Below are 115,343 nucleotides of genomic sequence, written 5' to 3' on the forward strand. Positions count from 1 at the left end.
CACCCCGCCGAAAGCCAGGAATTGAGTGCGTTGCTCGATGAGCTGACCACCCTTGGCGAAGGCGCGCACCTGGCCGACCTGCACCCGGTGGACGAGCTCTGCGAAGCCTTGCTCGATCTCTATGGTGCGGTGGAGGAAAGCAGCCTGGCGGTCAGCGAGGCCTTTTTTCAAGAGGCGCAACGGGCCCATGAAGCGCTGATCGACATGCTTGATGAGCTGGCGGCCGGGCAGAATGTGAATCCGCAACCCGCACGCGTCCAGGCCCTGCGCAGCCTGCTTGAAGAGAGTCTCGACCCGGGCGCCACGGGACTGATCCGCAGCGATGGCAGTCGCACCCTGAGCATCCGCGAACTGAGCCACGCGACGGCCGAAATGGAGCGCAGCGCCCCCGCCGACACTTCGGTAGACGATGACATCGCGGCGATTTTTCTCGAAGAGGCCCAGGATATTCTCGAAAGTGCCGCTCAAGCCTTGCAGCGCTGGCTCGCCGACCCGGACAACGGCGCACCGTTGTCATCGCTGCAACGCGACTTGCATACCCTCAAGGGTGGTGCGCGCATGGCGGATATCCGGCCGGTAAGCGACCTCGCCCAAGAGCTGGAGAATCTCTACGAAGGGCTGGTGGACCGCCGCTACAGCTACAGCGCGGAGCTGGCGCAGTTGCTCAACAGCAGCCACGAACGCCTCGATCTGTTGCTTGGGCAGTTGCAGCAAGGTCAGCCGTTGGGGGATCCGGTTGCGCTGATCGACGCGATCCACCGGTTCCGTCAGGACAGGCCTAACGCCATCGAGACGCCAGGCTCGGGTTCGAGCGATGCGGCCGGGCACGATCCGGAGCTGCTGGAAATCTTCCTTGAGGAGGGGTTCGACATCCTCGAGAGTTCCGGCGCGGCGTTGCTGCGTTGGCAGGAAGATCCGGCGAACCGCCAGGCCGTGGAAACGCTGCTGCGAGATTTGCACACGCTCAAGGGTGGAGCGCGGATGGTGGAAATCGCGCCCATCGGCGATCTCGCCCACGAGCTTGAAAACCTTTATGAAGGTTTGTCGGCAGGCCTGTTGCAGCCAAGCCCGGCGCTCTTCAGCTTGCTGCAGGGCAGCCATGACCGGCTGGCGCAAATGCTCGACGCGGTTCGCGCCGGCCAGCCGTGTCCGCCAGGCGATCGATTGATTGCGCGGATCCAGGCCGTGAACCATCCGCAGGGCGGCGAGGCCCCCGCGACCGTTGCGGCTGCGGAACCGGCGTTGCTCCAGGCCCCGGCGCCTTTGCTGACGCGAGCCGAGCCCGTCGCGTCAAGCGACGGTGCGGACATGGTCAAGGTCTCCGCCGAATTGCTCGACGATCTGGTGAATCTGGCCGGTGAAACCTCGATTTTCCGTGGCCGCATCGAACAGCAGGTCAACGATGCCCGCACCGCCCTGAGCGAGATGGAAACCACCATCGAGCGCATGCGCGACCAGTTGCGCCGCCTGGATACCGAAACCCAGGGGCGGATTCTCAGTCGCCAACAGGAGGAGGCCGAACGGTTGGGCTACGAAGAGTTCGACCCGCTGGAAATGGATCGTCACTCCCAGTTGCAGCAATTGTCCCGGGCGCTGTTCGAGTCCGCCTCGGACCTGGTCGACCTCAAGGAAACCCTTGATCGCAGCAACCACGACGCGGAAAACCTGTTGCAACAGCAAGGGCGCATCAACACCGAACTCCAAGAGGGCCTTATGCGTACGCGCATGGTGCCGTTCGAGCGAATGCTGCCGCGCCTCAAACGCATCGTGCGGCAAGTGGCGCAGGAGCTGGGCAAGGACGTTGAGTTCGTGGTCGGCAACGCCGAGGGCGAGATGGACCGTAACGTGCTCGAGCGCATGGCCGCACCGCTGGAGCATATGCTGCGTAACGCCGTTGACCATGGCCTTGAGCCGGCCGATGTGCGGATCGCCGCGGGCAAACCCGCCCGGGGACGAATCAGCCTCGACCTCTCCCGGGAGGGCGGCGACATCATTTTCGACATACGTGACGACGGTGCCGGTGTGCCGCTGGACGCGGTGCGGCGCAAGGCGGTCAAGCGTGGCTTGTTGTCGCCAGACAGCGACATGAGCGATCGCGACGTGTTGCAATTCATCTTGCAGCCCGGGTTCTCCACCGCCGAAAAAATCACCCAGATATCCGGGCGTGGCGTCGGCATGGACGTTGTCCATGAAGAGGTGCGGCAGTTGGGCGGCAGCATGGCCATCGACTCCACGCCGGGGCAGGGCGTGCATTTTCGCATTCGCCTGCCATTCACCGTGGCGGTTAACCGGGCCTTGATGGTGCAGTGTCACGAAGACCAGTACGCCATTCCGCTGAACACCATTGAAAGCATCGTCCGGGTGCTGCCCGCCGAGCTGGACGGCTATTACCAGCTCGACCCGCCGGTCTACACCTATGCCGGGCAGCGTTATGAGTTGTGCTACCTCGGCGAGCTGCTGAAAACCGGCGCTCGCCCGAAATTGCTGGGCCAGAGCCAACCCTTGCCGGTGCTGCTGGTGCAGTGCAATGAGCGGCATATTGCCGTGCAGGTGGACGCCACCACCGGGACCCGGGAAATCGTGGTCAAGAGCCTTGGTCCGCAATTTTCGGCGGTCCGGGGCCTGTCGGGAGCGACGATCCTGGGGGACGGCCGGGTGGTACTGATCCTTGACCTGCTGGCGCCGATCCGCGCTTTGCCACACCAGGTCCCGCGTCGCGATGGACGCGCGCAAGGCGAGAGTGAACCTCAGCGTCCGCTGTTGGTTTTGGTGGTGGACGACTCTGTGACCGTGCGCAAGGTCACCAGCCGCCTGCTGGAGCGCCATGGCATGCACGTGCTCACCGCCAAGGACGGTGTGGACGCCATGGCGTTGCTGGCCGAGCACTCTCCGGACCTGATGCTGCTGGACATCGAGATGCCGCGCATGGATGGCTTCGAAGTGGCGGCGCAAGTGCGCAACGATCCGCGCCTGGCACATCTGCCGATCATCATGATCACCTCCCGCACCGGCCAGAAACACCGCGACCGCGCCACGGCAATCGGTGTCAACGACTACCTGGGCAAGCCTTACCAAGAGTCGGTGTTGCTCGACAGCATTGCGTACTGGAGCAAAAACCATGCATGACTCTCGCGCCAGTCATCTCACTGGGCTATTGCTGCCCTTGGCGGACCGGCACCTGATCCTGCCCAACGTGGCGGTGGCCGAACTGATCGATTACCAGAGCAGCGCGTTCGATCTGGACACCCCGCCGTGGTTCCTGGGCTGGGTGAGCTGGCGTGAACGGCAAATCCCGCTGCTGAGCTTCGAGTCGGCCTGCGGCCAGAAAACCGTGATGGGCGAGCGCGTGCGCATCGTCGTGCTCAACGCCCTGGGCGGTCGGCCGCAGCTGCGCTTCATCGCGCTGCTGGTGCAAGGCATTCCGCGCTCCTGCAAGCTCGACACCCAGTTGAGCTACGTCGACGTGCCGCTGTGCGGGCTGGAACAAGCGGCGGTGCAAGTGGGGGAACATGTGGCGAAAGTGCCGGATTTGTTGGCGTTGGAAGAGTTGGTGGTTGCTGCTGGGCTGGTTCAGCACTTCGTCAGTTGAATCGAGTCCGATATCAGGTTGATCGTACCCGTGTGGGTACGATCGTGGATGAGAGCGTGCTCACTATCGGGTGGCAGTAGGCCAAGAGTCCATGGGTCTTTCTCTGACACAAATATTGTCAAACTCAATTAAAAACGGTTCCAAATGGCGAGGCCCGCTGAGCCCAATCCAAAGTTCCGCACTGGGGACCATGTTGGAGCCAAATTCACGTCCTGTTAGCCATTGATTGACCGGCGTATTAGTCTCTACTGGCGTAGAGGCCATAACCCATCTATTGGGATCTGTGACTTTGATATAGAAAAATTCCGACGGGGCGCTAACGATACGATAGTCAAAAGAAAACCAATAGGGCGTGCCGGGGACCATGTCGAATACTTTGTGAAGAGCTGGCATGACTTTTTCGGCGACGTACATGTTTGCCTGACCAGACCAATACCCATTTTTCCCATCTGTCTTCAGTTCACCTTTTGATGCTCCGGGTCCGTTCTCCCATCCATTTCGCTTAATTACTTCGGTAGCGCCCTCAAATGTTGTGCAAGGCTGATAACTCATGATGCTCTCCTGTCCATCGAGTGACAGCGTTCCAAGAACGCGGTCGGTTGATTTGGCTCTGCAACCGGCACATTTGCTACTGTCAGAGTTGACAGGTCGGTGTCTTTAACCGACAGGTGGACATTGGGTGCGCCGAACCATTACCCCAACCGTAACGATCCGCCACCCAGCTTGATTGATACCCTCGCCCCAACCCTCCTAATGTGACCCCCACGACAGCGAAACCGTGGAGTGATCATGACAACAACAATATCCCCCGACTCGCGCTGGACGCGGCGGCGCAGCGAAAAGCAGCGGCGTCTCGGGCTGGTGAAGGGGCTGGCCGACGGTGTGGTGCTGCCCACCGACAAGATCATTGCCGCGCTGGAGGCGTTGATCCTGCCCGGCGACCGTGTGGTGCTGGAGGGCAATAACCAGAAGCAGGCGGATTTCCTGTCGCGGTCGCTGGCGAAAGTCGACCCTTCAAAACTGCACGATCTGCACATGATCATGCCCAGCGTTGGCCGGTCCGAGCACTTGGACCTGTTTGAGCGCGGCATCGCCCGCAAGCTCGATTTCTCCTTCGCCGGCACCCAGAGCCTGCGTATCAGCCAACTGCTTGAAGATGGCTTGCTGGAAATCGGCGCGATCCACACCTACATCGAACTCTATGCCCGGCTGGTGGTGGACCTGATCCCCAACGTGGTGCTCTCGGCCGGTTTCATGGCCGACCGCGCCGGCAATATCTACACCGGCCCCAGCACCGAAGACACCCCGGCGCTGATCGAACCGGCGGCGTTCAGCGATGGCATCGTCATCGTCCAGGTCAATCAATTGGTAGACGACGTCAGCGACCTGCCGCGGGTGGATATCCCGGCGTCCTGGGTCGATTTCGTGGTGGTGGCCGACAAGCCGTTCTACATCGAGCCGCTGTTCACCCGCGATCCGCGCCACATCAAGCCGGTGCATGTGCTGATGGCGATGATGGCGATCCGTGGGATCTACGAAAAACACAACGTCCAATCCCTCAATCACGGCATTGGCTTCAACACCGCCGCCATCGAATTGATCCTGCCGACCTACGGCGAATCCCTTGGTTTGAAGGGCAAGATCTGCCGCAACTGGACCCTCAATCCGCACCCGACCCTGATCCCCGCCATCGAAAGTGGATGGGTCGAAAGTGTGCATTGCTTCGGCACCGAGCTGGGCATGGAAAACTACATCGCCGCCCGCCCCGACGTGTTCTTTACCGGGCACGACGGCTCGCTGCGCTCCAATCGCATGGTCTGCCAACTGGCCGGGCAGTACGCGGTGGACCTGTTCATCGGCGCCACCCTGCAAGTGGACGGCGACGGCCATTCCTCCACCGTGACGCGTGGCCGCTTGGCCGGTTTCGGCGGAGCGCCGAACATGGGCCATGACCCGCGCGGTCGCCGTCACGGTACGCCGGCGTGGCTCGACATGCGCCACGGCGATGGCGAGGCGCCGTTGCTCGAGCGCGGCAAGAAACTGGTGGTGCAGATGGTCGAGACGTTCCAGGAGGGCGGCAAACCCACTTTCGTCGAGACCCTCGACGCGGTGGACGTGGCAAAGAAAGCCGGCATGCCCCTGGCGCCGATCATGATCTACGGCGACGACGTCACCCATCTGCTCACCGAAGAGGGCATCGCCTACCTGTACAAGGCCCGCTCGCTGGAAGAGCGCCAGGCGATGATCGCCGCAGTGGCCGGGGTCACCGCCATCGGCTTGCGCCATGACCCGAAAGACACCGCGCGCATGCGCCGTGAAGGGTTGATTGCCTTGCCCGAAGACCTCGGCATCCGCCGTACCGACGCCACCCGCGAGCTGCTCGCGGCCAAGAGCGTCGCTGACCTGGTGGAATGGTCCGGTGGCCTCTACAACCCGCCCGCCAAGTTCAGGAGCTGGTAAATGCGCGCCCTAAACCTGCAACCCCAAACATTATCCCTCGCTGAGCGCTTGGCCGACCTGGCGGTGGACGCGCTGATCGACGAAGCCGACTTGTCGCCCAAGCCGGCCCTGGTAGACCGTCGCGGCAGCGGTGCCCACACCGATTTGCACCTGGGCCTGATGCACGCTTCGGCGCTGTCGTTGTGGCCGGCCTTCAAAGAGATGGCCGAAGCCGCGTTGGTCTGCGGCGAGATCGGCCTGCCACTGCGCGAAGCTCTCGGCCGGATCGGCCGTGAAGGCGAAGCCGCGATGCTGGCGACCACGGGCGGGGTGAATACCCACCGGGGTGCGATCTGGGCCTTGGGCCTGCTCGTGGCGGCGGCGGCGCTGGAACCTGAATCCAACGTCGCCGGCGCCGTCACCCTGCGTGCTGCCCGCCTGGCCTTGCTCAACGACCGTTATGCGCCCCAACCCTTGAGCCACGGCGCCCAAGTCGCCCAGCGCTACGGTGCGCGCGGTGCCCGGGAGGAAGCGCAACTGGCGTTCCCGGCCATCACCGGCCTGGGCCTGCCGCAACTCAAGCGCAGTCGCGCGGCGGACGCGGGCGAACAGAACGCCCGGCTCGATGCCTTGCTGGCGATCATGACGACCCTGGCCGACACCTGCGTGCTCTACCGCGCCGGCGAAGCGGGTCTGCACGCCATGCAGCAAGGCGCCCAAGCCGTGCTGGCTGCCGGTGGCAGCGCGACTTTGGCGGGTCGCCGGCAATTGCACGCGCTGGACCAACAACTGATTGCCTTGAACGCCTCGCCCGGCGGCGCTGCCGACCTGCTTGCCGCCTGCCTGTTCCTCGACCGTCTCGAACGCGGCGATGGCCTCGTCCCTGGAGTGTGCTGATGGAAACCTTATCCTTTGAATTTCCCGCCGGGCAGCCGCCACGGGGCCGGGCGCTGGTGGGCTGCGTCGGCTCGGGCGACCTGGAAGTGCTGATCGAACCAGGCTTGGCGGGCACGCTTGCGATTCAAGTGCAGACGTCGGTCAATGGCAGCGAGCAACGCTGGCGGCATCTGTTCGCGCGCATGTTCGACGGCCAGACGCCGCCTGCGATGATCATCGATATCCACGATTTTGGCGCCACCCCCGGCGTGGTGCGCTTGCGCCTGGAACAAGGCTTCGAGGAGATCGGCCATGACTGACAGCGCCGCGTTGCTCAACAAGCATAGCTTCGTCGAACTCGGTGCCCGGCAGCGGGCCAAGGCCCTGCTCGATGAGGGTACGTTCCGCGAATTGCTCGACCCGTTCCAGCGTGTCATGTCGCCCTGGCTGCTGCGCCAGGGCGTGGTGCCGCAAAGCGATGACGGCGTGGTGATCGCCAAGGGCACCCTTGATGGTTTGCCGGTCGTTGTGGCGGCTATCGAAGGCGCATTCCAGGGCGGCAGCCTTGGGGAAGTCGGCGGGGCAAAGATTGCCGGTGCGCTGGAGTTGGCCGCCGAAGACAATCGCAACGGCACTCCCACCCGCGCCGTGCTGCTGCTGGAAACCGGTGGCGTGCGGTTGCAGGAAGCCAACCTCGGGCTCGCGGCGATTGCCGAGATTCATTCGGCGATTGTCGACCTGCGCCAGTACCAACCGGTAGTCGGCGTGGTGGCCGGCAGCGTCGGCTGCTTTGGCGGCATGTCGATCGCCGCCGGGTTGTGCAGTTATTTGCTGGTCACCCAAGAGGCGCGACTGGGGCTGAACGGCCCGCAGGTGATCGAGCAGGAGGCCGGTATCGATGAATACGATTCCCGCGACCGCCCTTTCATCTGGAGCCTGACTGGCGGCGAACAGCGTTTCGCCACTGGGCTGGTGGACCGTTACGTCGCCGATGACGTGGCACGGATTCGCCAACAGGTCGCCGAACTGCTGCACCTGGGCGTGCCCACCGAGCACCGCAGCGCTCAGGCCGAGCTGTTCCTCCAGCGCCTGGCTCGCTTGGATACCGATGTGCAAATCGAACCGGCGACGGTTCGCCAGTTGTATCAGGGAGAACGTCCATGAGTGCGTATTCGTTGAGGGGCTTGCGTTGGTTCGAGGCCCTGAGCGGCGGTGCCGCGCCGTTGGACGGCTTGCCCGCTTCGCTGAAAGTCGCCGATGTCCAACTGGGCGGGCAGCCGGCGCGGCTGCTGGCCGTCGTGGCCGATTCGGCCAACCGTTTTCCTCGGGCTCGCAACGGCGAAGTCGGGTTGCTCGAAGGGTGGGGCCTGGCCAAAGCCGTGGACGACGCCATCGAGGCCGACCGCAATGCCGCGGCCAAGCGAGCGTTGATCGCCATCGTCGATGTGCCTAGCCAGGCTTACGGCCGGCGCGAAGAAGCCCTCGGCATTCACCAGGCACTGGCCGGCGCAGCGGACAGTTACGCCCGCGCACGATTGGCCGGGCACCCGGTGATCGGCTTGTTGGTGGGCAAGGCCATGTCCGGCGCATTCCTGGCCCACGGCTACCAGGCCAACCGACTGATCGCCCTGCGCGATCCGGGCGTCATGGTCCATGCCATGGGCAAGGCCTCGGCGGCCCGGGTGACCTTGCGCAGTGTCGAAGAGCTTGAAGCCTTGGCCGCGAGTGTGCCGCCGATGGCTTATGACATCGACAGTTTCGCCAGCCTGGGGCTGCTGTGGGAGTCCTTGTCGGTGGAACGGATCGAGCAACCTACGGCCACGGACCTGGCTCGGATCACTGATTGTCTGCAACAGGCGATCAATGACGTGGCCGGGGCGTCTCGGGATTTAAGCGGGCGCCTCGGTGCGACCCACCGGGCGGCCTCCAGTACGGTTCGCCAATTGTTGAGAGCGCAGTGGTGAACGGGTTCCTCGCTCATGATCTGCTTTGGGGGATGACCCCGCAGCAGCTGCCAGCAGGTGCGCCGGCATGGGTTGTCGAATCGATTGCCGGCGGTCAACCCGTGGTGGTTCGGCGTTCACTGACGGCACCGGATCAAATCGCCGTAGGAGTGCGTGGACGCTTGCGTGAGCAGCGTTACGCAACGTCGATGGCGGTCGCGGCGATTTCCCGTCGCGTCAGGCCGGAAGCGCTTTGTCACGTCCTGTCGAGGCGCGATTTGCCAGCCCTGCAAGCGCTGTCCCGCCTGCGCCCGATCCTCGACGCCAGCGGCTGGACCTGGGGCGTGAGCGGTAGCGCCGGGTTCGAACTCGCCACAGGCGTCGAGGCGCTGCATGAGGGCAGCGATCTGGATTTGATTCTGCGCACGCCGCGCTTTTTGGACCGTCTCCAGGCCAGGGAGCTGTTGGCGCAACTGGATGCCTCGATGTGCGTCGTCGATATGCAGTTGCAGACGCCTTTGGGCGCCGTCGCGCTGCGCGAATGGGCGGGCTCGTCGCCTCGGGTGTTGCTCAAGGATAACGTTCAGGCCCGGCTGGTGAGCGACCCTTGGCAGCCTTCACTGGAGCAGGTCGCGTGAGCAGCCTCTTCGTCTTTCCCGGCCAGGGTGCGCAGCGCGTGGGCATGCTCCATGGCTTGGCGCAGCAGACCCTGGACGAAGCGGGCGAGGTACTCGGTGAAGATGTCTTGCAACTGGACACTGCCGTGGCGCTGCGATCGACTCGTGCGGTGCAACTGTGTTTGCTGATCGCTGGCGTGGCGGCTTCTCGTCGGCTGCTGGAACAAGCCCCCGCGCCGGACTACGTGGCGGGGCTGTCCATCGGCGCGTATCCGGCGGCGGTGGTGGCCGGGGCGCTGGCGTTCGAGGATGCGTTGCGACTGGTCAGCCTGCGCGGCGAGTTGATGCAGCAGGCGTATCCGCAAGGCTACGGCATGACGGCGATCATCGGCCTGGATCTCGCGGCGGTGGAAGCTTTGCTGGCCCAGATGCACAGCGAAACCACACCGGTCTACCTGGCCAATATCAACGCCGACAACCAAGTGGTCATCGCCGGCAGCGACCAAGCCATGGGGCTTGTCGCCGAAAAAGCTCGCAGCCAGGGCGCTGGCAAGGCCTGCCGATTGGCGGTCAGCGTGCCGTCCCATTGCCCGCTGCTGGAGGCACCGGCCCGGACATTGGCCGAGGCGTTTACCGCTGTACCGTTGAAAGCGCCAACCTTGGGCTATCTCAGCGGCAGCCGCGCTCGACCGATCATCAAGACCGATGCCTTGCGCGATGACCTGGCGTTCAACATGTGCCGCGTGGTCGATTGGCGTGGCACGGTGCAAAGCGCCTACGAGCGAGGCGTGCGTTTGCAGATCGAATTGCCGCCCGGCGCGGTGCTGACCGGGCTGGCGCGCCGTGTATTCGAGCAGGGTACGGTCATGGCGTTTGATGGCGCGCGACTCGATACCCTGCAAGCGCTGTTGCATGAGGAGGGACGCCGCCAACCCTAGACACCGACTCAAGCTGGCGAAGCACAAAAACAACAACTTCGACGATGCAATTTGAGGATGACAACAATGATTATTTACGGTGTGGCGTTTCTGGCTTTTTGTACCCTGGCGGGTATTTTCATCGGTGAGCTGCTGGGCAAACTGATAGGCGTTCCGGCCAACGTCGGCGGCGTCGGTATTGCGATGCTACTGTTGATTGGCTTGGGCAGTTACCTGAACAAGCGCGGCCTGTTCAAGGGCAAGTCCGAGGCCGGCGTGGAGTTTTGGAGCGCGATCTACATCCCCATCGTGGTTGCGATGGCCGCCCAGCAAAACGTCTACGGTGCGCTCAAGGGCGGGCCGATGGCGATCCTGGCCGGGACCTTGGCGGTGGTTATCGCTTTTGCGCTCGTTCCGGTGCTGGTGCGCATCGGCAACAAGACGCCTGAAGCCGATGTTTCCGCCAAGACCGTAGGGTGATCGCCATGTACGAATCGATGATGAAGGTGATTACCGGCTACGGCCTGATCAGTGGTTTTGCCATCGTCGGCATCACCATGTGGGTGTCGTACTGGATCAGCGACACGTTCACCAAGGGACGGTTGCACGGCTCGGCCATTGCGATTCTGCTGGGGCTGGTGCTCTCGTACATTGGCGGTGCGATGACCGGTGGGCAGAAAGGCGTCGTGGACATCCCGCTGCTCTCCGGCATCGGTTTGCTCGGCGGTGCCATGCTGCGGGATTTTGCCATTGTCGCCACGGCATTTGGCGTCAGCGTCGATGAGCTCAAGCGTGCTGGTTTTGTTGGGGTGCTGGCATTGTTCGTTGGGGTCGGAACGTCGTTCATCGCCGGGGTCGGGGTCGCGATGGCCTTCGGGTATACCGACGTGGTGAGCCTGACGACGATTGGTGCTGGTGCCGTGACCTATATCGTCGGTCCGGTGACTGGCGCGGCGATTGGCGCCACCTCCGAGGTCATGGCGTTGTCGATTGCCGCGGGGTTGATCAAGGCGATTCTGGTGATGGTGGCGACACCGTTCGTGGCGCCCTATATCGGCCTCAACAATCCGCGCAGCGCAGTGATCTTTGGTGGATTGATGGGCACATCCAGCGGTGTGGCTGGCGGCCTTGCGGCGACCGATCCGAAGTTGGTGCCCTATGGCTGCCTGACGGCGGCGTTCTACACCGCGCTGGGCTGTTTGCTCGGGCCTTCGCTGCTATATCTGATCATGCGGGGATTGATGGGCTAAGGCTTGAGTGATCGTTCCCACGCAGAACGTGGGAACGATCATGACTGGCTCGGTTTCAGGCCTGGCGGTTGGCGTACATCCGGCATTCAGCCAATAGCGCCAGCAAGTTTGGGTCACGCTCCTTGGCCTTCAGGAAGACCACGCCGATGTGCTGCTGCAACCGGTACTTTTCCTGCAACGGGATCAGCTTCACCCGGTTCTCATACACCGCCGCAATCCTGCCTGGCAGGAGGGCGTAGCCCACCCCTGAGCTGACCATGCTCAGCAGGGTGAAAATGTCGTTGACCTGCATCGCCACCTTCGGCTCGAACCCCGCTTGCTTGAACACCCGGTTACCGTCCTGATGCGTGGCGAAGCCCTGGGTCAAGGTGATGAAGGTTTCGTTGCGCACTTCGGCGAGATCCACTTCCCTGCGTTGGGCAAACGGCGAGTCGGCTGGAGTGGCCAGGAAAATATCATCGGAAAACAGCGCGATCTGCTCGCAATCCGGATCGTTGACGCTGTCGTCCAGGGACACCAGGATCGCATCGACTTCCATGTTCTTGAGCTTGTACAACAGGTCGATGTTGGAGCCCATGATCAGGTCGATATTGAGTTCGCTGCGGCGGATCTTCAGGCCCATGATCAGTTGTGGCACGGTCTTGACCGTCAACGAATACAGCGAGCCCAGTTTGAAACGCTCGGCGGAAAACCCGGCCGCCTCGCGGGTCAGGCGCACGCTTTCGACCACGTCCTGGATCAGCTTCTGCGCGCGCTCTTCCAACACATAGGCGCTCTCCAGCGGCGTGAGGTTGCGGCCTTCGTGCTTGAACAGCGGGCAACGCAGGGCGCTCTCCAGCGAATGAATGGCCCGGTGCACGCTGACGTTGCTGGTCTGCAAATCCGCCGCGGCCCGCGCCAGGTTGCCGGTGCGCATGAAGGCCAGGAACACCTCGAGCTTTTTAAGGGTCAATTCTTCATCGATCAGCATGGGGCGGACTCTTATTCGTATGACCTGATTGTGCCCCAATCGGTCTTGGAATGTGATCGTTCCCACGCTCTGCGTGGGAACGATCATGCTGGAAGCAAACCATTGCACTTTGAAGCGCCAAGCCTGAGCCTTGGCGCCTGTTTCGGAATATGGGGTGGGATTGGATGTATCACGGGGAACGACTCAACGCCTGGACGCATTTGGTGGGGGCGGTCGCGGCGTTTATCGGCGCGGTGTGGTTGCTGGTGATTGCCGGGATAACCGGCGATCCCTGGAAGATCGTCAGCGTGGCGATCTACGGGTTTACCTTGCTGGTGCTCTACAGCGCCTCGACGGTTTATCACAGCGTGCGTGGGCGCAAAAAAGAGATCATGCAAAAGGTCGATCATTTTTCGATCTATTTGTTGATTGCCGGCAGTTATACGCCGTTCTGCCTGGTGACCTTGCGGGGGCCGTGGGGCTGGACCTTGTTCGGGATCGTCTGGGGCCTGGCGGTGATTGGCATCTTGCAGGAGATCAAGCCACGTTCCGACGCGCGGATCCTGTCGATTGTCATCTACGCGGTCATGGGCTGGATCGTACTGGTTGCGGTCAAGCCGCTGCTGGCCGCCCTGGGCAGCACCGGATTCGCTTGGCTGGCCTCGGGCGGCGTGCTCTACACCGTCGGCATCGTCTTCTTCGCCCTCGATCATCGCCTGCGCCATGCTCATGGTATCTGGCATCTGTTCGTCATCGCCGGCAGCCTGCTGCATTTCGTGGCGATCATGTTCTACGTGCTTTGAGCGCTCACAAACAGGCGATCGAGTTGCGCCTGGGCCTGGCGGGCGACAATCTCCAGCAACGCACCCAGGGTGTGTGCCGGCGCTTCATTGGCTCGGGTCACGGCATACAGGGAGATGGGCAGCGGCGGTGACAAGGGCCGTATCGCCGTGCGGGTGCTCGAAGCGCCCAGGGCGGTGAACGGATCGATCACGGCCAGCCCGGCCCCGGATTCGACCATGGCCCGCGCCAATGAGTAAGTCTGTACGGCGATGCTCACCCGGGGGGGCGGCTCCACCGACTTGAGATAACCGTCCAACCGGGCTGACAGCGGGTCGGTGCTGGACAGGCCGATCAACGGCGCGTCGGACAGCGCTTGCAGCGGCATCGGCGTGCCGACCGCCACGTCAGGCCAATGGCCGCTCGGTGCCAGGGCCACCAGCACGCCGCTGGCGAGGGGCTGGGCCTTGAGGCCCGGATGATCAGGCGCTTGCAGGGTCAGGGCGAGATCGATCTCGCGCATCAACAGATTCTGCGTCAGTTCGCGGCTGTGGGCGCTGGACAACTCGCAGACGATGTCAGGGTAGCGCCGGGTCCACTGATGGATCGCCGCCGGCAGCAGCGACAAGGCCAGGGCCGGCGTGGCGCCGATCCGCAGGCTGTGGCCCGGCTCGCGGCGCAGGCTTTGGGCCAATCGCCGCACGCCTTGCAGGCTTTCGCTGACCTTGTCGACTTCGCGCTCCAGCTCCAGCGCTTCAGGTGTGGCCTGCAACTTGCCGCGCACTCGCAGGAACAGCGCAAACCCCAACTGCTGTTCGGCATGCTGCAACACCTTGGTCACCGCCGGCTGGGAAACGTGCAGCAACTGGGCGGCGCCGCTGATGGAGCCGGTCTGGCGAATCGCCTGGAAAATCTCGATATGACGAAGACGCATGGCGAGCCCATAACCTTTGTTTATAGGAGGCTCATCTTTATTCATTGTTCGAGGGCTGTCACCTGGTCCTAATCTCGGTCCATTCGAAACGGGTGTGAGATGGACATGGCTCAGCGGGTTTGCATCATCGGTGGCGGCGTGGTCGGGTTGGCGACGGCTTATGCGCTGGTTCGCGATGGCGTCGATGTCACCCTGGTAGAGGCGCGGGATGCGTTGGGCAGCGAAACCAGCTTCGCCAACGGCGGCCAGTTATCCTATCGCTACGTCACGCCACTGGCGGACGCCGGCGTGCCGTGGCAGGCGTTGGGCTGGATGCTGCGCGGCGATTCGCCCCTCAAGCTGCGCCCGCGCCTGGACCCAGCCCAGTGGCGCTGGATGGCGGCGTTCATCGGCGCATGCCGGACCTCGGTCAACCGGCGCAACGGTGCGCATCTTTTGCGCCTGGCGCTGTTGAGCCAGGCGACCTTGCAGGCTTGGCGCGAGGACGACCACCTTGACGGCTTCGCGTGGCGGCGCAACGGCAAGCTAGTGACGTTTCGCAATGCTGGCCATTTCGAACGCGCTCGGCAGCGACTGACCGACCACGTTCATCAACAAGTGCTGGGCGCGGTCGAATGCGCCAGCCTGGAGCCGGCGCTGGGCGACGTTCCGTTCGTGGGCGGGATCTACACGCCGGACGAGGAGGTCGGCGATTGCCATGGCTTCTGCCAGCAACTGGCGGCGCGGCTACGGGCTTCGGGGCGCTGCGAGTTCCTGTTGGGACGCCCGGTGACCGCTCTGCTGCATGCCAACGGCACGGTGCACGCCATCGACCTGGGCGAGCAGCGCCTGGACGTGGAGCACGTGGTGATCGCCGCCGGCCACCGCAGCGCCGCGCTGGCTTTGCCCGAGGTGCGGCTGCCGTTGTACCCGCTCAAGGGCTACAGCCTGACGGTGCCGATTGAGGCGCGGCACCGGGCGCCGGAGTTGAGCATCACCGACTATGACCGCAAGGTCGTCTACGCTCGCATCGGTGAACAACTGCGAGTGGCGGCGATGGTGGACATCGTCGGCTTCGACCCGGCGCCAGATCCCAAACGCCTGGCCCTGATCCGGCGCCAGGCCATTGAAACGTTTCCCCTGGCCGGCGATTACCAGCGCGCCGTGGAATGGACGGGCATGCGTCCCGCCACACCCAGCGGCGTACCGCTGATCGGCGCCACCGGTTACCGCAACCTGTGGCTCAACCTCGGCCATGGTGCCTTGGGATTTACCCTGGCCTGCGGCAGCGGTCGTTTGCTCAGTGAGCTGATCTGCCAGCAAAAACCTTCCATCGACTTGCAGGGCCTCACGCCCCGCGCCGCCTGACCCACCCACAACGGAGAACAACAAATGAAAAAAATCACGTTGATCGCCTGCACCCTGAGCGTGCTGCTCGGCGCCCAGGCTTTTGCCAATGAAGCGTCCCCGGCCGGCACGCTGGACAAAATCGCCAGCAGCAAAAGCATCACCCTGGGCTATCGCGATGCCTCGGTGCCGTTTTCCTATGTCGCGGACAACAGCGGCAAACCAATGGGGTATTCGGTGGAACTGGCAGGCAAGATCGTCGAGCGCATCAAGCAGCAACTGGCGTTGCCGCAACTGAATGTGAAGTACAACCTGGTCACTTCACAGACACGCATCCCGCTGGTGCAGAACGGCACCGTGGACCTGGAGTGCGGCTCCACCGGCGTGACTGCCGAGCGGCAAAAGCAAGTGGCGTTTTCCTACGGTTTCATTTATGTGAAGGGCCAGTTGCTGACGGCCAAGGACAGCGGCATCCGCAGCTTTGCCGATCTGCGCGGCAAAAACGTCGTGACGACGGCAGGCACGACCAACGAACGCTTCCTCAAAAGCTACAACCAGGACAACAAGGTCGATATGTTCGTCATCAGCGCCAAGGACCACGGCGAAGCGTTCCAGATGCTGGAAACTGGCCGGGCGGCGGCATTCTACATGGACGATGCACTGCTCTACGGCGAGCGGGCCAAGGCGCGCGACCCGCACAAATGGGTGGTGGTCGGGGAAGAGCAATCGCGGGAGATCTACAGCTGCATGGTGCGCAAGGACGATCCGAAATTCCTCGCGCTGGTCAATGCGACCCTGGCTGACTTGTACCAGTCAGGGGAAATCAACGCTATCTACGATCGCTGGTTCCAGCAGCCAATTCCGCCCAAGGGCCTGAACCTTGAGTTCCCGATGACCAGCGAGTTGAAGGCGATCATTGCCAAGCCGACCAGTGATCCGGTGAAGTAAACCGGTCATGCTGGGGACTATGCATGACGTCAGAAGTCCCCCCACAACTGCTGCGCCACGGCCAGCGCCACCACCGGCGCGGTTTCGGTGCGCAGCACACGGGGACCGAGGCGGGCGGCATGGTAGCCGGCGGTCTTGGCTTGCTCGACTTCGGTATCCGACAAGCCGCCCTCGGGGCCGATCAGAAACGCCAGGGTCGCTGGTTTGGCGTGGCTGACCAGCGGTTCGGCGACCGGGTGCAGCACCAGTTTCAGCTCGGCGTCGGTCTGCTTCAGCCAGTCGGCCAGCAGCAACGGCGGGTGGATGACCGGCACGGTGGAACGTCCGCATTGTTCGCACGCGCTGATCGCCACCTGACGCCAGTGCAGCAAACGTTTATCGGCGCGTTCATCCTTGAGGCGCACTTCGCAGCGCTCGGTGAAAATTGGCGTGATCTCGCTGACACCCAGTTCCGTGGCTTTCTGGATCGCCCAATCCATGCGCTCGCCGCGGGACAGGCCCTGGCCTAAGTGAATACGCAAGGGCGATTCAGCCTGACCGGCAAATTGCTCGTCGAGCTGCACGCGCACACGCTTCTTGCCGACTTCGGCCAAGGTGCCGCGAAACTCCTGGCCGGAGCCGTCGAACACTTGAACCGCATCACCCTCGGCCATGCGCAGCACACGGCCGATGTAATGGGCCTGGGCTTCGGGCAACTCATGGTCGCCGAGGCTCAGGGGCGTGTCGATGAAGAAGCGGGACAGTCTCATGTTTTGTTCTCTTGATCGTTCCCACGCTCTGCGTGGGAATGCCGCCATGGACGCTCTGCGTCCGCTATGGATGTGACGCGGAGCGTCACAGGATGCATTCCCACGCAGAGCGTGGGAACGAGAAGTTCAGGTGTCAGCCTGGATCACGATAACCCGGGTGGAAATCCTTCGGCACCGCCACGCTGACCTTGTCCCGCGTGGCGATGTCGATGCCTTCGCTGGCGACCTCGGCCAGGAAGTCGATCTGTTCCGGCGTGATCACATAAGGCGGCAGGAAATACACCACGCTGCCCAGCGGCCGCAGCAATGCACCGCGCTCCAAGGCATGCTGGAACACCGTCAGGCCGCGGCGCTCCTGCCACGGATAGGCGGTCTTGCTGGCCTTGTCCTTGACCATTTCGATCGCCAGCACCATCCCGGTCTGGCGCACTTCGGCCACGTTGGGATGGTCGGCCAGGTGCGCGGTGGCGCTGGCCATGCGTTGGGCCAGGGCCTTGTTGTTTTCGATCACGTTGTCTTCTTCGAAGATGTCCAGCGTCGCCAGGGCTGCCGCGCACGCCAGCGGATTGCCGGTGTAGCTGTGGGAATGCAGGAAGGCGCGCAGGGTCGGGTAATCGTCGTAGAAGGCGTTGTAGACGTCATCGGTGGTCACGCATGCCGCCAGCGGCAGGTAACCGCCGGTCAGGGCCTTCGACAGGCAGAGGAAATCCGGCGTGATGCCAGCCTGTTCGCAGGCAAACATTGTCCCGGTGCGGCCGAAGCCGACCGCGATTTCATCGTGGATCAGGTGCACGCCGTAGCGGTCGCAAGCTTCGCGCAACAGCTTCAAATACACCGGGTGGTACATGCGCATGCCGCCGGCGCCCTGGATCAGCGGTTCGACGATCACTGCCGCGACCGTGTCGTGATGCTCGGCCAGGGTCTGTTCCATGGCGGCGAACATGTTGCGCGAATGCTCTTCCCAGCCCATGCCGTCGGGACGGTGGTAGCAGTCGGGGCTCGGCACTTTGATGGTGTCCAGCAGCAACGCCTTATAGGTTTCGGTGAACAGCGGCACATCGCCCACCGACATCGCCGCGATGGTTTCGCCGTGGTAACTGTTGCTCAGGGTGACGAAGCGCTTTTTGTCCGGTCGGCCGCGATTGATCCAATAGTGAAAGCTCATCTTCATCGCCACTTCGATGCAGGACGAGCCGTTATCGGCGTAGAAGCACCGGGTCAAGCCTTCAGGCGTCATCTTTATCAGGCGTTCGGACAGCTCGATCACCGGTTGGTGGCTGAAGCCGGCGAGGATCACGTGCTCCAGCTGGTCGACCTGATCCTTGATGCGTTGGTTGATGCGCGGGTTGGTGTGGCCGAACACGTTGACCCACCAAGAGCTCACCGCGTCGAGGTAACGCTTGCCTTCGAAGTCCTCCAGCCACACGCCTTCGCCGCGCTTGATAGGGATCAGCGGCAGTTGTTCGTGATCTTTCATCTGGGTGCAGGGGTGCCACAGCACCGCGAGATCGCGTTGCATCCACTGGTTATTCAGGCCCATGTACAGTCTCCTCGAGGCAGCTCGCGGCGGGCGCGGGCAAAACAATCGCGCAAGCCTATGCAATGGCGGCCTTGCGAACAACCCATTGTGTCGTTGCCGCTACTTTGGGCCAGGCGATAGACGCCGCTGGCGGCGCTTTGATGGCTGACGTATTCTTCGCCGTTCCCGGAGCCGACTGGCTCAAAAAATCGAAAATTCTTACGTCATTCCGGAGTTCGTTGAATGTCTGCTGGTTGGCTGCGCGCCTGTGCGCTGGTGATGATAGGGCTGTTCAGCGTTTCGGCGCTGGCCAAGGACAAGCAACCGACAGCGATTGTCATCGGAGGAGGGTTGGCCGGGCTGACGGCGGCCTACGAGCTGCAGAACAAAGGCTGGGCCGTGACGTTGCTGGAAGCCAAGCCGAGCCTGGGCGGTCGTTCTGGCATGGCCACCAGCGAGTGGATCGGCAACGAAAAAACCCAGCCGGTGCTGAACAAGTACGTCTCCACCTTCAAGCTGAGCACCACGCCGGCGCCGGAATTCGTGCGCACCCCCAGTTACCTGATAGACGGTACCTACTTCACTGCCGCCGACCTGGCGACCAAGCAGCCGGCCACCGCCGAAGCGCTCAAGCGCTACGAAACCACGGTGGACGAGTTGGCCCGCTCCATCGACGATCCGCTGAACCCGGCGGCCACCAATACATTGCACGCGCTCGACCAGATCACGGTGTCCAGTTGGCTCGACCGTCTGCAATTGCCCGCCACTGCGCGGCAACTGGTCAGTCAGGAAATTCGTACGCGCTACGACGAACCGTCGCGGCTGTCGTTGCTGTATTTCGCACAGCAGAACCGCGTCTATCGCGGCGTGTCCGACCGTGACCTGCGCGCTTCGCGCCTGCTCGGCGGCAGCCCGGTGTTGGCCCAGGCGTTCGTCAAACAACTGAAAGTCATCAAGACCAGCTCTCCCGTCTCGGCGATCTCCCAGGACAAGGACGGCGTCACCGTCAAGGTTGGCGCCGTTGGCTACCAGGCTGATTACGCCGTACTGGCCGTGCCACTGCGGGCGTTGAACAAAATCCAGCTGACCCCGGCCCTGGATGCCCAGCACCTGGGCGCGATCAAAGGCACCAACTACGGTTGGCGCGACCAGATCATGCTCAAGTTCAAGACCCCGGTCTGGGACAGCAAGGCACGCATGTCGGGCGAGATCTACAGCAACGCCGGCCTGGGCATGATGTGGATCGAACCGGCCATGAAGGGCGGCGCCAACGTGGTCATCAACCTGTCCGGCGACAACGCCCGGGTGATGCAAGCCTTCGGCGACAAGCAGATGGTCGATCAGGTGCTGATCCGCCTGCACGCGTTTTATCCACAGGCCCGTGGCGCGTTTACCGGCTATGAAATCCGCCGCTACAGCACCGATCCTGCCATGGGCGGCGCGTATCTGGCGTTTGGTCCGGGACAGATCAGTAAGTACTGGCGCCTGTGGGAAAAACCTTTGCAACGTGTAGCCTTTGCTGGCGAACACACCGACGCGTTGTACCCAGGCACCTTGGAAGGCGCATTGCGCAGCGGCCAGCGCGCAGCCAGCCAAGTTGAAGACCTGGCGGCAGGCAAGTCGTTCGAACCAGCGAAAGTCGCCCCGGCCGCAGCAGCTGCCGCCGGAGCGGTGGCGGCGAAGAAAGGCAACTTCTTCAGCAACCTGTTCGGTGGCTCGGATGACGACAAGAAGCCGGAACCGGCCAAGGCCCCCGAGCCGGTAGCACCGCCTCCAGCGCCTGCACCGACACCCGTCCCAGCGCCTGCCCCGGTAGCGCCACCCGCGCCTGCCCCGGTGAAAGTCGAACCCGCCAAGAAAGCCACGGCCAAGCCGGCGGCGAAAAAACCCGCGGCCAAGACCCCAGCCAAAAAGCCCCCCGCCAAGGCCCCGGTAAAAAAGGCCGAGCCGGTGAAGAAGCCCGTCGCCAAGCCGGCGACGACTACTGAGACCAAGGCTCAGTAACGTTCAGGTGTAAAAAACGCGGCCCTAGTGCCGCGTTTTTTATCCTGCATCAAGCGTACCGGCGCCCCTTGATAAGCGCGACGTCCTACACGCCTCGGCGATATATCGGAAACTTCCCACTCTTTAACCGGAAGCAGGCGATAGAGCGCGCCAAGCCATGAGTCTAGGCTCCTCGAAAACAGGAGCACGTATGAAAATACTGATGGCAGCGTTTGTATTGGTTTCGTTGTATGGATGTGTTTATGGCGAGTGCCGAGATCCTCTGACAGTTCCAATGATTCCAGAACGAGACGCTCGGTTGGCATACAAATGCACATTCGATCCATACAAGCCTGAATGCTCCGTAAATTAATAATCGAGGGTTTGGCTCGTTAAAATAGGAGCGAACATGAAACCGATGGCGGCATTAATGCTCTTGATAATACTCTTCGGGAGTGGCTGTACTGATGGTCGTATGGTGCTTAAAAAGCATGATCCTCAATTAGCCTATAGATGCGACATGGATCCTTACAGGTCTGAGTGCGTCAATCGGTGAGCAAGCTCGTTACCAGACGATCGACGGACACCCGATATCGCCTCCCATGCAGGCTTCGGTGGGAGCGAGCCTGCTCGCGATGGGCCTACCAGCCATCCTGATCTCCTGCCTCCTCCCGTCATCACGCAACGTATTCGCTTTAATCTTTCCTTAACCCACCCCCTCCAGACTGATGATCGTATTTCTCGATATTTCAAAGCAAAAATTTCCGCTTTAAATCGATAGATAACTCGCTAGTCTTGGTCACAGTTTTTACAGGATATGAGCAATGCAGCTACGCAACTCTTCTTCCCGCTATGGCTGGGTCAGCATCGTTTCGCACTGGGCCGTAGCGCTGGCGGTGTACGGGCTGTTCGCGCTGGGCCTGTGGATGGTCGGGCTGGATTACTACAGCACCTGGCGTAAAGACGCGCCGGAGCTGCACAAGAGCATTGGCCTGGTGCTGCTGGCGGTCATGGTGCTGCGGGTGATCTGGCGCTTTGTCAGCCCCCCGCCACCGACCCTGGAAACCTATGGCCGTCTTACCCGCGTCGGCGCCAAGATCGGTCATAGTGCCCTGTATCTCGGGCTGTTCGCCGTGATGATCGCCGGTTACCTGATTTCCACCGCAGACGGTGTCGGGATTTCGGTGTTTGGTTTGTTTGAAGTACCCGCGCTGGTGTCCGGACTGCCCGATCAGGCAGACGTCGCTGGCCAGATCCACTTTTACCTGGCGTGGGCGCTGGTAATTTTTTCCGGGCTCCATGCGTTGGCAGCATTGAAGCACCACTTTATCGACCGTGACGCGACCCTCAAGCGCATGCTGGGGCGCCAAGCCTGATGTTCAACCTCGACTCCAAAGGAATAGAAAGCATGTTGAAAAAGACGCTCGCCGCTCTGGCAATCGGTTCTGCCCTGCTGTCCGCCGGCCAGGCCATGGCCGCAGACTACGTGGTTGACAAGGAAGGCCAGCACGCCTTCGTCGACTTCAAGATCAGCCACCTGGGCTATAGCTACATCACCGGTACCTTCAAGGACATCGATGGCAAGTTCAGCTTCGACGCTGCCAAGCCCGAAGCCAGCAAAATCGAGTTCAACGTCAACACCGCCAGCGTGTTCACCAACCACGCCGAGCGTGACAAGCACATCGCCAGCGCTGACTTCCTGAACGCCAGCAAATTCGGCAAGGCCACGTTCGTTTCCACCAGCGTCAAGTCCACCGGCGCAAACACCGCCGATGTGACCGGTGACCTGACCTTGCTGGGCGTGACCAAGCCGGTCGTGGTCAAGGCAACCTTCCTGGGTGAAGGCAAGGATCCATGGGGTGGCTACCGTGCCGGCTTCGAAGGCACCACCACCATCAAGCGTTCTGACTTTGGCAAGCAGAAAGACCTGGGGCCGAAATCCGACGTGGTCGAGCTGTACGTTTCGTTTGAAGGCGTCCAAGCGAAGTAACGTTCGCGCCTGACAAAAAAACGCCCCTGGTCTTGCGACCAGGGGCGTTTTTGTAAGCGTCGGAAAACTCAGCGATTGCGCGTCAGCAATGCCGGCTTCTCACCGCGTGGACGGCTTGGCAGTTCATCCAGCTGCTCAGGCGTCGGGAAACGATCGACCTTCGATTCCTTGTGCATGATTTTCGGCTGGCTGCCACGCGGGTTCTGCACGGCGGGTTCCTGACGAGGCTGGTCGTCATCACGGGCCGGGCGGCGTGGACGAGAGTCTTCGCGACGGGCCTGGCCGTCACGCGGAGCGCCGTTGCGCGGGCCGCTGCGCTTGGCCGGTGGTGTACCGGTGGACGAGCCGTTGCTGTTGCGCGGACCGTTCTGGCGACCTTGTGGCTGGCCATTGCGTGGTGCGCCCGCAGCCGCGCCTGGTGCCGGTGCGCCTGGACGACGACCGCGACCCTGGGCCGGTTTCTGCTGGGGCACGTAGTCGACACGGTTGCCAAAGTTATCGACATCATCGTCGAGGAACTCGTCCGGGGCACGATCGGCTGCGGCGCGCGGTGCTGGGCGCTGCTGCTCACGGGCTGGCGTACCTTCACGGGGCTTCTGCTCGCGGGCCGGACGTTCGCCGCGACCGCTGGTGGCCGCCTTTTCCTTGCCCTTGTCCTTGCCTTTGTCTTTACGACCGCCGCCACCGCCGCCGCCATTCGGACCGTCGCCGCGTGGGCCGCGCGGGTTGCGCGGGTTGCGAACATCCGGACGCTCGCGCACTTCAGGCTTTTCAGCCTCGATGGTGCTGGAATCGAAGCCCATCAGGTCGCCGTCGGCGATCTTCTGCTTGGTCATGCGCTCGATGCTCTTGAGCAGCTTCTCTTCGTCCGGCGCGACCAGCGAGATCGCCTCGCCCGAACGACCGGCCCGGCCCGTGCGGCCGATACGGTGCACGTAGTCTTCATCGACGTTCGGCAATTCGAAGTTGACCACATGCGGCAACTGGTCGATGTCGAGGCCGCGAGCGGCGATGTCGGTAGCAACCAGGATGCGCACTTCGCCGGCCTTGAAGTCGGCCAGGGCCTTGGTGCGGGCGTTCTGGCTCTTGTTGCCATGGATCGCCACAGCCGGCAGGCCATGCTTGTCCAGGTATTCGGCGAGGCGGTTGGCGCCATGCTTGGTGCGAGTGAACACCAGGACCTGTTCCCAGGCGCCGGTGGTGATCAGGTGCGCCAGCAGGGCACGCTTATGGCTGGCCGGCAGGCGGAAGACGCGTTGCTCGATGCGCTCGACCGTGGTGTTCGGCGGCGTGACTTCGATGCGCTCCGGGTTGTGCAAGAGCTTGCCGGCGAGGTCGGTGATGTCCTTGGAGAACGTCGCCGAGAACAGCAGGTTCTGGCGCTTGGCCGGCAGGCGGGCCAGCACTTTCTTCACGTCATGGACGAAACCCATGTCGAGCATGCGGTCGGCTTCGTCCAGCACGAGGATTTCCACGTGGGACAGATCGACGCTGCCCTGGCCAGCCAGGTCCAGCAGGCGACCGGGGCAGGCCACCAGCACATCGACGCCACGCGCCATGGCCTGGACCTGCGGGTTCATGCCGACGCCGCCGAAAATGCAGGCACTGACGAATTTCAGGTCGCGAGCATAGACCTTGAAACTCTCGTGTACCTGGGCCGCCAGTTCGCGGGTAGGGGTCAGGACCAGTACGCGCGGTTGGCGCGGGCCGTGACGCTGGGATTTGTCTGGGTGACCGTTGGGAAACAACCGCTCCAGGATCGGAAGGGCGAAACCGCCGGTCTTGCCAGTACCTGTCTGCGCGGCGACCATCAGATCGCGACCTTGCAACACGGCGGGGATAGCCCGCTGTTGCACCGGGGTAGGCTGGGTGTAGCCGGCGGCTTCGATGGCGCCGACTAAAGCCTCGGAGAGACCGAGGGAAGCAAAGGACATGAGTAATCCTGTTTTTAGTGAGGGCCTGGCCCAAAGGGATAGTCTTGCCTGGCGCGAATGGGGTCAATCGAAGACCACATCCCGTCCGGTCCCGCCGGGTCTGGAAGACGGATCCGGACAGGGCTCGCGCGGGCTGGAAGCTGCGCTGTAGCGGTGTCGGGATGCCTTTTGCAAGACCGGGCGTCCGGGCGTGAGCCTGGCGGGAACGCCGGAGTATAACAGAGCAATCGCCGTGCGCCGCTTTCCTGCTGCTCAACGGTGTATTTCAGCGTGGCACCGTGTCGGGCTGCGCCGTCCTGGCCGCTGGGCCGGCGCCATAGCGGGCGCTCAGTTCGGCATAGGCGGGCTCATGCTTGAAACGCTTGAGTTCTGCGCCGAAGCGTTGCACCAGCAGATCCATGCCGGCGCCGCGCCGCACCGCCAGATATTGGCTTTGGCGGCTCACGACCGTTGGACTTTCGGTAATCTGGTCGCCCAGTTGCAGCGCCTTGAGCACATGCCGGCCGACCCGGCGATCGGTGATGAGCAAGTCAATCCGGCCCAGTTGCAACTTGCCGAAGTTGGCTTCGTGGGTGGGCGCCGCTTCTTGTTTGAATCGGGTCGATTCCCTGAACGCCTGGCTGTACAGATAACCGGGGGAGGTGCCGACGGTCAGCCCGTCCAGGTCCTCGAGGCTACGAAACGGATGGGGCCTTGCGTTGGCGTAGAACATGACGAACTCCACATCCGACAGCGGTTCGCTGGGGTAGAGCAGCAAGGCATCGCGCTCGTCGCTGCGGAAGATGTCCAGCGCGCCGTCCGCCAGCCCTTGTTCCAACATCGCCAGGCAACGTTTCCAGGGCAGCAGTTGCCATTCCACGTCGATGCCCAGGCGCTTGAAGACGATGGCCGTGGTTTCATAGTCCAGGCCCAGGGTCTTGCCATTTTCTTCATAGACATAGGGCGCCCAGGGTTCGGTGACAATGCGCAACTTCTCGGCCTGGGCGGCGACGCTCAGGCACAAGAGAAGGAGGGCTGTCAGTAACTGGACGACTACGGGCATGGCCGGAGGTTACGACGAGAGCTCATCAAATAGCTAGAGCGCTCTGGCGCGTGGCTTCGTGCCCGGCATCGGTCATGCAGGGCACTAATTGCCTTTTGTCTGCATCAAGTGTCGATAGATGGCTTCGCGGCGCTCGCCCAGCACGCATCGTATGAGGGGATGGCTGAGCCACTGTTTGAGCTCATGATCCTGCAAGGGTTTTTTCAGTCGATGTTCGACGTTCTCCAGCGCCTTTTCCCACCAGACCGGGCCGCAGGCCCGATCGAAGGGGTTCGGGTGAGGGTAGCAGCCATACAGGATTTCACGCATGAACTGGCGTTTATGGCCCGGTAACGCCACGGTAATGACTTTGTACGCCAAGCGTTGAAGGGTAGGCGGGCGGGGCAGGACGGCGGTGACTTGCCGTGTTTCATCCAGCGCATACTGGCAAACCGGCGCTGCGCGATGTTTGTCGTACCAGGCTTTGGTCTTGGCACGGAACAGCTGTTTGCGGCTCCAGTAGTGGTGGATCAGGTCCGGACATTCACTGACCTGGACCTTGCGATAGGCCGCCACCGACAGGCAGAACTCTTCCAGGGTGTAAGCCCCGTTCGCGAGCACATAAAACTCATCCATCAGGGCGATCGATTGGTCCAGGATTGCCGCATCGGCTGCGTAGAGACCGATCACACCCGAGTTCAGCAAAGGCATGGCATCGTCGGCCAGTTGCCGCTGTTGCAGGGGCTTGGCGAGCGTCAGGTACAGTCCAGCATCCTTGTTGGCGCCATAGTTCAAGCCGAAGGCGTTGCACAGCAGCGTACCTGGCTTGATCCGCTGGAAGAGAGCCAGGGGCGAGCAATGGAAAAAGGTGTCCGTGTCGATCAGCAGTGCCAGTTCATGCTCTTCGAGCACCTTCTGCAGGACGACGTGCTTGGCTCGGAAATGATAGCCGTGCGGGGCGATCCAGCCTTGGCGCGTTTCGTTGTCCAGCGGGCGCAGCCGAACCGGCAAACCGTCGTAGGGCGCGGGATTGTCAGTGAACACCTGGATTTCCAGCGCTTCACCTGGGGTCTCGCGCAGACCCGCCAGAGCGCTGGCGATGCTGAATACCGCTTCCTGGTGATAAGTCTCGGCCCCGTAGACCAGATAAATGAGTTGTGGGGTCGTTGACCTGTGGCCATTAGGCATCTAACGCAATCCTCCAGATGTTTGTGTAAAAAAAAGCCCTGGTTTTTGCCAGGGCCTTTTTTGTACCACTGCATTAAGTCAGTTAACGCGGCAGTTTGAGGTTATTCCATACCGCGAGGCTGGGCTCGGCCTGGTTCAGGGTATAGAAATGCAGCCCCGGCGCACCGCCTTGTAACAAACGCTCACACATTTGCGTGATGATTTCTTCACCGAAGCTTTGGATGCTGGATGTGTCGTCGCCGTAGGCTTCCAGTTGCTTGCGGATCCAGCGCGGGATTTCTGCCCCGCAGGCGTCGGAGAAACGCGCCAGCTTGCTGTAGTTGGTGATCGGCATGATTCCCGGTACCACGGGGATCTCGACACCCAGCTTGCGAACGCGCTCGACGAAATAGAAGTAGCTGTCGGCGTTGAAGAAGTATTGGGTGATTGCACTGTTGGCGCCGGCGTTGGCCTTGCGCACGAAATTGCGCAGGTCATCTTCGAAGTTGCGCGCCTGGGGATGCATTTCCGGGTACGCGGCGATTTCGATGTGAAAGTGTTCGCCGGTTTCTTCGCGAATGAACTCAACCAGTTCATTGGCGTGACGCAGCTCGCCACTGGCCATGCCCATGCCTGACGGCAGGTCGCCGCGCAGGGCCACGATGCGCTTGATGCCGGCGGCTTGGTATTGAGTCAGCAGGTTGCGCAGGTCATCCTTGCTATCGCCCACGCAAGACAGATGCGGAGCGGCCGGGACTTTGACTTCGCTTTCGAGCTGCAGCACGGTATTCATCGTGCGGTCACGGGTCGAACCGCCGGCGCCGTAGGTGCAGGAGAAGAAATCGGGGTTGTAGCTGGCCAACTGGCGGGCGGTGGCGATCAGTTTTTCATGCCCAGCATCGGTTTTCGTCGGGAAGAACTCGAAGCTGTAGCGGCGTTCTTGGGACATGGTCATATCCTTGGAAACTCATAGGCCGGTGAGGCACGCAGGCTTGAGTGGGGGCGAGCAAGCTCGCGCCCCACAAGGAGCCGGCTCCCACGCGGGGGAGCCGAGCCGATCAGTAGCGATAAGCGTGCGGCTTGAACGGGCCTTCGACGGTGACGCCGATGTAGTCAGCCTGTTGCTTGGTCAGCTTGGTGACCACGCCGCCGAAACCGCGGACCATTTCCAGGGCGACTTCTTCGTCGAGTTTCTTCGGCAGCACTTCCACGGTCAGGCGCTCGGCTTTCTGGGCCGGCGACAGGTCGGCGTATTTCTGGCCGAACAGGAAGATCTGGGCCAGGACCTGGTTGGCGAACGAACCGTCCATGATGCGGCTTGGGTGACCGGTGGCGTTGCCCAGGTTAACCAGGCGGCCTTCGGCGAGCAGGATCAGGTAGTCGTCGTTCTGTGGGTCGAAGCTGCCGGCGCCGGTGCGGTGCACCTTGTGGACCTGCGGCTTCACTTCTTCCCATGCCCAGTTCTTGCGCATGAAAGCGGTGTCGATTTCATTGTCGAAGTGACCGATGTTGCAGACCACGGCGCGCTTCTTAAGGGCCTTGAGCATGTTGGCGTCACAGACATTGACGTTACCGGTGGTGGTGACGATCAGGTCGATCTTGCCCAGCAGTGCCTTGTCGATGCTGGCCTCGGTGCCGTCGTTGATCCCGTCGATGAACGGCGAAACCAGCTCGAAACCGTCCATGCACGCTTGCATGGCGCAGATCGGGTCGACTTCCGACACCTTGACGATCATGCCTTCCTGACGCAGGGATTGGGCCGAACCCTTGCCCACGTCACCGTAGCCGATCACCAGGGCCTGCTTGCCGGACAGCAAGTGGTCGGTGCCGCGCTTGATGGCGTCGTTGAGGCTGTGACGGCAGCCGTACTTGTTGTCGTTCTTGCTCTTGGTCACCGAGTCGTTGACGTTGATGGCCGGGATCTTCAGTTCGCCCTTGGCCAGCATGTCCAGCAGGCGGTGTACGCCGGTGGTGGTTTCCTCGGTCACGCCGTGGACCTTGTCCAGCACGGCCGGGTATTTCTTGTGCAGCAGCTCGGTCAGGTCGCCGCCGTCGTCGAGGATCATGTTGGTTTCCCACGGCTGGCCATCCTTGAGGATGGTCTGCTCCAGGCACCACTCGTACTCTTGCTCGGTCTCGCCTTTCCAGGCGAAAACCGGGATGCCGGCAGCGGCAATGGCCGCGGCGGCCTGGTCCTGGGTCGAGAAGATGTTGCAGGAGGACCAGCGAACTTCGGCACCCAGGGCAACCAGGGTTTCGATCAGCACGGCGGTCTGGATGGTCATGTGGATGCAGCCGAGGATTTTTGCGCCCTTCAATGGCTGTTCGCCAGAGTATTTGCGGCGCAGGCCCATCAGGGCTGGCATTTCGGATTCGGCAATGATGATCTCGCGACGGCCCCAGGCAGCCAGGGACATGTCGGCGACTTTGTAGTCGGTAAAAGCAGCAGGCGTGATAACAGCGCTCATGAAGAGCCTCCATTCGTAATGTATGCGAATGGGCGCCGTTGTGCGTTTAGTGCCTGTGCGGGGAGCCCCGTACAAACAACGCCCCATCCGAGCCTGACAGGTCGAGCCTGCTGCAGCGCCCCTCGGACAGGTGGCGGGAACGACCCAAAGCGTGGGCCGGCAAAGCGGTGGCGATTATAACGGGCTAATCGGATCTTCCAAAGGGTTTCTGTCGGCAAATCAAAATTGCCAATGATCGTTATAGCCCTGGCGACGTAGAGCCTTCCCGCCCGGTCTGCCATGATGCCGGCATTCATCGGCCAGACGCTCAGGAGTGATCATGAATTTCCACACCCGCAAATGGGTCAAGCCCGAAGACCTCAATCCCAATGGCACGCTGTTCGGCGGCAGCCTGTTGCGCTGGATCGACGAGGAGGCGGCGATCTACGCTATCGTCCAGCTGGGTAACCAGCGCGTTGTCACCAAGTACATCTCTGAAATCAATTTTGTCAGCGCTTCGCGCCAGGGCGACATTATCGAACTGGGCATCACCGCCACCGAGTTTGGCCGCACGTCCATCACCCTGACGTGCGAAGTGCGCAACAAGATCACCCGCAAGAGCATCCTGACAGTGGAGAAGATGGTGTTCGTCAATCTCGGCGAAGACGGCTTGCCCGCGCCCCATGGTCGGACGGAGATCAAGTACGTCAAGGATCAGTTCAAGGGCGACATTGTCGAATAAGGCCGGGGGTGTAACAGGCGCCGGTCATTTCCCGGCACCACTGAACAGCTCCGAACGCCGCGTGTCGTAGGTACATCACGCCACCGGTTCAGGAGCTGTATGGACACTCACGAAGACGGCAAGACCCCTGACCTCTCGGCACAGGAACAGCACGAGGTCGACCGCAACCAGCCGCCACGGGCGGCAGTGCTGCATGAAATCATCCGCACCCAGGGCAATCAGGAGCTGGAACGCAGCGTCGCCGCGCTCTGGTGGTCGGCGCTGGCGGCCGGCTTGACCATGGGACTGTCGCTCATGGCGATGGGGTTGCTCAACTCGCGGCTGCCGGACCACGAAGGTTTTAAAGTGATTGCCAGTCTTGGCTACTGCGCCGGCTTCCTGGCGGTGATCCTCGCGCGCCAGCAGCTATTTACCGAAAACACCCTGACCGCCGTGCTGCCCATCATGAGCAAGCCAACGTTGGGCAACTTCGGCCGCTTGTTCAGGCTATGGGGTGTGGTGTTGGTGGGCAATCTGTGCGGCACTTTGCTGGTGGCCTATGTGATGCTGCACCTGCCGATTTTCGATCAGCGCACCGACCAGGCGTTCCTGGAAATCGGTCGCAAGGTCATGGAAAACGACACCGGCCAGATGTTCGCCAAGGGCATTATTTCCGGCTGGATGATCGCCACCATGGTGTGGATGATCCCCTCTATGGAAAGCGCCAAGATGTGGATCATTGTGCTTATCACTTATCTCATGGCGCTGGGGGACTTCACCCACATCGTCGTCGGCTCGGCCGAGGTCTCCTATCTGGTGTTTGCCGGCCAGTTGTCCTGGGAGGATTTCTGGATGGTGTTCGCCGCGCCAACCCTGGCGGGCAACATCATCGGCGGCAGCTTCATCTTTGCCCTGATCAGCCACGCGCAGGTGCGCAGCGAGACCAACGTTCCCCTCAGTACCCCTCTCACTCGGCAAAGCCTGCCGCGGCGCTCAGGCGACGCTGCCGATAAATAAAGTACAGCGCAGTCAATACGGTCAGCCCGCCGACCAGGGCGCCGGTCCATGGCAGGTCGGCCAGGTTGGCGCCGCTGGCCACCACCAGTCCGCCGATCCAGGCGCCGGCGGCGTTGCCCAGGTTGAAGGCGCTCTGGTTCAGCGTCGAGCCGAGGTTCGGCGCTTCATGGGCCTGGTCGATGATCAGCAATTGCAGGATCGGGCACAGGGCGAAGGCGAAGATGCCCCACAGCACCAGGGTAATCGCCGCTGGAATCACCGATTGGCTGGTCTGGCTGAACGCGGCCAACACCAGCACCACGGCCAGCGCCATGCCTACCAATGATGGCAGCAGGCGCCGGTCGGCCAACCGCCCACCAAGAAAACTGCCCGCCGTGAGGCCGACGCCGAACAACAGCAGCATGACGGTGATGCCGTGAGGGCTCACGCCGGTGATGTCCTGCAGGATCGGCGCGATGTAGGTGAACACGCTGAACAGGCTGGTAGAGGCCAGCACGCTCATGCCCAGCGCCAGCAGCACATTGACCTTGCCCAGGACCTTGAACTCGCTGGCGAGGTTGGCCTTTTCCATGGGGATTTCCTTGGGCAACCAGACCCATTGGGCAATGACTGCGATCACGCCGATCACCGATACCGCCCAGAACGTCGACCGCCAGCCGGCGTATTGGCCCAGCGCCGTGCCCAACGGCACGCCCAGGACATTCGCCAACGTCAGGCCGGTGAACATCATCGCGATCGCCTGGGCCCGTTTGTTCGGCGCCACCAGCCCGGCCGCCACCACCGAGCCGATCCCAAAAAACGCCCCGTGACACAGCGCGGTAATGACCCGGGCGGCCATCAGCGTGACGTAGTTCGGCGCCAGGGCGCAGAGCACGTTGCCGAGAATGAACATCAGCGTCATGCCCAGCAGCGTTGCCCGGCGTGGCATATTGGCGGTGCCGATCGCCAGGATCGGCGCGCCGAACACCACGCCCAAGGCGTAGCCGGTGATCAGCAACCCGGCTTGGGGAATGCTGACGCCCAGGTCACGGGCGACATCGGGCAGCAGGCCCATGATGACGAATTCAGTCGTGCCGATGCCGAAAGCGGCAACGGCCAAAGCAAGCAAGGCGAGTGGCATGCGCAGGGTCTCTGTCTGTAGTCTTGACGCTCTGATCAGCCATACGCATGCCGATGCTCCGATTCGAACGAAACGGGCAGCAGCAGAGTTATTGGAATTGGCTTATGCGCAACTGAGTGCGGCGTGGTCGGGAGCAGTATAAACCGCTGCGGAGCTGTGGGCCATGCAACTGGGCTCAATCGCCGATGCGGTGGCGCTGCGGGAGATCAGGGTGATCCTGGTTGTGGTCTTTGCCATGCGCTACCTTAAAGAACCTTTTGGCCGGCCACGGCTCTTAGCCTGCGCACTGGTGCTGATTGGCATGCTGGTGATGAAACTCTGACCAGTGCCTCACGCTCGATTTTTCTAAAAAACTCAAAAAGGAAGTGCGGTATGACGGTAGCCCTGTGGTGTGTGTTGATCGCTTTTATCCTGCCTTACCTGTGTATCGGCATCGCCAAGGCGGGCGGCAGATACAGGCTGCAGGATAACCACGATCCCCGGGATTTCCTCGACGCGCTCGAAGGCGCACCCCGGCGTGCCTACGCCGCGCAATTGAACAGCTTCGAGATCGCCCCGTTTTTTGCTGCCGCCGTGATCGTCGCGCACCTGGCCGGCAACGCCGAGCTGGTGACCATCAACGTGCTTGCCGTGTTGTTCATCACCAGTCGGCTGCTGTACATCATCTGCTACTTGGCGGACTGGGCAATCCTGCGTTCGCTGGTGTGGTTCGTCGGGGTGGGGTTGGTACTGAGTTTCTTCTTTGTTTCGGTCTGAAGCGGGTTTATAGAGGTAAGCGTTTGAGCGGTCCCCATCGCGATAAGCTCGCGACGGGGTCCCGCCCATCGACTCCAATCCTCAGGGATTGGCAGTGATCGCATTCGCCACCTGCGGCACTTGCGGCAAAGCCATGCCCTTGGGCCAGAGCATCCAGATTTGTCCTTGTTGCTTCATGTCCCCGGCCAGTTGCCCCGCAGCCTCGCCGGTGCCCCAGAACAGGTCGGCCCGTACTTCGCCGGTAATCGCGCCGCCGGTGTCCTGGGCCGCGACGGGGCGGTTCAAGGCGCTGCCATCGGGGCGAGTCGTGGATAGCCACAACAGGCTGCCAAGGGGGATTACCTTGCGATCCACCGCCACGCTGTAGCCAGCGGTGAGCGGTACGTTCAGCGAGCCGCGAGGGCCTTCGTTGCTGTCGGGGTTGCGGTTGAAGAATACATAGCTGGGGTTGCTCCCCAGCAACTCGGGAATCCGCTCCGGGTGGGCCTTGGCCCAGGCATTGATGGCGCCCATGGTCACGTCTTCTTTCTTCAGCTCGCCCTGTTCGACCAGCCACCGGCCGATGGGCCGATATGGGTGGCCGTTCTGGTCGGCGTAGCCGATGCGCACCTGGCGGCCGTCATCGAGCCGAATCCGCCCCGAACCCTGGATCTGCAGGAATTGCAGGTTCATCGGGTCCGTCAGCCAGGCGATAACTGGCGCCTTCACCCCTTGGGTCTCAATGGTAGTCGCGTCGTCGTAGGGTTTCAGCACCCGGCCTTCGAGGCGACCGCGCAGGCGCTTGCCCTTGAGTTCGGGGTAGAGGCTGTCCAGCGCAACGACAATCATGTCCTCTGGCACGCCGTACACCGGGACATTTGCAGTAGCCGTCTGGGTGAGGCTGCCGGGATAGACCGGCTCGTAGTAGCCGGTGATCAGGCCGTTGGGGCTGTTGTCGCCCGAGCGTAGGCCATAGACGTCCAGGTGCTTTTTCAGGAAGTTGCGTACGGCCGATGCGGTCTGCGGCACATTGGCCGCGGCCGCGCAGGTCGGGCCCCAGTTCGGGTCGGCCTTGAGCCGGGTGCAAGCGCTGCGCCAGGAACCGAAACCGGCCAGCAAGTCTTCGTCGGAGACCGAAGGCAGCGCCTCCCACGGTGCGCTGACATAAGTGGCGAGGGCGTGGGTCTTCGGCTCTTCGGTCTTTTCACCGCGATTGCAGCCTGCCAGTAATGCGATCAGCGGTAGGGTCAACGCCAGGCTTTTCTGCCAGGGCTTGAAGCGGCTGTTCATGAAATTTTCCTTTGCAGTCGTTGAGCGCGGTCAGGCGCTCGACAACCCGTATTGTTGATAGGGCCATTGGTCTTTGCCCGCGCCCCGGAGGATACTAACGGCCGTTTCCCGTTCCGAGGCCAAGATGTTTGTAAGACGATTTTCCATGGTCGTGCTGGCTTGCCTGGTGTTGTCCGCCTGCGGTGGCGTCGACCCTAACTCCCCGCTGGGCCAGCGCAAGGCGATTTTCAAACAGATGCTCAAGACCAACGAAGAGTTGGGTGGCATGCTGCGCGGACGTATTCCATTCGACGGCGCACGTTTCGCCGAAGGCGCGGTAAAACTCGATCAACTGTCCCGCGAGCCGTGGAAGCACTTCCCACCGGTACGCGAGCAGGACCACACCAGCGCTTTGGACGAGGTCTGGCAAAAACAGGCGCGTTTCCAGGAGCTGGCCCGTAGCCTTGAGACCGCCACCGCTGAGTTGGTGGTGGCCAGCAAGGTCCAGCCCTACAGAGCCAGTCAGTTGGGACCGGCGGTGCAACAGGTCGAAGATGCGTGCAGTGCCTGTCACAAGGAGTTTCGGGATCATTGATTAGGGGCAGCTCACAGCCTACTTGTCCAACTCATCCACCGTTTCCTGCAGTTCCTTGCGGGAAGCCGCCAGTTTGTCCTTGCGCTTGTTGATCTTCTCCGCGTCGCCCTTCTTCATGGCTTTTTCCAGGTCGGCCTGGCGGCGACTGACTTCATGCTTGGCCTCAAGCACTTTGTTCTCGCGCTCCTTGCGCAAGGACGCGTCGGTGCAATGGGTTGTGACTTCGCTCAGTGCCGTTTCGAGACCCGCCTGCTGATCCTGATTGCCTCGGGACTTGGCCTGCTTGATCTGGTTGATGATGCCTTGGCGCTTGGCCGCGCAGCCGGTGAGCTCCGGGGTTTGCTCATCCGCCAATGAAGAGGTAGCCATGGCGCTGCATAACACCAGCAGGGCAACAGGGGGCAGGAAATTCATAGCAACTCCGTATAAAGACACGCGGGCGGTCGGGCAGATGCGCTGTTTGACGCATGCCTGCCCCTTGGGTTCAACCGCGCGGGGCCTGAATTAGAAGCCATCGACCCCTGCGGTGCGTAGTGTTTCAGTCAAGGCCAGCACCTGCGGGTCGCGAAAAAAAGCGCTCAGTTGCGCGGCGCGTCCCGGCCCGATGCCGGCCTCGGCTTGCCATTGTTCGGTGCTGCGCTCGGCCAATGCCTGCCACGGTCCGTCCAGCCTGGCCTGTGCGGTAGGCGGCAGGCCGAGGGCCTTGAGCCACTGGCGAAACGGTCGATGCCGGGCGCTGTCCAGGCTGGCAAGCAGTTGAGTACTGCTGCGTTCGCCGAAGCCGGCAATGGTAGCAAGCTCGGCGGCATCGAGGGTCAACCAATCGAGCAATCCGTCGAGTCGCCCGGCGACCAGCAGTTTTTCCCAGGTGCCCGGGCCGACATGAGGCAGGGCGAGCCCGTGCTTGCCACTGAGCCAATCCATGCGTGCCAGGAATTGGCTCTCGCAGCCGGGCGTCGGTTGCCAGCAACTCAAGAGGTGATAATCGGCCGCCGCAGGGGCAATGACGTCCTGGCGCTCCAGGCTGCGCAGCACAACCGCGTCGAGTCGCGGGATCGTCAGGCCGGCCAGGCTGATCGCAACCCGATCGCCGGGGCGCACGTCCATCTCCTCCCAGTGCTTGAGCGAACTGACGCTCACCCGGCGGATCCTTCGGTCGTCGAGCAGGGTAGGTTCAATTTCCAGCACGGGCGTGATGCGTCCGGTACGACCGACCTTGAAGTTCACTTTGCGAACTTCGGCAAGGGCTTGGGCGTATGGGTATTTCCAGGCCACGCTCCAGAAAGGCGCCTTGGCCTGCCAGCGGTCGGCGGATGGACGGCGGCTCTGGCGCAGGACGATTCCATCAGTGGCGAAGGGCAGCGGCGTGCGATACCAGTGGTTGCGCCAGTGCTCGGCATCGGCCAGGTGCCGGACGGGCTGGTTGTAGTCCAGGGTATCAGCGAAGCCCAGCTCATTCAGCGCGGTCATCCGCTCGGGCAAGGTGTCCGGCCCTTCGGGCCAGTCCCAGACGAACAGGCCGATATATTGCGTATCGTGCGTCGTCAGGTTGCCGCGCGCCATCAGGCCCGCCATGGTCCCCCGGGCGTTCAAGCTGCCCCTGACGGCTTGGACATGGTCGTCCAGGCGCCGATACAACTCGCCCTGGACGACCACGCTCAAAGGCTGGCTCAGTTGCTGCGGAATGGCGTCGATCTTGCGCGCATTCGTGGTCCAGTCATGCCCGTGTTTGCCGTCGCCACGGCTGATCGCCTGCTGCAGGCGCCCTTCCCGATAGACCAGAGTCACTGCCACGCCATCGACTTTCGGCTGGATCCAGACATCTTCTCGATGGCGTAGCCAGGCTCCCACTGCGTCGGCGTCCTTGAGTTTTTCCAGGCCGGTGTGAACGATCGGGTGCGCCACCTTCCCGCCCGCTGATCGCAGCGGATTCGTGGGCGCGGCGAGGTTCACGCAAGTGCGCCATTGTTCCAGCTGTTCGAGGGACTGATCATAAAGTTCGTCGGCTACCAGGGATCGGCCGAGGCGGTGATAACTGTCGTCCCAAGTGTCTATTTGCCGTTGCAGCGCGGCGATTTCTGCTCTGGCACGCTCGATGGGCCAGTCGGGGCAGGGCGCGGCGACCGCGGGGACAGTGACGAATAGCAGGCAGGCGAGTACATGAAAAAACGATGGCATCGAAGCATCCTTGCTTGGTTGAGTACCTGAAGGCTAGTCATTGTCTGGGAAGTCGCGAGACTTGGAGCGTTACCGGATTTTGCGGAGCCTGATGGCGAAGTCGCGGCGGTACAGTTGAGGTATGAATTCGTCGCGCAACTGTCCCTTGAACCCCTCGGCGACCGGCGCAGAATGGGCCTTCGACTCGTCGCTGCCAGGAGCGCCCCGATGGACCTGACGACCCTCGCTGTTTTCATCCCTGCCTGCTTTGCGTTGAACATGGCGCCGGGGCCGAACAACCTCCTGTCCATCAGTAACGCCTCCCGCTATGGCTTCGTCCGGGCGTGCAGTGGCGGCGTCGGCCGGTTGCTGGCGTTTGCGATCATGATTGCCTTGGCGGCAGTGGGGCTGACCGCTGTCCTGCACACTTCCGAGTTGTTATTTTTGGGCATCAAGCTCGTCGGTGCCGGGTATCTGTTCTTTCTCGCCGTGCAGTTGTGGCGGGCGCAGCCTGAAACCGACAGCGACGCGGTGATGACCTCCATGAGCGTGGCCAGCCTGGCGCGCCAGGAGTTCCTGGTGGCGATTGGCAATCCGAAAGCGATCCTGCTGTTTACCGCGTTCCTGCCGCAGTTCGTTGATCGCTCCGGCACCGTCACTCAGCAATTCGCGGTGCTCGGCGGGCTTTTCCTGGCGTTGGAATGCGTTGCCATCGGCTTGTACTGCTACATGGGTATTTATGCGCGGCGACTGTTTGCCCGGCCGAGCGGCAAGCGGCTGTTCAATCGGATGTGCGCGGGGTTGTTGGCCAGCGCGGCTTCGTTCTTGCTGGTGGCGCGGCGGGCCTGAACAGCGGATACAAAAAAGCCCCTGGCGACTCAGTCGCCAGGGGCTTTTCATTGTCGCGGGTATTACAGGCCGGCAGCGGCGCGCAGGGCGTCAGCGCGGTCGGTCTTTTCCCAGGTGAACGTGGTGAACGTGTCGTCACCCACCGTCTTGGTCTGCGGCGTACGACCGAAGTGGCCGTAGGCTGCGGTGTCCTGGTACATCGGGTGCAGCAGGTCGAGCATGGTGGTGATCGCGTATGGACGCAGGTCGAATACTTCGCGGACCAGGTTGATGATCTTGTCATCGCCAATCTTGCCGGTGCCGAAGGTGTTCAGCGAGATCGACGTAGGCTGGGCGACACCAATGGCGTAGGAAACCTGGATCTCGCAACGCTCGGCCAGGCCGGCGGCCACGATGTTCTTGGCGACATAACGACCGGCGTAGGCGGCTGAACGGTCAACCTTGGATGGATCCTTGCCGGAGAACGCGCCGCCACCGTGACGGGCCATGCCGCCGTAGCTGTCGACGATGATCTTGCGACCGGTCAGGCCGCAGTCGCCCACCGGGCCGCCAATGATGAACTGGCCAGTAGGGTTGATGTGGAACTGGGTGTCCTTGGACAGCAGTTCGGCAGGCAGTACGTGCTTGACGATCAGCTCCATCACGCCTTCGCGCAGGTCTTTGTAGGACACTTCCGGGTTGTGCTGGGTCGACAGCACGACGGCGTCGATGCCAACGACCTTGCCGCCTTCGTAACGGCAGGTCACTTGCGACTTGGCGTCCGGGCGCAGCCAAGGCAGCAGGCCGGATTTGCGGGCTTCGGCCTGACGCTGGACCAACTGGTGCGAGAAGGTGATGGGTGCCGGCATCAGCACGTCGGTTTCGTTGCTGGCGTAGCCGAACATCAGGCCCTGGTCGCCAGCGCCCTGGTCTTCCGGCTTGGCGCGGTCGACACCCTGGTTGATGTCGGGGGACTGCTTGCCGATGATGTTCATCACGCCGCAGGTCGCGCCGTCGAAGCCGACGTCGGAGCTGTTGTAGCCGATGCCCAGGATCACATCGCGAACGATCTGTTCCAGGTCGACCCAGGCCGAGGTGGTGACTTCGCCGGCGATGATCGCCACGCCCGTTTTCACCAGAGTCTCGCACGCCACGCGGGCGAACTTGTCTTCAGCAATGATGGCGTCCAGCACCGCATCAGAAATCTGGTCGGCGATTTTGTCCGGATGCCCTTCAGACACGGACTCGGAGGTGAAAAGGGAGTATTCGCTCATCTCGATGTTTTCCTACAAGTTACCGATGGTGAGTGTCGCCAGCCGGTCGCTGAAAATGGCGGACCTGAATCTGGAAACCATTACGTAAGCCTACATAGAGGCTTTCCCCGGGCACGAGGCCCGCAGCGGTGGCCCAACGGGCCAGATCGTCCTGTTCAAACCCCAACCATAGATCACCGCAGGCCTCCTTGGCCCAACTCTGGTTGTGGCTGCATAACTCTGTCACCAACAGGCTACCGCCCGGTTGCAACAGGTTGGCCATGTGCCTGAGCGCATCGGCCGGCGCGGCAAAATGATGAAGCACCATATTCAATACAACACAGTCGGCCCGCAGGTTCACGCCGTTAAGGGCGTCGGCCAGTTGCAGGCTGACGTTAGCCAGCGCCTCACGCTCGCACACCTGGCGGGCCAGCTCCAGCATGGCCGGGCTGTTGTCCAGCGCCGTCACCTGGCCGAAGCGCCGCGCCAGTTCCGGAAGGAAAGCACCGTCGCCGGGGCCGACTTCAATGGCCGTGGCGCTCGGCCCGAAGCTCAATTTGTCCAGCAGCGCCACAACGCTGTCACGGTACTGCGGCAGTCCTGCGATCAAATCCTGCTGGGCGCGAAATTTCTCTGCCACCCGTGCGAAAAAATCCTGGCTGGCTGCGGCCCGTTGCCCGTGTACCTGGGCGATGCGCGCCTGCACGTCGATCGGCAGATCCAGCTCATCCACTTCCTCCAGCAGCGCGGCGTGCAGCTTGCCGCCCAGGAGATCGGTATGGGGCAGGGCGCGGCGATAAAAAATCGCATTGCCTTCACGGCGGGTCGCTACCAGGTCAGCCTGGGCCAGCACTTTAAGGTGATGGCTCATGCCGGATTGGCCGATACCAAAGATCTGCGCCAGTTCCAGCACGCCGAACGAGTCGTTGGCCAGGGCGCGCAATACATTGAGCCGCAACGGATCGCCGCCGGCCTTGCAAAGGGCCGCCAGCTCATCGCAATCGTCATGGCGAATGGAAGGCACGCGTAAATTCATGGGCGGCAGTCTAGTGACCGGTCTGGCCCATCGCAAGGTCAATATCAAAAAGTTTTGATATTGCTCGATAAATGGCACTTCCCGAAGGAGGCGTGACTCTACCCACCATCAGCGGAAAGGTTTCACCCAACTAATGCGACGTTATCCGCCGCAAATATCGCCTTTGGACGACTATCTGATTGCCCAAGGCGGGTGGGTGAGGGAAAATGCTCGCCTTTTTTCAGTTTCGTTATTCAAAACCCAGGAGATCAGCGATGCCCAGCCGTCGTGAGCGTGCCAATGCCATTCGTGCCCTTAGCATGGATGCCGTGCAAAAGGCCAACAGCGGCCATCCCGGTGCCCCCATGGGTATGGCGGATATCGCCGAGGTGCTGTGGCGCGACTACCTCAAGCACAGCCCGAGCAACCCAGCGTTTGCTGACCGTGACCGCTTCGTGCTGTCCAACGGCCACGGCTCGATGTTGATCTACTCGCTGCTGCACCTGACCGGTTATGACCTGTCGATCGATGACCTGAAAAACTTCCGCCAGCTGCACAGCCGCACCCCGGGTCACCCGGAATATGGCTATACCCCGGGCGTGGAAACCACCACCGGTCCATTGGGCCAGGGCCTGGCCAATGCCGTGGGTTTTGCCTTGGCAGAAAAAGTCCTGGCCGCGCAGTTCAATCGTCCAGGTCACAACGTTGTCGATCACCACACCTACGTGTTCCTGGGTGATGGCTGCATGATGGAAGGCATTTCCCATGAAGTCGCCTCCCTGGCCGGCACCCTGGGCCTGGACAAGCTGATCGCGTTCTATGATGACAACGGCATTTCCATCGACGGCGAAGTCGAAGGCTGGTTCACCGACGACACCCCGAAGCGTTTCGAGGCCTACAACTGGCTGGTGATCCGCAACGTCGACGGTCACGACCCTGAAGAAATCAAGATCGCCATCGAGACCGCTCGCAAGAGCACCCAGCCGACCCTGATCTGCTGCAAGACCACCATCGGTTTCGGCTCGCCGAACAAGCAAGGCAAGGAAGATTGCCACGGCGCGCCACTGGGTGCCGAGGAAATCGCCCTGACCCGCGCCGCGCTGAAGTGGGAGCACGGTCCGTTCGAAATCCCGGCCGACATCTATGCCGAATGGGACGCCAAGGAAAAAGGCCGTGCGGCCGAAGCCGAGTGGGACCAGCGTTTCGCTGCCTACTCCGCCGAATTCCCTGAGCTGGCCAACGAACTGGTACGTCGCCTCAGCGGCGAACTGCCGGCCGATTTCGCCGAGAAGGCTTCTGCCTATATCGCTGAAGTCGCGGCCAAGGGCGAGACCATCGCCAGCCGCAAGGCCAGCCAGAACACCCTGAACGCCTTTGGCCCGCTGTTGCCGGAACTGCTGGGCGGTTCGGCCGACCTGGCCGGTTCCAACCTGACGCTGTGGAAAGGCTGCAAAGGCGTCAGCGCCGAGGACGCCAGCGGCAACTACATGTACTACGGCGTTCGCGAGTTCGGCATGAGCGCGATCATGAACGGCGTTGCCCTGCACGGCGGCCTGGTGCCTTACGGCGCGACCTTCCTGATGTTCATGGAATATGCCCGCAACGCCGTGCGCATGTCGGCGCTGATGAAAAAACGCATCCTGTACGTGTTCACCCACGATTCAATCGGCCTGGGCGAAGACGGCCCGACGCACCAGCCGATCGAGCAACTGGCGAGCCTGCGCTGCACGCCGAACCTGGACACCTGGCGCCCATGCGACGCCGTGGAATCGGCCGTGGCCTGGAAATACGCCATCGAGCGTAACGACGGTCCGTCAGCGCTGATCTTCTCTCGTCAGAACCTGCAGCATCAGGAACGCGATGCTGGCCAGATCAGCGACATCACCCGCGGCGGCTACGTGCTCAAGGACTGCATCGGCGAGCCTGAGCTGATCCTGATCGCGACCGGTTCGGAAGTGGGCCTGGCCGTTCAGGCGTTTGACAAGCTGACCGCGCAGGGCCGCAACGTGCGCGTCGTGTCCATGCCGTGCACCAGCGTGTTCGATGCCCAGGATGCCGGCTACAAGCAGGCCGTGCTGCCGCTGCAAGTCAGCGCGCGGATTGCCATTGAAGCCGCCCACGCCGATTACTGGTACAAGTACGTTGGCCTGGAAGGCCGCGTCATCGGCATGACCACCTACGGCGAATCGGCGCCTGCGCCAGCGCTGTTCGAGGAATTCGGCTTCACCCTGGAAAATATCCTGGGTCAGGCTGAAGAACTGCTGGAAGACTGATCCGTAAACAGGTTGTCTGTTCTGACGCTATCGTGAGCAAGCTCGCCCCCACACGGTTTTTACCGGCCTCGTGGGAGCGGGCTTTCCTGCGATAGTGCTGGCCCGGACGACACTGCCTCAATGGTTCAACCCGATCAGAGAACCCCATGCCCCAACCGCGTCCCTACAAAGTTGCACTCAACGGCTACGGCCGCATTGGTCGTTGCGTCTTGCGTGCGTTGTTCGAGCGAGGGGCCTCGGCCGGTTTCGAAATCGTGGCGATCAATGACCTGGCTGACATGGCCAGCATCGAATACCTGACACGCTTTGACTCTACCCACGGCCGATTCCCCGGCGAAGTGCGGGTCGAGGGCGATTGTCTGCATATTAATGGCGATTGCGTGAAGGTCCTGCGCAGCGCCACCCCCGAGGGCATTGATTGGGCGTCCCTGGGCGTTGATCTGGTGCTTGAATGCTCCGGTGCCTACAACACCCGCGACGATGGCCAGCGCTTCATCGCTGCCGGCGCGCCACGGGTGCTGTTCTCCCAGCCGATGGCCAGCGAAGCGGATGTCGACGCCACCATCGTCTACGGGGTGAACCAGGATTGCCTGACCGGCGAAGAGCTGCTGGTGTCCAACGCGTCCTGCACCACCAACTGCGGCGTGCCGCTGTTGCGCCTGCTGGACCAGGCCATTGGTCTGGAATATGTGTCGATCACCACCATCCACTCGGCGATGAATGATCAACCGGTGATCGACGCCTACCACCATGAGGACTTGCGTCGTACCCGTTCGGCCTTTCAGTCGGTGATCCCGGTGTCCACTGGTCTGGCGCGCGGCATCGAACGGCTGTTGCCGGAACTTGCGGGACGAATTCAGGCCAAAGCCGTGCGGGTGCCGACGGTCAACGTGTCCTGCCTCGACATTACGATGCAGACCGTGAGCGATACCGACGCCACCGAGGTCAACCGGATCCTGCGCGAAGCCGCCACCAGCGGCCCGCTCAAAGGCCTTTTGGCCTACACCGAGTTGCCCCATGCCAGTTGTGATTTCAACCACGACCCACATTCGGCCATCGTCGATGCCAGCCAAACCCGCGTTTCCGGGCCCAGGCTTGTGAACATCCTGGCCTGGTTCGACAACGAATGGGGTTTTGCCAATCGAATGCTGGACGTTGCCGAGCATTACCTGCAAATAGCTTCCAATAAACCTGCTCTCTAAACAGTTACCCAGGAATTGCGACCCATGACCGTGTTGAAGATGTCCGACCTCGATCTGCAAGGTAAGCGCGTACTGATCCGCGAAGACCTCAACGTCCCCGTCAAGGACGGTGTTGTCACCAGCGACGCGCGTATCCTGGCCTCGCTGCCGACCATCAAGCTGGCCCTGGAAAAAGGCGCGGCCGTGATGGTCTGCTCCCACCTGGGCCGTCCGACCGAGGGCGAGTTTTCAGCCGAAAACAGCCTCAAGCCTGTCGCTGATTACCTGAGCAAGGCCTTGGGCCGCGAAGTGCCGCTGGTGGCTGATTACCTGGGCGGCGTCGACGTGAAGGCCGGCGACGTCGTGCTGTTCGAAAACGTGCGCTTCAACAAGGGCGAGAAAAAGAACGCCGATGAACTGGCCCAGCAATACGCCGCCCTGTGCGACGTGTTCGTAATGGACGCGTTCGGCACCGCTCACCGTGCCGAGGGCTCGACCCACGGCGTGGCGAAATTCGCCAAAATCGCCGCTGCCGGCCCGCTGCTGGCAGCCGAGCTGGATGCGTTGGGCAAGGCCCTGGGCTCTCCGGCCCAACCGATGGCCGCCATCGTTGCCGGCTCCAAGGTTTCCACCAAGCTGGACGTGCTCAACAGCCTGAGCCAGGTCTGCAACCAGTTGATCGTCGGCGGCGGTATCGCCAACACTTTCCTCGCCGCAGCCGGTCACCCAGTCGGCAAGTCGCTGTACGAGCCGGACCTGTTGGACATCGCCCGTGAAATCGCCGGCAAGGTCAGCGTGCCGCTGCCGGTGGACGTGGTCGTCGCCAAGGAGTTCGCCGAGAGCGCCACCGCCACCGTCAAGCTGATCGCCGACGTGGCCGAGGACGACATGATCCTCGACATCGGCCCACAAACCGCCGCCAACTTTGCCCAATTGCTGAAGTCTTCCAAGACTATCCTGTGGAACGGTCCGGTCGGCGTGTTCGAGTTCGACCAGTTCGGCAACGGCACCAAGGTGCTGGCTCAGGCCATCGCTGAAAGCGCCGCGTTCTCCATCGCTGGCGGCGGCGACACCCTGGCGGCCATCGATAAATATGGCGTGGCCGAGCAGATCTCCTACATTTCTACCGGTGGCGGCGCGTTCCTCGAATTCGTCGAAGGCAAAGTGTTGCCGGCCGTGGAAGTCCTGGAAAGCCGGGCCAAGGCCTGAGGCAACGTTGACCAGGCAAAGGAGTGTTCCGATGGTCAAGACGTTCATGACGCTGATGGCCGCGACATTGCTGGCGGCCTGCGCGAGCAGCCCGGAAGCCACGGCGCCCGATACCGCGGCGCCAACGCCCGAGGATGGCTGCTACCAGGCTGACTGGCAGGCCGAGACCAACCCGGTGCTGAACAAGCGATCCGGCCCGGACGGCCTGGATAAATACGAGACGCAAGCGCCGGTCAAGGAACATGGTTGCCCTTGACGGGTCAGACTCTTAACTCAGGGCGGGCGGCGCGGGCCGTCAGCCGAGGAACACGGATGAAAGGCTTTATCGCCGTTGTGGCATTGGCGTTGTTGGCCGGTTGCTCGCAACTGGGTTTTTTGCAGTCGTCCGAGCCTGCCGTAGGGGGCTGGACGAGCTGGACGTGTGACAGCGAGGCCAAGGTGCTCTGGCGTTATGCCGACGCCGCTCACAAGGAAGTCGACGTACGCCTGGGAGGCGCCGAGAAGGTCTATCACCTCAAGCTGGAACCGGGCGCTGAAGGTTCGCTGTACAGTGATGACATGCTGGCGTTTCACGTAAAAGGCCAGGAAGGCCTGGCGTATTGGGTCGCTACCAATGACTTGATTGGGCGTGGCTGCAAGGCTGACTGAACCGATTCCAAGGCCCCATGCAAGCGCTACGATTTTTGCAACACCGAACACGCAGGCCGGGCCAGCCCGACCGGCAATGACTTGAATAGCCGCCGCCGCTCCGGCAGGCTGGCACGATTAACGACCCTCGACCGGGAGAGACACACACAATGGCACTTATCAGCATGCGTCAGATGCTGGACCACGCAGCCGAGTTCGGCTACGGCGTCCCAGCCTTTAACGTCAACAACCTTGAGCAGATGCGCGCCATCATGGAAGCCGCTGACAAGACTGACTCCCCGGTGATCGTCCAGGCTTCGGCCGGTGCCCGCAAATACGCCGGCGCGCCGTTCCTGCGCCACCTGATCCTTGCGGCGATCGAAGAATTCCCGCACATCCCGGTGTGCATGCACCAAGACCACGGCACCAGCCCTGACGTCTGCCAGCGCTCCATCCAACTGGGCTTCAGCTCGGTAATGATGGACGGTTCCCTGGGCGAAGACGGCAAGACCCCGACCGATTACGAGTACAACGTACGCGTCACCCAGCAGACCGTCGCCATGGCCCACGCCTGCGGCGTTTCGGTGGAAGGTGAGCTGGGTTGCCTCGGCTCGCTGGAAACCGGCATGGCTGGCGAAGAAGACGGCATCGGCGCCGAAGGCGTGCTGGACCACAGCCAGATGCTGACCGACCCGGAAGAAGCCGCGGACTTCGTCAAGAAAACCCAGGTCGACGCCCTGGCCATCGCCATCGGCACCAGCCACGGCGCCTACAAGTTCACCAAGCCACCTACCGGCGACGTGTTGGCCATCGACCGCATCAAGGAAATCCACAAACGCATCCCTAACACCCACTTGGTGATGCACGGCTCGTCCTCGGTGCCGCAGGAGTGGCTGGCGATCATCAACCAGTACGGTGGCGACATCAAGGAAACCTACGGCGTGCCGGTTGAAGAAATCGTCGAAGGCATCAAGTACGGCGTGCGTAAGGTCAACATCGACACCGATTTGCGTCTGGCCTCCACTGGTGCGATGCGTCGGTTGATGGCGACCAATCCGAGCGAGTTTGATCCGCGTAAGTTCTTTGGCGCGACGGTGACGGCGATGCGTGATGTGTGTATTGCGCGTTATGAGGCGTTTGGTACGGCGGGTAATGCTTCGAAGATCAAGCCTATTTCTTTGGAAGCTATGTATCAGCGGTATTTGAAGGGTGAGTTGAACGCTAAGGTTAATTGATGGTTTAGCGTTGTTTGGAAAACCCGCAGTGATGCGGGTTTTTTGTGTTTGGGATTTGGGTGTATATCCGTTTTTTGGGTGAGGGCTGCTTAGGGTTCCGCCCTTACGGCGGCTCACTTTTGAGAAGCCCGGAAGCCGGCCCAGTCAAAAGTAAGCAAAACGCTTTCTGCCCCACCACTCGGTGCCTCGCTAGGGCTCGGCATGCCCTCACTCCGGCATTGCTCCGTGGGCCGCCGCGAAGGGCCATCCATGGCCCAGCGCGGCTATCCCGGCATCCATGCCGAGATGCCCACTGCGCAATGCCTGCGTTCGGCCATCGTGGTTAACGGGGCGCCGAGATCAACGTCCACCGCGAGGCGGCCTTATAGCCGACCTGGCTCTTGGTGGTATCGCATTTCATTAGGGTGATCATCTTTCGCCGGAAGGGCTTTATTGGTCTTCGAGGCCGCGTTGTTCAATGACGCCAAACACGTCGGTGACATCCTGGATCAGGATCCGAGCAACATTGGTGAGAGTGTTGAAGTCACCGGCGGCCGAATCGCGCAGGGTGGCGCAGGCCATGAGCGTCAAGTAGTCGAGCGTGGCATGCAAGCGTTCGCTGGCGCAGGCGTGGAGCTCGGTCAGTGGGGCGGTTTTATCGATGAACAGGACGGGGTGGGTGGTGGCGATCGGCGTGAGTGGAGTGAAGCGGCTGAGCAATTGTTCGGCTTTCATGACAAACCTCTAACTCAAGAAAAAGTATTTGCCACCGTTCGCTGCGAAACAAATTGGGTGGCAGCCATGTGCGGGTTCGCAGACCGAGGAGTTAGAAGCCCGGCAGACCCGAAGATCTCCCACACACAGCCGCCATGAAAAGCCGACGTCGGCAGGAGAGGCCTATGTCGATTTCTGACGGTCGTGATTCTAACTCACACGGGCTGCGAAACCCTCGTCCACTGACCAAAGCCAGCAGACCCACCGAACTATAGAGGAAATTTTCGAGGCCAAAATCGACCCTGTAGGACGCACCGCCCCTGTGGCGAGGGAGCTTGCTCCCGCTCGGGGGCGCAGCCGCCGTAAAACCGGTGCATACGGTAGGTCTGGTGAGAAGAGGGGCCGGTTCGCAGCCCAGCGGGGGTAAATCCCCTCGCCACAACGGGCAGTTTCCTACGAGATTTTCAGAAGCAGAGTTTCTGTAGTGTGATCAGCAGTCAGCATGCCGAGCGTTACCTCTCGCTTGCTAAAAAACGGGTGGTCAAAAGACACTTGAAATGTCCGCTATAAAGGACATGCTCAGCTTTCTTTCGTAAAAAGTCCGTTGTGGTGGACATTATGCTGATACTCAATCCTTCCGCTTTAGGCGAAAGAATGCGCACGCTACGCCGCGCAAAAGGCTATAGCCAACAGCGGCTCGCCGAAAAAGCCAATTGCAATCGCAAGACAATCATCGACCTTGAAGCCGGCGAAAACGTGGCCGTGTACACCCTGTTTCGGGTCGTGTCGGCATTGGGGATGGCACTGGAAATCGTCGATAAACGCATCGACCTCAAATCCCTTGCGGATCTGGTGGAGCATGATGAGTAGGATCAAGCTGCTCAATGTCATGACACCACAAGGCTATAGCGGCGACTTGTCCAAAGGTTCGCAATTCTCGTTTGCTTATGCCAGTGCCGAGGCACCTCGGGAGGTTTCACTGGTCATGCCCTATGACCCCACGCCTTCAGTCAGCAATATCCTTCATCCGATATTCGACATGAATGTGCCTGAGGGTTTTCTGGCGGACCAGATCAAGCGCCGGATGGCCAGGCATATGCAAGTGGATGATATGCGCCTGCTGTCGGTGATAGGCGGCAATCAAATCGGACGGCTTAGCTATGTAAATCCTACCGAGGCTTTGCACCCCGTTCGTGCTCAAGTCGGACTAAAGGACATCTTGTTGGCAGACGTCTCACAAAGCGTCTTTGATTTTCTGGTCGATACGTATTTCGAGTCGGGTATTTCGGGCGTGCAGCCCAAGGTACTCGTGCCTGACTTGGACAAGCTGACGGGTGATCAAAAAACCATGCTCAGCTCTGATCTGATCGTTAAATCCGGTGCAGAGGAGTATGCCCATCTGGCGCAAAACGAATTTCTTTGTCTAGAGGCGGCTCGCCTGGCAGGGCTTGAAACGCCGTCATTCTGGCTCTCGGAAAACGGCGAGTTGTTTGTAATGGAGAGGTTTGACCTGACCCCTTCCGGACGGTTGGGGTTTGAGGACATGGCTGTGTTGCTCGGCCTACACAAAGATCCTCACGACAACTACAAATATTCCCAAAGCTACGAAATTCTTGCCGCAGTAGTGGAGCATGTATGCCGTCACGCTGAACCGGTTCGCGAGTTGGAGCGCTTTTTTTCTTCAGTGTGCCTTTCGGTCATGGTGCGCAACGGCGACGCTCATCTAAAAAACTTTGGTGTTATCTATACGCATCCGGACGCGCCAGAAAGCGTGCGGTTGGCGCCGGTGTTTGATGTCACCACCACCACGGTTTATGAACACTACAACCCCAAGTCTGGCCGCTCGCTGGTAGATCGCACATTGGCGATCAAGATGAACAAGGTAAAAAATTATCCTGATCGCAAGCAATTGATCGAGTTCGGTCGCAAGCATTGCAAAGTTGATAAGCCCGCTTTGATCATCGAACGAATCGCCGATGCCATGAGCCAGGCATTAGCGAGCGGTGGGCATCGAATTGATGGAGAGTTGCTGGACGGTATGCAAAGGGAGTGGGATTCGGGTCGGCTTGCCGCGCTTCATGATTCGGCACCGTTGCGGTTCCGGGGGAAGCCATTGGTGCAGAAATGAGTCGTAAGGCACAGAGCGCACCGGCCCCCGTGGCGAGGGAGCTTGCTCCCGCTCGGGGGCGCAGTCGCCGTAAAACTGGTGCATGCGGTGGGTCTGGCGGAAAAGCGGGCTGCTTCGCAGCCCAGCGGGAGCAAGCTCCCTCGCCACAGGGTGTAAATTCTACGAGATTTTAGGACGTGAAATCTCACGTGTTGTGATCGATATCCAACTTGCTGAACGTCACCTTGCCACCCTCGCTGGTGTAGCCCGTGTTGTCCTGCACATACACCCCCGCCTTGAAATACAGCGGTTTGACCTTCCAGGTGGCGCTGATGGTCGTGTACCAACTATTGCCCGCAGCAGTGATGCCCAAGTCGCCGGTGCGATCGAGGTGGATCCGATAAGAAAAGGCTCGATTGAGCTTCACGCCGGTCGCCACTGTGATAACCCGGCTTTTGCTGTCATTGGGGCGCATGCGCACCTTGGCGACGATGTTGCCGGTGTCGCTGGCATCCTTGTACTGGTATTCAAGCTTTACCATGGGCTTGTTGCTGTCCTTGGCATGGATCTGGCCAATGACAATCTTGCCGCTGCTGGGAACCTGACTGACCACCAGCGTCGCGCGCAATTGATTGTCGGCCTCCGGGTACAGCCAGTTGCGCAGGGTGCCGTCTTTATAGGTTTCGCGTAATTCGCTACGCGGGTAGATCGCATTTTCAGTCTTGGAACCGGTGACGGGTGACCAGAAATAGACCGTGCTGCCTTCGGAGTTGAAATACTTGTCCCTGAACCCGCTCACCAATCGAGGTGTTTCGATGGTCTTCGGCGGGCTGCCTTCGGGGATGCTCAAGTTCCAGGTGGCAAGATCGACCATGTTCGGATCCTTTCTGAGAAGAAGAAATGATTTACGCCACAGCCGGAGGCTCTAAGACGCGCGTTTACAGACGCCAATGGGAGTGCGGCGGCGAACATTTGGCACGTTCGTACGGCGGAGGGTTGGCGTCAACAGTCCGTCAGAGTGGCGATTGACGGTTTTGTGCCCGAGACGGATGACCGTTAGTCGGCTAGAGGGAAATCAGTTTGAACGATGGCCTTATGGCACTGCCGCTATCAACGTCTTTATGCGCTGGAGCGAAGCCTAAGGGGAAGGCAAGCGAGCAGCGATCCGTGCTGCTGCGAGGCCTTGAAAAAAGCGGCTTTAAAGGTTGTGATCGATATCCAGCATGCTGAACGTCACTTTGCCGCCTTCAGTGACGTAGCCGGTGTTGTCCTGCACGTAGACACCTGCCTTGAAGTACAGCGGCTTGTTGCTCCAGGTACTGTTGATCGTGCCACTCCACTGATAACCGGCACCGCTGATGGTCAAGAGACCTGCACGGTTGAGGTGGATAAGGTACGAGAACGGCTGGTTGAGCTTGATGCCCGTGGCAATGGTAATGACCTGGCCCGCTGCATCATCAGGGCGCATGCGCACCTTGGCGACGATGTTGCCGGTGGAACTGTAGGTCTTGTACTGGTATTCCAGCTTTACCATGGGACTGGTGCTGTCCTTGGCGTGGATCTGGCCAATCACCAACTTACCGGTGCTGGGCACTTGGCCGACGGTCAAGGTGGCGGCCAGCTTGTTATCCGCCGCCGGATAAAGCCAATTGCGCAATGTGCCGTCGCTGTTGGTTTCGCGCAGTTCGCTGCGTGGGTAAATAGCATTGGCCGTCGTGGCGCCTGTCACTGGCGCCCAGAAAAACACAGTGCCGGTTTCAGCATTGAAGTACTGGTTCTTGAAGCCTTGAACCAATTGGGAGGTTTGAATGGTCGCCGGTGGGGCGCCTTCGGGAATGCTCAAGTTCCAGGTTGCGAGATCGATCATGTCCAAGTCCTGCGTATCGGGATGTTTAAAGGGTGTATGCCGTGTCGGGAGGCTTTAAACCGCCCTTTGAAGCGTCTCGAAACGCTGGATAGGGCTTTTATTGTTGACCGTGCGGCGAATGTTTGACGTCAATTGACTGTCGTGGATGTCACTGCAGCTTTTGTGCCTAAGCAGGGTGACCGTTAGTCGGCTATTTCGGGCTTTGCCTGGGTGATGGCGTGTTGACACCTACTGCTTTTCAGAAAGCCGGTCTAGAGTGAGATCACTGTATGTTGTCCGCCTGGCTCTATAAGGCGGACATGGCGTCCGATAAGAGAAGCAGCATGGAATGCGCGCAACCCCCGTTTGGCGAAGACAGCTCTGTCCTGCTAATTGTTGATGATTACCCTGAAAACCTGCTCAGCATGCGAGCGCTGTTACAGCGCCCGGATTGGCAGGTCATGACCGCGGCCTCCGGGGTCGAGGCCTTGAACCTACTGCTTGAACATGACATCGACCTGGTGCTGCTGGATGTGCAGATGCCGGACATGGACGGCTTCGAAGTCGCGCGCCTGATGCGCGGCAGCCAGCGGACGCGGCTTACGCCGATTATTTTCCTGACGGCCAATGAGCAATCCCAGGATGCCGTGATCAAGGGCTATGCCAGTGGCGCGGTGGACTATCTGTTCAAGCCGTTCGACCCGCAAATCCTCAAGCCCAAGGTCCATGCCTTGCTGGAGCACCAGCGCAATCGCCGGGCCTTGCAGCGCCTGAGCCAGGATCTGGAAGCCGCCCGGGCCTTCAACGCCTCGGTACTGGACAACGCCGCCGAAGGCATCCTGGTGGTGGATGAGAGTGGGTGCATCCGTTTCGCCAACCCGTCCACGTGCCGTTTGCTCAACGCCACCGCCGACCTGCTGCAAGGGAGGGCGTTCCTGGATTTCCTGCAGAAACCCCACATTCCCGATTGGGCGGGTTCGCAGATTCATACGGCTTATCAGCGGGGTGAAACCTGGCGCCTGCACGACGCAGTGTTGCGTACCGCGCCCGGCCAGCAGGTGTCGGTGGCCTTGTCTTGCGCGCCGTTGTCGTCAGAGCAAAAGGCCATAGTGGTGACGCTCCAGGACATGTCGGTGGTTCGTCACTTGCATCAGCAGCTCGAATTCCAGGCCGTTACTGACCCGCTGACTGGCTTGCTCAACCGCAGGGGGTTTTATCAGACGGCGGAAAACCTGTTGATGCGCAGCGAACGGTCGGAAAGCAACTGGGTGCTGCTGTACCTGGACCTCGATGGCTTCAAGCGCGTCAATGATTCCCTGGGACACGATGCCGGCGACCGAGTGTTGCGCTGGGTGTCGGAACAATTGAAAGCTTGCCTGCGTCCGTTCGACATCCTGGCGCGACTGGGCGGTGATGAGTTCACGGCCTTGCTGGATCTGGAAGTGCCCGAGCAAGCAGCCAAGATTGCCGAAAAGCTCATCGAGCGCGTCTCGGTCTGCCAGCAGATCGAAGGCATGGACGTGGCGTTGGGCGCCAGTATCGGTATTGCGACCTACCCGGACTGCGGCTCCAATCTGGATGGTTTGTTGCGCGCCTCCGACATTGCCATGTACGAAGCCAAGCGTGCCGGTCGCCAGCAATATCGTTTTTACGACCACGAAATGAACGGTCGAGCCCGTTCACGGTTGATGCTTGAAGAAAGCGTGCGCTCGGCAATCGAGAACCGTGACTTCAACATGGTCTATCAGCCGCAAGTGGACATTCGCGACGGGCGAATCCGCGGGTTCGAGGCGCTGTTGCGCTGGCAGCATCCGAGCGTCGGCGATGTGCCTCCGGGCTTGTTCCTGCCCTTGCTGGAGGAGGCGCGACTGATCAGTCGGCTTGGCAGTTGGATTTACCATCGCAGCGCGGCCCAGCGCAAAGTCTGGGAACGCTTTTTCGCCGATGACCTGGTGCTGGCGGTGAGCCTGAGCAGCACCCAGTTCGGCATGCCCAACCTGGTGACCGAACTGCGTCAGGTTCTGGAGCGCCATGCGTTGAAGCCTCGGCAATTGGAGGTCGAGGTGACCGAGGATGCACTGATGCGCAACCCCGACGAGACCCATAAGCAGTTGCGGCTGTTGCGCCACTTGGGGGTGCGGGTCGCGCTGGACGATTTCGGTTCCGGCCCCTGCTCGCTGACGCATCTGCGCGACCTGGAACTCGATACGCTCAAGCTGGACCGGCATTTGATCGCCCGTTTGCCGGACTCGCCACGGGATGCCGCGCTGGCCGCCTCAGTGATTGATTTATGCATTCATCTAGGCTTGCGGGTGATCGCCGAGGGGGTCGAGACCCAGGCGCAATATCAGTGGCTCAAGGACCACGGCTGCGAATACGTGCAGGGCTTTCTCGTCGCGCGGCCCTTGATGGCCGAGGACACCGACGCCTTTGCGCGGCCGTTCGACTGGAGCGCGGTGCAGGCCTGAATTCGCTACACTGGCGGCCTCATTGATTGTGTTGCCGCCCGATGACCGTGCTCAAATACCTCCAGGCGTACCCCGCCGCCCTGCAAGCCCAGGTGCAACAACTGATTGCCCAGGATCGATTGGGTGATTACCTGCGCGAGCGTTATCCCGGCCGCCATCCGATCCAGAGCGACAAGGCTTTGTACGGTTATGCGCTGGACCTCAAGCAGCAATATCTGCGTAACGCCCCGGCAATCGACAAGGTGCTGTTCGACAATCGCCTCGACCTGACTCATCGCGCGCTTGGCTTGCACACGGCGGTGTCGCGAGTGCAGGGCGGCAAGCTCAAGGCCAAGAAGGAAATTCGTATCGCTTCGTTGTTCAAGGACGCGGCACCTGAATTCCTGAAGATGATCGTGGTGCACGAATTGGCCCACTTCAAGGAGTCGGACCACAACAAGGCCTTCTATCAATTGTGCGAGCACATGCTGCCGGGCTACCACCAAGTGGAATTCGACTTGCGGGTTTACCTCACCTGGCGGGATTTGCAACAAGACAAGGAATGACCGAATGGACGTCAGCAAGACCAAGAGCAGCTTCTACCGCCGCTTGTATGTGGCGTACCTGATCGACAGCGACACGGCCAGTAACATCCCCGCCCTCACCGAGGCCACCGGCATGCCCCGGCGCACCGCCCAGGATACTGTCGCGGCACTGGCTGACCTGGACATCACTTGCGAATTCGAGCAAGAGCAGGGCGCCCGGAACCATGCCGGGCGTTACCGGATTCGCGACTGGGGCGCCATTGATCGGCGGTGGATCGAGCAGAATCTGGCTCGGATCAAAGCGGTGCTGGAGTATCCCTGAGGAATTGGGGAATGGCAGCGTTGGCGCCTTTGTGAGCCTTAAGGTCGGTGCATGCCGATGTGTGGAATCCCATCTTCCAGGTACTCGACACCTACCGCTTCAAACCCATACCGCCCGTAATACCCTTGCAGATGCGCCTGGGCCGACAATGAGATCGACGTCCCGGGCCAGTGCCTTTCGGCCTGCTTGAGGGCTTGTTCCATCAGGATGTGCCCCAGCCCCTGACCCCGGGTGTTGGGCGCTATGACGACCCGGCCAATCACCACATCGCTGTTCTGCGAATGGGGGTCGAGCAGGCGAAGGTAGGCCACCAGGTGATTGTCCTGCCATGCCATCAGGTGGCACGTATCGCCCTCCAGATCCAGTCCGTCGACGTCCGGGTAGGCGCAGTTCTGCTCGACGATAAAGACGTCGGCGCGCAGTTTTAGAATGGCGTATAGCTGTTCCTTGTTCAGGTCACTGTGATGTTTGCAGACCCATTCGATTTCCATTTTGAATTTCCTTGAGAACTTGATGCCGATATTAGGCGCCTTGGCCTTGGATGTCTTTCTGCGGTTTGTCGGAAAATGTGCGATAAAGGTCAAAATGCCATCATCGATGTGTCGCGAGTTTGTCTTCTTTGTGTAATCTTCAATCCTTCACTGCGCAGCGGCTTCGATGAGCTAACGTTAGGACCGGATATCCCAGGGTATCCCTTGAGTTTCGGGCTAAAAACAAACCGGGCTTTGAACCCGTCAAGGATGTTTGGCATGCCGCGATTGCATCGAGCTCTTGCTTTGGTCGGGTTGCTGTTGCTGAGCCACAACGCCTGCGCGCAAAAGCTGCGCTTGGTCGCCGATGCCTGGCCGCCCTTTACCGACTCGACGCTGGTCAACGGTGGCTTGGCGACCGATATTGTCACCACTGCGCTGGCGCGGGCGGGGTATGCCAGCGACTTCGAGCAGGTGCCCTGGGCCCGGGCGATGCTGGGCATCAGCGAAGGACGCTATGACGTGCTGATCAACGCCTGGTATGCCGAGGAGCGCACCCATGTGGGCCAGTTCTCGGCCGAATACCTGCTCAATCGCGTGCGCTTCATCAAGCGCAAGGACGCGGACATTGACTTCGATAACCTGCAACAACTGTACGAGTTTCCCATCGCGGTGGTACGCGGTTACGCCTATTCAAAAGCGTTCGATGAGGATGGGCAGGTGCAAAAAGTCCCCGTGCACAACTTTGCGATGGCCGTTCGCATGCTGGTCGCCGACCGGGTGAAGCTGACCCTGGAGGATGAATACGTCGCCCGTTATTACCTGAGTCGTGAATCTGCCAAGGTGCGTAACGCTGTGGAATTCCTGCCCAAGCCGTTGAGCCAGAACAGCCTGCATATCCTGGTCAGCCTGAAGAACCCCGAGCACGAGCAAATCGTGGCTGGGTTTGACCGGGAGATCGCGGCGATGAAAGCCGATGGCAGTTATGCGCGACTGCTGAAGGCGCACGGGATGTAGGGTGCCCGGCCCAAAGTCTTCATGCTTCGCTGGTGTCCTTGATCAGGTGCGCTGCCAGTGTGCGCAACGGTCCCAGTTGGCGGCAGATCAAACCCAGTTGTGTCTGCACCAGCCGCTGGCCCTCGTCGATTTCATCGGGCATTTGCTCCAGCTCACTGGCGAGGGCTTCTTCTTCGTCGCTCTGGATGGCAATCGGTTGCTTGCTCGCCAGGCCCTGGGCGATTTCATCGATGCTCGTCGCCAGTTTCACGCCAGCGCCATCGATCAGTTGCTCGCGAACATCCGCTGGCAACTCGGTGCCCCGGTGGGCGCCCAACCCCGACAGGTAGCTGAGCAGGGTGTGGGACAGCACCAGGAAGCGGAACCCCACATCGGCTTCCTTCCGGAAATGCCCCGGCTCCATCAGCATGTTCGCCAGCGTGGTTGATAGCGCCGCGTCGGCGTTGTGGGCGTTGCGTCGGGCCAGGCGATAGGCCAGGTCGTCGCTTTTGCCCGCCGCATACTGCTGCATGATCTGGCGCAGGTAGATGCTGTTGCAGGTCAGCGTGTTGGCCAGCACTTTGTTCAGTCGCCGACCTTGCCAGTCAGGCAGGAACAGGAACACCGCCAACCCGGCGATCAGGCTGCCAAGCAAGGTATCGAACAGCCTTGGCAGCAGCAGTCCATAGCCGTCGCCGACCTGGTTGAAGCAGAACAGCACCATGATGGTGATTGCCGCTGTCGCCAGGGTGTAGCGCGTGGTGCGGTTGGTAAAGAACACCACCCCGGCGAGGATGGCGAAACACGACTGCACCAGCGGGTTCGGGAACAGGTCGAACAGCGCCCAGGCCACCGTCAGGCCGATGGCGGTGCCGATGATCCGCTGGCCGAGCTTGCGCCGGGTGGCGCCGTAGTTGGGTTGGCAGACGAACAAGGTGGTGAGAATGATCCAATAGCCCTGTGACGGGTGGATCAGATGCACCATGGCGTAACCCACGCTCAGGGCCAGGGGCAAGCGCAGGGCATGACGGAACAGCAACGAGGTGGGCGTCAGTTGAGTGCGCAAGCGCAGCCAGACGTCCTTGAGGTTGCGCGGCGAACGGTCCAGCAGGCTGCTGTCGGTGGCGTCGGCCAGGGCGTCGGGGTTGCTCGCATCGCTGAGCAGGCGGTCCATGGTGCCGAGGTTTACCGACAAGGCCCGCAACGAGCGCAGCAAACCGCGCCAGGCCGGGTTGCTCTGGATGCGCAGATGCTCAAGGGACGCGTGCAAATCGTTCAAGGCTTCGGCGAAGCTGTCGTCGTAGACAAACGGCTGGCGCAGCTGGATCGACTCGGCCAGTGCCTGGCAGGCTTTGCCTTGCTGGCGTAGCAGGCGTTGGCAGCGGAACAGCACGTCACTGTGGAAAAAAGCTTCGGCCAGGGCGTTGTAGGGATAGTGCGAAGAACTGGCGCGTTCGTGGATGTCCTGCGCGAGGAAGTACAACTTCAGGTAGCGGCTGACTTTCGAGCCCGGCCGGCCATTGCCGACGCGATGCAGGATGATTTCCTTGGCGTTGTTGAGCGCGGCGACCACGCGGCCGTTCTGTTGGGCCAGTTCCAGGCGTCGGGCTTCGATATCCAGGTGGCGGATCGGCTCAAGCAGCGATGACTTGAGTTTCAGGTAGCGCCCCAGTTCGCGGAACAGTCGCGCCAGGCTCTGCTGCACCGGCTGGTTGGAAAACAACGCATGCCACAGCACCGAGAGCAGGCCATACCACGCGGCGCCGGCCACCAGCAGCAAGGGCTCATGCCAGAAATCAGTGATCGCGCCGCCGCGCTGATCCACGCCGATCATCGTATAGACGGAAAGAATCAGGGTGGCCGAGGCAATCGCGCCATAACGCTCGCCCAAGGCGCCGAGCATGGTCAGGCCAAAAGCCGCCAGGGCCAGGGCGATGATGAACAGGATTGGGTAGGGAAACAGCAACTCCACCGACAGCGCGGCGACAGTGAAACAGACCAGCGTCACGGCCAGCGCATTGAGACGGCCCTGCCAACTGTCGTCGGTCTCGGCCAGGGCGCTGGCGATGATGCCCAGGAACAGCGGGATCAGCAGCGCCATCTGATCCAGATACCAGCACAACCCCATGCTGCCGGTCAGGGCGATGAACACCCGCACGCTATAACTGAATTTGTCCAACGCCCAGAGGCGACGCAAGGATTGGCTAAACGAGGTCGATGACATGAAGTGCAAGGGCCTGACGGGCAATGACGCTAAATTGAGGCAGTAATGACGCCGATGCAATGGCGGCGATCACTTGCGACAGCAAAAAGTGTTCCGGGATGCAATGACGCACCTCGCCACAGAGGCAGGCTCAATGTAGGTGAGGTCAGACGTACTGCGCCGCCGCATAGCCGGAAGCCCAGGCCCATTGGAAATTGAATCCGCCCAGATGGCCTGTGACGTCCAGCACTTCACCAATGAAATACAGCCCTGGGCTTTTGAGCGATTCCATGGTCTTGGACGAGACTTCCCGCGTGTCGACGCCGCCCAAGGTGACTTCGGCGGTGCGATAGCCTTCGGTGCCGGCAGGGATCACGTTCCAGCTCGCCAGTTTCTCTGCGATGTCGGCCAGCTCCGAGTGGGTGTATTGCTTCATCGGTTTGGAGACGAACCAGGTATCGGCCAGCAGGTTGGCCATTTTTTTGGTGAACAGCTCGCCCAGCAGCGTCTTGAGTTCGCTGTTGGGGCGTTCGGCCTGTTGCTGTTGCAGCCATTGCGGCACGTCGTGGTCGGGCAGCAGGTTGATTTGCACCGTGTCGCCCGGCTCCCAGAACGACGAAATCTGCAAGATCGCTGGGCCGCTCAGGCCGCGATGGGTGAACAGAATGTTCTCGCGAAAACTCTGGTCGTTGCAGCTGACCAGGCAATCCACCGACGTGCCGGAAAGCTCGGTGCAGAGGGCCTTGAGCTGATCGGTGATGGTGAACGGCACCAGCCCGGCGCGGGTTGGCAGCAACTGATGCCCAAACTGTTTCGCCACCTGATAACCGAAGCCGGTGGCGCCCAGGGTTGGGATGGACAGCCCGCCGGTGGCAATCACCAGGGATTGGCAGCAGATGGTTCCAAGGGTGGTTTGCAACAAGTAACCGCTTTCGGCTTTTTCGATCTGTTGGACTGAGGTGTCCAGGTGCAAGCTCACGCCGGCCTGGTCACACTCGTCCAGCAGGATCCCGAGGATGTCGCTGGATTTGTTATCGCAGAACAACTGGCCGAGTTTTTTCTCGTGGTAGGGCACGCCGTGCTTGGCCACCAGTGCGATGAAATCCCACTGGGTGTAACGGGCCAGGGCCGATTTGCAGAAGTGCGGGTTCTGCGAGAGAAAGTTGCCAGGTTCGGTGTACATGTTGGTGAAATTGCAGCGCCCACCGCCCGACATGAGGATTTTCTTGCCGGCCTTGTTGGCGTGGTCCAGCAACATCACTTGCCGCCCGCGCCCGGCGGCGGTTAGCGCACACATCAACCCTGCGGCGCCAGCGCCAATGATCACGACTTCGGTAGAGCGCAAAACGGTGTCCTCTCAGCTTACTCACGATCATTCCCACGCTCTGCGTGGGAATGCATCCTGTGACGCTCTGCGTCACATCATCAGAGAATCCGCACCCGCAACGAGCGGCCCTTGATCTTGCCATCGTTCAGACGCTGCAACGCCTGTTTGGCGATGCCGCGTTCCACTGCCACATAGGCCTGGAAATCGAAAATCGCGATCTTGCCGACCTGGGCGCCGGGAATTCCGGCATCGCCGGTCAGGGCACCGAGGATGTCGCCGGGGCGGACCTTGTCCTTGCGCCCGGCGCCGATGCACAGGGTGCTCATGGCCGGCAGCAGCGGACCGCCACCCTGGGACTTGAGGTTGTCCAGTTGGTCCCAGCTCAGCGGCGACTTCTGCAACTGCTCGATGGCCTGGGCGCGATGGGCTTCAGACGGCGCCACCAGGCTAATGGCGATGCCTTTCTCACCGGCGCGGCCGGTGCGGCCAACGCGGTGGATGTGGATTTCCGAATCCCGGGCCAGTTCTACGTTGATCACCATGTCCAGCGCGTCGATGTCCAGGCCGCGCGCGGCCACGTCGGTGGCGACCAGCACCGAGGTGCTGCGGTTGGCGAACATGGCCAGCACCTGGTCACGGTCGCGCTGTTCCAGGTCGCCGTGCAGGCCGACGGCGGAGATGCCCTTGGACGTCAAATGGTCAACGGTCTCCTGGACCTGCTGCTTGGTGAAGCAGAAGGCCACGCAGGAGGCCGGGCGGAAATGCGCGAGCACCTTGACCACTGCGTCCATGCGCTCCTCGGGGGAGATCTCGTAGAAGCGCTGCTCGATCTGCGCGTCGGAGTGGAACGCCTCGGCCTTCACTTGCTGCGGGTTGCGCATGAACTTGGACGACAGTTGCTTGATCCCCACCGGATAAGTGGCGGAAAACAGCAGGGTCTGGCGACGCTCCGGGGTCTGCTGGATGATGTCTTCGATGGCGTCGTAGAAACCCATATCGAGCATGCGGTCGGCTTCGTCGAGGATCAGCGTGTTCAAGCCATCGAGCACCAGCGAGCCCTTGCGCAGGTGCTGCTGGATACGCCCCGGCGTGCCGACGATGATGTGGGCGCCGTGCTCGAGGGAGGCGATCTGCGGGCCGAAGGAGACGCCGCCGCACAAGGTCAGGACCTTGATGTTGTCTTCGGCGCGGGCCAGGCGACGGATTTCCTTGGCGACCTGGTCGGCCAGCTCGCGGGTTGGGCACATCACCAATGCCTGGCAGCCGAAGAAGCGTGGGTTGATCGGGTTCAGCAGGCCGATGCCGAAGGCCGCGGTCTTGCCGCTGCCGGTCTTGGCCTGGGCGATCAGGTCCATGCCCTTGAGAATCACCGGCAAGCTTTGCGCCTGGATCGGCGTCATCTGGGCATAACCGAGTGATTCGAGGTTAGCCAGCATGGCGGCGGACAGCGGCAAAGTATTAAAAGCGGTGGCAATGGTGGTCACGGGACTGGCCTGCAAAACAAAATGTCGCGCAGTGTAGCAGCCTCGTGCCACTTTCTTCGAACGTTCTGGACGAGCTGTGGCGCAGTTCCAAAGCGGACAGATTTCCCTGTGGCGAGGGAGCTTGCTCCCGCTGGGGTGCGAAGCGCCCCCAAACCGACACCACGGTGTACCTGAAGGATCGCATCGCCTGGTTTGCGACTGCTGCGCAGCCGAGCGGGAGCAAGCTCCCTCGCCACAAAAGCGACCTGGCTTTATCGAAGCTAGTGCTCGATATGCTCATCCGGCCGCTTCACCCGCCGTCCGTCTTCCCGTGACAACTGCGAGAAAATCGTCGCCGCCAGCATCGCCATGATCCCCACTGTCACGAATGTCAGTTGGAACGCACCCAATACCGTATCCACGCCATCGTTGCCAACCTGGGCGGTGAAACCGCCGAGCAGGGCGCCGGCGCAGGCCACGCCAAGGCTCAGTGAGAGTTGCGCCACCACCGACAACAGGCTGTTGCCGCTGCTGGCGCTGGCGTCGTCCAGGTCGATCAGGGTCACGGTGTTCATCGCGGTGAATTGCAGCGAGTTGATCGCCCCCAGCACCGCCAGTTGCGCCAGCAGCAGCCAGTACGGCGTCTGTTCGCTGACCAGGCCCATGCTCGCCAGCATCAGGCCCAGGGCCAAGGTGTTGCTGGTCAACACGGCGCGGTAGCCAAAACGTTCGATCAACGGTCGGGCCACGGACTTGGCGACCATGGCCGCCGCCGCCAAGGGCAGCATGCTCATGCCAGCCTGGGACGGTGAATAGCCCAGCGCTACTTGCAACAGCAGCGGCACGAGGAACGGCAGGGCACCGCTGCCCAGGCGCGCGAACAGGTTGCCGAGGATGCCCACGGCGAAGGTCCGGGTCTTGAACAACGACGGCGGGAACAACGCGTTCTCGACATGCCCGGCCCGCAACCAGTACGCCGCCAGGCAGGCCATGCCGCCAAACAGCAGCAACATCACCCGCAGGTGCGGCAAGTGCAGTTCACCGAGGCCTTCCATGGCGATGGTGATGAGCACCATCGCCGCGCCGAACAGCAGGAACCCCAGCCCATCGAACCGCGTGCGCTCGCTGCCACGCAGGTCGGGGATGAACTTCCACACGGCGTAACAGCCGATCACGCCCACCGGCAGGTTGATGATGAAGATCCAGTGCCAGGTCAGGTATTCCACCATCCAGCCGCCCATGGTCGGCCCGATCAGTGGGCCGAGCAGGCCGGGGATGGTGATGAAGCCCATGATCCGCACCAGCTCCGAGCGTGGATACGCCCGCAACACCACCAGCCTGCCCACCGGCAGCATCAATGCACCGCCCAGGCCTTGGACGATCCGGGCGCCGATCAGCATGCTCAATGAGTTCGACAAGGCGCACAGCAGCGAGCCGAAGCTGAACAACAGGATCGCCCCGAAGAAAATCTTCTTGGTGCCGAAACGGTCGGCGATCCAGCCCGATGCCGGGATCAGCAACGCCACGGTGAGCATGTAGGCAATGATCACGCCCTGCATGCGCAGCGGGTTTTCCGCCAGGTCGCTGGCCATGGCGGGCAGGGCGGTGTTGAGGATGGTCCCGTCCAGGGACTGCATGAAGAAAGCAATCGCCACGACCCACGGAAGCCAGCGGGCGGTGACGGCGTCGAGTGGGGCGCGGTTGGGCATGGGACCTCTTGTATGAAAAGTGAACAGTTACCTGTGGTGAGGGATCTTGAAAAAAATGAACAGCTACCCGTGGCCAGGACGCTCTTGTGGCGAGGGAGCTTGCTCCCGCTGGGGGGCGAAGCACCCCCAACCGGCCAACACGGTATGCCTGAAAGATCGCGTCGCCTGGATTACGACTGCTTCGCAGCCGAGCGGGAGCAAGCTCCCTCGCCACAGGAGGGTGAAGCCATCTTCTTGGTGCTACAGCGTCAACGTCAACCGTTTCACCAACGCCCCCGGCAACAACATCGAGGCCGTGGCCCGCTGGCTGTAGGTGCTGGCCGAGAGCAGAAGTTCCCGCTCTCGGGTCAGGGCTTCCAGTTGCGAGCCGAGCAGGCTATAGGCACTGTCGTCGAAACGCATGGTGCTGACCGGTGCCTGGATCTGGCCGTTCTCGACCCAGAACGTGGCGAAGCGGGTCATGCCGGTCAGGCGCGCGGCCGGTTGGTCGGAATAATTCAGATACCACAGGTTACTGATGTACAAGCCAGTGCCGAGTTCCTCAAGCACATGCCTTTGCTCCAGGTGACCTTCTTTCATTTCCAGCGCTGTCGGGTATTCGTAGCTGCTGGCGCCGTTGGCGGTGACGCCGTATTCGGCGGCGCTGCGGGAATTGACCAACCGGGCATTGGCCGTGCCCTTGGCAATCAGCGCCAGGTCATCGCGTGGATAGCCTTCGTCGGAAAATGCCGGGCTCAAGGAGCCGCTGACCTGCTCCGTCAGCCACACGTTGGGGCTGAAGTTGGCTTCGTTGGCATAGAACTTCTGCAGCGGGCTTTGCTTGCTGGCGATTGCCCGCGCCGAGAACCCACCCCAACTGAGCATGCCCATGATTTCCTCCAGCGCAGCCGGCGCCAGGTAGGCGCGGTACTCGCCAGGCGGCAGCGTGCGCAGTGGCTGGCCGAGAAACGCCAGTTGTTCGCGGGCTTGCTCGAAGCGCCGGGCGAATTCCTCACTGCTCCATGCGTGCCCGGCATAGCTTGCCTTTACGGCCTGGCCGTTGTCATGAAACAAGCTGAAGTCGAAATTGAAGCTGTTGGCCTGATGCCAGCCAAATGTCCCCGAGGAACTGGCGAAGCCACGGCTGATGGGGCCGGCGGCGTAAAAACCGACCAGGTCCAGGCCTTCGGCGGCGTGGGTGATTTCTGCGACGGCCTGCGAGGTCTCGGGCAGCGGATGATCCTGCACATTGTTGCTCTGCCAGTGATTGTGGTTGAGCAGCAGGTAGGGATCGGCTGGCAGCAGCGGCAAGGTGTCGCGCAATTGTTGCAAGCCTTCGGCCAAGCGTTGCAGGTCGGTCCAGGTGTCGCCGGACAAGGTGATCTGCAAGTCGGCATGACGGCCCTCGTCGATCAACTTGAGACTGACGTTGGCCTGCTGCACCTGTCCGGCCTGGCGAACCTTGCCGTGGTTGAAACGCACGAAAGCCGAGGATTCGGCGGCATAGCCCAGGGTGAATTGTTCAGGGCCGTGCAATGCATTGCGCAACCAATCGACCAACGCCTTGAACGCCCCTGACTCATTGGTGACCGTACTCATCAGGCGTCTCCCCCAAACACATCGATATTGCTGAATACACAGGCCGGCGACGCGTGGCCGACGCGGATCACCTGGTTCGGCTCGCCCTTGCCACAGTTTGGCGTGCCCAGGACTTGCGACGTGCTGAAATCGCCCACCGCCTTCAGGCTCTTCCAGAATTGCGCGGAGATGCCTCGGTAGTTGGGGTTCTTCACCACGCCCTTGAGCTCGCCGTTCTCGATCAATTGGCCCCATTCGCAGCCGAACTGGAATTTGTTGCGAGCGTCGTCGATCGACCAGGAGCGGTTGGTCCGCATCAGCACACCGTGCTCGATGCCCTGGATCAATTGCTCCAGGGTCTGGTCGCCGGGCTCGATGTTCAGGTTCGCCATGCGGTCGATGGGCGGCCGATTCCAACCGCAGGCGCGGCTGTTGGCGACACCGTCGAGGCCGGCGCGAAACTGCGACAACGCTCCTCCCAAGGGACGCAGCAACAGGCCTTCTCGAATCAGGAACTGCTTGCTCGCGGCGGTGCCGTCGTCGTCATGGCTGTAACTGGCCAGTTCTTCGGGAATGTCCGGGTCGAAGGTCACGTTCAGCAGATTGGAGCCGTATTGCAGCTGTCCAAAATCGCTGGTCTTGACGAAGCTGGTGCCGGCGTAATTGCGCTCGTCCCCCAGGATGCGGTCCAGTTCCAGCGGATGACCGATGGACTCGTGGATCTGCAGCATCATCTGGTCGGGCATCAGCAGCAGGTCGCGCGGCCCTTGCGGGGTGTTCGGCGCCATCAGCAGTTGCAGGGCCTGGTCGGCGATTTTTGGCCCGGCACCGATCAGGCCGCAGCGGCGGATGACATCGAAGCCGCCTTGCTGGCCGAAGTTCTCGCGGCCCAAGGTTCGGGTCTGGCTGTCTTGCCCGTCGAAAGCGGTCACGTCCAAAGCCGGGTAAATGTAACGCTGGGCCTGGCGCAGTTCGGCGCCAGCACTGTTGAGGTAGATCTGTTCGACCTGGGTCAGGCCAATGCTCACTTGCCAGTTCACCAGGCGCTCGTCCGCCGGCACTGCAGCCGACTCGTCGCCGAGTAACTGGTAGCAATCGCCCAGGGGTAGGAAGGCCTCGTCGAAATGAGGAGAGAAATAATCGGCGCGGTCGCTGGACACCGGTTGCTCGCGCAAGTCGAGCAAGGCGTGGGGCTTGAGCTGGCGGGCCTGTTGCTCGGCCCGTGCCAGCGCCGCTTGCAGACCGGCCTGGGACAAGTCGTTGGTGGCCGCATAAGCCTCGACGCCGTTGACTCGCACGGTGAGCATTGCGCCTTCGTCGCGACTCAGGCTGGGCGGTTCGGCGACATTCTTGCGCACCGACAGGTGCTGGCCGGACTCGCGGACAAAACGCAAGGAGAAGAACTCGGCGCCCGTGCGCAGCGCAGCAAACCGCTGCTTGAGCTGGGGGTGGAAATCGAACATGGAACCTCCTTGTCTGGAGTGGCGGTGCAGCGAGGTGCGGCGCGTTGACGCGGCGGCCCTAGATTAGGCCTGGGGCGGGGGAGGGATCAAGGCGAATGGGGATTTGCGGTGTCAGGTTGGATGCCATCGCGAGCCTGCTCGCGATGGCCGTCCTGGGTCTTACTGGGCGCTGGCCGCTACTTCACGCAATGGCTTGCCGCGCACCGGCGCATCGCCGGCCACGTAGTACGGTGCGGTGCTGCGTGGCAGGGGCTGGCGACCACGGATCTTGTCGGCGATTTTCTCGGCGATCATGATCGTCGGGGCGTTCAGGTTGCCGGTGGTGATGATCGGCATGATCGAAGCATCGACTACTCGCAATCCCTGCATGCCATGCACACGGCCTTCGCTGTCCACCACGGCCATGTCGTCGGTGCCCATCTTGCAAGAGCAGGACGGATGGAACGCGGTTTCGGCGTGTTCGCGGATGAACTGGTCCAGTTGCTCGTCCGTCTGCACTTCGATGCCCGGGCTGATCTCGCGACCACGGAACGGGTCGAGCGCCGGTTGCTGCATGATCTCGCGGGTCAGGCGGATGCCATCGCGAAACTCCTGCCAATCCTGCTCGGTGGCCATGTAGTTGAACAGGATGCTCGGGTGCTGGCGCGGGTCCTTGGACTTGGCCTGGATCCGACCACGGCTTGGCGAACGCATGGAGCCCATGTGCGCCTGGAAACCGTGCTCCTTCACGCCGTTGCTGCCGTTGTAGTTAATCGCTACCGGAAGGAAGTGATACTGGATGTTCGGCCATTCAAAATCAGGACGGGAGCGGATGAAACCGCCGGCCTCGAACTGGTTGCTGGCGCCGATGCCGGTGCCGTTGAACAGCCACTCGGCGCCGATGGCCGGCTGGTTGTACCAGAGCAGCGACGGGTACAGCGAGACCGGTTGGGTGCAGGCGTATTGCAGGTACAGCTCCAAGTGGTCCTGAAGGTTTTCGCCGACGCCCGGCAGGTCGTGGACCACCGGGATGTCGAGGCTTTCGAGCAATTTCGCCGGGCCGACGCCGGAGCGCTGCAGGATCTGCGGCGAGGCGATGGCGCCAGAGCACAGCAGCACTTCCTTGCGCGCCCGGGCTTCGACGCGCTCTTCAGCGGCGCCCACCAGATAATGGACGCCTACGGCGCGCTTGCCTTCGAACACGATTTTGTCGGTCAAGGCGTGGGTGACGATGGTCAGTGTGGAGCGCTTCTTGGCGATGTCCAGGTAACCGCGCGCGGTGCTGGCGCGACGGCCGTTGGGCGTAACGGTGCGGTCCATCGGGCCGAACCCTTCCTGCTGGTAGCCGTTGAGGTCTTCGGTTCGCGGGTAACCGGCTTGCACGCCGGCTTCGACCATGGCGTGGAACAGCGGGTTATTGCCGGGCTTGGGCGTGGTCACGCTGACCGGGCCGTCGCCACCGTGGTAGTCATTCGGGCCGATGTCCCGAGTCTCCGCTTTTCTGAAGTAGGGCAGGCAGTCCAGGTAAGCCCAGTCCTCGAGGCCAGGCAGTTTTGCCCAGTTGTCATAGTCCAGGGCGTTGCCGCGGATGTAGCACATGCCGTTGATCAACGAAGAGCCGCCCAGGCCCTTGCCGCGACCGCATTCCATGCGGCGGCCGTTCATGTGTGGCTCCGGATCGGTCTCGTAGGCCCAGTTGTAGCGGCGGCCTTGCAGCGGGAACGCCAGGGCGGCAGGCATTTGCGTGCGGAAGTCGAGGCGATAATCCGGGCCGCCGGCCTCGAGCAGCAGGACGCTGACGCCTTCGTCTTCGGTCAGGCGGGTGGCCAGGGTGTTACCGGCCGAGCCGGCACCGATGATGATGTAATCGAATTCTTGGGACATGAAATGTACCCTCTTCTGGAATTGGGTTCAGGTCGCGGTTGTCGAGTGCCGCATTCACTGTGGCGAGGGAGCTTGCTCCCGCTCGGCTGCGCAGCAGTCGTAAAACAGGGCGACCATGTTCTGTCTGGAGAACCGTGGGGCCTGAAGTGGGGCCGCTTCGCGGCCCAGCGGGAGCAAGCTCCCTCGCCACAAAAGCCCTCACTCCAGATCCCGTGTCAGATCAGAACACCGACGCGTAATCGCCCATTTCGACCTGTACCGACTTGATGCGGGTGAAGTTATTCAGCGAGCTGATGCCGTTCTCCCGGCCGACGCCCGATTGCTTGTAGCCACCGACCGGCATCTCCGCCGCCGATTCGCCCCAGGCGTTGATCCAGCAGATGCCGGCTTCGAGCTGGTGGATCACGCGGTGGGCGCGGTTCAGGTCGCGGGTCACGACGCCGGCGGCCAGGCCGAAGTCGGTGTCGTTGGCGCGGCGGATCACTTCTTCTTCGGTGTCATAGGTGAGGATGCTCATCACCGGGCCGAAGATTTCTTCGCGCACGATGGTCATCTCATCGGTGCAATCGGTGAACACGGTCGGCGCGACGAATGCGCCCTTGGCAAGGTCGCCATCGGTCAAGCGACCGCCGCCGCACAGCAAGCGCGCGCCTTCGGCTTTGCCCTTCTCGATGTAGCCCAGCACGCTTTCCATGTGGGCGAAGCTCACCAGCGGGCCGAAATTGGTGTTTTCGTCTTCCGGGTTGCCGATGCGGATGCGCGCCACGCGCTCGGCGATCTTGGCTTCGAACGCAGCCTTCAGGTGGCTCGGCACGAACACGCGGGTGCCGTTGGTGCAGACTTGGCCGGAGCTGTAGAAGTTGGCCATCATCGCGGTGTCGGCGGCGCGGTCCAGGTCGGCGTCGTCGAAGATGATCAGCGGCGACTTGCCGCCCAGCTCCATGGTCACGTCCTTGAGCGAAGAGCTCGAAGCGCTGGCCATGACTTTCTTGCCGGTGTCGGTGCCGCCGGTGAAGGAGATTTTCTCGATGCGCGGATGCTCGGTCAGCCAGGTGCCGACTTCCCGGCCGCTGCCGGTCAGTACGTTGAACACGCCCGCTGGAACGCCGGCTTCGGTGTAGATCTCGGCCAGTTTCAGGGTGGTCAGGGAGGTGACTTCGCTTGGCTTGAAAATCATGGCGTTGCCGGCGGCCAGGGCCGGTGCGGATTTCCACAGGGCGATCTGGATCGGGTAGTTCCACGCGCCGATGCCGGCGACCACGCCCAGGGGCTCGCGACGGGTGTAGACGAATGAAGTGGTGCGCAGCGGAACCTGCTCGCCTTCGATGGCAGGCACCAGCCCAGCGTAGTATTCCAGCACGTCGGCGCCGGTGACGATGTCGACGTATTTGGTTTCGGAGAAGGACTTGCCAGTGTCCAGGGTTTCCAGGGCCGCCAGCTCATCGTTGCGCTCGCGCAGGATGTCCACGGCGCGGCGCAGGATGCGCGAACGCTGCATGGCGGTCATCGCCGCCCAGATTTTCTGGCCCTTTTCGGCGCTGACCACGGCGCGCTCGACGTCCTCGAAGGTCGCGCGCTGCACCAGGGCGAGTACTTCACCGTTGGCCGGGTTGATGGCTTCGAAGGTGGCGTCGCCGCTGGCATCGCTGTACGCGCCATCGATGTAGAGTTTTTGCAGTTCGAAACGGGCCATAAAGTCCTCGCAAGTGCATAAGTGGTTGGCTTGACCACCGGGCGTGTCGTTTATAGCTGACTACGCGGTTCGGTGGCGGTTCAGGAGTCGAGCCGTTCTGCGTGCTCTGGTTCCCCTGCCTTGGCCAGTTGGAAATCCATGTATTCGTAAGCGATCTGGTGTGCCTGGGCGGTATCGAACGCGTCTCCCGACAGCGCCCCGCGCAGCCACAACCCGTCAATCAGAGCGGCCAGGCCCCGTGCAGCGCTGCGTGCCTGGTCAACGGGCAACACGCGGCGGAACTGGCAACACAAGTTGGAATACAGACGGTGATCGTTGATCCGCTGCAACCTGTGCAAAGACGGGTGGTGCATGCTGGTGGCCCAGAAGGCCAGCCAGGTTTTCATCGCCGGGCCATTCACCTGGCTGGCGTCGAAGTTGCCTTCGATGATCACCTTCAGGTGAGCTCGCGGGCTCGAGTCCGTCAGGGCTTGACGCCGCGCGGTGACGTTCTCGCTCAAGACACTCATCAGGTACTGGGCCGTGGCCGCGATCAGGCCGTTCTTGTCCTGAAAGTAGTGACTGATGATGCCGTTCGAAACACCGGCCAAACGGGCGATCAGCGCAATGCTGGCGTCCCCCATTCCAACCTGATCGACGGCCTGCAAAGTGGCTTCGATCAATTGCTGGCGGCGGATGGGTTGCATACCGACCTTGGGCATTTGAAACATCTCCTTAGGCCATCGGGCGCACAAGTGTGGTCCGCCTTCATGAGGGCCAGTCTATTTTGTTTTGATTGAACGTTCAATCAACAAAAAATAAGTTCTATGACAAGTCGTCGCTATTTGCCGGGGCGAGGACTTTGGGGGATGTCTTTATAACACTCGTCGGTTGGCCTGTAGGCCAAATGCAGCAGTTCAGGACCACCCAAACAAAAACGCCGCGATCGTCTCGCGGCGTTTTTGTGTGCGTGGCTTGTTTAGCCCAGGTTCTTGCCGAGCAGCGCGTGATACAGCTCGCTGTCGCCCAGGATCCCGACGACTTTCTGGTTATCGTGGAGCACCAGTTTGTTGCCGGTCTGGTAGCGGATTTGCAACGCGTCGCGCATGCCGATGTTGGAGTCCACCAGGGTCGGGCGGCGGTCGAGGCCTTCGACGGCTTGGCCCGGTGCCCAGTTTTGCAGGTCCAGGGCCGCTCCGTTCTGCCGGGCGCCCTTGATGGTGTTGCCTTCGGCCAGGTCGAGCCAGGAATCGCCGCCCGGGTCCAGGCACACCGAACCGTTGATGCGCTTGCAGTTGTCCAGCGTGCGCATCAGGCTGCGACCGCACAATACGTTGAGCGGGTTGGTATGGGCGACGAACGTACGCACATAGTCGTCCGCCGGGTTCAACACGATCTGTTCCGGCTTGCTGTACTGGATGATCCGGCCGTCTTTCATGATCGCAATACGGCTGCCCAGTTTGAGGGCTTCGTCCAGGTCATGGCTGACGAACACGATGGTCTTGCTCAGCTTGCGCTGCAGTTCCAGCAGTTCGTCTTGCAGGCCTTGGCGAATCAGCGGGTCGAGGGCCGAGAAGGGCTCGTCCATCAGCAGAATGTCGGCGTCCATCGCCAGGGCGCGGGCCAGGCCGACCCGTTGCTGCATGCCGCCGGACAGCTCGTCGGGCTTCTTGTTGCGCCACTGGGTCAGGCCGACCAACTCCAGCTTTTCATCCACCAGCTTCTTGCGTTCCTTCTCCGGGCGGCCCTGCATTTCCAGGCCGAAGCTGATGTTCTCGCGCACCGTCAGCCAAGGCATCAGGGCGAATTTCTGGAACACCATGGCGATGCGCTTGGTGCGCATCATCTTCAACTCGGCGGGGGTGCAGGAGGCGATGTCGATCTGTCGGCCTTCATGCTCGACGAACAGCTTGCCGCGACTCACCGTGTTCAAGCCGTTGATGCAGCGCAACAGGCTGGATTTGCCTGAACCGGACAGGCCCATCAGTACGCAGATCTCGCCTTTTTCGACGTCCAGGCTGGCCTTTTCCACACCGACGATTTGCCCGGTCTTCTTCAGGATTTCGTTGCGAGTCATGCCCTTGTCGAGCAGCTTGAGGGCTTCGCGTGGATCTTTGGAGAAGATCACGTCGACCTCTTCGAAGCGGATTATGCTCATGCGTCACCCCCTACTTTGGCGTCGGGTTGTTTGCAGATTCGGTCGAGCATGATCGCCAGCAATACGATCGCCAGCCCGGCTTCGAAGCCCAGGGCGATATCAGCGGTGTTCAGTGCGTTGACCACGGGTTTGCCCAGGCCATCGGCACCCACCAGCGCGGCGATCACCACCATCGACAACGACAGCATGATGCACTGGGTGATACCGGCGGCGATGCTCGGCATCGCATGGGGCAGTTCAATGCGCGACAGGAGCTGGCGACGGGAGCAGCCGAAGGCTTTGCCGGCGTCCATCAGTTCGTCCGGCACGTCGCGGATGCCCAGGTAGGTGAGGCGGATGGGCGCGGCAATCGCGAACACCACCGTGGAGATCAGGCCCGGGACCACACCCAGGCCGAAGAGGGTCAGGGTAGGAATGAGGTAGACGAAGGTCGGTACGGTCTGCATCAGATCGAGCACCGGACGCATCATGGTGTAGAACATCGGCTTGTGCGCGGCAACGATGCCCAGCGGCACGCCGATCAGAACGCAGACCAGGGTCGCGAACAGCACCTGGGCGAGGGTTTCCATGGTCTCCTGCCAGTAACCCAGGTTCAGGATCAGCAGGAAGGAGGCGACGACAAAAACGGTCAGGCCCCATTTGCGCTGGATGAAATGCGCCAGCAAGGCGATGAGGCCGATCAGGGCCAGGGGGTTGAACCAGGTCAGCGCAAACGTCACGCCGTGAATCATCGTTTCCAGAAACATCGCGATGGCGTCGAAAGTGTCGGCGCCGTTTTGCGTCAACCATTCGACAAAGCCCGCGATGTACTGGCCCAAGGGTATTTTCTGATCAATAAGCATGGTAGTGAACTTCCGCATGCAAGGAATAAACAGCCCGGGCGGGCGAACCCGTCCGGCATAAGCTTGTTACTGCGCGAGCTTGGCTTTCACGGCCTCCAGGCCAGGTTTGCCGTCAATGGTGGTGACGCCGGCGAGCCAGGTATCGAGCACCTGTGGGTTTTTCTTCAGCCACGCCTTGGCGGCGGCTTCAGGCTTCATCTTGTCGTCCAGCACGTTGCCCATCAGCGTGCTTTCCATGTCGAGGGTGAAGACCAGGTTTTTCAGCAGCTGGCCGACGTTGCCGCATTCCTGTACGTAGCCTTTGCGCGTGTTGGTGTAGATGGTTGCCTGGCCGAAGTTCGGCCCGAAGAATTCATCGCCACCGGTGAGGTACTTCATCTTGAAGCGGGTGTTCATCGGATGCGGTTCCCAGCCCAGGAACACCACGGCGGTGTTACGGCGCTGGGCGCGATCGACCTGCGACAGCATGCCGGCTTCGCTGGATTCGACAACTTTGAAGCCTGCGTCCTTGAGACCGAAGGCGTTCTTGTCGATCATGCTCTGGATCAGGCGGTTGCCGTCGTTGCCCGGCTCGATGCCGTAGATCTTGCCGTCCAGTTCCTTCTTGAACTTGGCGATGTCGGCGAAATCCTTCAAACCCTTTTCATACAGTTCTTCGGGAACGGCCAGGGTGTACTTGGCGTTCTCCAGGTTGGCGCGCACCGTTTCCACGGTACCGGCTTCGCGGTAGGCCTTGATGTCGTTTTCCATGGTTGGCATCCAATTGCCGAGGAACACGTCCATGTTCTTGCCATCGGCCAGGGACTTGTAGGTCACCGGTACGGAAATCATCGTGGTCTTGGTCTTGTAGCCGAGGGCGTCGAGGACGACGCTGGTGGTGGCGGTGGTCACGGTGATGTCGGTCCAGCCGACATCGGAGAAGTTGACGGTGCTGCATTGTGCGGGTTCTGCAGCGTTGGCCAGCATTGGAAGACTCAGCATGGCGGCCAACAACAACGGCGTGGAACCTTTCATGGGTGGACTCCTGGTGTTTTATCGGCAGTGTCCGGTCGGGACAACCGCGCTTTTTTGCTTTTTTTAAGTTGCGGTTGGTGGCGCGTGGGCACTCTTCGTGACACGCGGCCTTGCAAACGAGCCGTAACCGATCATGTACCAGTGCAAATCCAACGCCTACAGGGTGCGTCGTATCCAGTACAGGGAGGGTCGCATCCAGTGTCGGTGACGTCGTTTACAGATTTTTTCCGCCCTCGACTGGCTTCTGACACGCAAAAAAACGTCGCAAAACCTGGGCGACGGCGACGCGGCGTTGCTGGGCATGATTGCGTCGGTGTCAGACGTCGAAAGCCGATTCAAAAGCCGGATGATGCGGCCATCCCGGCGTTGAGCGTAGCAGCTGCGCCACTGGGCGCTCCCGCGCCTGGAGATGCGACCGTTCTGGAGATTCAAGGCAATGGCAATCAGCGTGTTCGACTTGTTCAAGATTGGTATCGGCCCGTCCAGTTCCCACACCGTGGGGCCCATGCGTGCGGCGGCGCTGTTTGTCGAAGCGCTTCGGGCCCGGTCGCTGCTGCATGAAGTGCGCCGGATCGAGGTGCAACTGTTCGGTTCGTTGTCGGCCACCGGCATCGGCCACGGCAGCGATACCGCCACGATCATGGGGTTGATGGGTGAATGGCCTGACTCGATCGATCCGTCGCAAATCGGCACGCGCATCGAGCTGCTGCGCGAAACCCAGACGCTGCTGCTCGACGGCCGCCTGCCGGTGCCTTTCATCTGGTCCCGCGACATGCGCCTGCTCGATGAGAACCTGCCGTTCCACCCCAATGCGATGACGCTGGTGGCGGAGGGCGACAACGGCGAGCTGCACCGCGATACCTATTATTCGGTCGGCGGCGGATTTGTCGTCGACCAGGCCCAGGCTTCCAGTGGCGTGGCGGACCTGGACGCCACCGAACTGCCTTACGACTTTTCCAGCGCCGAGGAATTGCTCGGGCTGTGCCGCACGCACAACCTGCGGGTGGCTGAATTGATGATGGCCAACGAGAAGGTCTGGCGCTCCGAAGAAGAGATTCGCAGCGGCCTGATGAAGCTCTGGCGGGCCATGCAGGATTGCGTCGAGCAGGGCCTCAAGCACGAAGGCATCCTGCCCGGCGGCCTGAATGTGCGGCGTCGTGCTGCCAAGTTGCACCGCAGCCTGCAAGAGTTGAACAAACCGAACGTGATCGGCTCGACCTTGAGCGCCATGGAATGGGTCAACCTGTTCGCCTTGGCGGTCAACGAGGAAAACGCCGCCGGTGGGCGCATGGTCACGGCGCCGACCAATGGTGCGGCGGGGATCATCCCGGCGGTACTGCATTACTTCATGAAATTCAGCGAGGCGGTCACCGACGCCAACGTCGTGGATTATTTCCTCAGCGCGGCGGCAGTGGGAATCCTGTGCAAGAAGAACGCGTCGATCTCCGGTGCCGAGGTTGGCTGCCAGGGTGAGGTCGGCTCGGCTTGCGCCATGGCGGCGGCGGGGCTGGCGGAGATCCTTGGCGCCACGCCTGAGCAATTGTGCAACGCGGCGGAAATCGGCTTGGAACACAACCTTGGCCTGACCTGCGACCCGGTAGGCGGCCTGGTCCAGGTGCCTTGCATCGAACGCAACGCCATTGCCGCAGTGAAAGCCATCAACGCCGCGCAAATGGCCCTTCGCGGTGACGGCCAGCATTTTATCTCGCTGGACCGGGTGATCCGTACCATGCGTGATACCGGCGCCGACATGCATGACAAATATAAAGAGACATCGCGCGGTGGCTTGGCGGTGAGTGCGGTGGAGTGTTGATCAGGTGTGGCGAGGGGAAAAAACTCCTCGCCACAAAAAATTGTAAAAATCGCTCGTAAAATGCACACCACCACAAAAACACGCCACGTTTTGGCGCGTCGCAAACAGACAAGGCGTGACTTATCGGTCACGCCTTTGTGTATCGCGCTACCGTCCGTCCCCGCGCTTGCGGTGACAACCGCCTCGAAGACGCCGCAGCCCAGTAACCACAAGTGCTACCGATCTGCTCACAGCCCACGGCGGTAGCCGTCTGCGCCATTGATGGCAGTTAGAACCCAGCCTCCATCGAAGCCTTGTCTAGACAGGCCGACATGTCGTTTTCAGGAGTTATTGAACACGCATTCAAATTTAGGCATGGCAATTGCTCTATCCCGATAAAGCCCCGTCTCACGCAAGAGAATGATGGGCAATAACAAGAGCCTCCGCCTGAGGCCATCACCCGCTTTGTGTGAGGAGATACCGCGATGACGACGTCCAACTCCGGGGCCCAACCCCAGAACCGTGCGCCTCAATCCATCGGCTTTTTGCTGCTGGACAATTTCACGCTGATTTCCCTGGCGTCCGCGGTGGAACCGCTACGCATGGCCAACCAGCTGTCCGGTCGCGAGTTGTATCGCTGGACCACCCTGACCGTCGATGGCGGCCAGGTATGGGCCAGCGACGGTTTGCAGATCACCCCGGACGCCTCCATGCACAAAGCGCCGGCCCTCGACACCGTTATCGTCTGTGGCGGCGTCGGCATCCAGCGTACGGTGACCCGCGAGCATGTCTCCTGGCTGCAAAGCCAGGCCCGTCAGTCCCGTCGCCTTGGCGCGGTCTGCACCGGCAGTTGGGCCCTGGCGTGCGCCGGCCTGCTGGACGGTTTCGATTGCAGCGTGCACTGGGAATGCCTGGCGGCGATGCAGGAAGCCTTTCCGCGGGTGTCGATGAGCACGCGCCTGTTCACCCTCGACCGCAACCGTTTCACCAGCTCCGGTGGCACCGCGCCGCTGGACATGATGCTGCATCTGATCAGCCGCGATCACGGTCGTGAACTGTCGGCGGCAATCTCCGAGATGTTTGTCTACGAGCGCATCCGCAACGAGCAGGATCACCAGCGCGTGCCGCTCAAGCACATGCTCGGCACCAACCAGCCTAAATTGCAGGAAATCGTCGCGCTGATGGAGGCCAACCTCGAAGAGCCGATCGACCTGGATGAACTGGCGGTGTACGTCGCCGTGTCCCGGCGTCAGCTGGAGCGGTTGTTCCAGAAATACCTGCACTGCTCGCCGTCGCGCTATTACCTCAAGCTGCGGCTGATTCGTGCGCGGCAGTTGCTCAAGCAGACGCCGATGTCGATCATCGAAGTGGCCTCGGTGTGCGGCTTCGTCTCGACCCCGCACTTCTCTAAATGCTACCGCGAGTATTTCGGCATTCCACCACGGGACGAGCGCGTCGGTTCCAATACCGCGCAGCAGGTGGCGATGATGCCGTTGCCGCAGGCCCTGGTGCTGTCGCCGTTGTCCGGCCCGCTGTCGGCGCTGAGCCAGGCCCGCAACGAGTCGACGTTTGCCAGTGTGAGGCTCTAAAACGGACTTTTATGGCGAGGGAGCAAGCTCCCCCGCCACAGGGTCAACTATGGGTCTGCTGGTATTGCGCCAATGCCGGCAACAGTTGCTGATCGATTGCCTGGCGCACCGCCGGCAGAATGGTCGCGCTGCTGGTGTACATGTCCTTGACCATCCTCCGCAATTCATTGGCGCGAGCCCTGTCCAGCCCCCGTACCGCGCATTCGCAGGCCTGCTCGGCGGTGGAGTTGCTGGGTATCTGCAGTCCCAAGGCCTTGAGCTGGCCCAGCAGGTCTTCCTGGTCGATCAAATCGGCGTACATCATGACGCTTTTCCTTGTTCAGGGATTGGGGTCGTGCCTGGATTCTGGTAGCCGTCCGAAGCGGCGGCAAGGGCAAATCGTCGATCTGTCATGAATGACTATGAGCGGGTCGTTTTCGGCTAACTCGCCCGGTCCGGGACTGGGCAAACTGGGTCCCAAGCTGAATCACGATGGTTTGGTCACCCTCGCGCAACAGCTCCTCCAGTAACGCTCCTGCCCCGATCCTGTCACGGCTTGATCGGGGATTTTTTTGTCTGGATGAATCGCTCTAGCGCTGCAACACCAGAATCCGCGACAACAACTCATCCCGATCCACATAGCACCCCTGGAAATGCCGTGCGCCGGAGTTCGGGTCGAACGCGTTGCGCGCATGAAGCGTGCGGCGGTTGTCGAAGCACCACAGCTGGCCGGGTTCGAGGCGCTGCACCAGGCGAAATCGCGGCTCGCGGGTCAGGGCGATGAAGCGGCGGTAGGCGCGGTAGAACCTGGGCATCTGTTCCACCGAGGTGTCGAACGGCCCGCGCAGGAAGTTCGCCATGCGGATTTCCGTGACTTGCCCCAGCGCATCCAGCGCGATGATCGGCGCCAGGCAGCGGTAGTCGCTGTGGCGATCCTTGTTGCGAAATTCCACCGGGATCTGGCAAAGCGCATCGAACGCTTCGCAATCCTCTTGGCGCAGTGCCTCGGCAATGGCAAAGCCGTCGACAAAGATACTCTCGCCGCCGTCGGCGTCGTTCACCAGGCAATGCAAGAACTGCAGGCCCGGCTGCAATTCCCGAGTCGGCAGGTCGCTGTGCAGCGGCAGGTTGAAAGCGGTGTAGGCGTTGCTGTCGGCATCGGCCTTGGACTGCACGTTGAACAGCACGCCGAAATTGCTCTCACGGATAAACGAAATGCGCTGGGCGATCTGTTTCAGCGAGCCGGGTTCGGTGGGCACGCCGCGTACTTGGGTCAGGCCGATGTCGCGCAGCGCCAGAAGCCATTGCAGCAACGCGTCGGTGTCCACCATCAGTGCCTGGTATTCGAACACCGGCAGTTTCAGGTCATGCTGCCACAGCTGGCGGCGCGGCTTGTTCGCCAGGCGTTCGGCCCTGGAATGGTCGTCATACGCATGGGCGCGCAACCAGCCCGGGTCGAACAGGCTTTGGTGGCCACCCTGCCAAACCACACACAGGTGGCCCGCATCGTCGATGCTGATTTCGCAGGGGCCCACGTCCTCCGGAACATCGACGATCTCCAGGACCTGCTCGCGGGTAACGCTGTAGACGCATTGCGGGCACGGGCAGTTGTCCCTTAGCCACTGATGGTGGAACGGGCTGACCCGGCCGTCGGCCCACGTGACCTGTACCCGGTCGGCCAAGGGGGTCGCAGCGGTCAATGCCTGGACAAGCGGATAGCGTCGGAAGTCGGCGACAGCGGCAGCGGTGTTCATGGCGATCTCCTGTTCGCGGTTTATCGGGCGGGGGGCAGGGCGATGACCCGACCGGTGTAGGTCGGTGTCGGCAGGTCGGCTTGGCTATCCAACAGGGTCTTGAGTCGGCCCAGGGTAAGTTCGGTGAAGGGCGTCGAGCGCGGGCCGGCCAGGTCGACATGCAGCAACATCTGTTCATTGCCGGCCAGCTCTTTATCACCGCCGGCCAGATGCAGGCTGTGGTAGAGATGCAAGCGTTTGGCGTCGTGGCCGATGATCTGCGTGTGCACCTCGACATCGGCGCCGAGCTTCACTTCGTGCAAGTAATTGAGGTGCAGTTCGAGGGTGAACAACGAGTGGCCGCTGGCTTCGCGGCTCTGGCTGTCGAGGCCGAGTCGGTCCATCAGCGCGTCGGTGGCGTAGCTGAAGATCAGCAGGTAGAAGGCATCGCGCAAATGGCCGTTGTAGTCGACCCATTCGGGGAGGATGCGGGTTTGGTAGGTGGTGAGGGCGGGCATGGCTGTCTCCGAGCATGATCGTTCCCACGCTCTGCGTGGGAACGCCTCTTGTGACGCTCTGCGTCACGCTTCATTCGGAACGGGGAGCGTCCCGGGCTGCATTCCCACGCAGAGCGTGGGAACGATCAGTTACTCGGCGAAGGCCATCCCATGCTTTTCTTTGGTGGTCTTCACCGCCTCCAGCACTGCCAGCAGGCAATCATCACGATAGCGTTCCAGGGCCGAAATGCTGTGGCTGCCCAATTGCTCGCTCGTGCCGTCCACCACATCGTCGATCAGCTTCTCGGTCAGCTCCGGCGCCGGCAGATAGGTCCAGGGCAGTTGCAACGCCGGGCCGAACTGGGCCATGAAATGGCGCATGCCGGCATCGCCGCCGGCCAGGGTGTAAGTCAGGAACGTGCCCATGAATGACCAGCGCAGGCCGGCGCCAAAACGGATGGCATCGTCGATTTCCCCGGTGGTGGCGACACCGTCGTTGATCAGGTGCAGGGCTTCGCGCCACAGCGCTTCGAGCAGCCGGTCGGCGATGAAGCCGGGGACTTCCTTGCGCACGTGCAATGGACGCATGCCGAGTGATTCATACACCCGCATCGCTGCTTGCACGGCTTCGGGCGCGGTGTTTTTGCCGCCGACCACTTCCACCAGCGGCAACAGATAAACCGGGTTGAACGGGTGCCCGACCACACAGCGGTCCGGGTGGGTGGCGTTCTCATAGAACTCGCTTGGCAGCAGTCCCGAGGTGCTAGAACCGATCAGCGCATTGGGTTTGGCCGCGGCGCTGATCTGGGCGTGCAGTTCGAGCTTGAGTTCCAGCCGCTCGGGGGCGCTTTCCTGGATGAAGTCGGCATCGCGCACGCATTCTTCGATGGTGGCGACGAAGCGCAACCGGCCCTGCGAGGCGCCGGCGACCAAGCCTTGTTTCTCAAGGGCGCCCCAAGCGTTGGCAACGCGTTTGCGCAAGGCGGCCTCGGCACCGGGCGCCGGGTCCCAGGCGACCACGTCCAGGCCATGGGCCAGGGCGCGGCTGACCCAGCCGCTGCCAATCACGCCGCTGCCCAGAGCAGCGAATGTCTTGATGTCAGTGATGAAGCGCATGGTGATTTCCTGAACAGATTTGGTAATTGAATGGCCTGGTCCTGCTTAGCCGCGCTGGACCAGGCCCATTTTCTTGCGGCCTTCAGCCGGGGTGAGGACGCGAGCCCCGAGGCGGCTGAGGATTTCGCCAGCGCGCTCCACCAGTTGACCGTTAGTGGCAAGCACGCCTTTGTCCAGCCAGAGGTTGTCTTCCAGCCCGACCCGCACGTTGCCGCCCAGCAATACCGCCTGGGCCGCCATCGGCATTTGCATGCGGCCAATGCCGAAACCGGCCCACACCGCGTCCGCCGGCAGGTTGTCGACCATGGCTTTCATGGTGGTGGTGTCGGCGGGCGCGCCCCACGGGATGCCCAGGCAGAGTTGGAACAACGGGTTGTCCAGCAGGCCTTCCTTGATCATCTGTTTGGCGAACCACAAGTGGCCGGTGTCGAAGATTTCCAGCTCGGCCTTCACGCCGAGCTCGGTGATGCGCTTGGCGCCGGCCCGCAGTTGCGCTGGGGTAGAAACGTAAATGGTGTCGCCGTCGCCGAAGTTCAGCGTGCCGCAATCCAGCGTGCAGATTTCCGGCAAGAGTTCTTCGACGTGAGCCAGGCGGGTCAGCGGGCCGACCAGGTCGGTGTTGGGGCCGAACTCCATCGGGTTTTCACCGCCGCCGATCTCCAGGTCGCCACCCATGCCGGCGGTGAGGTTGACGATGATGTCGACGTCCGCCTCACGGATGCGCTCCATCACTTCGCGGTACAGCGCGACGTCGCGACTGAACTTGCCGGTCTGTGGGTCGCGAACATGGCAGTGCACGACGGTCGCACCGGCTTTGGCAGCCTCGACGGCTGCCGCGGCGATCTGTTTTGGGGTGACCGGCACGTGAGGACTTTTGGCGGTCGTGTCGCCAGCACCGGTGAGTGCGCAGGTGATGATGACGTCGTGGTTCATGGTGCGGATTCCTTCAGGCGTAGTGAGTCACTGCGCAGCCTTTTGCTGCTGCGCAGAGGGAGATCGGTTGATCAGTTGCTGGTGAGTTTCAGATTGTCGGCGGCCGGCTTGCCGTCGAAGGTGGTCACGCCTTCGAGCCAGCGCTGCTTGTCTTTCGGGTGATCCTTGAGCCATTGCCGGGCCGATTCGAGGGGATCCTTGTGATCGAGCAGTGGTTGCATCATCCGGCTCTCGTCTTCGGCAGTGAAGGTCAGGTTGCTCAGCAGACGACCTATGTTCGGGCATTGCTCGGCGTAGTTCGGCGCGGTCACGGTCCAGACGGTGGCCATGCCTTCGTTCGGGCCGAGGGCGTCTTCGCTGCCGGTGAGGTAGGTCATCTGCACGTTGACGTTCATCGGGTGCGGCGCCCAGCCGAAGAACACCACGGCTTCCTTGCGCCGCACGGCGCGATCCACGGCGGCGAGCATGCCGGCCTCGCTGGACTCCACCAGCTGGAACTTGCCCAGGCCGAACTGGTTCTTGGCGATCATCGCCTTGATCTGGGTGTTGGCGCCGGAGCCGGGCTCGATGCCGTAGATCTTGCCGCCCAGCTCCTTCTCGAATTTGGCGATGTCGGAAAATGTCTTCAGGCCCTTATCGGCCAGGTAAGTTGGTACGGCCAGGGTGGCGCGGGCGTCCTTAAGGCTCGGTTGCTCCAGCACCTTGACCTGTTTGGCTTCGACGAACGGCGTGATGGTCTGGGTCATCAGCGGGTTCCAGTAGCCCAGGAACAGGTCCAGGCGCTGGTCGCGGATCCCGGCGAAAATGATCTGTTGGGAAGCGCTGGTCTGTTTGGTCTTGTAGCCGAGGCCGTCGAGCATCACCTGGGTCAAGGCGCTGGTGGCGATGACGTCGGTCCAGTTGACCACGCCCAGGCGCACGTTCTGGCACGCGGCGGGCTCGGCGGCGATGGCGGCCTGATTCACAAGGGAGGTGGCGCTGAGTGCAAGCACGCAAGCGCTGATCAGTCGTTTCATGTCGGGTTCCTCGGCAGTTTTTATTGTTATGGGGGTTCCGGTGTCTGTGCGCCGGTGGTGCCAAGTTACGCAGCCAGGGCCTGCTCAAAACGCACAGCGGCGACGTCCTCTTGCACTGCAGCGACCTGTCCTCTTGAAGGGACGTTGCAACTGGCGTATCAAGGTCCGCACGCTACCCGACCACCGAGCGCGCCATGTCCCAGGATTTCTACTTCTTGTTGATGCCGGGCTTTTCGGCCATCGGTTTCATCTCGGCCATCGAGCCGTTGCGGGTCGCCAACCGTTTTCGTGGCGAGCTGTATCGCTGGCACGTGTTGAGCGCCGATGGTGGGGCGGTTTTGGCGAGCAATGGCATGTCGGTCAACGCTGATGCCGCGCTGGAGCCGCTGAAGAAAGGCGCGACGCTGTGGGTCGTGGCGGGTTTTGAGCCGTTGAAGTTCGCCGGCCCGGTGCTGGAGCGCTGGTTGCATCGGTTGGACAGCGAAGGCGTGATCCTGGGCGGCATCGACACCGGCAGTGTGGTCCTGGCCGAGGCGGGACTGCTGGAAGGGCATCGTGTGACGCTGCATTGGGAAGCGATCGAGGCGTTCAAGGAGTCCTATCCGCAGCTCAGCGTGACCCAGGAACTGTTCGAAATCGACCGTCGCCGCATCACCTGCGCGGGCGGTACCGCGTCCATCGACCTGATGCTCGACCTGATCGGCCAGGCCCACGGTTCGGAGCTGGCGATCCAGGTCAGCGAGCAGTTCGTGCTCGGCCGCATCCGCCCGCGCAAAGACCACCAGCGCATGGAAATCGCCAACCGCTACGGCATTCGCAACAAGAAGCTGGTGCACGTCATCGGCGAGATGGAAACCCACAGTGAACCGCCCCTGAGTACCTTGGCCCTGGCCGAGTCGATCAACGTCACCCGGCGCCAGCTCGAACGCCTGTTCCGCCTGCACCTGAATGACACCCCGAGCAACTTCTACCTGCGCCTGCGCCTGGAAAAGGCCCGGCAACTGCTACGCCAGACCGACATGAGCGTGTTGGAAGTGAGCATCGCCTGCGGGTTTGAATCACCGTCGTATTTCACCCGCAGTTATCGGGCACGGTTCGCGCGGTGTCCGCGGGAGGATCGGCGGCGGCAGGGAGATGGGCGGGAGTTGGTTTGACAGGTATTTATACTCAATTATACTCGCGACTATAAATTATACCTGTCGCCATAATTGAGTATAAAACCATGTCCAAGCACCCCGGTTTTGTTTTCCGGCGCCCCGATCTGGCCCGCAATATTGTCGATGGGCTGGCCGGCGCCGGGATCCAGGATTACACCTCAGGCCTGTTTCTGGCCGCGCCAAGGCGTACCGGAAAAAGTACGTTCCTGCGCGAGGACTTGATTCCCGAATGCGAGACCCGTGGTTGGCTCACGGTCTACGTCGACCTCTGGGCAAACAAGGAGAAAGACCCTGCCGACCTGATCGCCTCGGCCATCGCCGGGGCACTGGTGCCTTATGAAAAGGGCATCCGCAAGCTCGCCAAATCCATGGGCATCGACAAACTCAGCTTCTTGCGCACGTTGTCCTGGGATTTCAGCCAGCCGCAACTGCCCGAGGGGGCGACGCTGACCCAAGCGCTGGAACTGTTGCACCGTGCCGCCGATAAAACCGTGGTGCTGGTGATCGACGAAGCCCAGCATGCGCTGACCACCGAGGCCGGGGTCAACGCGATGTTCGCCCTCAAGGCTGCCCGTGATCAGCTCAACCAGGGGCGTGAAGGGGATACCAGCGGTCTGCGGCTTGTGTTCACCGGCTCCAATCGCGACAAGCTCGCGCACTTGGTACTGAGCCGCAACCAACCGTTCTACGGGTCCAGCATCACGCCGTTCCCTTTGCTGGGCAAAGCCTTCACCCAAGCCTACACCTTCCATTTGAACGCACACCTGGCCCAGACCAACCAGTTCAACGCCGATGACCTCGACCAGGCTTTTGAGCTGGTGGGGCGCCGTCCCGAGATGTTGCGCAGCGTCATCGGAGAAATTGCCCTGGAACTGGGTGAGGCGAGCCATTTGGGTGAACTGCTGCGCAACAGCGCCGAAATGCTCCGCGCTGGTGTCTGGACCGAGTTCGAAAGCGCCTGGAACGCCCTGACGGTGCCGCAACGCGCGGTGTTGCAGGTCATGGCCGAACGCTCGCAGAACAACGAGCCCTTCGCGCCCTTCACTGACTCAACGTTGGAGGCGGTGGGCAAGGTGCTGAAAAACATGGGCAGCGAAGTCGTGCCCGGTACCCAGACCATCCAATCCTGCATCGACGCGCTGCGTGAAAAAGAGCTGGTGTGGAAGTCCAACCGCGGTGGTTATGCGCTGGAAGACAAGGCGTTTGCGGAGTGGTTGAAGGGGTATCGCAAGCAACAGAACTGATGCCAACCGGATGAGCTGTCGGGCAAAGAAGAACCTTTGGCGAGGGGAGTTATCCCCGTTGGGCTGCGCAGCAGCCCTAAATCTATCTGATACACCGAGTCGCCAGGTTTCAGGGCCGCTTCGCGCCCCAACGGGGATAAATCCCCTCGCCACAGTGATGGTGCTCGGTCAGGCATTGGTAGAAGAGAATTTACTTCTTCATCAACGCCGAGCAGGCTGCTTTATAGGCTTCATGCTGATACTTGTTCAGCGTTGCCGGCAGGGCGAAGTCGTGTTTCTTGCTCTGTGCATTAATGGTCTGCGGCGACAGCAGCGTCACCTCGCAACCTTCCAGCAATTGGAAAATCCCTTCGATCTTGAACGTGGTCGGCCCACCGGCGAACTCACCTTTCTTGCTGCGCTTCTTTATAGCGATGCGTTCGATGCCGTTGTCCGTCACGAACGCCCGCACTTGCGCAGCGAAAGCCTTGACGTTCGCGGCTTCGTCATCGTCGTCCAGGGCGATTTTCTTGGTGTTCAGTGGGACGTGGCTCAACGCCTGTTGATCCAGCGAGGCAACGGCGATGATCGCTTCGCTGCCTTTGATTTCGATGCCGCAGATGATCATGCTTGGCCTTGGATTCGGGAGGTCTGGAGAGCCAGTCTATCCGCCTTGATCAATTCATGCTCGCGCGCAGGTCCAGCATGATCTTGTCGAAATAGTCGACCCGGATGACCCCAAAGCGTGGGTACTCGAAATCCAGGATCACGTACAGCACGCAGACCATCACCGCTGCGTAACCGAGGCTGTGCAGCCAGTTGCGTTGCCGGGCGCCGGCCATGCCATAGCCGATCAGCAGGGCGCTGATCAGGGTCATGGTCACCAGCATCAGGTAAATGGTCAGGGGTGGGTGAGTTTCGTGGGCCACGGCGCGAGTGGTGGTGATATCGATCATCTCGTTCTGTGCCTGCAACACCGGGGTTCCCTGGGTTGGGGTGGGCATCTGTTGCAGGGCGGCGACGGTGCGTTTCCAGATGGTCTGTTGCAAGTCATTGGCCCGGTCATGGGCGGCTTCGTCGACTTCGTCTTCGCGCAGGTCGCGGTAGTACTCGATGCGGGCGTCGACATAGTTCCGGAATGCCTGGCGGATCTTGGGTTGTTCGCTGGCGGGCAGCAGGTCCAGGCGCAGCCAGGCCGTGCCCATGGCATTGGTTTCGGCAACGATCAGTGCGCGGCGCTGATCCAGGCGCGAAGCCGCGCCGGAAAAGGTAAAGGCAATCAGCAAGGCCAGCAGGCCAAACACCGCGCCTTCGATAGCCCCGATGCCCTGGCGGGCGCCGTCCGGGTCCTGGGCCAGGTGACGGTTGCCGACCCGACGACCGGCTTCGATGCCGAGCACGATGGCGATAAAGATGGCTAACCCATAAAAGGGCAGGGCGGTAAGAGAGTGCATACGAAAATCCCCTGATCGTCGTGTGTGACTCGTCTGTACAGCCCGGCTCGGACGGGTATGTAGCCAGTGTAGACGACGCTGCTGGTTTGTCGCTTTTGAGGTTTTACAGTTCCAGCTGATCGGCACGGATACCAAAAGCAGCGGCAATTTTTTCGCGGGTCGCCCTGCGCGGCTTGCCGACTGATTCCTGTTGGGCAAACGCCGGTTGGGAGATGCCCAGACGACGGGCAACCTCCTCCTGGGTCAAACTCAGATGTTCGCGCCAGGCGCGAATCGGTGTCGCACCGTCGACGATACGGCTGACTACCTCATGAGGGATCAGATCCGGTTCTAGTTTTTGCGCAACGTATTTCGCATACGGAATGACCACGAATGCCGGGTTCCCGTCTGCGTCGTTGATGATCTGGATGTCAGTAGGTTCGTTCATCGCGTTTCTTGACCTCTTGAATGCTGACGACCTTGATCGCCCCGTCCCAATCGAACATGACTCGATAGCTACCTACCCGGAGGCGGTACGCATAGCCATGGCCAACAAGTGCTTTGACATTCACCACGTCAGGCATCTGGGCGAGTGCCGTAACGGCGTCCCGAACCTGAACCTGATGGACGGAGTGCAATTTCAAAAGCTGCTTAACGGCTTTTCTGGTCCGTGGATAGTGTTCATGGAAGGATATAAGTCTTTTATAAGATTTGCGAATCTTGACTTATATCCCGTCCAGGGCCAACGCGTGAAAGGTGTCTGAATATTGCTTTCACTCCTGCCCAATCGACTCCAAAAACTCCGACCGGTCATCGCTCACTTGGGCCATGCAGTCGTTTTCGGCGATTTTGTAGGCTTCGCTGCCGGGTTTGGCCGGGAAGGCGGCGATGGCGCAGTCGGCGTCGCGCTGTTTTTGCCACAGTTGCTGGGCGGCCTTGACCTTGGTGGTGATGTCGTTGAGCTGGGCCTTGTCGCTGGCGTAGCGGGTTTGCAGGCGCTCAAGGAGGCTCTGCAGGTTTTCCCCCAGCAATTGTTCGGCGGCGGCTTTGCCGTAGGCCGAGCAGGCCAGGGTCTGGACGTCGTTTTCGACTTCGTCGCAGGGATTGGGCTCGGTGTCTTCGGTTGCGTGTGCCAGGGTGCTGATCAGTGCCAAAGCCAGGAAGATCGATTTCATCGCGTTGCCGCTCAAGTCCAGTGAAAACCAGTGATGCGGCGGATTCTGGCGCAAGCGCGGGGTAAAGAACAGACGGGCAGGGTGGGCCCGTTGTAACCCATTGTCGTGGATTGACGCTTTCGGCAATTCCCCTGTCGTTTTTGCACCGGGTCGCGACGGCCCTCAGGCATATGCTGGCCCCAAAGCGCCGGCACACGATTCGGCGCATGAATCGCCAACAAGGGGACTGCCTGATGAGCCCAGCCGAATTGCACGCCGACAGCATCGTTATCGACGGGCTGATCATTGCCAAGTGGAACCGCGACCTGTTCGAAGACATGCGCAAGGGCGGCCTGACCGCAGCCAACTGCACCGTGTCGGTGTGGGAAGGTTTCCAGGCCACCATCAATAACATCGTTGCCAGCCAGAAACTGATCCGCGAGAACAGCGACCTGGTGATCCCGGTGAAGACCACCGCCGACATCCGTCGCGCCAAGGAACAGGGCAAGACCGGCATCATCTTCGGCTTCCAGAACGCCCACGCCTTCGAAGACCAACTCGGCTACGTCGAGATCTTCAAGCAGCTCGGCGTCGGTGTGGTGCAGATGTGCTACAACACCCAGAACCTGGTGGGCACCGGCTGCTACGAGCGCGACGGCGGCCTGTCGGGCTTCGGTCGTGAAATCGTCGCCGAGATGAACCGCGTCGGCGTCATGTGCGACCTGTCCCACGTCGGTTCCAAGACCTCCGAAGAAGTCATCCTCGAATCGAAAAAGCCGGTGTGCTACTCCCACTGCCTGCCATCCGGCCTGAAAGAACACCCGCGCAACAAATCCGATGGAGAGCTGAAGTTCATTGCCGACCACGGTGGTTTCGTCGGCGTGACCATGTTCGCGCCGTTCCTGGCCAAGGGCATCGATTCGACCATCGACGACTACGCCGAAGCCATCGAATACACCATGAACATCGTCGGTGAAGACGCCATCGGCATCGGTACCGACTTCACCCAGGGCCACGGCCAGGATTTCTTCGAGATGCTGACCCACGACAAGGGCTACGCCCGTCGCCTGACCAGCTTCGGCAAGATCATCAACCCGCTGGGCATCCGCACCGTGGGCGAGTTCCCGAACCTCACCGAGACGCTGCTCAAGCGCGGTCACCCGGAGCGGGTGGTGCGCAAGATCATGGGCGAAAACTGGGTGAACGTGCTCAAAGACGTCTGGGGCGAATAAGCGCCGCCGCATTACTGAATCCTTTACCTGCGGCCACCCACGCCGCAGGCACATCACGAATTTCCGGAGTCAAGTTTTCATGGCCAAGATCGCCCCGCAACTGCCTATCGAAGTCGACAGCGAAACCGGTGTCTGGACGTCCGACGCCCTGCCGATGCTGTACGTACCGCGTCACTTCTTCGTCAACAACCACATGGGCATCGAGGAAGTGCTGGGCGCCGACGCCTACGCCGACATTCTCTACAAGGCCGGCTACAAGTCCGCCTGGCACTGGTGTGAAAAAGAAGCCGAATGCCACGGCCTGGAAGGCGTCGCGGTGTTCGAGCACTACATGAAGCGCTTGTCCCAACGTGGCTGGGGCCTGTTCAAGATCCAGGACATCGACCTGGACAAAGGCACCGCCAGCGTCAAGCTCGAACACTCGGCGTTCGTCTATGTGTATGGCAAGGTCGGGCGCAAGGTCGACTACATGTTCACCGGCTGGTTCGCCGGCGCCATGGACCAGATCCTCGCCGCTCGCGGCAGCCAGATCCGCACCGTGGCCGAACAGGTCTACGGCGGTTCCGAAGAAGGCCACGACGACGGCCTGTTCATCGTCAAGCCGTTGTAAGTCGAGGATCGCACCATGGCTTTTGAAGCAATGTTCCAGCCGATCCAGATCGGCAAGCTGACCATCCGCAACCGCGTGCTCAGCACCGCGCACGCCGAGGTCTACGCCACCGACGGCGGCATGACCACCGACCGGTATGTGAAGTACTACGAAGAGAAGGCCAAGGGCGGCATCGGCCTGGCGATCTGCGGTGGCTCGTCGGTGGTCGCCATCGACAGCCCGCAGGAATGGTGGAGCTCGGTGAACCTGTCCACCGACCGCATCATCCCGCACTTCCAGAACCTGGCCGACGCCATGCACAAGCATGGCGCCAAGATCATGATCCAGATTACCCACATGGGTCGTCGCTCGCGCTGGGACGGTTTCAACTGGCCGACCCTGATGTCGCCGTCCGGCGTGCGTGAGCCGGTGCACCGTGCCACCTGCAAGACCATCGAGCCGGAAGAAATCTGGCGGGTGATCGGCAACTATGCCAGCGCCGCCAAGCGCGCCAAGGCCGGAGGCCTGGACGGTGTCGAACTGTCCGCCGTGCACCAGCACATGATCGACCAGTTCTGGAGCCCGCGGGTCAACAAGCGGACCGACGAATGGGGCGGCAGCTTCGAAGGCCGCATGAAATTCGGCCTGGAAGTGTTGAAGGCCGTGCGTGCCGAAGTGGGCGACGATTTCTGCGTGGGCATGCGCCTGTGCGGTGACGAGTTCCACCCGGACGGCTTGTCCCACGAGGACATGAAGCAGATCGCCAAGTATTACGACGACACCGGCATGCTCGATTTCATCGGCGTGGTGGGCTCGGGTTGCGACACCCACAACACCCTGGCCAACGTTATCCCGAACATGAGTTATCCACCGGAGCCGTTCCTGCACCTGGCCGCCGGTATCAAGGAAGTAGTCAAGGTCCCGGTGCTGCATGCGCAGAACATCAAGGACCCGAACCAGGCCACGCGGATCCTGGAGGGCGGTTACGTCGACATGGTCGGCATGACCCGCGCCCACATCGCCGACCCGCACCTGATCGCCAAGATCAAGATGGGCCAGATCGACCAGATCAAGCAGTGCGTTGGTGCCAACTACTGCATCGACCGCCAGTACCAAGGGCTGGACGTGCTGTGCATCCAGAACGCCGCGACGTCCCGTGAATACATGGGTGTGCCGCACATCATCGAGAAGTCCACCGGGCCCAAGCGCAAAGTCGTGGTGGTCGGTGCCGGCCCGGCCGGGATGGAAGCGGCGCGTGTGGCCGCCGAACGTGGACACGATGTGACCCTGTTCGAGAAAAAGGAATTCATCGGCGGGCAGATCACCACCGCCTCGAAAGCCCCGCAACGGGACCAGATCGCCGGTATCACCCGCTGGTTCCAACTGGAACTGGCGCGGCTGAAAGTCGACCTGCGCCTGGGCGTGGCGGCGGATGCGCCGACCATCATGGACCTGCGTCCGGATGTGGTGGTGCTGGCCGTCGGCGGGCATCCATTCATCGAGCAGAACGAACACTGGGGCGCCGCCGAAGGGCTGGTGGTCAGCAGCTGGGACGTGCTCGACGGCAAGGTGGCGCCGGGCAAGAACGTGCTGGTCTACGACACCATCTGCGAGTTCACCGGCATGTCGGTGGCCGACTTCCTCGCCGACAAGGGCAGCCAGGTCGAGATCGTCACTGACGATATCAAGCCGGGCGTGGCCATTGGCGGGACGTCGTTCCCCACCTACTACCGCAGCATGTACCCCAAGGAAGTGATCATGACCGGGGACATGATGCTGGAGAAGGTCTACCGCGAAGGCGACAAGCTGGTGGCGGTGCTGGAGAACGAATACACCGGCGCCAAGGAAGAGCGCGTGGTGGACCAGGTGGTGGTGGAGAACGGCGTGCGGCCGGACGAAGAAATCTACTACGCGCTGAAGGAAGGTTCGCGCAACAAGGGCCAGATCGACGTCGAAGCCCTGTTCGCGATCAAGCCCCAGCCGTGCCTGGAGCAGAGCGGCGATGGCTACCTGCTGTTCCGCATCGGCGACTGCGTGGCCCAGCGTAATACTCACGCCGCCATCTATGACGCCCTGCGGTTGTGCAAGGATTTTTAAGTCGTTGAACTGATCGTTCCCACGCTCTGCGTGGGAATTCAGCCCGGGACGCTCTGCGTCCCAAAAGCGGACGCGGAGCGTCCATTGAGGCATTCCCACGCAGAGCGTGAGGAACGATCAGTGGCGTTTCTCCAGATGTCTTGGTGGGAGCTTCACCATGTTGAACACCCTTCTTCCAATCCTGCTGTTCGCAGCCCTGGGCCTCGCGGTCCTTGGTGCCTTGCGGCGGGTGAACATGTGGCGCCGGGGACGACCGTCGAAAGTCGACCTGATCGGTGGCCTCTTCGCCATGCCCAAGCGCTACATGGTGGACCTGCACCACGTGGTGGCGCGGGACAAGTACATTGCCAATACCCACGTCGCCACGGCGGGCGGGGCGGTGGCGTCGATTGTGTTGGCGATCCTGGTGCACGGTTTTGGCTTGCACAACCGCATCCTCGGTTACGCCCTGCTGCTGATGTCGGCGGTGATGTTCGTCGGTGCGATCTTCATGTACCTGCGTCGGCGCAATCCGCCCGCCCGTTTGTCCAAGGGCCCGTGGATGCGCCTGCCGAAAAGCCTGCTGGCCTTCTCGGCGTCGTTCTTCCTGCTGACCCTGCCGGTGGCAGGCATCCTCCCGGAAAATTTCGGTGGTTGGCTGGTGGCGGCGATCCTGGGTGTCGGCGTGTTGTGGGGCGTGTCGGAACTGTTCTTCGGCATGACCTGGGGCGGGCCGATGAAGCACGCCTTCGCCGGTGCCCTGCACCTGGCCTGGCACCGTCGCCCCGAGCGGTTCTCTAGAAAAGATGGGCGCGGTGGCCGTTCCACCGGTCTCAAGCCGTTGGACCTGAACGACCCCGCCGCACCGCTGGGTGTGGAAAAACCCAAGGACTTCACTTGGAACCAATTGCTGGGCTTCGACGCCTGCGTGCAGTGCGGCAAGTGCGAAGCGGCCTGCCCGGCGTTCGCTGCCGGCCAGCCGCTGAACCCGAAAAAACTCATCCAGGACATGGTCGTCGGCCTGGCCGGCGGCACCGATGCGAAATTCGCCGGCAGCCCCTACCCGGGTAAACCCGTGGGCGAACACAGCGGCAATCCACACCAGCCCATCGTCAACGGCCTGGTGGACGCCGAGACCCTGTGGTCCTGCACCACCTGCCGGGCGTGCGTCGAGGAATGCCCGATGATGATCGAGCACGTCGATGCCATCGTCGACATGCGCCGCCACCTGACCCTGGAGAAAGGCGCCACGCCGAACAAAGGCGCCGAGGTGCTGGAAAACCTCATCGCCACCGACAACCCTGGCGGCTTCGCCCCAGGCGGGCGGATGAACTGGGCGGCGGACCTGAACCTGAACCTGCTCAGCGAGAAAAAATCCACCGACGTGCTGTTCTGGGTCGGCGACGGTGCCTTCGACATGCGCAACCAGCGCACCCTGCGCGCCTTCGTCAAAGTGCTCAAGGCAGCGAAGATCGACTTCGCCGTGCTCGGCCTCGAAGAACGCGACAGCGGCGACGTGGCCCGGCGCCTGGGTGACGAAGCGACGTTCCAGCTGTTGGCCAAGCGCAACATCCAGACCCTGGCCAAATACAGCTTCAACCGCATCGTCACCTGCGACCCCCACAGCTTCCACGTGCTGAAAAACGAATACGGCGCCTTCGACGGCAACTACCTCGTGCAGCACCACAGCACCTACCTGGCGGAAATCATCGACGCCGGCGCGCTGAACCTCGGTCAGCACAAGGGCGACAGCGTGACCTATCACGACCCGTGCTACCTGGGCCGCTACAACGGCGAATACGAGGCGCCGCGCCAGGTGCTGCGTGCGCTGGGCATCCAGGTCAAGGAAATGCAGCGTTCCGGTTTCCGTTCGCGTTGCTGCGGCGGCGGTGGCGGTGCGCCGATCACCGACATCCCGGGCAAGCAGCGGATTCCCGACATGCGCATGGAAGACATTCGCGAAACCGGCGCCGAACTGGTGGCCGTGGGTTGTCCACAATGCACCGCGATGCTCGAAGGCGTGGTCGAACCACGGCCGATGATCAAGGACATTGCCGAATTGGTGGCCGATGCGCTGCTGGAAGATGCAGCCCTGGCCAAACCTGTGGCTCCGGCCAAACGTGAACCCGCGGAGGTGCATTGATGAGCGACATTATCCGCCGCGACCCTCGCGCCGAGTGGATCGCCCGCAACCGCCTGCACCCGCTGCACGCGGCCATGCAACCGGTACAACACAGCTGGATGGGGCCTAACGGGGTCATCCGCAAGAACGTCCATGGTGTCGGTTTCATCGGCCCCAATGGGATCAAGCGGATTGATCGCAGCGGTGCCCAGCAGGGTGGGGCGAGCAAACGCACCGCGGCCGTTGAAGTGCAATTGCCGCTGCATCAGGTGCCGCAACCGGCGTTCCACATCTGCGTGGTGCCGGACATGGTCGGTGGCCGCCTCAGTAGCCACGACCGCGATCTGCTGGGCCTGGCCCATCAGCTTGCCGGGAGTGACGGTGCGGTGTTGGCGGTGGTGTTTGGCGAGCATAAGGAAAGCACCTTCGCCACGGCGGGTGTCGACCGTTTGTTGGTACTCAATGGCGAGGAATTCAGCGGTTATGCACCGGAACAACGGGTGCAAGGCCTGCGGGCTGTGGATAACCAGTTCAACCCACGCCATTGGCTGCTGCCTGACAGCCGCAGCGGCGGTGGAGAACTGGGCCGGCGCTTTGCCGCAGCCGTGGGCGAACGCCCGGCCACGCGGGTCTGGCAGGTCAAGGGCGAGGAATGCATCGGCCGCGCCGGTGCGGGCCTGCAAGACTTGGCTCGACCGTTGGCACGCTTGATCCTGGCGGCGGCCGAATGCGCCGAACCGGTCAGTGAAACCCGCCACGAAGCCTTGCCGGTAGAGTTATCCACAAGCGTGGCCAGAAGCTTGTCGCGCATCGAAGACCTCGGTGCGGTGGCGGTGGACCCGGGCGCGATCCCGATGGCGGAGGCGGAATTCATTTTCTCCGGGGGCAACGGCGTCAAGGACTGGGCGCTTTTTCACCAGGCCGCCGCAGCCCTGGGCGCCACCGAAGGCGCTTCACGGGTGGCAGTGGACGACGGGTTCATGGCTCGGGATCGCCAGGTCGGCGCGTCCGGCACCTGGGTCACGGCGCGGGTCTACGTGGCCGTGGGAATTTCCGGGGCGATCCAGCACCTGCAAGGCATTGGCGCCTGCGACAAAGTCGTGGCGATCAATCTCGATCCGGGTTGCGACATGATCAAACGGGCAGACTTGTCGGTGATCGGTGACAGCGCGGCGATTCTCCAGGCCTTGATCGCGGCGGTAGAGGCTTACCGCAACGAAGCCAAGCGCGATGCGGCTTAAGCTAAGGAAACGTTCATGACTACCCAAGTGATCAGCCTCGTCTCCATCGGCGCCCACCCGACCTCTGGTCGACCTCGACGGGCCGAGCAAGATGCCCGCGCCGTGGAACTGGGCCTGCAGCTGGCCGGCAACGACCTGCGAGTGCTGCACGCCGGCGACGTGGCCGAACCGGCCCTGCGCGCCTACCTGGGCATGGGCCTGGACGAACTCCACGTCCTGGAAAACCCTGATGGGGCCGACGCGCTGCCGGCCCTCACCGACTACCTGCGTGACGCTGGCGCCCAAGTGGTGCTCACCGGCAGCCAGGCGGAAACCGGCGAAGGGTCGGGCATGCTGCCGTTTTTGCTGGCGGAGAGCCTCGGTTGGCCGCTGGTGGTGGGGCTGGCCCAGGTCGAGTCCATTGAGAATGGCGCGGCCCTGGTGCTGCAAGCCTTGCCGCGCGGCCAGCGGCGGCGGCTCAAGGTGCGCCTGCCCTTTCTCGCGACTGTGGATAACGCCGCCCCCAAACCCCGACAAAGTGCCTACGGCCCGGCGCAGCGTGGCGCATTACAGGCTGAAGAAGTCGAAGTGGTCGACGACAACTTGCTGACAGTGGCGACCCTGCAACCGGCCAAACCACGGCCCAAGCGCTTGAAAGTGATCAAGGCCAAAAGCGGTGCCGACCGCATGAAAGCCGCCACGGCCAAGGCCAGCGGCGGAGGTGGGCAGGTGCTCAAGGGTGTCACCCCTGAGGCGGGGGCCGAGGCGATTCTCAAATTGTTGGTGGAGGAAGGGGTGGTTCGCTAATCCCTGGAGCGCCCAAATCCACTGTGGAAGCGGGCGGGTGTGTTACCCACAATGTCTGTGTGCGCCTCTGTGGATAACCTGTTCGCCCCTCGCTGCACCCCATGTAAACCAGGCGCTCCAGACCTGCGATCAAAAAACGACCAGCCTAACCCACGGTTTTTATTGGGTTTTGTCGGTGAAAAGATTCTGCTCCCGACGAAACTTGCCCCCAATCTCTGTTGGCGCTTCTGTGGATAAGATGTTCGCTATACGCTACAAGCCATACGGAACGGGGCTTAAAGTCTCCTGATCAAAAAATGACCGATTGGCTGTTTTTTTTCAAGAAAGCCTTTCAGAGACGCCTGTCTAGTCGCTGCTAAACAGGTTTTCCACAGAATCGTCAAAATTATCCCCAAACACTGTTGGTGCTTCTGTGGATAAGATGTTCGCTCACCGCCACAGCCCTCCTCTGACGTGGCCTATAGGCAGATGATCAAAAAACAACCAGTCACGCTATAAAACCGTCATTGTTCATAAGTCACGGTTTTTATTCACGTTGCTGCTAAAAAAAAGTAAGGCCTGGATGCATTTGTCCCCATTTGCTGTGGGCGGTCGTGTGGATAACTTGTTCGCCGAACGCTAGGAGCCGCGGCGGGCTTAGCGCCGAATGCGATAGGTCAAATTTCATACAGTTCTAAGGAACTGCCTTGACGCTTGCCTGTCCGGTGTCTTCACTCACGGACCAGGACACCGCGACTTTTATCCATATCAGGTTCAGGGAGAACGCATGATGGATAGCCAGGCCCCTCGCTCGTACCTCGCTTTTGCGTTGACGTGCATCCCGACACCTCCCACCTCGATTCTCAAGCGCATTCGTCGTCGTGCCGCCAACCAGCGTGCGCGCCTATAGCCCCTGAGTTTTTTCCATTCACACCGTTGACTGCCGCTTTAACCCGAACGGGATAGTGGCCAGGCGTACGTGCGCCTATCGATTTGCAGGCAACCGCAGAGTTGCCCTTTTCTGCCTGAGAGGACTTGAACATGACACGGATATCGACCCCCATCAGTGAAATCAAGGAACACTACGACGTCATTGTCATTGGTTCCGGCTACGGCGGCGGCATTGCCGCGTCGCGCCTGTCCCGGGCCGGGCGCAGCGTCTGTCTGTTGGAACGTGGCCGGGAGATCCAGCCGGGCGAATACCCCAACACGTTGCTCGCGGCCACCGAGGAGTTGCAGGTGCATGACCCGGACGGCCACATCGGTTCGCGTACCGGCCTGTTCGACCTGCACGTCAACGCCCAGCAGAACGTAGTGGTCGGGTGTGGCCTGGGCGGCACCTCGCTGATCAATGCCAACGTCGCGCTGGAAGCCGAGCCGGGCGTGTTCGAGGACCCGCGCTGGCCGCTGGCGATGCGCGAGCACAGCGACACGTTGCTCAAGGACGGCTATGCGCGGGCGCGGGAGATGCTCAAACCCACTCCTTATCCGGCATCGGCGCCAAACCTGCCCAAGCTCGATGCCCATAAGAAATCCGCTGATTACCTCAAGCAGGGCGCGCATTTCTACAAGCCGCCGATCAACGTGACCTTCGACAAGCTGCCGAACAACCTCAACCATGTCGGCGTCGAACAATTGCCGTGCAATGGTTGCGGCGACTGCGTTTCGGGCTGTAACAACAAGGCCAAGAACACCACGCTGATGAATTATCTGCCCGACGCCTGGAACCACGGCACCGAGATTTTCTGCCAGGCCGAAGTGCGGCATCTGGAGCGCGATGGCGATGGCTGGATCGTGCATTTCCAATACCTGGACAGCGGTCGCGAGATGTTTTCGGCACCGACGCTGTTCGTGCGGGCCGACATTGTAGTGGTCTCCGCTGGCACGCTGGGCTCCACCGAAATCATGTTGCGCTCACGGGACAAAGGCTTGTCGACGTCCAGTCAACTGGGCGAGAACATGAGCGGCAACGGCGATATCCTCGGCTTCGGCCACAACTGCGACCAGGTCATCAACGGCATCGGCTTCGGTGCGCATTCGGCCAAGGAGCTGGAGCCAGTGGGGCCTTGCATCACCTCGGTGATCGACATGCGCACCGAAGGCGATTGGCGCAGCCGCATGGTGATCGAGGAAGGTTCGATTCCGGGCGCCCTCGGTCGGGCCATGGTGCCGAGCATGGCAGCGTTCGCCGAGATGATCGGCGTGCCCACCGACACCGGTTTCGGTGCCAGCCTCCGGTACAAGGGGCGCGAGGCCGAAAGCTTCCTGCGCGGCCCGTATTACGGCGCGCTGCATAACATGCAGACTTACCTGATCATGAGCCATGACAACGGCAAGGGCCGCATGGTGCTCGACCACAAGGACCAACTGCGTATCGACTGGTCCGGTGTCGGCGAGCAGGAAAACGTTACCCTCGGCAACGAACGCCTGCATCAGAGCACCAAGGCGCTGGGCGGGATCTGGGTCGAGAACCCGATCTGGACCAAGCTGCTCAAGCACAGCATCGTCTCGGTCCATCCGCTGGGCGGTTGCGTGATGGGCGAGGACGCCATCCAAGGCGTGGTCAATCACAAAGGACAGGTGTTCAGTGGCGCCAGTGGCACCGACGTCTACCCAGGGCTTTACGTGACGGACGGCTCGGTCATCCCGACCTCCCTGGCGGTCAATCCGTTGCTGACCATTTCGGCGGTGAGTGAACGCAACATGGGACTGCTGGCGGCCGATCGAGGTTGGCTGATCGACTACACCTTGCCTTCGGCCCCGCGCAAACCGGTGGCGGCGCCGACACTCGGCGTGCAGTTCACCGAAACCATGAAAGGTTACTTCTCCACGGCGTTCACCCAGCCCCAAGGCACCGACCTCAACGCTTACGAAGCGGCAGCCAAGCGCGGCAAGGCCGATAACTCACCCATCGAATTCACGCTGACCATTACCGGCGCCGACCTCGATCGCCTGATCAAGGAGCCGGAGCACGCCGCGACCCTGGTCGGCACCCTCGATGCGCCATTGCTGTCATCCAAGCCACTGGTCGCCAGCAATGGGGTGTTCAACCTGTTCGAGCAGTACCAGGAACAGGTCGGCGTGCGGCACATGAACTACGACATGAAACTGACCGCCGAAGACGGCAGCGACTATTTCTTCAGCGCGTTCAAGACCGTGCCCGAGGACAATGGCGTGCTGAATATCTGGCACGACACCAGCACCCTCTACGTCACGCTTTATCGCGGGCCGGACAAGACCGGCGCGGTGCTCGGCTGCGGTGTGATGCACATCCTGCCGGCCGACTTCGCCAAGCAGATGACCACCATGAAAGTGCTCAACGCGCGCAATGAGCGTGAGCGCGTGGAGGCGCTGGCGCGGTTCGGCAAGTTCTTCGCCGAGATCCTGTGGGAGAGCTACGGCGGGGTCTTCGCCGGTGACGTCTACTTCAACCCGGACGCGCCGCCCCGGTTGAAACGGCCACTGGATGCGCCGGCGCCGGTGGTGCATTTCTTCCAGACCGAAGACAACGTCGAGTTGCGCCTGACCCGCTACCAGGCCGGCAGCAAAGGCCCGGTGATGTTGGTCCATGGCCTGGGCGTGGGCTCGAATATCTTCTCCACCGACACCATTCACACCAACCTGCTGGAATACCTGTGCAAGCACGAGTACGACGTCTGGCTGCTGGATCTGCGGGTGAGCATCCTGCTGCCGGCCAGCAAGAACGAATGGAACGGCGATCAGGTGGCCCAGTACGACTTCAAGGCCGCCATCGAACAGATCCAGCAAGCGACCCTGGCCCGTGACGTGCAATGCGTGGTGCATTGCTACGGCGCGACAACCTTTTTCATGTCGATGCTGGCGGGCTTGCAAGGGGTGCGCTCGGTGGTCTGCTCGCAGATCGCCGCCGACACGGTGGTCGCCACCGCCACCGGACTGAAGGCCGGGCTGCACTTGCCGGGAATGCTCGATGCCATCGGCATCAAATCCATGACGGCCTACGCCGACACCAAGGAAAGCTGGTTCAACAAACTCTACGACAAGGCCCTCAACGGCTATGCCCGGATCGAGGCCCAGGGCTATTGCACCAACCCGGTCTGCCATCGCATCACGTTCATGTATGCGTCGCTGTACCGCCACGACACCCTCAACGAAACCCTTCACGACAACCTGCATGAGTTGTTCGGCGAGTCGAACATCCAGACCTTCGAGCACTTGGCGCTGATCGTGCGCAAGGGGCACTTGGTGGACTTCAAGGGCAACGACGTCTACATGCCGCATTTCGATCGGCTGAAGTTGCCGATCTGCTTCATCAGCGGCGCCGACAACCAGTGCTACCTGCCGCAAAGCACCCTCAAGACCTACGAGCGACTGTGCGAGATGCACGGCCCGCAGTTGTTCAGCCGCCACGAAGTGCCGGGGTACGGTCATATCGACTGCATGTTCGGCAAGGATGCGGTGGTGGATGTGTATCCGATCATCCTTGAGCACCTGGAGAAAACGGCGCTCGGTTGACGCTTGATCGTTCCCACGCTCCGCGTGGGAATGCCGCCATGGACGCTCAGCGTCCGCTGTTGTGACGCAGAGCGTCACGGGATGCATGCCCACGCGGAGCGTGGGAACGATCAAGGGGAAAGCCATGAACACTTGTATCCGCTGGTTCCAACGCATCATCTGGATCGGAATCATCATGAACATGGTCTTCGCGATCCCGGCGCTGTTCGCGCCGGCGTTGCTGACGTCCATGATCGGCCTGCCGCCCGTATTGTCCGATCCCTGGCTGGAAAACGCCGGCATGTTGCTGGTGGGGATCAGCCTGTTCTACATGCCCTCGGGGTTCAACGCGCCGCGTTTCGTCGTGCATTCATGGTTGTGCGTGCTGTCGCGGCTGGTGGCGGTGGTGTTCTGGATCTACCTGATCAACACCAACAACCAGGGTTCGCTGTTCGTGCCGATGTTGATGGGCGACCTGAGCATGTTCCTGATCCTCGGCGTGCTGCTGTACCTGGGCAGCCCGGTGGCCAATCGTCCGCTGGCCTTGCTCTGCGCCGGTTGGCGGGAATGGCGCGCTGGTTGGGCGCTGCGCTGGCAGCGCCATGGTTTCAAGGTCGGCACATGGGTGGTGGTCGTGCTGCTGGGTTTCATCGGCTACCAGACCTGGTACCAGATGATCCGGGAGGTGCCGCAGCCGGACTTTGCCTCCGATGAAGACCACTACAAATACGCCGCCATCGGCCTGGGCATCGAAGCACGCATTCCCTACTACCTGTTCGCCGTGCTGCCGCAGATGTGCCCGGAAAAACTGCCCAAGCCGGGCGGCTACGAGGTGTTCGGTTTCCTCTATGAAGACGGCAACGACCTGCCCATCGGCATGGCCAAGCGGCAACTCGGTTACCCCACGGTCGAGCCGAATTGCGCCTTGTGCCACACCGGTTCCTATCGGGCCAATGCCACTGACGTCGCGGTGCCCGTTGCCGCCGCGCCGGCCAATACCCTGCAGCTGCAAGCCTTCCAGTGGTTCGCCTACGAGTGCGCCAGCGATCCGAAATTCACCCCCGATGCGGTGATGGCGGCGATCAATGGCAAGTTCCAGTTGGGTTTTTTCGAAAAACTCTATAACCGCTACCTGATCATTCCGATGGCCAAGAGTGCGCTGCTCAAGCAGAAGCAGGCCTACGCCTGGCAGAAGCTGCGTCCGGCCCAGGGACCTGGGCGGACCGACACCTTCAACCCGACCAAAATGGTGGTGTTCGGCTTCCCGGATGATTCCACCATCGGCACCGTGGACCTGCCACAGGTCTGGAACCAGAAACCCCGCGAGTCCATGTACCTGCACTGGGACGGCAATAACAACAAGATCCACGAACGCAACTACGCCGCGGCCATGGCCGTGGGAGCGACGCCGGAATCGGTGCTGCCACCGAGTTTCAACCGGGTGACCAACTGGCTGCTGGGCCACAAGGCACCGGCCTGGCCGTTCGCCCTGGACCAGGCGAAAGTCGCCCAGGGCAAACCGATCTGGGATAAGAACTGCGCCAGTTGCCACGATTTTGGCCGCAGCGACACCGGCCAGGTCACCACCCATATCGACCAGTTGGGCACCGACCCCCATCGCCTGAATTCCTTCACCACCGGCCTGGTGACGGCGTTCCACGGCTTCAAGAAACCGCCGTTCGACTTTGGCGCCTACCGCAAGACCCAGAGCTACAGCAACACGCCCACCGACGGCATCTGGCTGCGCGCGCCTTACCTGCACAACGGCTCGGTGCCGACCCTCTGGGATTTGCTGCAAGCGCCGGAGCAACGGCCGCAAGTGTTCTACACCGGCTCCGACATCTACGACCAGGAGAAAGTCGGCTTCATCACCCGCGGGGCGCAAATGAAGGCGTCGGCGGATTTCAAATACGACACCCGCCTGGAAGGCAACCACAACGGCGGTCACCTGTATGGCACGCAGCTGCCGGACGTCGACAAGCGGGCCCTGATCGAATTCATGAAAACCCTGTGACCCAGGGCACAACGAAGGAGCGTTCACATGTCATTACTGCACCATTGGGAACATGAGTTCGACAAGGTCAAGGTCCGCCTGCACGGGTTGGTCACGCGGCTGGAAATGTCCTGGAAAAAACTCGTTAACGACCTGGAACCCGAGGAGTTCGAGGCCATCGTCAAACTGCTGCAACGCGGCCACGACCAGGCCCGGCACGTCATCGACCACGGTGATCTGCCGGACGATGAACCGGCCGTGCCATGGGAACTGGCCCACGGCTTGTCGATCCTCAAGCTCGGCAACGCCACGCCGTTGCCGCAAAAAGAAGAGGATTTGCCGACCCGCGTGCTCAAGGACGGTACGTTACTGGGCTGTCGTAAATGGGAGCTGTTGGACTTGTTGTGGAGCGAGGCGCTGCTCAAGTGGATCGAAAACCTGCGCCACCACGCGCCGTTCGCCACGAACCCGGCGCTGGTGAAAATGGACAACGACGTGGTACTGGCCATCGCCGGCGACTGGGGCACCGGGCCGTTCGACAGCCACGCCCCGGCGGTGGCGGTGGCCAACCAGATGCAATTGGCCCTGGCGGATTTCACCATCCACCTGGGCGACGTGTATTACGCCGGCACCCATTCCCAGGAAGACGTCGACATGGCCGGCTGGCCCCAGGGCAAGCACGGCGCGTTCACCCTCAATTCCAACCACGAGATGTACAGCGGCGGCCACGGCTATTTCAAGGAACTCGCGGCGCGTTTTCCGGTGCAACAGGGCACCAGCTATTTCGCCTTGTACAACGATGATTGGCTGGTGGTTGGCCTCGACAGTGCCTACGCCTCGGACGCGATGAACCTATACATGGACGGCACCCTCAACACCCAGCAGATCGAATGGATGAAAACCCTGCCCAAGCGCAAGAAATTGATGGTGCTCAGTCATCATCAGGGCTTCGATATTTCCGGACACAACAAGACCGCGCTTTACCAACCGGTGTGCGATGCCCTGGGGCGTGAACCGGACTACTGGTATTGGGGCCATCTGCACAACGGCATTTGCTACGCGCCGCAAGGCGGGCTGCACGCGCGCTGTGCCGGGCATGGTGCGATCCCTTACGGCACCACCAGCGAGCTGAACGGGCATGCGCGGGTGTTGTGGTCGGAAACCGAATTGGCGGGGGACGAGGCGTATCCGGAGCGGGTGTTGAATGGGTATGTGAAAGTGCAGCTGAGGGGGGAGGAGATTATCGAGACGTTTTATGGGGAGGATGGCAGTGTGCGGTGGTCGTCCAGCCGATGATCGTTCCCACGCTCTGCGTCACTGGTGTGATGATCGTTCCCACGCTCTGCGTGGGAATGCCTCTACGGACGCTCCGCGTTCGGCTTTTTGGACGCAGAGCGTCCCGGGCTGCATTCCCACGCGGAGCGTGGGAATGATCAGCCGAAGCGCTGGGTTTTAACCCTGGACCGGCACGCCCTTGAGGTACGGCGCCGGTTCGGCCCCCAGGTTGTTGAGCATGCGCTCGCTGTACCAGTCCACGAAGTTCACCACGCCAAACTCATAGGTCTTGGAGTACGGGCCGGGCTGGTAGGCGGTGGAGTTGATGCCGCGCTGGTTTTCTTCGGCCAGGCGACGGTCCTGGTCGTTGGTGGCGTCCCAGACTTCGCGCATGCGCGCCACGTCGTAGTCCACGCCTTCGACCGCGTCCTTGTGCACGATCCACTTGGTGGTGACCATGGTTTCCTGGGCGCTGATCGGCCACACGGTGAAGACGATGATGTGGTCGCCCATGCAGTGGTTCCACGAGTGCGGCAGGTGCAGGATGCGCATCGAGCCCAGGTCCGGGTTCTTGATGCGGCCCATCAGCTTGGCGCAGCCTTGCTTGCCGTCCATGGTCATCGACACGGTGCCCTTGAGCAGCGGCATGCGCACGATGCGGTTGCGCAGGCCGAAGCTGGCGTGGGCGTAAGGGATCTTCTCGGCGTCCCAGGCGGCGGCGGAAGCGGCCACGTGGTCCTTGAAAGCCTGGTCGGCCCGTGGGTCGGTGACATCGTCCCATTCCAGCAGGGTCTTGAGCAATTCGGGGTGCGAGGCGTTGCAGTGGTAGCACTCGCGGTTGTTTTCCAGTACCAGCTTCCAATTGGCCTTTTCGAACAAGGTGGTCTGGATCGCCACCTTGGTGTTCTCCATGTCGTAGGGTTCCATGTAATGGTTCAGGGTCGACAGGAAGTCATCGATGGCCGGCGGGTTCTCGGCCAGGCTGATGAAGATATAGCCGCCAGCGGTCTTCACGTTCACCGGCTTGAGGCCGTACTGCTTCATGTCGAAGTCGGCGCCCATCTCGGTACCGGCGAACAGCAGGCGACCGTCCAGCTCGTAGGTCCACTGGTGGTAATGGCAGACCAGCTTGGCGACCTTGCCCTTTTCGCTGGTGCACAGCCGCGAACCGCGGTGGCGGCAGACGTTATGGAACGCATGCACCACGCCCTCGGCGCCGCGAATCACGATGATCGGGTTCTTGCCGATCTGCAGCGTCAGGTAGTTGCCCTTGGCCGGGATTTCGCAGGTCATGCCGGCGATCAACCACTCCTTCTGAAAGATTTCCTGCATGTCGATATCAAACAGGCGCTCATCGGAGTAGAACGGCTGCGGCAGCGAGAAGGTGCGCTCGCGCTCTTGCAACATTTGCGCGGTGGCCTTGCGTGCGGGTTCCAGCGGATCGCCCAGGCTCAGGGTAGTGGTGTCCATCGTTTTATCCTCGTGGCTCTCTAAGCGGAGCCGGTGAAAATGGCTAATCGGTTGTGCTACGCAAGGCAGAAAACTTTGTTTATCTGTTGGGGCGAGTGTGGGGCCGCGCAGGGGCGCAACCTTATCCATGGGCGACATGGCCCAATCTGTTCCCGACGCGCAAGCCCCGGTAGTTGGGGGCTGGTCGCGATAAGTATGTGAATGTCGCAGATAGGTAAATGGTCACCCAGGCGCCTGCGCACAATCGCCCTCATGAAGGCCGACAGTCGGCCGTGGAGATCAGCATGTCCAATAACTTCCTGAACCCGGTCACCACCCAGACCTGGGCCAATGGCCGACATATCGTACGTTGCGTCAAAGTCATCCAGGAAACCTGGGATGTGCGCACCTTCTGCTTCATGGCCGACCAGCCGATCATGTTCTTTTTCAAGCCCGGGCAATTCGTCACCCTGGAGCTGGAAATCGAAGGCCAGCCGATCATGCGTTCCTACACGATCTCCAGCTCGCCGTCGGTGCCCTACAGCTTCTCGGTGACCATCAAGCGCGTGCCGGGGGGCAAGGTGTCCAACTGGCTGCACGACACCTTGCACGAAGGCCAGGAGTTGGCGGTGCACGGGCCGGTGGGGTTGTTCAACGCCATCGACTTCTCCAGCCCCAAGGTGCTCTACCTCAGCGGCGGCGTCGGGATTACCCCGGTGATGTCCATGGCGCGCTGGTACTACGACACCAACGCCAATGTCGACATGACCTTTATTCACAGCGCCCGCTCGCCCAAGGACATCATCTACCACCGCGAGCTGGAGCACATGGCATCGCGGATCGACAACTTCAGCTTGCACCTGATCTGTGAAAAACATGGCCTGGGCGAGCCTTGGGCCGGCTATCGCGGTTATCTGAACCACAAGATGCTGGAACTGATGGTGCCCGACTTCCTCGAGCGCGAAGTGTTCTGTTGCGGCCCGACCCCATACATGACCGCGGTCAAGCGTCTGCTGGAAGCGGCCGGCTACGACATGAAGCGGTACCACGAGGAATCCTTCGGCGCTACGCCACCAGAAGCCCGTGCCGATGCGGTGGAACAAGCCGAACAGGCAGCGGACGCTCCCGAAGTCGATGCCGCGGACCTGCACCTGGTGGAATTCACCTCGTCGGGCAAGAGCATCCGCGTGGGGCCGGGAGAAACCGTCCACGCCGCCGCCGCCAAGCTCGGCATGATGATCCCCAAGGCCTGCGGCATGGGCATCTGCGGCACCTGCAAAGTACTGAAGCTGGGCGGGGAAGTGGAGATGGAGCACAACGGCGGGATCACCGAAGACGACGAGGCCGAGGGTTACATCCTGTCTTGCTGCAGCGTGCCGAAGGGGGATGTGCGGATCGATTTCTGATCTGCCCATCCTGGTAGCGGTGAGCCCCCTGTGGCGAGGGAGCTTGCTCCCGCTCGGCTGCGCAGCAGTCGTCATCTGGCAAATACGCGCTACCTGATACAACGCATGGGGGCTGCTGCGCAGCCCAGCGGGAGCAAGCTCCCTCGCCACAAAAGCTTAAAAGCCCCAGAGCCCAAGAAACCGAAGATATCGGTCGATGCTTCAGGCGCTCATCACTTCCCGAATATCCGCCGCCAATTCCCGCACTCGCGCTTCCTCGGTGTCCCAGGAGCACATGAAGCGTGCGCCGCCCTTGCCGATGAAGGTGTAGAAGCGCCAGCCCTTGGCAGTCAGCGCGGCGATAGCCGGTTCCGACAATTGCAGGAATACGCCGTTGGCCTGGACCGGGAACATCAGTTCCACGCCGGGAATGTCGCTCACCAGTTTCGCCAGCAATTGCGCGCAGTGATTGGCGTGGCGAGCGTGCTTGAGCCACGCATCGTTCTGTAGCAGGCCGACCCAGGGCGCGGAGAGGAAGCGCATCTTCGAAGCCAGTTGCCCGGCCTGTTTGCAGCGGTAGTCGAAGTCTTCGGCCAGGTCATGGTTGAAGAACAGGATCGCCTCGCCTACCGCCATGCCGTTTTTCGTGCCGCCGAAGCACAACACGTCCACGCCGGCTTTCCAGGTCAGGTCCGCCGGGGAGCAGCCGAGGAACGCGCAGGCGTTGGAGAATCGAGCGCCATCCATGTGCAGGTTCAGCCCCAGCTCCTTGCAGGTGACGCTGATCGCGCGAATTTCTTCCGGGGTATAGACGCTGCCGACTTCCGTGGCCTGGGTCAGGGTCACGACGCGCGGCTTGGGATAGTGGATGTCCTGGCGCTTGAGGGCGATCTCGCGGATTGATTCCGGGGTCAGCTTGCCGTTTTCGGTGCGTGCCACCAGTAACTTGGAGCCGTTGGAGAAGAACTCCGGCGCGCCGCATTCGTCGGTTTCGACGTGGGCGGTTTCCGAGCAGATCACGCTGTGGTAACTCTGGCACAGCGATGACAGGGCCAGGGAGTTGGCCGCCGTGCCGTTGAACGCAAAGAACACTTCGCAGTCGGTTTCGAACAAGGCACGGAAATCATCCGCCGCGCGGTGGGTCCATTCGTCATCGCCATAGGCGCGCTGGTGGCCCTGGTTGGCTTCTTCCATGGCCGCCCAGGCTTCGGGGCAAATGCCGGAATAGTTGTCGCTGGCGAATTGTTGACTCTTGTCGGTCATGGCCTTGCTCCTTGAATAGAGAGTCCTGGGTAAGAGATCCCTGGCGGAATTCCCGGATGAGGGGTTCCATGGTTCGGCGTGCTTGAGTGCGCAACGCCGTGATCGATGTGGTGCGCACTTTACCCAAGATTAGCGAGGGAGCACATGGGATGTTTCTGTCAGAAAATCACAAAATCATCGGGCTACTGAGCACATGAGCCAACGCGACGTTGCCCTGGACCTGCTCAAGTGGTTGGCACTGTTATCGATGGTCCTCGATCATCTGCGATATGTCGGTTTTTCCGTCGATTGGCTCTATGTGCCGGGGCGGCTGGCGTTTCCGTGGTTCTGCCTGGCGATGGCGGCCAATCTGGCGCGCAGTGGCGCCGGCACCGCTTCGTGGCGTTACTTGGGTTGGCTGTTGTTGTTCAGCGCCGTCAGCGAAGTCCCCTACCGTTTATTCATCCCTAACCCCGTCACCTTGAATGTAATGCCAACGCTGGTGCTGGGGCTGTTGGTGGCGCGCTGTTGGCAGGCGCCAACCTTGGAAGCCCGATGCCTGGCCGCGGTGGCGTTGCTGTTGGCGGCGCTGTTCTCGTCGCGACTGATGTTCGGCCTCTTCGGCGTGTTGCTGCCGTTGGCGATGTTGCTGGTGTTTCGCCGGCCCTGGTATTTCGCGTTATTGCCGGGGTTGGTGTGCCTGGCCGCCAATCAATGGCGGGTGCTGTATGGCGCGGCGTGGCTGGGGGATGCGGTGGCTATTTGGGGATTAGTGACTTGCCTGTTTGCGCCATGGTTGGGGCTGGTGATTCTGCGCCAGGCCGGTCGTGTTCATCCTCCGCCGATGCGGCGTTGGGCTTATGCGCTGTACCCCGCGCATTTCCTGCTGTTGCTCGCGGTTCGCCAGATCACCACAGGGCCGGTGCTCCATTCCATTTGAGCGCATGTCGTAAACGCACCTTTGCGTGGCGTCCATAGGCATTTGACCTGCCTGCGCCGGCCATACCATCGCATCCAAAGGGCACGACCGAAACGGTCCGTGCCTCACCGAGACGAAAGGCGCACCGCCGCCGCTGGGAGAGACGCGATGTTCAGCAAGCAAGACCAAATCCAAGGCTACGATGATGCACTGCTGGCGGCGATGAACGCCGAAGAGCAACGCCAGGAAGATCACATCGAGCTGATCGCGTCAGAGAACTACACCAGCAAGCGCGTGATGCAGGCCCAAGGCAGTGGCTTGACCAACAAGTACGCCGAAGGTTATCCGGGCAAGCGCTACTACGGTGGCTGCGAGCACGTGGATAAAGTCGAAGCCCTGGCCATCGAGCGCGCCAAGCAGTTGTTCGGCGCCGATTACGCCAACGTCCAGCCGCACTCCGGTTCGTCGGCCAACAGCGCCGTGTACCTGGCCCTGTTGCAAGCCGGCGACACCATCCTGGGCATGAGCCTGGCCCATGGCGGTCACCTGACCCACGGCGCCAAGGTGTCGTCCTCGGGCAAGCTCTACAACGCGGTGCAGTACGGCATCGACACCACCACTGGCCTTATCGACTACGACGAAGTCGAGCGCCTGGCGGTTGAGTGCAAACCGAAAATGATCGTCGCCGGTTTCTCCGCTTACTCCAAGACCCTGGATTTCCCACGTTTCCGCCAGATCGCCGACAAGGTCGGCGCGCTGCTGTTCGTCGACATGGCCCACGTCGCCGGCCTGGTTGCCGCTGGCCTGTACCCGAATCCGCTGCCGTACGCCGACGTGGTCACCACCACCACCCACAAGACCCTGCGCGGTCCACGTGGCGGCCTGATCCTGGCCAAGGCCAACGAAGAAATCGAGAAGAAGCTCAACGCCGCCGTATTCCCCGGCGCCCAGGGCGGCCCGCTGATGCACGTGATCGCCGGCAAGGCGGTGTGCTTCAAGGAAGCGGCGGAGCCTGGCTTCAAGGCTTATCAGCAGCAGGTGATTGATAACGCCCAGGCCATGGCTGGCGTGTTCATCAAGCGCGGCTACGATGTAGTGTCCGGCGGCACCGATAACCACTTGTTCCTGGTCAGCCTGATCCGTCAAGGCTTGACCGGCAAGGACGCCGACGCCGCCCTGGGCCGCGCCCACATCACCGTCAACAAGAACGCCGTGCCGAACGACCCGCAGTCGCCGTTCGTGACCTCGGGCCTGCGTATCGGCACCCCGGCGGTGACCACCCGTGGCTTCAAGGTCAGCCAGTGCGTCACCCTGGCCGGCTGGATCTGCGACATTCTCGACAACCTCGGCGATGCCGATGTCGAGGCCAATGTCGCGCAGCAAGTGGCGGCCCTGTGCGCGGACTTCCCGGTTTATCGCTGAGTCGGTTTTGGAGTAATGACTATGCAACGCTATTCGGGCTTCGGCCTCTTCAAACACTCACTCAGCCATCACGAAAACTGGCAGCGGATGTGGCGCACGCCGACCCCGAAAAAAGTCTACGACGTGGTCATCGTCGGCGGTGGCGGGCATGGCCTGGCGACCGCCTACTACCTGGCCAAGGAGCACGGCATCACCAATGTGGCCGTGGTCGAGAAGGGCTGGTTGGGCGGCGGTAACACCGCGCGCAACACCACCATCGTGCGCTCCAACTACCTGTGGGATGAATCGGCCCACTTGTACGAACACGCGATGAAACTCTGGGAAGGCCTGTCCCAGGACCTGAACTACAACGTGATGTTCTCCCAGCGTGGCGTCTACAACCTGTGCCACACCCTGCAGGACATTCGTGATTCGGAGCGTCGCGTCAGCGCCAACCGCCTCAATGGCGTGGACGGCGAGCTGCTCAACGCCAAGCAAGTGGCCGACGAGATCCCATACCTGGATTGCTCGAAAAACACCCGCTACCCGGTGATGGGCGCCACCGTCCAGCGTCGCGGCGGCGTGGCCCGTCACGATGCCGTGGCCTGGGGCTTTGCCCGGGCGGCGGACGCCTTGGGCGTGGACCTGATCCAGCAGACCGAAGTGATCGGTTTCCGCAAGGAAAACGGTATTTGCATCGGCGTGGAAACCAACAAGGGCTTCATCGGCGCCAAGCGCGTCGGCGTGGTCACTGCCGGTAACTCCGGGCACATGGCCAAGCTCGCCGGCTTCCGCCTGCCGATCGAATCCCACCCGCTGCAAGCGCTGGTGTCCGAGCCGATCAAGCCGATCATCGACAGCGTGATCATGTCCAACGCCGTGCACGGCTACATCAGTCAGTCCGACAAGGGCGACCTGGTGATCGGTGCCGGTATCGACGGCTACAACGGCTACGGCCAGCGTGGCTCGTACCCGGTGATCGAACACACGGTCCAGGCCATCGTCGAGATGTTCCCGGTGCTCTCGCGGGTGCGCATGAACCGCCAGTGGGGCGGCATCGTCGACACCACGCCGGATGCTTGCCCGATCATCTCCAAGACCCCGGTGCCGAACATGTTCTTCAACTGCGGTTGGGGCACTGGCGGCTTCAAGGCGACACCTGGCTCGGGCAACGTGTTTGCCGCGAGTCTGGCCAAGGGTGAAATGCACCCATTGGCTGCACCTTTCTCCATCGACCGTTTCCATAACGGTGCGTTGATCGATGAACACGGCGCTGCTGCGGTTGCCCACTAACAGGAGAAATCCCCATGTTGCATATCTTCTGTCCTCACTGCGGCGAACTGCGCTCCGAAGAGGAATTCCATGCATCCGGCCAGGCGCATATTCCGCGTCCGCTGGATCCGAACGCCTGCACCGACGAGGAGTGGGGCGACTACATGTTCTTCCGTGACAACCCACGCGGGTTGCACCATGAACTGTGGGATCACGTCGCCGGTTGCCGCCAGTACTTCAACGTGACCCGTGACACCGTGACCTACGAGATTCTCGAAACCTACAAGATCGGTCAAAAGCCGCAATTCACCGACAAGACTGACAGCCCGAAAGCGGCCGCACAGGCTCTGGGAGAGAAGGTATGAGCCAGATCAATCGCCTGTCCAACGGCGGACGGATCGACCGCAATAAAGTGCTGACATTCACCTTTAACGGCCAGAGCTACAAAGGCTTCGAGGGCGATTCCCTGGCCGCCGCGTTGCTGGCCAACGGTGTCGACATCATCGGCCGCAGCTTCAAATATTCGCGTCCGCGCGGCATTTACGCCGCCGGTGCCGAAGAGCCGAACGCAGTGCTGCAGATCGGTGCCACCGAAGCCACGCAGATTCCTAACGTGCGCGCCACGCAACAAGCCTTGTACCAGGGCTTGGTCGCCACCAGCACCAACGGCTGGCCGAACGTGAACAACGACATGATGGGGATTCTCGGCAAGGTCGGCGGCAAGCTGATGCCGCCGGGCTTCTACTACAAAACCTTCATGTACCCGCAATCGTTCTGGATGACCTACGAGAAGTACATCCGTAAGGCTGCCGGCCTGGGTCGCTCGCCGACCGAGAACGATCCGGACACCTACGACTACATGAACCGTCATTGCGACGTGCTGATCGTTGGCGCCGGCCCCGCTGGCCTGGCTGCCGCATTGGCCGCGGCTCGCAGCGGTGCCCGCGTCATCCTGGCGGATGAGCAGGAAGAGTTCGGCGGCAGCCTGCTCGACTCCCGCGAGAGCCTGGACGGCAAGCCAGCGACCGAATGGGTCGCTGCCGTAGTGGCTGAACTGCGCTCGATGCCCGAAGTGGTGTTGCTGCCTCGCGCCACGGTGAACGGTTACCACGACCATAACTTCCTGACCATCCACGAGCGCCTCACCGACCACCTCGGCGACCGCGCACCGATCGGCCAGGTCCGCCAGCGCATCAACCGCGTCCGCGCCAAGCGTGTGGTGCTGGCGACCGGTGCCTGCGAGCGGCCGCTGGTCTACGGCAACAACGACGTGCCGGGCAACATGCTGGCCGGCGCAGTGTCCACCTACGTGCGTCGCTACGGCGTGGCACCGGGCAAGAAACTGGTGCTGAGCACCAACAACGACCACGCCTATCGCGTGGCCCTGGACTGGTTCGACGCCGGCCTGCAAGTAGTGGCCGTGGCCGATGCTCGCAGCAACCCACGTGGCGCGCTGGTGGAAGAAGCCCGCGCCAAGGGCATCCGTATCCTCACCGGCAGCGCCGTGATCGAGGCCCGTGGCAGCAAGCGCGTCACTGGGGCACGTGTTGCCGCGATCGACGTTCGCGCCCACAAAGTCACCAGTCCTGGCGAATGGCTGGACTGCGACCTGGTGGCCAGTTCCGGCGGCTACAGCCCGGTGGTGCACCTGGCTTCGCATCTGGGCGGCAAACCGATCTGGCGGGAAGACATCCTCGGTTTCGTACCGGGCGAAGCACCGCAAAAGCGCGTCTGCGTCGGTGGTGTGAACGGCGTCTACAGCCTCGGCGATAGCTTGGCCGACGGTTTTGAAGGCGGCGTGCGGGCGGCCAGCGAAGCCGGCTTCAAGGCCGTGGAGGGCGTGTTGCCCAAGGCCCTGAGCCGTCACGAAGAGCCGACCCTGGCGCTGTTCCAGGTGCCTCATGAAAAAACCACCGCACGGGCGCCGAAGCAATTCGTCGACCTGCAGAACGACGTCACCGCCGCCGCCATCGAACTTGCCACCCGCGAGGGCTTCGAGTCGGTGGAACACGTCAAGCGCTACACCGCACTGGGCTTCGGCACCGACCAGGGCAAGCTGGGCAACGTCAACGGCCTGGCCATCGCGGCCCGTTCGTTGAACGTGAGCATCCCGCAGATGGGCACCACCATGTTCCGTCCGAACTACACGCCGGTGACCTTCGGCGCGGTGGCGGGCCGGCATTGCGGGCATATCTTCGAGCCGGTGCGCTTCACCGCGCTGCAGGCCTGGCATGTGAAGAACGGTGCCGAGTTCGAAGACGTCGGCCAGTGGAAGCGTCCTTGGTACTTCCCGAAGAACGGCGAAGACATGCATGCCGCGGTCAAGCGCGAATGCAAGGCCGTGCGTGACAGCGTTGGCCTGCTCGACGCCTCGACCCTGGGCAAGATCGACATCCAGGGCCCGGATGCCCGTGAGTTTCTCAACCGCGTCTACACCAACGCCTGGACCAAGCTCGACGTGGGCAAGGCCCGCTACGGCCTGATGTGCAAGGAAGACGGCATGGTCTTCGACGACGGCGTAACGGCCTGTCTGGCGGACAACCACTTCCTGATGACCACCACCACCGGCGGCGCGGCGCGCGTGCTGCAATGGCTGGAAATCTACCACCAGACCGAATGGCCGGACCTGAAGGTGTACTTCACCTCGGTCACCGACCACTGGGCGACCATGACCCTGTCGGGTCCCAACAGCCGCAAGCTTTTGAGCCACGTCACCGACATCGACCTGGACAAGGACGCGTTCCCGTTCATGACCTGGAAGGAAGGCCTAGTGGGCGGCGTACCGGCCCGGGTGTTCCGGATCTCGTTCACCGGTGAACTGTCGTACGAAATCAACGTGCAGGCCGACTACGCCATGGGCGTGCTCGAACAGATCGTCGAGGCTGGGAAGCAATACAACCTGACCCCGTATGGCACCGAGACCATGCACGTATTGCGGGCCGAGAAGGGCTTCATCATCGTCGGCCAGGACACTGACAGCTCGATGACCCCGGACGACCTGAACATGGGCTGGTGTGTCGGCCGGACCAAACCGTTCTCGTGGATCGGCTGGCGTGGCATGAATCGCGAAGATTGCGTGCGGCAAGAGCGCAAGCAATTGGTGGGCCTCAAGCCGATCGACCCGAATGTCTGGCTGCCGGAAGGCGCGCAACTGGTGTTCAACACCAAGCAGGCGATCCCGATGACCATGGTTGGCCACGTGACCTCCAGCTATGCGCATAACTCCCTGGGTTATTCGTTCGCCATGGGTGTGGTCAAGGGCGGCCTCAAGCGGATGGGCGAGCGGGTGTTCGCGCCATTGGCCGATGGCCGGGTGATCGAGGCAGAGATCGTTTCTTCGGTGTTCTTCGATCCGAAGGGCGATCGGCAGAATATTTGATACCTGACCGTTCCCACGCAGAGTGTGGGAACGATCAATCTACGAGACAGGTGCTCCATATGACCGCAGCCAACGTGTACCAACAACGCCCAACCACCGGGGCCAAGGCCGAGTCGTCGCTGCACCATGCCGACCTCGCCAGCCTGGTAGGCAAGGGCCGCAAGAACGCCGGTGTGACCGTGCGCGAGAAAAAACTCCTGGGCCACCTGACGATTCGTGGCGACGGCCACGACCCGGCGTTTGCTGCCGGCGTGCACAAGGCCCTGGGCCTGGAACTGCCAGGTGCGCTGGCCGTGATTATCAAGGGCGAAACCAGCCTGCAATGGCTCGGCCCGGATGAATGGTTGCTGGTGGTGCCCACTGGCGAAGAATTCGCCGCCGAGCAGAAACTGCGTGAAGCCCTGGGCGACCTGCACATCCAGATCGTCAACGTCAGCGGCGGCCAGCAGATCCTCGAACTGTCCGGCCCGAACGTGCGCGACGTGCTGATGAAATCCACCAGCTACGATGTACACCCAAGCAACTTCCCGGTGGGCAAGGCCGTGGGCACGGTGTTCGCCAAGTCGCAACTGGTGATTCGCCACACCGCCGAAGACACCTGGGAACTGGTGATCCGTCGCAGCTTCTCCGATTACTGGTGGCTGTGGTTGCAGGATGCCGCGGCTGAGTATGGGTTGAGCGTGCAGGCCTGAAACACTAAGGGCCAAAGCCGACCACCTTTGTGGCGAGGGGATTTATCCCCGCTGGGCTGCGCAGCAGACCCCAGACTTGCTACTTCAGAGTCTCAGGTTGATTACATCAAGTTTTTGGGGCTGCTTCGCAGCCCAGCGGGGATAAATCCCCTCGCCACAGGGTTCTGTGTTTAGCGGGGGATTTGTCCATAACGAACAGGAGTCACCGCAATGAGCCGCGCCCCAGACACATGGATCTTGACTGCCGACTGCCCCAGCGTGCTCGGCACGGTGGACGCGGTGACCCGCTTTCTGTTCGAGCAGGGCTGCTATGTCACCGAGCACCATTCCTTCGACGACCGGCTCTCGGCGCGTTTCTTCATTCGCGTGGAATTTCGCCAGCCCGACGGTTTTGACGAGCAGAGCTTCCGCGCAGGCCTGGCCGAGCGTGCGCAAGCCTTCGGCATGGTCTTCGAACTGACGCCACCCAACTACCGGCCCAAAGTGGTGATCATGGTCTCCAAGGCCGATCACTGCCTCAACGATTTGCTCTATCGCCAGCGCATCGGCCAATTGTCCATGGACGTGGTGGCCGTGGTCTCCAACCACCCCGATCTCAAGCCGTTGGCCGACTGGCACCAGATTCCCTACTACCATTTCCCCCTGGACCCGAACGACAAGCCTTCCCAGGAGCGGCAGGTGTGGCAGGTGATTGAAGACACCGGTGCCGAGCTGGTGATCCTTGCCCGCTACATGCAAGTGCTGTCGCCGGAGTTGTGCCGCAAGCTCGACGGCAAGGCGATCAATATCCATCACTCGCTGCTGCCGGGCTTCAAGGGCGCCAAGCCGTATCACCAGGCCTACAACAAAGGCGTGAAACTGGTGGGCGCCACGGCGCACTACATCAACAACGACCTGGACGAAGGC

At 61.6% G+C, this 115,343-nt stretch carries 98 protein-coding genes, 3 pseudogenes and 1 riboswitch (2 of these 102 only partly in view); of the genes and pseudogenes, 56 read left to right on the plus strand and 45 right to left on the minus strand.

Translation table 11 applies throughout. The features are described 5' to 3' along the window. Both HU742_RS01110 and HU742_RS01115 read left to right on the plus strand, forming a co-directional pair. A protein-coding gene (locus HU742_RS01110; protein WP_186643460.1) for an Hpt domain-containing protein crosses the window boundary here: on the plus strand, window positions 1-3,126 show its 3' portion. Its footprint begins 2,802 nt before the window's first position; 3,126 of the gene's 5,928 nt are visible here — the last part of the coding sequence; the start codon falls outside the window, past its left edge; the stop codon is at window positions 3,124-3,126. Continuing rightward, complete coding sequence (locus HU742_RS01115; RefSeq protein ID WP_186643461.1) at window positions 3,119-3,589, plus strand: chemotaxis protein CheW; 471 nt, start codon at window positions 3,119-3,121, stop codon at window positions 3,587-3,589. The genes HU742_RS01110 and HU742_RS01115 overlap by 8 nt, the downstream gene beginning before the upstream one ends. A 63-nt stretch (window positions 3,590-3,652) precedes the next feature. Here HU742_RS01115 and HU742_RS01120 read toward each other — a convergent pair whose 3' ends face one another. Continuing rightward, the gene (locus tag HU742_RS01120) at window positions 3,653-4,141 is read right to left on the minus strand and encodes a hypothetical protein (RefSeq protein ID WP_186634112.1); all 489 of its coding nucleotides are present in this window, start codon (window positions 4,139-4,141) and stop codon (window positions 3,653-3,655) included. A gap of 237 nt (window positions 4,142-4,378) precedes the next feature. Here HU742_RS01120 and mdcA point away from each other — a divergent pair, with 237 nt between their 5' ends. From mdcA to madM, 9 genes are all read left to right on the plus strand, one after another. Next, window positions 4,379-6,049 carry a malonate decarboxylase subunit alpha gene (mdcA, locus tag HU742_RS01125; RefSeq protein ID WP_095962440.1) on the plus strand — a complete coding sequence of 557 codons (1,671 nt, stop codon included), beginning with the start codon at window positions 4,379-4,381 and terminating at the stop codon, window positions 6,047-6,049. Then, window positions 6,050-6,925, plus strand: coding sequence for a triphosphoribosyl-dephospho-CoA synthase (locus HU742_RS01130; protein WP_186643462.1), 876 nt, complete (start codon window positions 6,050-6,052; stop codon window positions 6,923-6,925). Further along, window positions 6,925-7,224 (plus strand): malonate decarboxylase subunit delta, encoded by a 300-nt coding sequence (locus tag HU742_RS01135; protein WP_186634118.1) that lies wholly within the window; start codon window positions 6,925-6,927, stop codon window positions 7,222-7,224. Before HU742_RS01130 ends, HU742_RS01135 begins: the two co-directional genes overlap by 1 nt. Next, on the plus strand, window positions 7,217-8,068 hold the full coding sequence (locus tag HU742_RS01140; protein WP_186634121.1) for a biotin-independent malonate decarboxylase subunit beta: 852 nt from the start codon (window positions 7,217-7,219) through the stop codon (window positions 8,066-8,068). The genes HU742_RS01135 and HU742_RS01140 overlap by 8 nt, the downstream gene beginning before the upstream one ends. Beyond that, a complete protein-coding gene (mdcE, locus tag HU742_RS01145; RefSeq protein ID WP_186634124.1) occupies window positions 8,065-8,868 on the plus strand; it encodes a biotin-independent malonate decarboxylase subunit gamma in 804 nt (267 codons plus the stop codon). Before HU742_RS01140 ends, mdcE begins: the two co-directional genes overlap by 4 nt. Beyond that, entirely contained in the window at window positions 8,862-9,485 is a 624-nt protein-coding gene (locus HU742_RS01150) for a malonate decarboxylase holo-ACP synthase (protein WP_186634127.1), read from the plus strand. The genes mdcE and HU742_RS01150 overlap by 7 nt, the downstream gene beginning before the upstream one ends. After that, window positions 9,482-10,402, plus strand: coding sequence for a malonate decarboxylase subunit epsilon (gene mdcH, locus HU742_RS01155; RefSeq protein ID WP_186643463.1), 921 nt, complete (start codon window positions 9,482-9,484; stop codon window positions 10,400-10,402). Before HU742_RS01150 ends, mdcH begins: the two co-directional genes overlap by 4 nt. Window positions 10,403-10,468: 66 nt before the next feature. Further along, window positions 10,469-10,861 (plus strand): malonate transporter subunit MadL, encoded by a 393-nt coding sequence (gene madL, locus HU742_RS01160; RefSeq protein WP_186612042.1) that lies wholly within the window; start codon window positions 10,469-10,471, stop codon window positions 10,859-10,861. A gap of 5 nt (window positions 10,862-10,866) precedes the next feature. After that, window positions 10,867-11,631, plus strand: coding sequence for a malonate transporter subunit MadM (gene madM / locus HU742_RS01165; protein ID WP_186643464.1), 765 nt, complete (start codon window positions 10,867-10,869; stop codon window positions 11,629-11,631). Between the two features lie 55 nt (window positions 11,632-11,686). On the opposite strand, the gene HU742_RS01170 is transcribed toward madM, so the two are convergent. After that, window positions 11,687-12,601, minus strand: a complete 915-nt coding sequence (locus HU742_RS01170) for a LysR family transcriptional regulator (protein WP_186634135.1) — start codon at window positions 12,599-12,601, stop codon at window positions 11,687-11,689. 164 nt (window positions 12,602-12,765) lie between these two features. Between HU742_RS01170 and trhA the strand changes: the two genes are divergently transcribed. Beyond that, complete coding sequence (trhA, locus tag HU742_RS01175) at window positions 12,766-13,383, plus strand: PAQR family membrane homeostasis protein TrhA (protein WP_186643465.1); 618 nt, start codon at window positions 12,766-12,768, stop codon at window positions 13,381-13,383. Here the strand turns inward: trhA and HU742_RS01180 are convergent. Further along, entirely contained in the window at window positions 13,371-14,294 is a 924-nt protein-coding gene (locus HU742_RS01180; RefSeq protein WP_186634140.1) for a LysR family transcriptional regulator, read from the minus strand. The two genes, trhA and HU742_RS01180, sit on opposite strands and share 13 nt — an antisense overlap. Before the next feature lie 105 nt (window positions 14,295-14,399). Between HU742_RS01180 and HU742_RS01185 the strand changes: the two genes are divergently transcribed. Then, window positions 14,400-15,641, plus strand: a complete 1,242-nt coding sequence (locus HU742_RS01185) for a D-amino acid dehydrogenase (protein WP_186643466.1) — start codon at window positions 14,400-14,402, stop codon at window positions 15,639-15,641. A 24-nt stretch (window positions 15,642-15,665) separates the two neighbouring features. After that, window positions 15,666-16,568 (plus strand): transporter substrate-binding domain-containing protein, encoded by a 903-nt coding sequence (locus HU742_RS01190; RefSeq protein WP_186643467.1) that lies wholly within the window; start codon window positions 15,666-15,668, stop codon window positions 16,566-16,568. 29 nt (window positions 16,569-16,597) lie between these two features. Here HU742_RS01190 and HU742_RS01195 read toward each other — a convergent pair whose 3' ends face one another. Together HU742_RS01195 and HU742_RS01200 are read right to left on the minus strand one after the other, a co-directional pair. Continuing rightward, window positions 16,598-17,317 (minus strand): 16S rRNA (uracil(1498)-N(3))-methyltransferase, encoded by a 720-nt coding sequence (locus tag HU742_RS01195; RefSeq protein WP_186643468.1) that lies wholly within the window; start codon window positions 17,315-17,317, stop codon window positions 16,598-16,600. A gap of 133 nt (window positions 17,318-17,450) precedes the next feature. After that, window positions 17,451-18,857, minus strand: coding sequence for an adenosylmethionine--8-amino-7-oxononanoate transaminase (locus tag HU742_RS01200; protein ID WP_186643469.1), 1,407 nt, complete (start codon window positions 18,855-18,857; stop codon window positions 17,451-17,453). A gap of 222 nt (window positions 18,858-19,079) precedes the next feature. Between HU742_RS01200 and HU742_RS01205 the strand changes: the two genes are divergently transcribed. The 3 genes from HU742_RS01205 to HU742_RS01215 all read left to right on the plus strand — a co-directional run bounded on the left by HU742_RS01205 (window position 19,080) and on the right by HU742_RS01215 (window position 22,809). After that, entirely contained in the window at window positions 19,080-20,840 is a 1,761-nt protein-coding gene (locus HU742_RS01205; protein WP_186643470.1) for a flavin monoamine oxidase family protein, read from the plus strand. A gap of 803 nt (window positions 20,841-21,643) precedes the next feature. Beyond that, a complete protein-coding gene (locus HU742_RS01210; protein ID WP_186634160.1) occupies window positions 21,644-22,195 on the plus strand; it encodes a cytochrome b in 552 nt (183 codons plus the stop codon). Between the two features lie 32 nt (window positions 22,196-22,227). Next, window positions 22,228-22,809 carry a YceI family protein gene (locus HU742_RS01215; protein WP_186634163.1) on the plus strand — a complete coding sequence of 194 codons (582 nt, stop codon included), beginning with the start codon at window positions 22,228-22,230 and terminating at the stop codon, window positions 22,807-22,809. Window positions 22,810-22,877: 68 nt separating this feature from the next. Here HU742_RS01215 and rhlE2 read toward each other — a convergent pair whose 3' ends face one another. From rhlE2 to ahcY, 5 genes and pseudogenes are all read right to left on the minus strand, one after another. Then, window positions 22,878-24,743 (minus strand): RNA helicase RhlE2, encoded by a 1,866-nt coding sequence (rhlE2, locus tag HU742_RS01220; protein WP_186634166.1) that lies wholly within the window; start codon window positions 24,741-24,743, stop codon window positions 22,878-22,880. 230 nt (window positions 24,744-24,973) lie between these two features. Beyond that, window positions 24,974-25,785 (minus strand): annotated as a pseudogene (locus HU742_RS01225) (substrate-binding periplasmic protein); the annotation flags it as partial. 84 nt (window positions 25,786-25,869) lie between these two features. Beyond that, window positions 25,870-26,952, minus strand: a complete 1,083-nt coding sequence (locus HU742_RS01230; protein WP_186643471.1) for a hypothetical protein — start codon at window positions 26,950-26,952, stop codon at window positions 25,870-25,872. 82 nt (window positions 26,953-27,034) lie between these two features. Further along, the gene (gene metF / locus HU742_RS01235; protein ID WP_186612027.1) at window positions 27,035-27,880 is read right to left on the minus strand and encodes a methylenetetrahydrofolate reductase [NAD(P)H]; all 846 of its coding nucleotides are present in this window, start codon (window positions 27,878-27,880) and stop codon (window positions 27,035-27,037) included. A 109-nt stretch (window positions 27,881-27,989) separates the two neighbouring features. Further along, complete coding sequence (ahcY, locus tag HU742_RS01240) at window positions 27,990-29,399, minus strand: adenosylhomocysteinase (RefSeq protein WP_186634179.1); 1,410 nt, start codon at window positions 29,397-29,399, stop codon at window positions 27,990-27,992. 23 nt (window positions 29,400-29,422) lie between these two features. After that, a riboswitch (S-adenosyl-L-homocysteine riboswitch) is annotated at window positions 29,423-29,529 on the minus strand. Between the two features lie 189 nt (window positions 29,530-29,718). Here ahcY and HU742_RS01245 point away from each other — a divergent pair. Continuing rightward, complete coding sequence (locus HU742_RS01245; protein ID WP_186643472.1) at window positions 29,719-30,120, plus strand: acyl-CoA thioesterase; 402 nt, start codon at window positions 29,719-29,721, stop codon at window positions 30,118-30,120. A 99-nt stretch (window positions 30,121-30,219) separates the two neighbouring features. Then, window positions 30,220-31,116, plus strand: a complete 897-nt coding sequence (locus tag HU742_RS01250; protein ID WP_186634182.1) for a formate/nitrite transporter family protein — start codon at window positions 30,220-30,222, stop codon at window positions 31,114-31,116. On the opposite strand, the gene HU742_RS01255 is transcribed toward HU742_RS01250, so the two are convergent. Beyond that, window positions 31,067-32,236, minus strand: a complete 1,170-nt coding sequence (locus HU742_RS01255; protein WP_186634185.1) for an MFS transporter — start codon at window positions 32,234-32,236, stop codon at window positions 31,067-31,069. The two genes, HU742_RS01250 and HU742_RS01255, sit on opposite strands and share 50 nt — an antisense overlap. A gap of 145 nt (window positions 32,237-32,381) precedes the next feature. Between HU742_RS01255 and HU742_RS01260 the strand changes: the two are divergent. Both HU742_RS01260 and HU742_RS01265 read left to right on the plus strand, forming a co-directional pair. Beyond that, a pseudogene (locus HU742_RS01260) lies at window positions 32,382-32,558 on the plus strand (EamA family transporter); the annotation flags it as partial. 50 nt (window positions 32,559-32,608) lie between these two features. Continuing rightward, a complete protein-coding gene (locus tag HU742_RS01265; protein ID WP_186612022.1) occupies window positions 32,609-32,992 on the plus strand; it encodes an MAPEG family protein in 384 nt (127 codons plus the stop codon). Between the two features lie 81 nt (window positions 32,993-33,073). Here the strand turns inward: HU742_RS01265 and mltA are convergent, their stop codons facing one another. Beyond that, the gene (gene mltA, locus HU742_RS01270; RefSeq protein ID WP_186643473.1) at window positions 33,074-34,261 is read right to left on the minus strand and encodes a murein transglycosylase A; all 1,188 of its coding nucleotides are present in this window, start codon (window positions 34,259-34,261) and stop codon (window positions 33,074-33,076) included. 124 nt (window positions 34,262-34,385) lie between these two features. On the opposite strand from mltA, the gene HU742_RS01275 reads away from it, so the two are divergent. Next, a complete protein-coding gene (locus HU742_RS01275) occupies window positions 34,386-34,835 on the plus strand; it encodes a c-type cytochrome (protein WP_186634190.1) in 450 nt (149 codons plus the stop codon). Between the two features lie 18 nt (window positions 34,836-34,853). On the opposite strand, the gene HU742_RS01280 is transcribed toward HU742_RS01275, so the two are convergent. Together HU742_RS01280 and ligB are read right to left on the minus strand one after the other, a co-directional pair. Continuing rightward, window positions 34,854-35,249, minus strand: coding sequence for a DUF1090 domain-containing protein (locus HU742_RS01280; protein ID WP_186643474.1), 396 nt, complete (start codon window positions 35,247-35,249; stop codon window positions 34,854-34,856). 90 nt (window positions 35,250-35,339) lie between these two features. Further along, window positions 35,340-37,013 (minus strand): NAD-dependent DNA ligase LigB, encoded by a 1,674-nt coding sequence (ligB, locus tag HU742_RS01285; protein WP_186634196.1) that lies wholly within the window; start codon window positions 37,011-37,013, stop codon window positions 35,340-35,342. A gap of 207 nt (window positions 37,014-37,220) precedes the next feature. Between ligB and HU742_RS01290 the strand changes: the two genes are divergently transcribed. Beyond that, window positions 37,221-37,841, plus strand: a complete 621-nt coding sequence (locus tag HU742_RS01290; protein ID WP_186634199.1) for a LysE family translocator — start codon at window positions 37,221-37,223, stop codon at window positions 37,839-37,841. Window positions 37,842-37,903: 62 nt separating this feature from the next. Here the strand turns inward: HU742_RS01290 and metK are convergent, their stop codons facing one another. Further along, window positions 37,904-39,094, minus strand: coding sequence for a methionine adenosyltransferase (gene metK, locus HU742_RS01295; RefSeq protein WP_186634201.1), 1,191 nt, complete (start codon window positions 39,092-39,094; stop codon window positions 37,904-37,906). Window positions 39,095-39,113: 19 nt separating this feature from the next. After that, the gene (locus HU742_RS01300) at window positions 39,114-40,109 is read right to left on the minus strand and encodes an ArsR/SmtB family transcription factor (protein ID WP_186634204.1); all 996 of its coding nucleotides are present in this window, start codon (window positions 40,107-40,109) and stop codon (window positions 39,114-39,116) included. 254 nt (window positions 40,110-40,363) lie between these two features. Between HU742_RS01300 and tkt the strand changes: the two genes are divergently transcribed. The 6 genes from tkt to fba all read left to right on the plus strand — a co-directional run bounded on the left by tkt (window position 40,364) and on the right by fba (window position 46,613). Beyond that, entirely contained in the window at window positions 40,364-42,361 is a 1,998-nt protein-coding gene (gene tkt, locus HU742_RS01305; protein WP_186634207.1) for a transketolase, read from the plus strand. A 146-nt stretch (window positions 42,362-42,507) separates the two neighbouring features. Further along, window positions 42,508-43,563: an erythrose-4-phosphate dehydrogenase gene (gene epd, locus HU742_RS01310; protein ID WP_186634210.1), complete on the plus strand. Its 1,056-nt coding sequence runs from the start codon at window positions 42,508-42,510 to the stop codon at window positions 43,561-43,563. A 24-nt stretch (window positions 43,564-43,587) separates the two neighbouring features. Further along, window positions 43,588-44,751 (plus strand): phosphoglycerate kinase, encoded by a 1,164-nt coding sequence (locus HU742_RS01315; RefSeq protein WP_186643475.1) that lies wholly within the window; start codon window positions 43,588-43,590, stop codon window positions 44,749-44,751. 31 nt (window positions 44,752-44,782) lie between these two features. Further along, entirely contained in the window at window positions 44,783-45,007 is a 225-nt protein-coding gene (locus tag HU742_RS01320; protein WP_186634216.1) for a YajG family lipoprotein, read from the plus strand. Between the two features lie 56 nt (window positions 45,008-45,063). Continuing rightward, the gene (locus HU742_RS01325; RefSeq protein ID WP_186634219.1) at window positions 45,064-45,399 is read left to right on the plus strand and encodes an MliC family protein; all 336 of its coding nucleotides are present in this window, start codon (window positions 45,064-45,066) and stop codon (window positions 45,397-45,399) included. Window positions 45,400-45,548: 149 nt separating this feature from the next. Next, on the plus strand, window positions 45,549-46,613 hold the full coding sequence (gene fba / locus HU742_RS01330) for a class II fructose-bisphosphate aldolase (protein ID WP_003177554.1): 1,065 nt from the start codon (window positions 45,549-45,551) through the stop codon (window positions 46,611-46,613). 429 nt (window positions 46,614-47,042) lie between these two features. Here the strand turns inward: fba and HU742_RS01335 are convergent, their stop codons facing one another. After that, on the minus strand, window positions 47,043-47,327 hold the full coding sequence (locus HU742_RS01335; RefSeq protein ID WP_186634224.1) for a fructose-bisphosphate aldolase: 285 nt from the start codon (window positions 47,325-47,327) through the stop codon (window positions 47,043-47,045). Between the two features lie 597 nt (window positions 47,328-47,924). On the opposite strand from HU742_RS01335, the gene HU742_RS01340 reads away from it, so the two are divergent. Both HU742_RS01340 and HU742_RS01345 read left to right on the plus strand, forming a co-directional pair. Then, complete coding sequence (locus HU742_RS01340) at window positions 47,925-48,176, plus strand: helix-turn-helix transcriptional regulator (RefSeq protein WP_186634227.1); 252 nt, start codon at window positions 47,925-47,927, stop codon at window positions 48,174-48,176. Continuing rightward, entirely contained in the window at window positions 48,169-49,434 is a 1,266-nt protein-coding gene (locus tag HU742_RS01345) for a type II toxin-antitoxin system HipA family toxin (protein WP_186643476.1), read from the plus strand. The genes HU742_RS01340 and HU742_RS01345 overlap by 8 nt, the downstream gene beginning before the upstream one ends. Before the next feature lie 184 nt (window positions 49,435-49,618). Here the strand turns inward: HU742_RS01345 and HU742_RS01350 are convergent, their stop codons facing one another. Then, complete coding sequence (locus HU742_RS01350; RefSeq protein WP_186643477.1) at window positions 49,619-50,287, minus strand: polysaccharide lyase family 7 protein; 669 nt, start codon at window positions 50,285-50,287, stop codon at window positions 49,619-49,621. Between the two features lie 324 nt (window positions 50,288-50,611). Next, a complete protein-coding gene (locus HU742_RS01355) occupies window positions 50,612-51,280 on the minus strand; it encodes a polysaccharide lyase family 7 protein (RefSeq protein ID WP_186634236.1) in 669 nt (222 codons plus the stop codon). Window positions 51,281-51,603: 323 nt separating this feature from the next. On the opposite strand from HU742_RS01355, the gene HU742_RS01360 reads away from it, so the two are divergent. Genes HU742_RS01360 through HU742_RS01370 form a run of 3 tightly spaced genes read left to right on the plus strand, consistent with a single transcriptional unit; the run spans window position 51,604 to window position 54,573 of the window. Beyond that, window positions 51,604-53,727 carry a putative bifunctional diguanylate cyclase/phosphodiesterase gene (locus tag HU742_RS01360; RefSeq protein WP_186643478.1) on the plus strand — a complete coding sequence of 708 codons (2,124 nt, stop codon included), beginning with the start codon at window positions 51,604-51,606 and terminating at the stop codon, window positions 53,725-53,727. 41 nt (window positions 53,728-53,768) lie between these two features. Further along, entirely contained in the window at window positions 53,769-54,272 is a 504-nt protein-coding gene (locus HU742_RS01365) for a M48 metallopeptidase family protein (RefSeq protein ID WP_186612981.1), read from the plus strand. A gap of 4 nt (window positions 54,273-54,276) precedes the next feature. Further along, window positions 54,277-54,573 (plus strand): winged helix-turn-helix domain-containing protein, encoded by a 297-nt coding sequence (locus HU742_RS01370; RefSeq protein ID WP_186643479.1) that lies wholly within the window; start codon window positions 54,277-54,279, stop codon window positions 54,571-54,573. A gap of 38 nt (window positions 54,574-54,611) precedes the next feature. On the opposite strand, the gene HU742_RS01375 is transcribed toward HU742_RS01370, so the two are convergent. After that, the gene (locus HU742_RS01375; RefSeq protein ID WP_186643480.1) at window positions 54,612-55,064 is read right to left on the minus strand and encodes a GNAT family N-acetyltransferase; all 453 of its coding nucleotides are present in this window, start codon (window positions 55,062-55,064) and stop codon (window positions 54,612-54,614) included. Between the two features lie 258 nt (window positions 55,065-55,322). Between HU742_RS01375 and HU742_RS01380 the strand changes: the two genes are divergently transcribed. Continuing rightward, window positions 55,323-56,060, plus strand: coding sequence for a substrate-binding periplasmic protein (locus HU742_RS01380; protein WP_186634248.1), 738 nt, complete (start codon window positions 55,323-55,325; stop codon window positions 56,058-56,060). A 19-nt stretch (window positions 56,061-56,079) separates the two neighbouring features. Here the strand turns inward: HU742_RS01380 and yccS are convergent, their stop codons facing one another. The 12 genes from yccS to HU742_RS01440 all read right to left on the minus strand — a co-directional run bounded on the left by yccS (window position 56,080) and on the right by HU742_RS01440 (window position 73,310). Next, a complete protein-coding gene (gene yccS / locus HU742_RS01385; protein WP_186634250.1) occupies window positions 56,080-58,263 on the minus strand; it encodes a YccS family putative transporter in 2,184 nt (727 codons plus the stop codon). A gap of 145 nt (window positions 58,264-58,408) precedes the next feature. Continuing rightward, entirely contained in the window at window positions 58,409-59,587 is a 1,179-nt protein-coding gene (locus HU742_RS01390; protein WP_186643481.1) for a BaiN/RdsA family NAD(P)/FAD-dependent oxidoreductase, read from the minus strand. An 80-nt stretch (window positions 59,588-59,667) separates the two neighbouring features. Beyond that, window positions 59,668-61,005, minus strand: coding sequence for an ATP-dependent RNA helicase DbpA (gene dbpA / locus HU742_RS01395; protein ID WP_238340361.1), 1,338 nt, complete (start codon window positions 61,003-61,005; stop codon window positions 59,668-59,670). 308 nt (window positions 61,006-61,313) lie between these two features. Next, window positions 61,314-62,741, minus strand: a complete 1,428-nt coding sequence (gene mdtD, locus HU742_RS01400) for a multidrug transporter subunit MdtD (protein WP_186634256.1) — start codon at window positions 62,739-62,741, stop codon at window positions 61,314-61,316. Between the two features lie 240 nt (window positions 62,742-62,981). Then, the gene (locus HU742_RS01405; protein WP_186643482.1) at window positions 62,982-64,319 is read right to left on the minus strand and encodes a TldD/PmbA family protein; all 1,338 of its coding nucleotides are present in this window, start codon (window positions 64,317-64,319) and stop codon (window positions 62,982-62,984) included. Beyond that, window positions 64,319-65,761, minus strand: coding sequence for a TldD/PmbA family protein (locus HU742_RS01410; RefSeq protein WP_186643483.1), 1,443 nt, complete (start codon window positions 65,759-65,761; stop codon window positions 64,319-64,321). Before HU742_RS01410 ends, HU742_RS01405 begins: the two co-directional genes overlap by 1 nt. Before the next feature lie 159 nt (window positions 65,762-65,920). Beyond that, window positions 65,921-67,624: a choline dehydrogenase gene (gene betA / locus HU742_RS01415; protein WP_186634264.1), complete on the minus strand. Its 1,704-nt coding sequence runs from the start codon at window positions 67,622-67,624 to the stop codon at window positions 65,921-65,923. Window positions 67,625-67,844: 220 nt separating this feature from the next. After that, window positions 67,845-69,317: a betaine-aldehyde dehydrogenase gene (betB, locus tag HU742_RS01420; protein ID WP_186643484.1), complete on the minus strand. Its 1,473-nt coding sequence runs from the start codon at window positions 69,315-69,317 to the stop codon at window positions 67,845-67,847. A gap of 80 nt (window positions 69,318-69,397) precedes the next feature. After that, window positions 69,398-70,018, minus strand: a complete 621-nt coding sequence (gene betI, locus HU742_RS01425) for a transcriptional regulator BetI (RefSeq protein ID WP_186612959.1) — start codon at window positions 70,016-70,018, stop codon at window positions 69,398-69,400. Between the two features lie 257 nt (window positions 70,019-70,275). Further along, window positions 70,276-71,454, minus strand: coding sequence for a choline ABC transporter ATP-binding protein (gene choV, locus HU742_RS01430; RefSeq protein WP_186634270.1), 1,179 nt, complete (start codon window positions 71,452-71,454; stop codon window positions 70,276-70,278). Next, entirely contained in the window at window positions 71,451-72,296 is an 846-nt protein-coding gene (gene choW, locus HU742_RS01435) for a choline ABC transporter permease subunit (RefSeq protein ID WP_186634273.1), read from the minus strand. Before choW ends, choV begins: the two co-directional genes overlap by 4 nt. Window positions 72,297-72,362: 66 nt before the next feature. Beyond that, entirely contained in the window at window positions 72,363-73,310 is a 948-nt protein-coding gene (locus HU742_RS01440) for a choline ABC transporter substrate-binding protein (protein ID WP_186634275.1), read from the minus strand. 436 nt (window positions 73,311-73,746) lie between these two features. On the opposite strand from HU742_RS01440, the gene HU742_RS01445 reads away from it, so the two are divergent. Further along, window positions 73,747-75,123 carry an L-serine ammonia-lyase gene (locus HU742_RS01445; protein ID WP_186643485.1) on the plus strand — a complete coding sequence of 459 codons (1,377 nt, stop codon included), beginning with the start codon at window positions 73,747-73,749 and terminating at the stop codon, window positions 75,121-75,123. Window positions 75,124-75,587: 464 nt separating this feature from the next. Continuing rightward, a complete protein-coding gene (gene gbdR, locus HU742_RS01450) occupies window positions 75,588-76,691 on the plus strand; it encodes a choline metabolism transcriptional regulator GbdR (protein WP_186612949.1) in 1,104 nt (367 codons plus the stop codon). 43 nt (window positions 76,692-76,734) lie between these two features. On the opposite strand, the gene HU742_RS01455 is transcribed toward gbdR, so the two are convergent. The 6 genes from HU742_RS01455 to choX form a co-directional block, all read right to left on the minus strand. Next, window positions 76,735-76,995 carry a hypothetical protein gene (locus tag HU742_RS01455; RefSeq protein ID WP_186634281.1) on the minus strand — a complete coding sequence of 87 codons (261 nt, stop codon included), beginning with the start codon at window positions 76,993-76,995 and terminating at the stop codon, window positions 76,735-76,737. 265 nt (window positions 76,996-77,260) lie between these two features. Continuing rightward, window positions 77,261-78,424: a gamma-butyrobetaine dioxygenase gene (locus tag HU742_RS01460; RefSeq protein ID WP_186643486.1), complete on the minus strand. Its 1,164-nt coding sequence runs from the start codon at window positions 78,422-78,424 to the stop codon at window positions 77,261-77,263. 20 nt (window positions 78,425-78,444) lie between these two features. Beyond that, on the minus strand, window positions 78,445-78,921 hold the full coding sequence (locus HU742_RS01465; RefSeq protein ID WP_186634287.1) for a thioesterase family protein: 477 nt from the start codon (window positions 78,919-78,921) through the stop codon (window positions 78,445-78,447). A 129-nt stretch (window positions 78,922-79,050) separates the two neighbouring features. Next, complete coding sequence (locus HU742_RS01470; RefSeq protein WP_186634290.1) at window positions 79,051-80,016, minus strand: L-carnitine dehydrogenase; 966 nt, start codon at window positions 80,014-80,016, stop codon at window positions 79,051-79,053. Between the two features lie 45 nt (window positions 80,017-80,061). Further along, complete coding sequence (gene cdhC, locus HU742_RS01475; protein WP_186634293.1) at window positions 80,062-80,949, minus strand: 3-dehydrocarnitine:acetyl-CoA trimethylamine transferase CdhC; 888 nt, start codon at window positions 80,947-80,949, stop codon at window positions 80,062-80,064. Between the two features lie 71 nt (window positions 80,950-81,020). Further along, the gene (gene choX, locus HU742_RS01480; RefSeq protein ID WP_186643487.1) at window positions 81,021-81,965 is read right to left on the minus strand and encodes a choline ABC transporter substrate-binding protein; all 945 of its coding nucleotides are present in this window, start codon (window positions 81,963-81,965) and stop codon (window positions 81,021-81,023) included. Between the two features lie 194 nt (window positions 81,966-82,159). On the opposite strand from choX, the gene HU742_RS01485 reads away from it, so the two are divergent. Both HU742_RS01485 and HU742_RS01490 read left to right on the plus strand, forming a co-directional pair. After that, window positions 82,160-83,119: a GlxA family transcriptional regulator gene (locus HU742_RS01485; protein ID WP_186634299.1), complete on the plus strand. Its 960-nt coding sequence runs from the start codon at window positions 82,160-82,162 to the stop codon at window positions 83,117-83,119. 68 nt (window positions 83,120-83,187) lie between these two features. Next, window positions 83,188-84,366, plus strand: a complete 1,179-nt coding sequence (locus tag HU742_RS01490; RefSeq protein ID WP_186634302.1) for an AAA family ATPase — start codon at window positions 83,188-83,190, stop codon at window positions 84,364-84,366. 190 nt (window positions 84,367-84,556) lie between these two features. On the opposite strand, the gene HU742_RS01495 is transcribed toward HU742_RS01490, so the two are convergent. The 5 genes and pseudogenes from HU742_RS01495 to HU742_RS01515 all read right to left on the minus strand — a co-directional run bounded on the left by HU742_RS01495 (window position 84,557) and on the right by HU742_RS01515 (window position 86,953). Continuing rightward, window positions 84,557-84,973: a DUF3010 family protein gene (locus HU742_RS01495; RefSeq protein ID WP_186634305.1), complete on the minus strand. Its 417-nt coding sequence runs from the start codon at window positions 84,971-84,973 to the stop codon at window positions 84,557-84,559. A 49-nt stretch (window positions 84,974-85,022) separates the two neighbouring features. Continuing rightward, window positions 85,023-85,799 (minus strand): bestrophin-like domain, encoded by a 777-nt coding sequence (locus tag HU742_RS01500; RefSeq protein WP_186643488.1) that lies wholly within the window; start codon window positions 85,797-85,799, stop codon window positions 85,023-85,025. Between the two features lie 103 nt (window positions 85,800-85,902). After that, window positions 85,903-86,226 (minus strand): helix-turn-helix domain-containing protein, encoded by a 324-nt coding sequence (locus HU742_RS01505; protein WP_186634311.1) that lies wholly within the window; start codon window positions 86,224-86,226, stop codon window positions 85,903-85,905. Next, window positions 86,210-86,463 (minus strand): annotated as a pseudogene (locus tag HU742_RS01510) (type II toxin-antitoxin system RelE family toxin). Before HU742_RS01510 ends, HU742_RS01505 begins: the two are co-directional and overlap by 17 nt. A gap of 88 nt (window positions 86,464-86,551) precedes the next feature. Continuing rightward, window positions 86,552-86,953: a lysozyme inhibitor LprI family protein gene (locus HU742_RS01515; protein ID WP_186643542.1), complete on the minus strand. Its 402-nt coding sequence runs from the start codon at window positions 86,951-86,953 to the stop codon at window positions 86,552-86,554. Window positions 86,954-87,186: 233 nt separating this feature from the next. Here HU742_RS01515 and HU742_RS01520 point away from each other — a divergent pair, with 233 nt between their 5' ends. The 9 genes from HU742_RS01520 to HU742_RS01560 all read left to right on the plus strand — a co-directional run bounded on the left by HU742_RS01520 (window position 87,187) and on the right by HU742_RS01560 (window position 102,719). Next, window positions 87,187-88,164, plus strand: a complete 978-nt coding sequence (locus HU742_RS01520; RefSeq protein WP_186643543.1) for a dipeptidase — start codon at window positions 87,187-87,189, stop codon at window positions 88,162-88,164. Window positions 88,165-88,243: 79 nt separating this feature from the next. Then, on the plus strand, window positions 88,244-88,774 hold the full coding sequence (locus tag HU742_RS01525) for a 4-vinyl reductase (RefSeq protein WP_186634317.1): 531 nt from the start codon (window positions 88,244-88,246) through the stop codon (window positions 88,772-88,774). A gap of 15 nt (window positions 88,775-88,789) precedes the next feature. Next, entirely contained in the window at window positions 88,790-90,850 is a 2,061-nt protein-coding gene (dgcA, locus tag HU742_RS01530) for a dimethylglycine demethylation protein DgcA (RefSeq protein WP_186634320.1), read from the plus strand. Between the two features lie 157 nt (window positions 90,851-91,007). Continuing rightward, window positions 91,008-92,972, plus strand: a complete 1,965-nt coding sequence (gene dgcB / locus HU742_RS01535; RefSeq protein ID WP_186643489.1) for a dimethylglycine demethylation protein DgcB — start codon at window positions 91,008-91,010, stop codon at window positions 92,970-92,972. Beyond that, the gene (gene etfA / locus HU742_RS01540) at window positions 92,972-94,192 is read left to right on the plus strand and encodes an electron transfer flavoprotein subunit alpha (protein WP_186634326.1); all 1,221 of its coding nucleotides are present in this window, start codon (window positions 92,972-92,974) and stop codon (window positions 94,190-94,192) included. Before dgcB ends, etfA begins: the two co-directional genes overlap by 1 nt. A gap of 15 nt (window positions 94,193-94,207) precedes the next feature. Beyond that, window positions 94,208-94,978, plus strand: coding sequence for an electron transfer flavoprotein subunit beta (gene etfB / locus HU742_RS01545; RefSeq protein ID WP_186634329.1), 771 nt, complete (start codon window positions 94,208-94,210; stop codon window positions 94,976-94,978). A 1,020-nt stretch (window positions 94,979-95,998) separates the two neighbouring features. Next, window positions 95,999-99,451, plus strand: coding sequence for a GMC oxidoreductase (locus tag HU742_RS01550; protein WP_186643490.1), 3,453 nt, complete (start codon window positions 95,999-96,001; stop codon window positions 99,449-99,451). Window positions 99,452-99,575: 124 nt separating this feature from the next. Continuing rightward, window positions 99,576-101,444, plus strand: a complete 1,869-nt coding sequence (locus tag HU742_RS01555) for a c-type cytochrome (RefSeq protein ID WP_186643491.1) — start codon at window positions 99,576-99,578, stop codon at window positions 101,442-101,444. Window positions 101,445-101,471: 27 nt separating this feature from the next. Continuing rightward, a complete protein-coding gene (locus tag HU742_RS01560) occupies window positions 101,472-102,719 on the plus strand; it encodes a metallophosphoesterase (protein ID WP_186643492.1) in 1,248 nt (415 codons plus the stop codon). Between the two features lie 156 nt (window positions 102,720-102,875). Here HU742_RS01560 and gbca read toward each other — a convergent pair whose 3' ends face one another. After that, on the minus strand, window positions 102,876-104,168 hold the full coding sequence (gbca, locus tag HU742_RS01565; protein ID WP_186643493.1) for a glycine betaine monooxygenase oxygenase subunit: 1,293 nt from the start codon (window positions 104,166-104,168) through the stop codon (window positions 102,876-102,878). A 284-nt stretch (window positions 104,169-104,452) separates the two neighbouring features. Between gbca and gbcB the strand changes: the two genes are divergently transcribed. Beyond that, on the plus strand, window positions 104,453-105,553 hold the full coding sequence (gene gbcB, locus HU742_RS01570; RefSeq protein ID WP_186643494.1) for a glycine betaine monooxygenase reductase subunit: 1,101 nt from the start codon (window positions 104,453-104,455) through the stop codon (window positions 105,551-105,553). A gap of 201 nt (window positions 105,554-105,754) precedes the next feature. Here gbcB and HU742_RS01575 read toward each other — a convergent pair whose 3' ends face one another. Next, window positions 105,755-106,795: a threonine aldolase family protein gene (locus HU742_RS01575; protein WP_186634348.1), complete on the minus strand. Its 1,041-nt coding sequence runs from the start codon at window positions 106,793-106,795 to the stop codon at window positions 105,755-105,757. Between the two features lie 193 nt (window positions 106,796-106,988). On the opposite strand from HU742_RS01575, the gene HU742_RS01580 reads away from it, so the two are divergent. The 7 genes from HU742_RS01580 to purU all read left to right on the plus strand — a co-directional run. Continuing rightward, window positions 106,989-107,714 carry a TraX family protein gene (locus HU742_RS01580; protein WP_186634351.1) on the plus strand — a complete coding sequence of 242 codons (726 nt, stop codon included), beginning with the start codon at window positions 106,989-106,991 and terminating at the stop codon, window positions 107,712-107,714. A gap of 147 nt (window positions 107,715-107,861) precedes the next feature. Beyond that, on the plus strand, window positions 107,862-109,115 hold the full coding sequence (gene glyA / locus HU742_RS01585; protein ID WP_186634354.1) for a serine hydroxymethyltransferase: 1,254 nt from the start codon (window positions 107,862-107,864) through the stop codon (window positions 109,113-109,115). Window positions 109,116-109,136: 21 nt separating this feature from the next. Beyond that, window positions 109,137-110,387 carry a sarcosine oxidase subunit beta gene (locus HU742_RS01590; protein ID WP_186634357.1) on the plus strand — a complete coding sequence of 417 codons (1,251 nt, stop codon included), beginning with the start codon at window positions 109,137-109,139 and terminating at the stop codon, window positions 110,385-110,387. Window positions 110,388-110,401: 14 nt separating this feature from the next. Then, a complete protein-coding gene (locus HU742_RS01595; RefSeq protein ID WP_186634360.1) occupies window positions 110,402-110,731 on the plus strand; it encodes a sarcosine oxidase subunit delta in 330 nt (109 codons plus the stop codon). Then, window positions 110,728-113,745 (plus strand): sarcosine oxidase subunit alpha, encoded by a 3,018-nt coding sequence (locus tag HU742_RS01600; RefSeq protein WP_186643495.1) that lies wholly within the window; start codon window positions 110,728-110,730, stop codon window positions 113,743-113,745. Before HU742_RS01595 ends, HU742_RS01600 begins: the two co-directional genes overlap by 4 nt. Before the next feature lie 59 nt (window positions 113,746-113,804). Then, window positions 113,805-114,437, plus strand: coding sequence for a sarcosine oxidase subunit gamma (locus HU742_RS01605; protein WP_186643496.1), 633 nt, complete (start codon window positions 113,805-113,807; stop codon window positions 114,435-114,437). 210 nt (window positions 114,438-114,647) lie between these two features. Further along, window positions 114,648-115,343, plus strand: the 5' portion of a protein-coding gene (gene purU / locus HU742_RS01610) for a formyltetrahydrofolate deformylase (protein WP_134926133.1). 162 nt of this gene lie beyond the right edge of the window; only the first 696 of its 858 coding nucleotides appear in the window; it begins with the start codon at window positions 114,648-114,650; the stop codon falls past the right edge of the window.

It is taken from the genome of Pseudomonas marvdashtae, from assembly GCF_014268655.2.
Classification (GTDB): domain Bacteria; phylum Pseudomonadota; class Gammaproteobacteria; order Pseudomonadales; family Pseudomonadaceae; genus Aquipseudomonas; species Aquipseudomonas marvdashtae.

Bases quoted from the DNA above. Each gene is read 5' to 3' on its own strand.
- HU742_RS01115 (WP_186643461.1), top strand. From the start codon at position 3,119: ATGCATGACTCTCGCGCCAGTCATCTCACTGGGCTATTGCTGCCCTTG.
- HU742_RS01120 (WP_186634112.1), bottom strand. From the start codon at position 4,141: ATGAGTTATCAGCCTTGCACAACATTTGAGGGCGCTACCGAAGTAATT.
- mdcA (WP_095962440.1), top strand. From the start codon at position 4,379: ATGACAACAACAATATCCCCCGACTCGCGCTGGACGCGGCGGCGCAGC.
- HU742_RS01130 (WP_186643462.1), top strand. From the start codon at position 6,050: ATGCGCGCCCTAAACCTGCAACCCCAAACATTATCCCTCGCTGAGCGC.
- HU742_RS01135 (WP_186634118.1), top strand. From the start codon at position 6,925: ATGGAAACCTTATCCTTTGAATTTCCCGCCGGGCAGCCGCCACGGGGC.
- HU742_RS01140 (WP_186634121.1), top strand. From the start codon at position 7,217: ATGACTGACAGCGCCGCGTTGCTCAACAAGCATAGCTTCGTCGAACTC.
- mdcE (WP_186634124.1), top strand. From the start codon at position 8,065: ATGAGTGCGTATTCGTTGAGGGGCTTGCGTTGGTTCGAGGCCCTGAGC.
- madL (WP_186612042.1), top strand. From the start codon at position 10,469: ATGATTATTTACGGTGTGGCGTTTCTGGCTTTTTGTACCCTGGCGGGT.
- madM (WP_186643464.1), top strand. From the start codon at position 10,867: ATGTACGAATCGATGATGAAGGTGATTACCGGCTACGGCCTGATCAGT.
- HU742_RS01170 (WP_186634135.1), bottom strand. From the start codon at position 12,601: ATGCTGATCGATGAAGAATTGACCCTTAAAAAGCTCGAGGTGTTCCTG.
- trhA (WP_186643465.1), top strand. From the start codon at position 12,766: ATGTATCACGGGGAACGACTCAACGCCTGGACGCATTTGGTGGGGGCG.
- HU742_RS01180 (WP_186634140.1), bottom strand. From the start codon at position 14,294: ATGCGTCTTCGTCATATCGAGATTTTCCAGGCGATTCGCCAGACCGGC.
- HU742_RS01185 (WP_186643466.1), top strand. From the start codon at position 14,400: ATGGCTCAGCGGGTTTGCATCATCGGTGGCGGCGTGGTCGGGTTGGCG.
- HU742_RS01190 (WP_186643467.1), top strand. From the start codon at position 15,666: ATGAAAAAAATCACGTTGATCGCCTGCACCCTGAGCGTGCTGCTCGGC.
- HU742_RS01195 (WP_186643468.1), bottom strand. From the start codon at position 17,317: ATGAGACTGTCCCGCTTCTTCATCGACACGCCCCTGAGCCTCGGCGAC.
- HU742_RS01200 (WP_186643469.1), bottom strand. From the start codon at position 18,857: ATGGGCCTGAATAACCAGTGGATGCAACGCGATCTCGCGGTGCTGTGG.
- HU742_RS01205 (WP_186643470.1), top strand. From the start codon at position 19,080: ATGTCTGCTGGTTGGCTGCGCGCCTGTGCGCTGGTGATGATAGGGCTG.
- HU742_RS01210 (WP_186634160.1), top strand. From the start codon at position 21,644: ATGCAGCTACGCAACTCTTCTTCCCGCTATGGCTGGGTCAGCATCGTT.
- HU742_RS01215 (WP_186634163.1), top strand. From the start codon at position 22,228: ATGTTGAAAAAGACGCTCGCCGCTCTGGCAATCGGTTCTGCCCTGCTG.
- rhlE2 (WP_186634166.1), bottom strand. From the start codon at position 24,743: ATGTCCTTTGCTTCCCTCGGTCTCTCCGAGGCTTTAGTCGGCGCCATC.
- HU742_RS01230 (WP_186643471.1), bottom strand. From the start codon at position 26,952: ATGCCTAATGGCCACAGGTCAACGACCCCACAACTCATTTATCTGGTC.
- metF (WP_186612027.1), bottom strand. From the start codon at position 27,880: ATGTCCCAAGAACGCCGCTACAGCTTCGAGTTCTTCCCGACGAAAACC.
- ahcY (WP_186634179.1), bottom strand. From the start codon at position 29,399: ATGAGCGCTGTTATCACGCCTGCTGCTTTTACCGACTACAAAGTCGCC.
- HU742_RS01245 (WP_186643472.1), top strand. From the start codon at position 29,719: ATGAATTTCCACACCCGCAAATGGGTCAAGCCCGAAGACCTCAATCCC.
- HU742_RS01250 (WP_186634182.1), top strand. From the start codon at position 30,220: ATGGACACTCACGAAGACGGCAAGACCCCTGACCTCTCGGCACAGGAA.
- HU742_RS01255 (WP_186634185.1), bottom strand. From the start codon at position 32,236: ATGCCACTCGCCTTGCTTGCTTTGGCCGTTGCCGCTTTCGGCATCGGC.
- HU742_RS01265 (WP_186612022.1), top strand. From the start codon at position 32,609: ATGACGGTAGCCCTGTGGTGTGTGTTGATCGCTTTTATCCTGCCTTAC.
- mltA (WP_186643473.1), bottom strand. From the start codon at position 34,261: ATGAACAGCCGCTTCAAGCCCTGGCAGAAAAGCCTGGCGTTGACCCTA.
- HU742_RS01275 (WP_186634190.1), top strand. From the start codon at position 34,386: ATGTTTGTAAGACGATTTTCCATGGTCGTGCTGGCTTGCCTGGTGTTG.
- HU742_RS01280 (WP_186643474.1), bottom strand. From the start codon at position 35,249: ATGAATTTCCTGCCCCCTGTTGCCCTGCTGGTGTTATGCAGCGCCATG.
- ligB (WP_186634196.1), bottom strand. From the start codon at position 37,013: ATGCCATCGTTTTTTCATGTACTCGCCTGCCTGCTATTCGTCACTGTC.
- HU742_RS01290 (WP_186634199.1), top strand. From the start codon at position 37,221: ATGGACCTGACGACCCTCGCTGTTTTCATCCCTGCCTGCTTTGCGTTG.
- metK (WP_186634201.1), bottom strand. From the start codon at position 39,094: ATGAGCGAATACTCCCTTTTCACCTCCGAGTCCGTGTCTGAAGGGCAT.
- HU742_RS01300 (WP_186634204.1), bottom strand. From the start codon at position 40,109: ATGAATTTACGCGTGCCTTCCATTCGCCATGACGATTGCGATGAGCTG.
- tkt (WP_186634207.1), top strand. From the start codon at position 40,364: ATGCCCAGCCGTCGTGAGCGTGCCAATGCCATTCGTGCCCTTAGCATG.
- epd (WP_186634210.1), top strand. From the start codon at position 42,508: ATGCCCCAACCGCGTCCCTACAAAGTTGCACTCAACGGCTACGGCCGC.
- HU742_RS01315 (WP_186643475.1), top strand. From the start codon at position 43,588: ATGACCGTGTTGAAGATGTCCGACCTCGATCTGCAAGGTAAGCGCGTA.
- HU742_RS01320 (WP_186634216.1), top strand. From the start codon at position 44,783: ATGGTCAAGACGTTCATGACGCTGATGGCCGCGACATTGCTGGCGGCC.
- HU742_RS01325 (WP_186634219.1), top strand. From the start codon at position 45,064: ATGAAAGGCTTTATCGCCGTTGTGGCATTGGCGTTGTTGGCCGGTTGC.
- fba (WP_003177554.1), top strand. From the start codon at position 45,549: ATGGCACTTATCAGCATGCGTCAGATGCTGGACCACGCAGCCGAGTTC.
- HU742_RS01335 (WP_186634224.1), bottom strand. From the start codon at position 47,327: ATGAAAGCCGAACAATTGCTCAGCCGCTTCACTCCACTCACGCCGATC.
- HU742_RS01340 (WP_186634227.1), top strand. From the start codon at position 47,925: ATGCTGATACTCAATCCTTCCGCTTTAGGCGAAAGAATGCGCACGCTA.
- HU742_RS01345 (WP_186643476.1), top strand. From the start codon at position 48,169: ATGAGTAGGATCAAGCTGCTCAATGTCATGACACCACAAGGCTATAGC.
- HU742_RS01350 (WP_186643477.1), bottom strand. From the start codon at position 50,287: ATGGTCGATCTTGCCACCTGGAACTTGAGCATCCCCGAAGGCAGCCCG.
- HU742_RS01355 (WP_186634236.1), bottom strand. From the start codon at position 51,280: ATGATCGATCTCGCAACCTGGAACTTGAGCATTCCCGAAGGCGCCCCA.
- HU742_RS01360 (WP_186643478.1), top strand. From the start codon at position 51,604: ATGGAATGCGCGCAACCCCCGTTTGGCGAAGACAGCTCTGTCCTGCTA.
- HU742_RS01365 (WP_186612981.1), top strand. From the start codon at position 53,769: ATGACCGTGCTCAAATACCTCCAGGCGTACCCCGCCGCCCTGCAAGCC.
- HU742_RS01370 (WP_186643479.1), top strand. From the start codon at position 54,277: ATGGACGTCAGCAAGACCAAGAGCAGCTTCTACCGCCGCTTGTATGTG.
- HU742_RS01375 (WP_186643480.1), bottom strand. From the start codon at position 55,064: ATGGAAATCGAATGGGTCTGCAAACATCACAGTGACCTGAACAAGGAA.
- HU742_RS01380 (WP_186634248.1), top strand. From the start codon at position 55,323: ATGCCGCGATTGCATCGAGCTCTTGCTTTGGTCGGGTTGCTGTTGCTG.
- yccS (WP_186634250.1), bottom strand. From the start codon at position 58,263: ATGTCATCGACCTCGTTTAGCCAATCCTTGCGTCGCCTCTGGGCGTTG.
- dbpA (WP_238340361.1), bottom strand. From the start codon at position 61,005: ATGCTGGCTAACCTCGAATCACTCGGTTATGCCCAGATGACGCCGATC.
- mdtD (WP_186634256.1), bottom strand. From the start codon at position 62,741: ATGCCCAACCGCGCCCCACTCGACGCCGTCACCGCCCGCTGGCTTCCG.
- HU742_RS01405 (WP_186643482.1), bottom strand. From the start codon at position 64,319: ATGAGTACGGTCACCAATGAGTCAGGGGCGTTCAAGGCGTTGGTCGAT.
- HU742_RS01410 (WP_186643483.1), bottom strand. From the start codon at position 65,761: ATGTTCGATTTCCACCCCCAGCTCAAGCAGCGGTTTGCTGCGCTGCGC.
- betA (WP_186634264.1), bottom strand. From the start codon at position 67,624: ATGTCCCAAGAATTCGATTACATCATCATCGGTGCCGGCTCGGCCGGT.
- betB (WP_186643484.1), bottom strand. From the start codon at position 69,317: ATGGCCCGTTTCGAACTGCAAAAACTCTACATCGATGGCGCGTACAGC.
- betI (WP_186612959.1), bottom strand. From the start codon at position 70,018: ATGCCCAAGGTCGGTATGCAACCCATCCGCCGCCAGCAATTGATCGAA.
- choV (WP_186634270.1), bottom strand. From the start codon at position 71,454: ATGAGCATAATCCGCTTCGAAGAGGTCGACGTGATCTTCTCCAAAGAT.
- choW (WP_186634273.1), bottom strand. From the start codon at position 72,296: ATGCTTATTGATCAGAAAATACCCTTGGGCCAGTACATCGCGGGCTTT.
- HU742_RS01440 (WP_186634275.1), bottom strand. From the start codon at position 73,310: ATGAAAGGTTCCACGCCGTTGTTGTTGGCCGCCATGCTGAGTCTTCCA.
- HU742_RS01445 (WP_186643485.1), top strand. From the start codon at position 73,747: ATGGCAATCAGCGTGTTCGACTTGTTCAAGATTGGTATCGGCCCGTCC.
- gbdR (WP_186612949.1), top strand. From the start codon at position 75,588: ATGACGACGTCCAACTCCGGGGCCCAACCCCAGAACCGTGCGCCTCAA.
- HU742_RS01455 (WP_186634281.1), bottom strand. From the start codon at position 76,995: ATGATGTACGCCGATTTGATCGACCAGGAAGACCTGCTGGGCCAGCTC.
- HU742_RS01460 (WP_186643486.1), bottom strand. From the start codon at position 78,424: ATGAACACCGCTGCCGCTGTCGCCGACTTCCGACGCTATCCGCTTGTC.
- HU742_RS01465 (WP_186634287.1), bottom strand. From the start codon at position 78,921: ATGCCCGCCCTCACCACCTACCAAACCCGCATCCTCCCCGAATGGGTC.
- HU742_RS01470 (WP_186634290.1), bottom strand. From the start codon at position 80,016: ATGCGCTTCATCACTGACATCAAGACATTCGCTGCTCTGGGCAGCGGC.
- cdhC (WP_186634293.1), bottom strand. From the start codon at position 80,949: ATGAACCACGACGTCATCATCACCTGCGCACTCACCGGTGCTGGCGAC.
- choX (WP_186643487.1), bottom strand. From the start codon at position 81,965: ATGAAACGACTGATCAGCGCTTGCGTGCTTGCACTCAGCGCCACCTCC.
- HU742_RS01485 (WP_186634299.1), top strand. From the start codon at position 82,160: ATGTCCCAGGATTTCTACTTCTTGTTGATGCCGGGCTTTTCGGCCATC.
- HU742_RS01490 (WP_186634302.1), top strand. From the start codon at position 83,188: ATGTCCAAGCACCCCGGTTTTGTTTTCCGGCGCCCCGATCTGGCCCGC.
- HU742_RS01495 (WP_186634305.1), bottom strand. From the start codon at position 84,973: ATGATCATCTGCGGCATCGAAATCAAAGGCAGCGAAGCGATCATCGCC.
- HU742_RS01500 (WP_186643488.1), bottom strand. From the start codon at position 85,799: ATGCACTCTCTTACCGCCCTGCCCTTTTATGGGTTAGCCATCTTTATC.
- HU742_RS01505 (WP_186634311.1), bottom strand. From the start codon at position 86,226: ATGAACGAACCTACTGACATCCAGATCATCAACGACGCAGACGGGAAC.
- HU742_RS01515 (WP_186643542.1), bottom strand. From the start codon at position 86,953: ATGAAATCGATCTTCCTGGCTTTGGCACTGATCAGCACCCTGGCACAC.
- HU742_RS01520 (WP_186643543.1), top strand. From the start codon at position 87,187: ATGAGCCCAGCCGAATTGCACGCCGACAGCATCGTTATCGACGGGCTG.
- HU742_RS01525 (WP_186634317.1), top strand. From the start codon at position 88,244: ATGGCCAAGATCGCCCCGCAACTGCCTATCGAAGTCGACAGCGAAACC.
- dgcA (WP_186634320.1), top strand. From the start codon at position 88,790: ATGGCTTTTGAAGCAATGTTCCAGCCGATCCAGATCGGCAAGCTGACC.
- dgcB (WP_186643489.1), top strand. From the start codon at position 91,008: ATGTTGAACACCCTTCTTCCAATCCTGCTGTTCGCAGCCCTGGGCCTC.
- etfA (WP_186634326.1), top strand. From the start codon at position 92,972: ATGAGCGACATTATCCGCCGCGACCCTCGCGCCGAGTGGATCGCCCGC.
- etfB (WP_186634329.1), top strand. From the start codon at position 94,208: ATGACTACCCAAGTGATCAGCCTCGTCTCCATCGGCGCCCACCCGACC.
- HU742_RS01550 (WP_186643490.1), top strand. From the start codon at position 95,999: ATGACACGGATATCGACCCCCATCAGTGAAATCAAGGAACACTACGAC.
- HU742_RS01555 (WP_186643491.1), top strand. From the start codon at position 99,576: ATGAACACTTGTATCCGCTGGTTCCAACGCATCATCTGGATCGGAATC.
- HU742_RS01560 (WP_186643492.1), top strand. From the start codon at position 101,472: ATGTCATTACTGCACCATTGGGAACATGAGTTCGACAAGGTCAAGGTC.
- gbca (WP_186643493.1), bottom strand. From the start codon at position 104,168: ATGGACACCACTACCCTGAGCCTGGGCGATCCGCTGGAACCCGCACGC.
- gbcB (WP_186643494.1), top strand. From the start codon at position 104,453: ATGTCCAATAACTTCCTGAACCCGGTCACCACCCAGACCTGGGCCAAT.
- HU742_RS01575 (WP_186634348.1), bottom strand. From the start codon at position 106,795: ATGACCGACAAGAGTCAACAATTCGCCAGCGACAACTATTCCGGCATT.
- HU742_RS01580 (WP_186634351.1), top strand. From the start codon at position 106,989: ATGAGCCAACGCGACGTTGCCCTGGACCTGCTCAAGTGGTTGGCACTG.
- glyA (WP_186634354.1), top strand. From the start codon at position 107,862: ATGTTCAGCAAGCAAGACCAAATCCAAGGCTACGATGATGCACTGCTG.
- HU742_RS01590 (WP_186634357.1), top strand. From the start codon at position 109,137: ATGCAACGCTATTCGGGCTTCGGCCTCTTCAAACACTCACTCAGCCAT.
- HU742_RS01595 (WP_186634360.1), top strand. From the start codon at position 110,402: ATGTTGCATATCTTCTGTCCTCACTGCGGCGAACTGCGCTCCGAAGAG.
- HU742_RS01600 (WP_186643495.1), top strand. From the start codon at position 110,728: ATGAGCCAGATCAATCGCCTGTCCAACGGCGGACGGATCGACCGCAAT.
- HU742_RS01605 (WP_186643496.1), top strand. From the start codon at position 113,805: ATGACCGCAGCCAACGTGTACCAACAACGCCCAACCACCGGGGCCAAG.